At 55.3% G+C, this 103,648-nt stretch carries 96 protein-coding genes; 68 read left to right on the forward strand and 28 right to left on the reverse strand.

What is annotated here, in order from left to right:
- The first annotated feature begins 520 nt into the window (after positions 1–520).
- The 8 genes from EKM86_RS02310 to EKM86_RS02345 all read left to right on the forward strand — a co-directional run bounded on the left by EKM86_RS02310 (position 521) and on the right by EKM86_RS02345 (position 7,587).
- Entirely contained in the window at positions 521–1,171 is a 651-nt protein-coding gene (locus EKM86_RS02310) for a ThuA domain-containing protein (RefSeq protein ID WP_164506134.1), read from the forward strand.
- Positions 1,155–1,940 carry a sugar phosphate isomerase/epimerase family protein gene (locus EKM86_RS02315; protein ID WP_125754908.1) on the forward strand — a complete coding sequence of 262 codons (786 nt, stop codon included), beginning with the start codon at positions 1,155–1,157 and terminating at the stop codon, positions 1,938–1,940. The genes EKM86_RS02310 and EKM86_RS02315 overlap by 17 nt, the downstream gene beginning before the upstream one ends.
- A 2-nt stretch (positions 1,941–1,942) precedes the next feature.
- Entirely contained in the window at positions 1,943–3,214 is a 1,272-nt protein-coding gene (locus tag EKM86_RS02320; protein ID WP_125754909.1) for an ABC transporter substrate-binding protein, read from the forward strand.
- 150 nt (positions 3,215–3,364) lie between these two features.
- Positions 3,365–4,129 carry a carbohydrate ABC transporter permease gene (locus EKM86_RS02325; RefSeq protein ID WP_225419337.1) on the forward strand — a complete coding sequence of 255 codons (765 nt, stop codon included), beginning with the start codon at positions 3,365–3,367 and terminating at the stop codon, positions 4,127–4,129.
- On the forward strand, positions 4,119–4,985 hold the full coding sequence (locus EKM86_RS02330) for a carbohydrate ABC transporter permease (protein WP_225419338.1): 867 nt from the start codon (positions 4,119–4,121) through the stop codon (positions 4,983–4,985). The genes EKM86_RS02325 and EKM86_RS02330 overlap by 11 nt, the downstream gene beginning before the upstream one ends.
- Positions 4,986–5,010: 25 nt before the next feature.
- Positions 5,011–5,412: a VOC family protein gene (locus tag EKM86_RS02335; RefSeq protein ID WP_164506135.1), complete on the forward strand. Its 402-nt coding sequence runs from the start codon at positions 5,011–5,013 to the stop codon at positions 5,410–5,412.
- A 7-nt stretch (positions 5,413–5,419) separates the two neighbouring features.
- Positions 5,420–6,376, forward strand: a complete 957-nt coding sequence (locus tag EKM86_RS02340; protein ID WP_164506136.1) for a zinc-binding dehydrogenase — start codon at positions 5,420–5,422, stop codon at positions 6,374–6,376.
- 77 nt (positions 6,377–6,453) lie between these two features.
- A complete protein-coding gene (locus EKM86_RS02345; RefSeq protein ID WP_125754912.1) occupies positions 6,454–7,587 on the forward strand; it encodes an ABC transporter ATP-binding protein in 1,134 nt (377 codons plus the stop codon).
- 253 nt (positions 7,588–7,840) lie between these two features.
- On the opposite strand, the gene EKM86_RS02350 is transcribed toward EKM86_RS02345, so the two are convergent.
- Entirely contained in the window at positions 7,841–8,590 is a 750-nt protein-coding gene (locus tag EKM86_RS02350; protein ID WP_125754913.1) for a MurR/RpiR family transcriptional regulator, read from the reverse strand.
- A 172-nt stretch (positions 8,591–8,762) separates the two neighbouring features.
- On the opposite strand from EKM86_RS02350, the gene EKM86_RS02355 reads away from it, so the two are divergent.
- Positions 8,763–10,106 carry a 6-phospho-beta-glucosidase gene (locus EKM86_RS02355; RefSeq protein ID WP_125754914.1) on the forward strand — a complete coding sequence of 448 codons (1,344 nt, stop codon included), beginning with the start codon at positions 8,763–8,765 and terminating at the stop codon, positions 10,104–10,106.
- A gap of 174 nt (positions 10,107–10,280) precedes the next feature.
- On the opposite strand, the gene EKM86_RS02360 is transcribed toward EKM86_RS02355, so the two are convergent.
- On the reverse strand, positions 10,281–11,654 hold the full coding sequence (locus EKM86_RS02360; RefSeq protein ID WP_125754915.1) for a glycoside hydrolase family 1 protein: 1,374 nt from the start codon (positions 11,652–11,654) through the stop codon (positions 10,281–10,283).
- 188 nt (positions 11,655–11,842) lie between these two features.
- A complete protein-coding gene (locus EKM86_RS02365) occupies positions 11,843–12,538 on the reverse strand; it encodes a GntR family transcriptional regulator (RefSeq protein ID WP_125754916.1) in 696 nt (231 codons plus the stop codon).
- 192 nt (positions 12,539–12,730) lie between these two features.
- Between EKM86_RS02365 and EKM86_RS02370 the strand changes: the two genes are divergently transcribed.
- The 8 genes from EKM86_RS02370 (at position 12,731) to EKM86_RS02405 (ending at position 22,816) form a co-directional block, all read left to right on the forward strand.
- Positions 12,731–13,627, forward strand: coding sequence for an ROK family protein (locus EKM86_RS02370; RefSeq protein ID WP_125754917.1), 897 nt, complete (start codon positions 12,731–12,733; stop codon positions 13,625–13,627).
- Positions 13,628–13,663: 36 nt separating this feature from the next.
- Complete coding sequence (locus EKM86_RS02375) at positions 13,664–15,073, forward strand: PTS sugar transporter subunit IIC (protein ID WP_125754918.1); 1,410 nt, start codon at positions 13,664–13,666, stop codon at positions 15,071–15,073.
- 23 nt (positions 15,074–15,096) lie between these two features.
- On the forward strand, positions 15,097–17,199 hold the full coding sequence (locus EKM86_RS02380; protein ID WP_125754919.1) for a glycoside hydrolase family 36 protein: 2,103 nt from the start codon (positions 15,097–15,099) through the stop codon (positions 17,197–17,199).
- A gap of 140 nt (positions 17,200–17,339) precedes the next feature.
- The gene (locus tag EKM86_RS02385; RefSeq protein WP_125754920.1) at positions 17,340–17,678 is read left to right on the forward strand and encodes a PTS sugar transporter subunit IIB; all 339 of its coding nucleotides are present in this window, start codon (positions 17,340–17,342) and stop codon (positions 17,676–17,678) included.
- 53 nt (positions 17,679–17,731) lie between these two features.
- The gene (locus tag EKM86_RS02390) at positions 17,732–19,018 is read left to right on the forward strand and encodes a glycoside hydrolase family 28 protein (RefSeq protein ID WP_125754921.1); all 1,287 of its coding nucleotides are present in this window, start codon (positions 17,732–17,734) and stop codon (positions 19,016–19,018) included.
- A gap of 76 nt (positions 19,019–19,094) precedes the next feature.
- The gene (locus EKM86_RS02395; RefSeq protein WP_125754922.1) at positions 19,095–20,660 is read left to right on the forward strand and encodes a glycoside hydrolase family 5 protein; all 1,566 of its coding nucleotides are present in this window, start codon (positions 19,095–19,097) and stop codon (positions 20,658–20,660) included.
- A gap of 74 nt (positions 20,661–20,734) precedes the next feature.
- A complete protein-coding gene (locus EKM86_RS02400; protein WP_164506137.1) occupies positions 20,735–21,307 on the forward strand; it encodes a DUF805 domain-containing protein in 573 nt (190 codons plus the stop codon).
- A gap of 159 nt (positions 21,308–21,466) precedes the next feature.
- A complete protein-coding gene (locus EKM86_RS02405; RefSeq protein ID WP_125754996.1) occupies positions 21,467–22,816 on the forward strand; it encodes an MATE family efflux transporter in 1,350 nt (449 codons plus the stop codon).
- 255 nt (positions 22,817–23,071) lie between these two features.
- Here EKM86_RS02405 and EKM86_RS02410 read toward each other — a convergent pair whose 3' ends face one another.
- A complete protein-coding gene (locus EKM86_RS02410; RefSeq protein WP_125754924.1) occupies positions 23,072–24,193 on the reverse strand; it encodes an NAD(P)-dependent alcohol dehydrogenase in 1,122 nt (373 codons plus the stop codon).
- Positions 24,194–24,394: 201 nt separating this feature from the next.
- Between EKM86_RS02410 and EKM86_RS02415 the strand changes: the two genes are divergently transcribed.
- Complete coding sequence (locus tag EKM86_RS02415) at positions 24,395–24,865, forward strand: DUF1307 domain-containing protein (RefSeq protein WP_125754925.1); 471 nt, start codon at positions 24,395–24,397, stop codon at positions 24,863–24,865.
- A gap of 74 nt (positions 24,866–24,939) precedes the next feature.
- Here the strand turns inward: EKM86_RS02415 and EKM86_RS02420 are convergent, their stop codons facing one another.
- Positions 24,940–25,707 (reverse strand): tyrosine-protein phosphatase, encoded by a 768-nt coding sequence (locus EKM86_RS02420; protein WP_125754926.1) that lies wholly within the window; start codon positions 25,705–25,707, stop codon positions 24,940–24,942.
- A gap of 60 nt (positions 25,708–25,767) precedes the next feature.
- The gene (locus EKM86_RS02425; RefSeq protein ID WP_125754927.1) at positions 25,768–26,118 is read right to left on the reverse strand and encodes a hypothetical protein; all 351 of its coding nucleotides are present in this window, start codon (positions 26,116–26,118) and stop codon (positions 25,768–25,770) included.
- Between the two features lie 134 nt (positions 26,119–26,252).
- Between EKM86_RS02425 and EKM86_RS02430 the strand changes: the two genes are divergently transcribed.
- From EKM86_RS02430 to rplI, 4 genes are all read left to right on the forward strand, one after another.
- A complete protein-coding gene (locus tag EKM86_RS02430; RefSeq protein ID WP_125754928.1) occupies positions 26,253–26,771 on the forward strand; it encodes a transcription repressor NadR in 519 nt (172 codons plus the stop codon).
- The gene (locus tag EKM86_RS02435; RefSeq protein WP_125754929.1) at positions 26,752–27,252 is read left to right on the forward strand and encodes a DUF1307 domain-containing protein; all 501 of its coding nucleotides are present in this window, start codon (positions 26,752–26,754) and stop codon (positions 27,250–27,252) included. The genes EKM86_RS02430 and EKM86_RS02435 overlap by 20 nt, the downstream gene beginning before the upstream one ends.
- 560 nt (positions 27,253–27,812) lie before the next feature.
- The gene (locus tag EKM86_RS02440) at positions 27,813–29,819 is read left to right on the forward strand and encodes a DHH family phosphoesterase (protein ID WP_125754930.1); all 2,007 of its coding nucleotides are present in this window, start codon (positions 27,813–27,815) and stop codon (positions 29,817–29,819) included.
- Positions 29,820–29,831: 12 nt separating this feature from the next.
- A complete protein-coding gene (gene rplI / locus EKM86_RS02445) occupies positions 29,832–30,287 on the forward strand; it encodes a 50S ribosomal protein L9 (RefSeq protein WP_125754931.1) in 456 nt (151 codons plus the stop codon).
- A 384-nt stretch (positions 30,288–30,671) separates the two neighbouring features.
- Here the strand turns inward: rplI and EKM86_RS02450 are convergent, their stop codons facing one another.
- A complete protein-coding gene (locus EKM86_RS02450; RefSeq protein WP_164506138.1) occupies positions 30,672–35,930 on the reverse strand; it encodes an Ig-like domain-containing protein in 5,259 nt (1,752 codons plus the stop codon).
- A gap of 659 nt (positions 35,931–36,589) precedes the next feature.
- On the opposite strand from EKM86_RS02450, the gene dnaB reads away from it, so the two are divergent.
- From dnaB to EKM86_RS02465, 3 genes are all read left to right on the forward strand, one after another.
- Positions 36,590–38,032, forward strand: a complete 1,443-nt coding sequence (dnaB, locus tag EKM86_RS02455) for a replicative DNA helicase (protein ID WP_125754932.1) — start codon at positions 36,590–36,592, stop codon at positions 38,030–38,032.
- Between the two features lie 321 nt (positions 38,033–38,353).
- Complete coding sequence (locus EKM86_RS02460) at positions 38,354–39,508, forward strand: hypothetical protein (protein ID WP_125754933.1); 1,155 nt, start codon at positions 38,354–38,356, stop codon at positions 39,506–39,508.
- A gap of 176 nt (positions 39,509–39,684) precedes the next feature.
- Positions 39,685–40,974 carry an adenylosuccinate synthase gene (locus EKM86_RS02465; protein ID WP_125754934.1) on the forward strand — a complete coding sequence of 430 codons (1,290 nt, stop codon included), beginning with the start codon at positions 39,685–39,687 and terminating at the stop codon, positions 40,972–40,974.
- 484 nt (positions 40,975–41,458) lie between these two features.
- Here EKM86_RS02465 and EKM86_RS02470 read toward each other — a convergent pair whose 3' ends face one another.
- Together EKM86_RS02470 and EKM86_RS02475 are read right to left on the reverse strand one after the other, a co-directional pair.
- Positions 41,459–41,896: a hypothetical protein gene (locus EKM86_RS02470; RefSeq protein WP_125754935.1), complete on the reverse strand. Its 438-nt coding sequence runs from the start codon at positions 41,894–41,896 to the stop codon at positions 41,459–41,461.
- Between the two features lie 717 nt (positions 41,897–42,613).
- Positions 42,614–43,672 (reverse strand): D-alanine--D-alanine ligase family protein, encoded by a 1,059-nt coding sequence (locus EKM86_RS02475; RefSeq protein WP_125754936.1) that lies wholly within the window; start codon positions 43,670–43,672, stop codon positions 42,614–42,616.
- A 174-nt stretch (positions 43,673–43,846) separates the two neighbouring features.
- Here EKM86_RS02475 and EKM86_RS02480 point away from each other — a divergent pair, with 174 nt between their 5' ends.
- From EKM86_RS02480 to EKM86_RS12550, 5 genes are all read left to right on the forward strand, one after another.
- The gene (locus tag EKM86_RS02480) at positions 43,847–44,839 is read left to right on the forward strand and encodes a D-2-hydroxyacid dehydrogenase (protein ID WP_125754937.1); all 993 of its coding nucleotides are present in this window, start codon (positions 43,847–43,849) and stop codon (positions 44,837–44,839) included.
- Between the two features lie 212 nt (positions 44,840–45,051).
- On the forward strand, positions 45,052–46,503 hold the full coding sequence (locus tag EKM86_RS02485) for an NCS2 family permease (protein WP_125754938.1): 1,452 nt from the start codon (positions 45,052–45,054) through the stop codon (positions 46,501–46,503).
- Between the two features lie 169 nt (positions 46,504–46,672).
- Positions 46,673–48,124, forward strand: coding sequence for an NCS2 family permease (locus EKM86_RS02490; protein ID WP_125754939.1), 1,452 nt, complete (start codon positions 46,673–46,675; stop codon positions 48,122–48,124).
- 522 nt (positions 48,125–48,646) lie between these two features.
- Positions 48,647–49,909 (forward strand): methionine gamma-lyase family protein, encoded by a 1,263-nt coding sequence (locus tag EKM86_RS02495; protein ID WP_125754940.1) that lies wholly within the window; start codon positions 48,647–48,649, stop codon positions 49,907–49,909.
- Between the two features lie 253 nt (positions 49,910–50,162).
- The gene (locus EKM86_RS12550) at positions 50,163–50,297 is read left to right on the forward strand and encodes a hypothetical protein (RefSeq protein WP_263853471.1); all 135 of its coding nucleotides are present in this window, start codon (positions 50,163–50,165) and stop codon (positions 50,295–50,297) included.
- A 192-nt stretch (positions 50,298–50,489) separates the two neighbouring features.
- Here the strand turns inward: EKM86_RS12550 and EKM86_RS02500 are convergent, their stop codons facing one another.
- Complete coding sequence (locus EKM86_RS02500; protein ID WP_125754941.1) at positions 50,490–51,059, reverse strand: GNAT family N-acetyltransferase; 570 nt, start codon at positions 51,057–51,059, stop codon at positions 50,490–50,492.
- Positions 51,060–51,068: 9 nt separating this feature from the next.
- Positions 51,069–51,392: a hypothetical protein gene (locus EKM86_RS02505; RefSeq protein ID WP_125754942.1), complete on the reverse strand. Its 324-nt coding sequence runs from the start codon at positions 51,390–51,392 to the stop codon at positions 51,069–51,071.
- Between the two features lie 272 nt (positions 51,393–51,664).
- On the opposite strand from EKM86_RS02505, the gene EKM86_RS02510 reads away from it, so the two are divergent.
- Positions 51,665–53,005: a replication-associated recombination protein A gene (locus tag EKM86_RS02510; protein ID WP_125754943.1), complete on the forward strand. Its 1,341-nt coding sequence runs from the start codon at positions 51,665–51,667 to the stop codon at positions 53,003–53,005.
- 40 nt (positions 53,006–53,045) lie between these two features.
- Positions 53,046–54,245 carry an acetate/propionate family kinase gene (locus EKM86_RS02515; protein ID WP_125754944.1) on the forward strand — a complete coding sequence of 400 codons (1,200 nt, stop codon included), beginning with the start codon at positions 53,046–53,048 and terminating at the stop codon, positions 54,243–54,245.
- A gap of 74 nt (positions 54,246–54,319) precedes the next feature.
- Here the strand turns inward: EKM86_RS02515 and EKM86_RS12315 are convergent, their stop codons facing one another.
- Positions 54,320–54,484 carry a hypothetical protein gene (locus EKM86_RS12315; protein ID WP_164506139.1) on the reverse strand — a complete coding sequence of 55 codons (165 nt, stop codon included), beginning with the start codon at positions 54,482–54,484 and terminating at the stop codon, positions 54,320–54,322.
- Positions 54,485–54,660: 176 nt separating this feature from the next.
- Here EKM86_RS12315 and EKM86_RS02520 point away from each other — a divergent pair, with 176 nt between their 5' ends.
- From EKM86_RS02520 to EKM86_RS02530, 3 genes are all read left to right on the forward strand, one after another.
- Positions 54,661–57,021 carry a phosphoketolase family protein gene (locus EKM86_RS02520; protein ID WP_125754945.1) on the forward strand — a complete coding sequence of 787 codons (2,361 nt, stop codon included), beginning with the start codon at positions 54,661–54,663 and terminating at the stop codon, positions 57,019–57,021.
- Between the two features lie 86 nt (positions 57,022–57,107).
- Positions 57,108–58,244, forward strand: a complete 1,137-nt coding sequence (locus tag EKM86_RS02525) for a baeRF6 domain-containing protein (protein WP_125754946.1) — start codon at positions 57,108–57,110, stop codon at positions 58,242–58,244.
- A gap of 117 nt (positions 58,245–58,361) precedes the next feature.
- Positions 58,362–59,117 (forward strand): flavodoxin family protein, encoded by a 756-nt coding sequence (locus EKM86_RS02530; RefSeq protein WP_125754947.1) that lies wholly within the window; start codon positions 58,362–58,364, stop codon positions 59,115–59,117.
- Between the two features lie 42 nt (positions 59,118–59,159).
- Here EKM86_RS02530 and EKM86_RS02535 read toward each other — a convergent pair whose 3' ends face one another.
- The 9 genes from EKM86_RS02535 to EKM86_RS02575 all read right to left on the reverse strand — a co-directional run bounded on the left by EKM86_RS02535 (position 59,160) and on the right by EKM86_RS02575 (position 68,174).
- Positions 59,160–59,936: a gamma-glutamyl-gamma-aminobutyrate hydrolase family protein gene (locus EKM86_RS02535; RefSeq protein ID WP_125754948.1), complete on the reverse strand. Its 777-nt coding sequence runs from the start codon at positions 59,934–59,936 to the stop codon at positions 59,160–59,162.
- Positions 59,937–59,940: 4 nt separating this feature from the next.
- Positions 59,941–60,702, reverse strand: coding sequence for a gamma-glutamyl-gamma-aminobutyrate hydrolase family protein (locus EKM86_RS02540; RefSeq protein WP_125754949.1), 762 nt, complete (start codon positions 60,700–60,702; stop codon positions 59,941–59,943).
- Positions 60,703–60,962: 260 nt separating this feature from the next.
- A complete protein-coding gene (locus EKM86_RS02545; protein ID WP_125754950.1) occupies positions 60,963–62,033 on the reverse strand; it encodes a DUF4767 domain-containing protein in 1,071 nt (356 codons plus the stop codon).
- A 103-nt stretch (positions 62,034–62,136) separates the two neighbouring features.
- Entirely contained in the window at positions 62,137–63,201 is a 1,065-nt protein-coding gene (locus tag EKM86_RS02550) for a DUF4767 domain-containing protein (protein WP_125754951.1), read from the reverse strand.
- A 105-nt stretch (positions 63,202–63,306) separates the two neighbouring features.
- The gene (locus EKM86_RS02555; protein ID WP_125754952.1) at positions 63,307–63,501 is read right to left on the reverse strand and encodes a hypothetical protein; all 195 of its coding nucleotides are present in this window, start codon (positions 63,499–63,501) and stop codon (positions 63,307–63,309) included.
- A gap of 6 nt (positions 63,502–63,507) precedes the next feature.
- On the reverse strand, positions 63,508–63,729 hold the full coding sequence (locus tag EKM86_RS02560) for a hypothetical protein (RefSeq protein ID WP_125754953.1): 222 nt from the start codon (positions 63,727–63,729) through the stop codon (positions 63,508–63,510).
- 122 nt (positions 63,730–63,851) lie between these two features.
- Positions 63,852–65,228 (reverse strand): PTS sugar transporter subunit IIC, encoded by a 1,377-nt coding sequence (locus EKM86_RS02565; protein ID WP_125754954.1) that lies wholly within the window; start codon positions 65,226–65,228, stop codon positions 63,852–63,854.
- 336 nt (positions 65,229–65,564) lie between these two features.
- Positions 65,565–66,302: a MurR/RpiR family transcriptional regulator gene (locus EKM86_RS02570; protein WP_125754955.1), complete on the reverse strand. Its 738-nt coding sequence runs from the start codon at positions 66,300–66,302 to the stop codon at positions 65,565–65,567.
- A gap of 57 nt (positions 66,303–66,359) precedes the next feature.
- Positions 66,360–68,174, reverse strand: coding sequence for an FAD/NAD(P)-binding protein (locus EKM86_RS02575; RefSeq protein WP_125754956.1), 1,815 nt, complete (start codon positions 68,172–68,174; stop codon positions 66,360–66,362).
- Positions 68,175–68,321: 147 nt separating this feature from the next.
- Between EKM86_RS02575 and EKM86_RS02580 the strand changes: the two genes are divergently transcribed.
- Positions 68,322–69,674 carry an FAD-dependent oxidoreductase gene (locus EKM86_RS02580; protein ID WP_125754957.1) on the forward strand — a complete coding sequence of 451 codons (1,353 nt, stop codon included), beginning with the start codon at positions 68,322–68,324 and terminating at the stop codon, positions 69,672–69,674.
- Between the two features lie 17 nt (positions 69,675–69,691).
- On the forward strand, positions 69,692–70,315 hold the full coding sequence (locus tag EKM86_RS02585) for an LVIS_2131 family protein (RefSeq protein WP_125754958.1): 624 nt from the start codon (positions 69,692–69,694) through the stop codon (positions 70,313–70,315).
- Positions 70,316–70,372: 57 nt separating this feature from the next.
- Here the strand turns inward: EKM86_RS02585 and EKM86_RS02590 are convergent, their stop codons facing one another.
- Positions 70,373–70,579, reverse strand: a complete 207-nt coding sequence (locus tag EKM86_RS02590) for an LBP_cg2779 family protein (RefSeq protein ID WP_054665217.1) — start codon at positions 70,577–70,579, stop codon at positions 70,373–70,375.
- Positions 70,580–70,734: 155 nt separating this feature from the next.
- Here EKM86_RS02590 and EKM86_RS02595 point away from each other — a divergent pair, with 155 nt between their 5' ends.
- From EKM86_RS02595 to EKM86_RS02630, 8 genes are all read left to right on the forward strand, one after another.
- Positions 70,735–71,040 carry a hypothetical protein gene (locus tag EKM86_RS02595; RefSeq protein WP_125754959.1) on the forward strand — a complete coding sequence of 102 codons (306 nt, stop codon included), beginning with the start codon at positions 70,735–70,737 and terminating at the stop codon, positions 71,038–71,040.
- 242 nt (positions 71,041–71,282) lie between these two features.
- Positions 71,283–71,651, forward strand: coding sequence for a type II toxin-antitoxin system RelE/ParE family toxin (locus EKM86_RS02600; RefSeq protein WP_125754960.1), 369 nt, complete (start codon positions 71,283–71,285; stop codon positions 71,649–71,651).
- Positions 71,651–71,914, forward strand: coding sequence for a helix-turn-helix domain-containing protein (locus tag EKM86_RS02605; protein WP_125754961.1), 264 nt, complete (start codon positions 71,651–71,653; stop codon positions 71,912–71,914). The genes EKM86_RS02600 and EKM86_RS02605 overlap by 1 nt, the downstream gene beginning before the upstream one ends.
- 153 nt (positions 71,915–72,067) lie before the next feature.
- On the forward strand, positions 72,068–73,183 hold the full coding sequence (locus EKM86_RS02610; protein WP_125754962.1) for a lactate oxidase: 1,116 nt from the start codon (positions 72,068–72,070) through the stop codon (positions 73,181–73,183).
- 358 nt (positions 73,184–73,541) lie between these two features.
- Positions 73,542–74,012, forward strand: a complete 471-nt coding sequence (locus EKM86_RS02615) for a flavodoxin domain-containing protein (protein WP_125754963.1) — start codon at positions 73,542–73,544, stop codon at positions 74,010–74,012.
- Between the two features lie 5 nt (positions 74,013–74,017).
- Positions 74,018–74,251, forward strand: a complete 234-nt coding sequence (locus tag EKM86_RS02620) for a hypothetical protein (protein WP_125754964.1) — start codon at positions 74,018–74,020, stop codon at positions 74,249–74,251.
- Positions 74,251–74,430 carry a hypothetical protein gene (locus EKM86_RS02625; protein WP_125754965.1) on the forward strand — a complete coding sequence of 60 codons (180 nt, stop codon included), beginning with the start codon at positions 74,251–74,253 and terminating at the stop codon, positions 74,428–74,430. The genes EKM86_RS02620 and EKM86_RS02625 overlap by 1 nt, the downstream gene beginning before the upstream one ends.
- A gap of 57 nt (positions 74,431–74,487) precedes the next feature.
- Positions 74,488–74,892, forward strand: coding sequence for a pyridoxamine 5'-phosphate oxidase family protein (locus EKM86_RS02630; RefSeq protein ID WP_125754966.1), 405 nt, complete (start codon positions 74,488–74,490; stop codon positions 74,890–74,892).
- A 57-nt stretch (positions 74,893–74,949) separates the two neighbouring features.
- Here the strand turns inward: EKM86_RS02630 and EKM86_RS02635 are convergent, their stop codons facing one another.
- Complete coding sequence (locus EKM86_RS02635) at positions 74,950–75,624, reverse strand: type 1 glutamine amidotransferase (protein WP_125754967.1); 675 nt, start codon at positions 75,622–75,624, stop codon at positions 74,950–74,952.
- Positions 75,625–75,856: 232 nt separating this feature from the next.
- Here EKM86_RS02635 and rsmG point away from each other — a divergent pair, with 232 nt between their 5' ends.
- The 13 genes from rsmG (at position 75,857) to EKM86_RS02700 (ending at position 88,519) form a co-directional block, all read left to right on the forward strand.
- Complete coding sequence (gene rsmG, locus EKM86_RS02640) at positions 75,857–76,585, forward strand: 16S rRNA (guanine(527)-N(7))-methyltransferase RsmG (RefSeq protein WP_125754968.1); 729 nt, start codon at positions 75,857–75,859, stop codon at positions 76,583–76,585.
- 3 nt (positions 76,586–76,588) lie between these two features.
- Positions 76,589–77,464: a nucleoid occlusion protein gene (gene noc / locus EKM86_RS02645; RefSeq protein WP_125754969.1), complete on the forward strand. Its 876-nt coding sequence runs from the start codon at positions 76,589–76,591 to the stop codon at positions 77,462–77,464.
- A 9-nt stretch (positions 77,465–77,473) separates the two neighbouring features.
- Positions 77,474–78,244 (forward strand): ParA family protein, encoded by a 771-nt coding sequence (locus EKM86_RS02650; protein WP_125754970.1) that lies wholly within the window; start codon positions 77,474–77,476, stop codon positions 78,242–78,244.
- Positions 78,234–79,100 (forward strand): ParB/RepB/Spo0J family partition protein, encoded by an 867-nt coding sequence (locus EKM86_RS02655; protein ID WP_125754971.1) that lies wholly within the window; start codon positions 78,234–78,236, stop codon positions 79,098–79,100. Before EKM86_RS02650 ends, EKM86_RS02655 begins: the two co-directional genes overlap by 11 nt.
- Before the next feature lie 19 nt (positions 79,101–79,119).
- Entirely contained in the window at positions 79,120–79,320 is a 201-nt protein-coding gene (locus EKM86_RS02660) for a DUF951 domain-containing protein (protein ID WP_125585323.1), read from the forward strand.
- 4 nt (positions 79,321–79,324) lie between these two features.
- Positions 79,325–80,425, forward strand: a complete 1,101-nt coding sequence (gene ychF / locus EKM86_RS02665; protein ID WP_125754972.1) for a redox-regulated ATPase YchF — start codon at positions 79,325–79,327, stop codon at positions 80,423–80,425.
- Between the two features lie 11 nt (positions 80,426–80,436).
- Entirely contained in the window at positions 80,437–81,126 is a 690-nt protein-coding gene (locus EKM86_RS02670; RefSeq protein ID WP_164506140.1) for a DUF1129 domain-containing protein, read from the forward strand.
- Positions 81,127–81,358: 232 nt separating this feature from the next.
- Entirely contained in the window at positions 81,359–82,846 is a 1,488-nt protein-coding gene (gene guaB / locus EKM86_RS02675; RefSeq protein WP_125754974.1) for an IMP dehydrogenase, read from the forward strand.
- Positions 82,847–83,248: 402 nt separating this feature from the next.
- Complete coding sequence (locus tag EKM86_RS02680; protein ID WP_125754975.1) at positions 83,249–83,935, forward strand: response regulator transcription factor; 687 nt, start codon at positions 83,249–83,251, stop codon at positions 83,933–83,935.
- Positions 83,936–83,937: 2 nt separating this feature from the next.
- Positions 83,938–85,110: a sensor histidine kinase gene (locus tag EKM86_RS02685; RefSeq protein WP_125754976.1), complete on the forward strand. Its 1,173-nt coding sequence runs from the start codon at positions 83,938–83,940 to the stop codon at positions 85,108–85,110.
- Positions 85,111–85,124: 14 nt separating this feature from the next.
- The gene (locus EKM86_RS02690; protein ID WP_125754977.1) at positions 85,125–86,420 is read left to right on the forward strand and encodes a D-alanyl-D-alanine carboxypeptidase family protein; all 1,296 of its coding nucleotides are present in this window, start codon (positions 85,125–85,127) and stop codon (positions 86,418–86,420) included.
- A 38-nt stretch (positions 86,421–86,458) separates the two neighbouring features.
- Positions 86,459–86,920: a transcription elongation factor GreA gene (gene greA, locus EKM86_RS02695; RefSeq protein ID WP_125754978.1), complete on the forward strand. Its 462-nt coding sequence runs from the start codon at positions 86,459–86,461 to the stop codon at positions 86,918–86,920.
- A gap of 45 nt (positions 86,921–86,965) precedes the next feature.
- On the forward strand, positions 86,966–88,519 hold the full coding sequence (locus tag EKM86_RS02700; RefSeq protein ID WP_125754979.1) for a UDP-N-acetylmuramoyl-L-alanyl-D-glutamate--2,6-diaminopimelate ligase: 1,554 nt from the start codon (positions 86,966–86,968) through the stop codon (positions 88,517–88,519).
- A gap of 80 nt (positions 88,520–88,599) precedes the next feature.
- On the opposite strand, the gene EKM86_RS02705 is transcribed toward EKM86_RS02700, so the two are convergent.
- Together EKM86_RS02705 and EKM86_RS02710 are read right to left on the reverse strand one after the other, a co-directional pair.
- Entirely contained in the window at positions 88,600–89,742 is a 1,143-nt protein-coding gene (locus tag EKM86_RS02705) for a trans-sulfuration enzyme family protein (protein WP_125754980.1), read from the reverse strand.
- A 1-nt stretch (position 89,743) separates the two neighbouring features.
- Positions 89,744–90,859, reverse strand: coding sequence for a trans-sulfuration enzyme family protein (locus EKM86_RS02710; RefSeq protein ID WP_125754981.1), 1,116 nt, complete (start codon positions 90,857–90,859; stop codon positions 89,744–89,746).
- Between the two features lie 427 nt (positions 90,860–91,286).
- On the opposite strand from EKM86_RS02710, the gene EKM86_RS02715 reads away from it, so the two are divergent.
- From EKM86_RS02715 to EKM86_RS02740, 6 genes are all read left to right on the forward strand, one after another.
- On the forward strand, positions 91,287–92,003 hold the full coding sequence (locus EKM86_RS02715; protein ID WP_125754982.1) for an aldo-keto reductase family protein: 717 nt from the start codon (positions 91,287–91,289) through the stop codon (positions 92,001–92,003).
- A gap of 1 nt (position 92,004) precedes the next feature.
- Positions 92,005–93,507: a gluconokinase gene (locus tag EKM86_RS02720; RefSeq protein WP_164506141.1), complete on the forward strand. Its 1,503-nt coding sequence runs from the start codon at positions 92,005–92,007 to the stop codon at positions 93,505–93,507.
- Positions 93,508–93,531: 24 nt separating this feature from the next.
- Positions 93,532–93,870 (forward strand): hypothetical protein, encoded by a 339-nt coding sequence (locus tag EKM86_RS02725; RefSeq protein WP_125754984.1) that lies wholly within the window; start codon positions 93,532–93,534, stop codon positions 93,868–93,870.
- 127 nt (positions 93,871–93,997) lie between these two features.
- The gene (locus EKM86_RS02730; RefSeq protein ID WP_125754985.1) at positions 93,998–94,699 is read left to right on the forward strand and encodes a metal ABC transporter ATP-binding protein; all 702 of its coding nucleotides are present in this window, start codon (positions 93,998–94,000) and stop codon (positions 94,697–94,699) included.
- On the forward strand, positions 94,699–95,493 hold the full coding sequence (locus tag EKM86_RS02735; protein ID WP_125754986.1) for a metal ABC transporter permease: 795 nt from the start codon (positions 94,699–94,701) through the stop codon (positions 95,491–95,493). Before EKM86_RS02730 ends, EKM86_RS02735 begins: the two co-directional genes overlap by 1 nt.
- A gap of 134 nt (positions 95,494–95,627) precedes the next feature.
- Positions 95,628–96,686 carry an LCP family protein gene (locus EKM86_RS02740; protein WP_125754987.1) on the forward strand — a complete coding sequence of 353 codons (1,059 nt, stop codon included), beginning with the start codon at positions 95,628–95,630 and terminating at the stop codon, positions 96,684–96,686.
- 92 nt (positions 96,687–96,778) lie between these two features.
- Here the strand turns inward: EKM86_RS02740 and EKM86_RS12465 are convergent, their stop codons facing one another.
- Positions 96,779–97,471: a hydrolase gene (locus EKM86_RS12465; RefSeq protein WP_191988011.1), complete on the reverse strand. Its 693-nt coding sequence runs from the start codon at positions 97,469–97,471 to the stop codon at positions 96,779–96,781.
- Between the two features lie 311 nt (positions 97,472–97,782).
- Between EKM86_RS12465 and EKM86_RS02750 the strand changes: the two genes are divergently transcribed.
- The 3 genes from EKM86_RS02750 (at position 97,783) to EKM86_RS02760 (ending at position 100,163) form a co-directional block, all read left to right on the forward strand.
- On the forward strand, positions 97,783–98,544 hold the full coding sequence (locus EKM86_RS02750; protein WP_125754988.1) for a DeoR/GlpR family DNA-binding transcription regulator: 762 nt from the start codon (positions 97,783–97,785) through the stop codon (positions 98,542–98,544).
- Between the two features lie 76 nt (positions 98,545–98,620).
- On the forward strand, positions 98,621–99,403 hold the full coding sequence (locus EKM86_RS02755) for a glycosyltransferase family 2 protein (protein WP_125754989.1): 783 nt from the start codon (positions 98,621–98,623) through the stop codon (positions 99,401–99,403).
- Positions 99,404–99,413: 10 nt separating this feature from the next.
- On the forward strand, positions 99,414–100,163 hold the full coding sequence (locus EKM86_RS02760; RefSeq protein ID WP_125754990.1) for a DUF975 family protein: 750 nt from the start codon (positions 99,414–99,416) through the stop codon (positions 100,161–100,163).
- Between the two features lie 76 nt (positions 100,164–100,239).
- On the opposite strand, the gene lepB is transcribed toward EKM86_RS02760, so the two are convergent.
- Positions 100,240–100,839 carry a signal peptidase I gene (gene lepB / locus EKM86_RS02765; protein WP_225419339.1) on the reverse strand — a complete coding sequence of 200 codons (600 nt, stop codon included), beginning with the start codon at positions 100,837–100,839 and terminating at the stop codon, positions 100,240–100,242.
- A 193-nt stretch (positions 100,840–101,032) separates the two neighbouring features.
- Between lepB and EKM86_RS02770 the strand changes: the two genes are divergently transcribed.
- The gene (locus EKM86_RS02770; RefSeq protein ID WP_125754992.1) at positions 101,033–102,577 is read left to right on the forward strand and encodes an ABC-F family ATP-binding cassette domain-containing protein; all 1,545 of its coding nucleotides are present in this window, start codon (positions 101,033–101,035) and stop codon (positions 102,575–102,577) included.
- Between the two features lie 31 nt (positions 102,578–102,608).
- Here EKM86_RS02770 and EKM86_RS02775 read toward each other — a convergent pair whose 3' ends face one another.
- Positions 102,609–103,352: a class I SAM-dependent methyltransferase gene (locus EKM86_RS02775; protein ID WP_125754993.1), complete on the reverse strand. Its 744-nt coding sequence runs from the start codon at positions 103,350–103,352 to the stop codon at positions 102,609–102,611.
- Positions 103,353–103,648 lie beyond the last annotated feature (296 nt).

Genomic DNA, 103,648 nt, shown 5'->3' on the forward strand with positions numbered 1-103,648 from the left:
TAGTACTAACAAGAATAGGTCTTCATGGCCTTTTTGGTCTAGTCGTCAGGGTGTTGCACTTGAATTGTAAACTGGGGACTTTATTCACGTCTTGCAGGATTCTTATCGCCAGGCTGTAATAAGGCGAATGCGCTTGGCCAACGGGGAGCACGAAGATTGTGGCAGCCTGCGGCGGTCGAAATCCATTTATGACCTCGACGTCAGTGATGACATCAGTGACCGCATCACTGTGCATATTTAAGAATGGAATAATCGCATTTAAAGCACCAGCCTGGCTGGTAGAGGCTAGGATAAGATTTGCTGAGTGCTGAATTATTGGCATAAGTTGTCTGCTCCTTCTTTTAAGTTCTGCTCAGGTTAAGTATAGACGTTTCTGATAACGTTATCAAAAAAATTCATAAAGTGTTGACTTTGAAATTTGTCAGATTTACTATGGGTTTTCGCAGTGGAAGCGCAAACAAATACATTTAGTAACGTTACCATTTTTAACCGCCAAAATTCCTTGAGGGGAGGTAATTTATTGAAGAAAGCCTTGGTTATTCGTGGCGATTTCTATCACCCCAGCGACAAGGTGGATCCGTTGATAGACAAATGTTTTACTTCTTCTGAGTGGAAAGTTGTAAAAACTGACCGAGCGAGAGACTTGTTTGAAGATTCTTATGACTTGGCTATGTTTTTTACAAATGGAAGGCCTGAAGGGGAGACTGATTTAACTAATAGTGAACAATCTGCAATTGTGAAGATGGTTCGTGAGGGAATGGGCATTATGTTCGTACACGCGGGCTTAGTGCTTATTGAAGAAGACAGTCCATTTTATACAGAATTGAATTCAGGCCGTTTTGCGGGTCATTCCAAGAAGCACGTAAGCCTGACGACCGCACCAATTCGAAATGTTTCCCACCCAATTACAGACGGGGTCACTCCTCTGACGGCTGTTGATGAGCATTACTATATTAACGTCAACTTTTCAAAAGTCACCGCATTAATGCTTTCAGCTTCTGAAGAAGGAACAACGCTTGGATCATGGTGCAGCGAGGTTGGGCAAGGCAAAGTGTTTAGTCTAATTCCAGGTCATACTTTTGCTGCACTTGAGACACCACAGATGCAAGAAATAATCGAGAACGCGATTCTCTGGGAAACGGGGCTATCAGCCAATGCAAGTCGCAACTGAAATCTATTCAATATACGATTTATATCAGCACGATCCCGAAAAAGCGATGGCTTGGCTGAACACCATCGGCTGCCACTATGTTGAGCTTTATGGTGATCCTATCCTTGACGTAGATGAGCTGAAGAATCTGCTAAATCGCTATCAGATTCGCTTGGTGAGTTGGCAAGTTGAGTGGAAGTACCTACAGCCGCAAAACATCAATTATACGCTGGCTTATCACAGCGCGCTTGGCACCCCACAAATATTCATCCCGGCGTTAGGTGGGCCCTGGCAAGTTGGGCATACGATTGCAGAAAACACTGCAGACACCTGGAAGGCACATGCCTCACGGATCACGACGTTGATACCGCAGTTTCGGAGGCGAGGCATCAAGTTTGGGTATCACACACATGACTATGATTTCGGGGAGAAGTTGGACAACAATCAGACCTCCTTGGAAATCTTAATCAATCATACCCCACCAGACTTTCAGTTCGAGTTGGATACCGGTAACGCAATCGAGGGAGGAAAGCTTCCTCAAGACCTACTGGTTCAGTTGAAAGGACGGGTGGATATCTGTCATGTTAAGCCGTTTTCGAAGCAGTATCGGTATGATGTCAGAATTGGCGATTCAACAGATGCAAGTGATTGGCCAAGTATTATAGATGCCGCGGAGCTGGCGGGGACTAAGTTTCTGGTTTGTGAGACTGAAGCCCAGAAACTAGGCCCCACAACAGACGTTGCAAAAGCAGATTTTGATACAATGACAACAATAATAGCGAGGGATTAATCATGAAAAAGAAGTTTCTCTTTGGTTTAACGCTCGTCGCGAGCCTTTGTTTGATGATTTTGTCGGGCTGTGGGAGCTCAAGCGCATCGAAACAAACCAGCGCGAAAAGCAAGCAGACGATTACTTTTTGGACTATGGAACTCAAGCCAACTTTCACCAAATACTTTAAGGGCGTAATTGCTCAGTATGAAAAAGAAAATCCTAACATCACCATTAAGTGGCAGGACCTGCCGCAGGCTTCGCTTCAAAACAAATTGCTTGCCACAACGGCTGGTGGCAAGGCACCAGATGTTGTCAATTCCTTCTCGGAGTTGACCATGGCGCTTGCTTCTAAGGGTGCTCTAGCCAATATGGATAAGTTAATGACCAAGAAAGAGCTTGCCGTATACAACAAGAACTTGCTTGATACTGGACGTTATCGTGATAACACGCTTTATGCGTTGCCGTGGTATCACACACCGGAAGTTCAGCTTTACAACAAGGATCTGTTTGCGAAGGCAGGTCTGACACCGCCGCAGACATATGCGGATGTCGTTCGTGACTCCAAGACAATGAAGGACAAGACGGGCGCCTTTCTGTATACGCCAAACTTCTTCCAGCACATTTTAACGTTGAACAATATTCCTGTGATTTCTAAGGATGGCAAGAAAGCGGTCTTCAATAACAAGCAGTCTTTGAAGATTCTGACTCAATTAACAGATTTGGTTAAGAAGGGTGAAATGTCAAAGACCGGCTGGGGATCATGGCAAGCTATGGAAAATCTTTACGCAAAGGAAAAGGTTGCCACAGTTACATCTGGCCCTCAGGTGCTTGCAAACGTCAAGAGCAACTCTGTCAATGAGTGGAACAAGTCTGCTGCAGCTCAGACAGTTGCAGACAAGAAGGGCGGATTGGTCATGAGCCCTGTTCAGGATATTGTTGTTCCGGCAACTAGTGAACATCAAAAGGCGGCTGCCAAGTTTGCACTTTACCTGACCAATACCGCTAATGAGGTTGCATTCTGCAAACAGGCCACAATCTTCCCAACAACCAATAAGGCTTTGAAGGATCCGTACTTCACGTCTGACACCAAGACACTTGAAGGCCAGCTCCGCGCAGAGGGCGTCAAAGCCAGCTTGCACATTAGTGACGCCGTTCTTAAAGTGCCAAATGCGACTGATATTGTGAACACAATCAACTCCATTCCTGATGCAGTTTACACTGATGGGAAGACGCCTAAGCAAGCTCTCAAGGATGCTGAAGTAAAGGTTGATAAGTATTTGAAGAACAACTGATATCAGCGGTAGTTTTTGAAAGTGGGGACCAATTTGAAAACAGTCAAGATCAGACAGAAACTCGTCCCTTGGATGTTCATGCTGCCAGCGTTGATAATTCTGGGTGTCTTTACCTTTTACCCAATTATCTATAGCATCCCACTGGCTTTCATGAAATATTCTGTTATTGGGCAGACATCATGGGTCGGACTTCAAAACTTCACCCGAGCATTTCAAGACTCAGATTTCTGGGTTTCACTGGGACACTCAGCTGAGTTTGTAATTGTGGTGCCAATTCTCCAGTTGATTTCGATTTATTTAGCAACGGTCGTTAATAAGCCTTTGCCCGGTGTGACAATTTTCCGTGTTTTGTTTTACATTCCGGTGGTTACGTCAATGGTTGCCGTTGGGATTATGTGGGGGTTCATTCTTGATCCTACAGGGTTGATCAATACGTTGATGCAAAACGCAGGCTTCTCCCACGTTATCTACTTCATGAACAATTCTCATCTAACGCTTCCAATTTTGATGGGGATAACCATTTGGCAAGGGATCGGCTATTACATGATGATGTACCTTGGCGGATTGCAGGGCATACCCTCAGAACTTTCGGAGGCGGCCGAAATCGATGGTGCATCCCCAGCAACAATCTTCTTCAAGATCACGATTCCCCTGCTAAAGCCTTTCATCTGGGTCTGCTCCCTGATGTCATTGATAGCAGCGCTCGGCGTCTTCGACATTGTCTTTGTCATGACGCAAGGCGGACCAAACAACGCGACGTTGGTTACAAATTACTATTCCTATAACCAGGCCTTTGGGAACTTTAACTTCGGCTATGGTGCTGCTGTAGGCCTTCTGCTATCAATCGTTATTACGCTTTTCTCGGTAATCCTGTTTGTTTACCAACGGAAGGGAGGGCAAACACATGCAAAGTAGTCAGGTTAAACGTATCAGTAGTCGGCACAGCTACCTGGTCAAGGGGAAGCGGATGTCGACGGGTAGCATTGTACTAAATTATGCTGTCATGATCATCGTCGCGTTGATTTCTGTGTTTCCCTTTCTGTGGATTTTAAGTGCCTCGTTTAAAAACAACGAGAATATGTCGAGCATCGCGCTGATCACCAAGCATATGACAATGGTTAACTATTCTGGCTTGCTCAAGTTTATCCACTTTGACAAGTATCTCTTTAATTCTATTGTCATTACACTGGGCGGAATCTTGATCGACATCATCTTCTCTTCGATGGCAGCCTACCCACTCGCTAAGATGAAATTTAAGGGGCGGGGGTTCATATCAGGGTTACTGTTGAGCACGATGATTCTTCCTGCCAGTGCGTCTCTTATCGTCAATTACATTACCATTTCACGTCTGGGACTGTTGAACACATTTGCAGGTATCATTTTGCCGGGTTCTGTATCGGCCTTCTCGATCATCCTGCTGCGGCAAGCCTATCTGGCGGTTCCGGATGCGCTGTATGAGGCGGCACGGATAGACGGTGCTTCCGAGCTTCGTATTTGGTGGAGCGTCATGCTGCCGAGTGTCATGCCGACGATTACAACTGTGGGTATTATGGATTTCATCAACAAGTGGAACGCCTTTCTTTGGCCGACGATTGTTGCGCAGCCCAGCCACTATCCAATTGCGACAGCATTGCAGTCTTTGAACGGCCAGTTCACGTACAAGTTTGGGTATATCGCTTCAAGTACGATTCTATCGATTATCCCAGTTGTGATTGTATTTATGATGTTCCAGAAGAACTATTTGCAATCTATTTCTGGGGCGGTAAAGTAGTAAGAATTTGAGAGGAGTTTTCGACTTGCCGACAGCAGTGTTAAATCATGTTTGTTTACAGACGAAGCATTTTCAAAAGTCCATCGCCTTCTTTACCCAGTTCTTCGATGCTGTTCCCCTTCATGAGTGGGGAACCGTCGGAAAAGGGGACCACGCGATTATTTTAAAAGTGGGTGCGAACGTCACATTTGAAGTCTTTGAGGACCATTCCGACCATGCCGCGCATGGCATTTGGGACCATGTTGCCTTTACGACTGACAACATCAAAGCAGACTTTAAACGAGCTGAAGATCTTGGCGCTCAGGTAGTTGTGAAACCGACCTTTTCTGACATTCCCACTTTTTCGGGTGAGATGGTCAAGATGTGGTTTGGGTATCTTCAGTCCCCCGGTGGCGAAGTTTTTGAGATGATCCAAGAAGGTGCTTAATTTGCAAATGAAGCAGGTAGAATTTACTGATGCTTTAACTGCCAAGTTAGTCAATCATCAAATCTCAGATCAGCTTGAAGACGGAATGGTACGCATCAAGACACTAATTTCTTTAGTCTCGACCGGCAGTGAACTTGGAGCCTTCCAGAATTTGGAAGGGAACTTGAAATTTCCAATTTTCCCAGGTTACACGGTTATTGGGCGTATCGATCTTTCTGACAAGCCTGAGGATATTGGGAAGCTGGTACTGGCTGATTATAATCATGCTGAATATGGCGTTGTGAAACGGAGCAGTTGCATATTCCTGAAGCAGAGCGAACATCTTGAAGAAATAATCTTTGCACGAATGGCTGCTGTCTCTATGTCTTCTATTGTGGATACTACTGTTAAGCCTTTCGAAGAGGTCCTAGTATTGGGACTTGGGATGGTTGGTTCCTTGGCTTGTCAGGTTTTACACCAGTTAGGTTATACCGTCGTCGCTATAGATCGAGACGAAGGACGATGCGAGCACATTCATGATCTCACTGGGATTTCAACATACCCTGACGTGAAGTCACTACAAGAATCGCATGCTGCAAAATTTGGCCTGCTACTTGAATGTACCGGCGTCGATCAAGTACTCTTGGAGGGCTTGTCCCTGATGAAGAAGAGGGCGGAGGTCTATCAGATTGGCGTTCCGTGGAAAGAGTACAGTAGTCACACGATGCATGAGCTTCTGCGTTCGATCTTTTATGGCTTTATCACTTTGAAGTCTGGGTGGGAGTGGTTTCTTCCTTCTCAGGCAGATGAATATCGGTGGTACGGACATGCAGACAATATTCAACGGGCGGCTGATTGGATTGCGAATGGTCGAATTAACGTTAAAGACCAGTTCAAGATCTATCGACCCGAGGATTGCCAGGCGGCTTATGCGGGGCTGGCAAATCGGACCGAGCACCATAGCGTGATTTTTGATTGGCGCTAATGTAGTAGTGCATCGATAATTCAATGTGCTATACATTACGATTAATTATTAAGACTCAGTGGAAGAAGGAACTGTCAATGGTTGAGATTGATCTGAACCACCTCTATAAGAAATATGCTGACGGCGAGGATTATGCGGTCAAGGATTTTGACTTGCACATTAAGGACCGTGAATTTATTGTTTTCGTTGGGCCTTCTGGTTGCGGGAAATCTACTACACTTCGTATGCTTGCCGGGTTGGAAGATATTACTAAGGGTGAACTGAAGATCGGCGACAAGGTGATGAATGATGTTGCACCGAAGGATCGGGACATTGCCATGGTTTTCCAAAACTATGCGCTGTATCCGCATATGACTGTTGCGGATAACATGGCCTTCGGATTGAAACTCAGACATTACAGCAAAACCGATATTAAGAAGCGCGTTGATAACGCTGCGGAGATCCTTGGCCTGGAAGAATTTCTGAAGCGCAAGCCAGCGGATCTTTCCGGTGGTCAGCGGCAACGTGTTGCGCTAGGCCGTGCGATTGTTCGCGATGCCCCAATCTTCTTGATGGATGAACCCCTGTCCAACTTGGATGCAAAGTTGCGTGTATCGATGCGGGCAGAAATCGCAAAACTTCATCGGCGGTTAAATACGACGACGATTTACGTCACACATGACCAGACTGAAGCCATGACCCTAGCTGATCGGGTTGTTGTCATGTCAGTCGGCCAGATTCAACAAATTGGCACCCCGGAGGAGGTTTATCAGAATCCTAGGAACATGTTTGTCGCGGGATTCATGGGCAGTCCTGCGATGAACTTCTTCCATGTTACATATAAAGACGGTGTCATCTCAGATGGCAAGCAGGTTACGCTCAAAGTTCCCGAAGGACGTTCAAAGATTTTGGATGCTCAGGGATATAATGGCAAAGAAGTAGTCTTTGGCATCCGGCCGGAGGATATTCACTCCGAGCAGGCATTCTTGGACACTTGGCCCGATGCAACAGTGGAAGCAGATGTCGTTGTTTCGGAACTACTTGGCGCAACGGAGCAACTTTACCTCAAGACAGACGCCTCAGAATATGTGGCAAATGTGAACTCCCGTGATTTTCACAATCCAGGTGACCACATTAAGATAGGATTTGATATTAATAAAGCTCACTTCTTTGATAAGGACAGTCAGATGGCCATTGTTGCGGAGCCTATTCCACTTGAATCAATGGACTAAGCCTTGATGACTAGGTAATGATTAGACTGCTTGGGGAAGTTAGAGATAGCTTTCAGTATTCATTCCGCCCTCTAGACGGCCGAGACAGTCGGTTCGCTGTTTCGGCTACACAAGCTTTAAAGATACAGAAACTGTTATTAGTTTAGTTGAACATCAAGCGCCCTTCGGTGAAATCTACGAGGTGCGCAGCCCCCGTTTCAGGGCTGTGCACCTCGTTTGTTTGTCTATTCGCGCATGATTTAGCACCTTTGATTTATTGAACCGTCGTCTGCTCATGCAATATCTTTGCCAGATACTCCAAGATAAACAGACACGGCACCTGCGACGTGACGTCCTGCTCGACGTAATGCTCCTTGGCAATGTCGGTGGCGATGTTGACATCGGTCAGGCGGGCGACGGTGGAGTGGGCGGAGTTCGTGATGGACAGGGTGTGGCTGTCGCGAAACGACAGGTTGCTCAGGTAGCTGATCACCTCGGGCGTCTCGCCGGACACCGACAGGGCGATCACGCAGGTCTTATCCAGCAGGGCCTTGGGAAAGTAGCGCTGTGGGTAGGTGACCGGGTCCTCGATGCGCACCGCCATGTGAAACAGCGAGGAGAAGTAAAGCGCGCCGTACTCAGCCATCACGTTGGAGGAGCCGACACCGATGAACAGGACCAGCTCGCACTGCTTGAGCAGCTGCACGGCGGCCTGGATCTTTGCGTCAAAATCCGGTGTCGTCACGCGGTTGAAGAAGTTGATGTACATGCCGGGGTCAACCGGCGTGGGCCGAGTCCGGGCGGCAGTCTGTTCCTGCAGCAGCTTGAGCCGAATTTTGAATTCAGTGAAGCCTTGGCACTCGAACTTGCGACAGAAGCGTTGCACCGACGCCGTGCTCGTGTGGGTGCTGGCGGCGAGCTCGCGAATGCGCATGTAGATCACCTTGTCCAGGTTTTGCAGGACGTACTTATAAATCGCCAAGTCGATGTCGGATAGCTCGACGGCGTGGTCGAGAAACAGCATGTGAATCACCTCGCTTTCAGTTTACACCGCCTGATACGACCTGTATCGAAAAGGTTACAACGATCCAATTGACGATACGGTACCCGCTTGCGGCCTAAGCGTTGAACGCCGTCCCAGACGCGCTATATTGAAGACGGTAGCAAGTTAATCTTTTTGAAAAAGGGTGAGTCAGATGGCAAAACATGCCATAAAGATTGCGACGATTGGTGGCGGCTCGGGCTACACGCCAGAGCTGGTAAAGGGCTTTTTGGACCGGTACGACGAGATGCCGGTGCGCGAGCTGTGGCTGGTTGATGTCCCGGCCGGCGAAGCGAAACTGAATGTGATCGGAGCCATGGCAAAACGTATGGTCAAGGCCGCGGGCAAGCCGATGAAAATCGTCACGACGCTGGACCGTGAAGCGGCGCTGGCGGATGCCGATTTTGTCACGACGCAGTTTCGGGTCGGTCAGCTTCCGGCGCGCGTCAATGACGAGAACATACCGATCAAGTACGGCACGCTCGGGCAGGAAACTAACGGGGCCGGCGAGTTGATGATGGCGATGCGCTCGATCCCCGTGCTAATTGACATTGTGCATGACATGGAGCGGCTTTGCCCTGAGGCGTGGCTGATCAACTTTGCCAATCCGGCGGGGATGATGACCGAGGCCGTGCTGCATTACACCAACTGGACGAAGGTCATTGGGCTGTGCAACGGTCCGGACAACATCCGCCGCGATATTGTGAAGGCGCTGGACGTCGATCCGGCGCGCGTTTATGTCGAGTTCATCGGCCTGAACCACCTGGTGTTTGCCAGGCACATCTACCTCGACGGCCAGGACGTGACGGCACATGTGATCAAGCTGGTCACCAGCCAGAAGCAGCGCGTCGACAACCCCGGAGTCGGCAACTGGGATGCCGACTTTTTGCAGAGCCTCGGCGTGATCCCCATCAGCTACTTGCAGTACTACTGGAAAACCAAGCAGGTGGTCGCCGAAGAACAGCGAGCGGCGGCGCACGAAGGCAGCCGGGCGGTCGTGGCCGAGCGGTTGGAAAAGCAGCTCTTCGATATCTACCGTGACCCGAGCCTGGTGACGCTGCCGAAAGAACTGAAAAAGCGCGGCGGGTCGGGCTACAGCCGGGCCTCCTGCAACCTGATCTATTCCATATACGCCGACAAGCGCGACGTCCAGGTCGTCAACGTGGCCAACAACGGCGGCTGCCTGGACCTGGCGCCGGATTCGGTGATGGAAATGAACTGTGTGATCACCGGCCACGGTCCGGTGCCGCTGACCACTGGCCATCTGCCGCAAGCCTGCGTCGGCATCGTGCACGAGATGAAGGCCTTCGAGCAGGTCGGCTGTAAGGCGGCCGTCAGCGGCGATTACGCCACAGCACTCAAGGCTCTGACCATCAATCCGGTCGTCCACTCCGATGTGGATGCTCGGCCGCTGCTCAACGAGCTGCTGGCGGCCAATGAACAGTATTTGCCGCAGGTCGACTTCACCAAGCTGCGGGCCGCTGACATTTTAAAGTAGACGAAAACCCCGGTACGGCATAGGCTTTTCTATGCGGCATCGGGGCCTTTATATGCGTTTCTATGCTTAGTAAATCTCATTTCCTAGCGTTGCATCAAGGGCTGATCTGAAGCTAGACAGGCAGGTTATACAATCACCTGTACTAGTAAATTTTTAGTGACTAAGATAGTTGACTTAGTCGAGCTCAGCCCCGTTAGTCTCGATCACATGCTTGAACCACGCGTAGGACTTCTTCGGAACCCGCTTAAGGTCCTTCAGATCTGAATTGGTGCGGTTGACATAGACCATGCCGTAACGCTTGTCCATGTTGCCGCTGGAGCTAGGAATATCGATCAGCCCCCAGCCGAGGTAACCGATGACGTCAACGCCATCTTCGAATACCGCATCCTTGAGCGCTTGAATGTGCACACGGTGGTAATCGATCCGGTAGTCATCCTGGATCTCCTGGCCGGTGTAGTGTTCGCGGATGCCAATCCCGTTTTCGATCGGGAACATCGGCACGTGGTACTGATCGTAAACTTTGGTGAGAATGTCGCGGAAGCCGAGCGGATCAACGTTCCAGCCCCACTCGTTGACCTGCAGCCCGGGCACTTGCTCGGAGCCGTAGTCGAGATAGTGGTTGACGATCGTGTTGATTGGCACCTTGTCGGAGTTGATCTGGCCGGACCGGTAGTAGGAAAAGGCGATGAAGTCGCTCTTCAGCTGCTTAAATGCTGTCTTATCGGCATCGGTGAAGTCCATGTCGATACCGTGGTTCTTGACGAAGGTCATGACTTCCGTGGAGTACTGGCCGTTAACGAAGACGTCGAGTAAATTTTTATTTAGGAACTCGTCGATTTGCCGTGCATATAAGATATCCCTTGGTGCAGACGTAGCCGGATACACCTCGCTATAGGCGAGCATCCCGCCAATTTTAGCGGAAGACTGTTTGTGCAGGTAATTGGCGACCTCGGCGTGGGCGACCATTACGTGGTGAGAGATGGTGTACAAAGCGGAGTCGCTCCGTTCGCCATTCAAATCACCCGCGAAGTAATATGCATCAGGAAGAAAGTAGAGGTTTTGCTCGTTGAACGTGATCCAGTACGGAACCCGGTCTGCGAACTCATCGACCATCTTCTTGCCGTAGCGCACGAACGCTTCGACGACGTGGCGGCTGGCAAAGCCGTTGTACTTCTCGGCCAAGGCCAGCGGCATGTCGAAGTGGTACAGGCAAATCATCGGGGTGATTCCGGCTTTAATGAGCTTATCGATCAAGTCGGAATAGAAATTGATTCCTTCCTCGTTGAAGTCGCCATCGCCGGTTGGGCAGACCCGGCTCCAGGAAATCTGGAACCGGTAAGCATTCATGCCCTGATCGGCCATGAGCTGAATGTCCTCGTCGTAGCGGTGGTAATCGTCAATGGCAACGTGCCAGTCCGAAGCGTCCTTCGAAGCTGGGCGGTCGTCGTACACCGACTTGCCCTTGCCGCCTTCGTTCCAGCCACCTTCTGTCTGCATGCTGGAAGTGGAATTGCCCCATAAAAACCCTTCAGGTAATGCTTTACTCATATCTACGTCCTCCAAATATAATTGTAATAGGTTATTCAACAAGAAAGCCCTGTCCCGACTTAGCGGCTAAATATCCGCTGATCGGCCTACAAAGTAATCATATGAAAATCCATTTGCAGCCATCTGAGCAGCTTTGTTTGCATGACTATGAGATTGCAGAACGCGCACCTGGTTGAACTTTCTCAGCATCAGTGACGTCGCGCAACGTGAGTGTGATAGGCGTGATGCTCAATAATTTCAGAATATTCAAAGACGCGGCCGTCTTCAAGGTAGTTGGTCGACCGGGTCAGCATTGCAGCACTTGGCTTGTCTTCAGGTAACCCTAGGTGTGTTTTTTGCTCGTCGGTCAGCAGAATATCCCGGTCCTCTCGCACGACATAGGAGATGCGGTAGCCATGCGTTTCTACATAATTGTAGATAGGACCAGAGGCATCTTTTTTGGTGAAGTCGGGGAACATTTCCTGAGGCATGTACGCATCCTCGTACTGAACTAGTTTTTTGTTCAAGAAGCGTTGGCGGCAAAAGTGAATGATTGGGGAGCCCAAGTCAATCTTGAACAACTGCGAAAGCTCATGTGAGGACTTCTCAATCGCGAACGCAGTCACCTTGTCCTTTTGCGTTTTGGCCCGGGAGAGTTCACTTAAGCCACGCAGCAAGATTGAGTCAAGGACCTTGGCGTCTTGGCTATAGTAACCTGAGCCCTGAATTGAGTAGATGAGCCCTTCAACTTCGAGCTCTTTGAGCACATTTCGAATTGTGTTTCGACTGGCCCCGTAATAGGTTACCAGGGCTTGTTCAGTTGGCAATTTTTTCTGATCTTTATAAACACCATCTAGGATCTGGCCTTTTAGGTCGTCGAATATTTTGCCGGATTTCGTTGCCATACAATCAGCCTCCAAAGCGCTTAGTTTTGCCCAAATAGACTATATCACAAAAATAGGTTTGCACAAATAATTTAGAATTTATTCCAACAAATTATTGACAGCGGTTACAGTACGAACTATCATCGGTTTTGGATGTGAGCCAAAAGCATGCTTGGCTAAGTCCAGCATCCAGAGCTAAAGAGGGGGAGTAGCTTGAGACAATTCTTAGGGGTAGACCTTGGTGGCACAAGCATCAAGACAGGCGTTGTAGACGAGAACGGTCAAGTCACTGACCATTTAAGTTTCAAAACGCCGAACTCGCGCGATGAGATCTTTAGTCTGATCAACCAAAGAGCAGAATCGATCGCGGACGTTCGTGGTGTCGGGATTAGTATTCCTGGCTACGTTAGCCCAAATGGCTTAGTCAGAAAGGCTGGTGCGTTGACTTCGCTGGCAGGACTTAACATCAAGTCAAAGCTCGAGGAGATGTTGGCATTGCCAGTTAGTGTTGAGAATGATGCTAATAGTTTTGCTCGAGCCGAAGCGTGGCAAGGCGTCGGCCGTGATAAGCAGAATTTTATTGTGACAACGGTTGGTACTGGGGTAGGTTCTGGGATTTACATTGGTGGTCGCCTTTTTCGCGGCACACATGACCGGTCAGGAGAAACTGGGTACATGGTAGTGGCCGATGTGGTCGATGATGACACGGATTTGGCTTCAATCAACAAAAAAGCTTCGATACCTGGCCTGTTGCGTTACTACGAAGAGCACGCGAACCATCCCGCCAAGGATGGAGAAGCTGTGTATCAGATGGCTAATGATGGCGATTTTTCCGCGGTTAAGGCAGTTCAACGATTCACTCTTGAGGTCAGCAAAGGATTATATAATCTCACTGTTCTTTTCGATCCGGAGCTGCTTGTAATTGGCGGTGGAATCAGCAGTAATTCACAATTTTTGCACGAGGTTCAACAGCGTTATCAAGTGTTGTGCACACTCAATGGGTCATTATCGACTGATGAACTGCCAGCGATCGTTCCTGCAACGTTTAGGAACGACGGTGGGATGATTGGCGCGGTGTCTATGTTGGTATTAGGCAACGGCGCTCGTTGATATTTTTGCTACTGCATGAAGTAAGGAGGGTTAGAGTTGGACAAGAATTCAAAAGAGCCCAAAAAGAAAAAGGGCAAATTTAAATTTGGCAATTTCACCGATGTGTTACTTCCAATTGCTCAAAAAGCCAGTGAAAACAAAGTCCTAATCTGTATTCGTGATGCTTTCGCCGACACAATGTCCTACATCATTATTGCGTCAATGTTTGGGATCATTAACTGGGTCGTCTTGGATCCGAATGGGATTGTCATGGGTGTCCAAGGCTTGAATCTGGGGAAACTCTTCACAGGTCTGACCGGTGATGCATATGCCGCTTCAAGTTTTGTAAAGACTTTGGGGAATGCACAGTACTTGGGGAACATTATCATCAATGCTTCCCTGAAAATTTACTCACTCTTGCTGGTGATTGCCTTTGGGCGTGAAATTGCCAAGATGTGGGATGTGCGGCCTGTAGATGGCACATTCATTGCGACGATCAGCTTTCTGATCGTCACCCCTCAATTTGTCAATTTTCAAAATGGCAAGGCAATGCTGAAGATCGACAATGCGTTTAGTTTTGATAATTTAGGTACGAATGCAACCATCACCGCTATGCTGATTTCGTTCTTTTCGGTCTGGATGTTTGCCAAGCTAATGAAAGTTAAGCATCTGCGCATTAACATGCCAAAGACAGTGCCACCTGCTGTTTCGGATGCGTTTGCTGCAATGCTGCCTAGCTTTATTACCATCACAGCCATGGGTCTGATTGCGGCAGTTCTACACTGGTTCTCCATTCCCGCAATCAATGATTTGATTTACAAGGTTTTGCAGGTGCCATTAGTCGGAGCTGCCCAAAGCTGGGCATTTAATATTCTCAGTACGGCCTTGCAGCAGTTCTTCTGGTTGTTTGGGATCAACGGGCAGAACGTTCTGGCCCCACTCAGTGTTCTCAGCACGCCACCGACGCTTGCTAACCAGGCCGGAACAGGGCACTTTATCTTTGTTGCTGGATTGTTCTCCGCTTCCCAAGCCATCCACAACCTTGGGATGGTTGGGGCGATATTCCTCTTTTCGAAGCGTCCCGACTGGAAAACCGTCGCAAAGCTGGGTGCGCCAGCCGCTATCTTTAATATTGGTGAACCACTGCTATTCGGTATTCCAGTTATGTTGAATCCAATTATGATGTTTCCGTACGTCTTTGCCCCGGTCATGAACCTGATTGTCTTTGGCCTGGCTGTTCAGTTCCACTTGACGCCAGTGTTTAGATATATGGTTCCGTGGACGACTCCACCGATTCTGAATGCGCTGCTTGGCAACGGTTCGATTAGTGCGGTTGTGATTCAGCTGTTGTGTATTGCAATGGACGTCGCAATTTACACGCCATTCGTTCGTTTAGGCAACAAACAGTACGATATGCAGATCAAAGATGAGGAAAAGAAAGAATTGGAGAAGGCTGCGAATGCCTAAGCAATCGTAATATGGAGGACTAAATGGCTAAGATCATCACGTTAAGCACATTAAAGAAATATCAACTAGGTGATATGGTTGTTCATTACCTTCAGGACACTGAAGGCCATGTCGAATGGACGATCTATCCGGCAGAACTAGCCAGTTCATTTCGTCTTCCAACTGATCAAGTGAGGACTAATTCACTTGTGCAAGCCAAGCTGCGAGAAGACTACTACGACAAGAACTTCACCAATGGGACGACAATGCTGAATTGTCAGACCAGTCAGCTGTTGAAATATCAAGATCAGAGGGTGGAAGTCGAAGGGCCTGTGACTACGATCACGACTACGCTTGCGGACACTCGAGATCACCGTGCAGTGCATTTCGTGCAGTGGGATGAAGGAGAGAATCGGCTTAAAACCTGGGTGAAATTTACAAATCTTAGTGCACAGACAGCGTTACTTGATTGGCTGCCCTCGTTTGTACTTTCTGATCTGACCCCGTTTTATGACCAGCAGCCACAAGGCAAGATCAATCTAGTTCGGTTGCGCTCGAAATGGACTATGGAAGGGCGCATAGAGGAGCAACCTGTTGAGTTGTACAATCTTGAGCCGAGCTGGTCACCCTCTGGGTTAGGTATTGAGCAATTTGGCCAGGCAGGAACCATGCCGGTAAGAAACTTCTTCCCATTTGTCGGAATTCATGACACTCAGACTGCCACCTATTGGCTGGCGGAGTTGGAGGGAAAAGCCTCATGGCAGCCGAATGCTACTAGGTTGACTGATCGGGTAGCACTATATGGTGGATTACCTGACCATGATAGTGGCAATTGGCAAGTTGAGTTGAAGCAGGGCGAAAGCTACACGAGTCCGTATGCTTTATTAACGGTTGGCACTGGCACGCTTGAATATTGCAGTAAACGGCTTCAGAAGGCTGCAAGTTTGCCCAAAGCTGGATTACCTATTACTTATAACGAATTTGCAACCACTTGGGGAAATCCCAACCAAGAATTGATTGAAAGCTCGCTGCCTTTGCTCAAAAAGCATGGCACCGATTATTACGTTATAGATGCAGGCTGGGCAAAAGATGCGACTGAAGAGCTGCCGCAAGACTGGGTCGTCGACGAGAAGAAATTTCCGAATGGTTTGAAGCCAGTGGTGGATGCAATTCATGCGCAAGGGATGAAAGCTGGTATTTGGTATGAAATAGAAACTGCCGCTCCCCCAAGTGCGAAGTATCACGACTTAAGCCACCTGCTAACCCGTGATGGGGTAGTGATCTCCACCATTAAGCGTCGCTTTCTGAATTTGTTTGATCCCAAAGTGCGTGCGTACATTCGGCAAGTCATGATCGACCCAGTTAGGGCTGCAGGCTTTGATTATCTCAAGATCGACTACAACGACACGATAGGCGTGGGGGTTGATGTAGGCAAATTACACGGTCCTGAGTCACTGGAGCAACTAACCGGTAAGACGCTCGAAATGTTTTCTGAGTTACACAAGATTCCAGGCTTGGAAATTGAGAATTGTGCGTCAGGCGGTCACCGTCTGACCCCAGCATACATTGAGGCCACTGAGTATTCCTCGTTCTCTGATGCGCATGACAGCCATGCGATTCCCATTATCGCCGCAAATGAGCTAAACGTTATACCCGCTGCGAAAAATCTCATTTGGTGTGTGCTGCATGCTGATAGTACAGATGATGAGCTAAATTTCCATTTGATTAGCACCTTTCTTGGGCTGGCTTGTCTTTCTGGAGACATACGCGGTTTATCAGATCAGCAGTGGCAAACGGTTGATACGGATTTTAAGTTCTATAAAGAAAACCAGCACTTGATTGCTGAAGGAACCCCAATTCGCGAGGGACAGCCGATTATCAGTTACTTTAACCCGGTTGGGTACCAGGTTTCCGGGTTTGTGAACCATGATACTGTGGCTGATAGCGATGAGATGATACTCATGATTTTCGGTTTTAACCTACCTGAAAAGCAAACAATTTCCATTGCCGCTGCGGATGGGGCATGGCACGTGGAAGATGTCGTTGGGGCGGAGTCAATCGAGTTTGCGGCAACCGAGACTGGTTTAAAGATGACAATGCCAAAAGAAGTGTTTACCGCCAAAGCACTTCGGTTGACGCGACATTAATCAGGCAAGCTGCATCAATTAGGATCTCAAAGGAGCATGCCGTTTTAAGAGTTTCAGCTTCAAAAGTCGCAAGATCTAAAACTAACCCGATTTGACGAAATCTCTAGAAGAATAGGGAAGTTCTCAGTAGGAGGAGAAATATGGCGAAGTATGAAATCTTGGTTTCATGTGGGGCCGGGATGTCAAGCAGTTTACTAGGAGTTCACATGCGTGAGGCCGCAGAGAAAGAAGGTATTGATGCAGACATCGCTGCGGTTGCTGTCGACGTCATTCCTGATCAACTTAAGAAAATGAAGGCCCAGGTGATTATGATTGGCCCTCAGATGCGATTTAGGATTCCGCAGTTGCAGGAAAAGTATTCAATTCCGGTAGCGATGATTGATATTCGCTCCTACGGCACAATGGATGGGCACGCCGTCTTGGCCGACGCAATTAAGCTAATTGAGGATCAGGGCGGTACATCGGATTCTGAAAATTGAGATGAATGATGCCTAACCTGATGGTTAAGTGAATCGGAGCTGAGGCAACGCACTTGTTTGCTTCAGCTCTTTTATTGGTGAAGCAAGGTTTCGGTGGGCTCTCCCAGGAAAATGAATTGAATAAGGAGATTAAAACAATGGATTTTAATGTGACTGATTATGGTGCAGAACCGAACACTGGCAAGATTCAGACAGAAAGTTTTCAGCAAGCATTAAACGAGTGTTCAAGCCAAGGTGGCGGGCGCGTTATTGTACCAAGTGGCCGTTATATTATTGGCAGCATTCGAATTTTCAGTAATACCACCTTTCATCTGGAAGGTGGTGTGGTCTTACAGGGTACAACTGACCTGAATGGTTACCAAACGTTTGGCGAAGAGCCGCACATTAACTTTTTACACGATCCGGAATTTATTAACGCCTGGCACCTACCACCATATTATTTTCACGCGTTAATTGCTGCTTATGATGCTCATGATATCTGTATTGAAGGAGAACCGGGCTCAGTCATCGATGGTCAAGACATTCGCGACCCAGAAGGTGAAGAACACTTTCGCGGACCAATGGGTTTAGTTCTTTCTCAAGTCAAGAATCTGACCTTAAAAGGCTATTCAGTTATTCACAGTGCAAATTGGTCGCATCTCATTGAAGGCTGTACGCCAGTGAATGTGAGCGGCGTAAAGATTTTTGGTGGCCATGATGGTCTCAATCTATATCATTCAACAAACATCAACATCGATAACTGCTATTTGCAAACTGGCGACGATTGTATGGCTGGGTATGATGTTGAGCACCTACAAGTGACTAACTGTTGGCTCAACACCGCCTGCAATGTTAACCGGCTCAGTGGCAAGGACATTAACTTCTCAAACTGTACCGTTATTGGTCCCGGCGTTTACCCTCATCGTGTCATGAATGAATATCACACGCACGCACTGCTGACATATTTTGCTTTTCCGGATGACCCTAATCGATCGGCCACATCTTCATTTAGCTACAGCAACATGCAAGTGCGGAATCTTGATCGGATTCTTGTTTACGATGACAAAGATTTGCCGACTGATGCTGATCCGCATCCAATCGAATCTGTTTCCTTTTCGAATATGCAGTTCAGCAAGGTAAAGCGGACTTCAGCATGCAAGGCTAATCGGTTCCCGGTTACGTTGCGCTTTGAGAATTGTCAAATTGAACCCACAGATGGCGTGCCTTTCCTGGAGATTGGCCAGAAGGTCCACCTTGATTTAAACAACGTCGTATTCACCCAACCAACTACAATTATTGACGGCAACGGCGGTCAGATTGTACTGGATGGGCTTAACACAATTCAACTAGATCGGTTGTAAACCAAGGTTTAGTTAAAACAATCGTAGCTGGTGCGCAAATAGTTCAAACAGATTTGAGGCGCGCGAGGAGGTCAAGATGAAAAAGAACGTAGTCGGTTTTTTGCGGCGCGAAGGGGAACAGGTCGTCAATGACGATGGACCGGTCTTTCTAGAAGGATGGAATATTGGTAATTGGTTGGTGCCAGAGGGCTATATGTGGGAGTCTGGAGGTGCTACTAATTTCGATCGGCCAAGGCGAATTAACGCCCGTTTTGAAGAGCTGCTTGGGCATGACGAAGCTCAGTCCTTTTGGCTGAAATTTCGCGATGCATATATTACCCAGGCTGACATCGATTATATTAAGGCCCAAGGGTACAATTCCATTCGGCTGCCATTTGACTCGGGTTTACTGCTGAAGGATGAGCCTGGGCTGCAGTTAAACGAATCGGGATTTGATTACATACAGCGTGTGATCGATTGGTGTCATCAGGCAGACATGTACGTCATTATTGATATGCATGCGGCACCGGGTGGTCAAACCGGTTCCAATATGGACAACTCTGTAGACAATTTTCCGCGTCTTTATACAGATAAGGTCAGCTATGATAAGGGCATTGGTCTCTGGCGAGAGATTGCCAGACGGTATGCGAATGATCCGTATGTTGGCGGGTATGATTTGCTGAATGAACCGGTCAGGACTCAAAAAGAGTGGGCAAATATTGATTATTTGTTGCCCCGCTTAGCGGCTTTCTACACTGACGCGATTGCCGCCATTCGCGAGGTGGATACTAAGCACATGCTCAGTTTGGAAGGCCATCATTGGGCGAATGATCCCAACGTCTTTACCCACCGGTATGATGAGAATATGGTGGTTCATTTTCATTATTATGGCGGCTTACCAGAAGCCTCGCAATTACAGGACTGGTTCGAGGTGCGGCAGCGCCTTAATGTGCCACTTTGGATGGGAGAAAGCGGCGAGAATGAACCAGAGTGGACTGCGGCGATGGGGCAGATTTGTCGAGCCAATAATATTGGTTACTGCTTTTGGCCATATAAAAAGATGGGTGTCGCAAATGGTTGTGTAACGGTCAAGATTCCTGAGGGCTGGGCTGATGTTATCAATTATGTGAATGGTGCGCCACATCCTGGGTACGAGCAAATGCAGATGACGTTCAATCAGCTAATTGAGAATTGCCGTTTTGAAAACTGCCAGAAAAATGATCGCGTAGACCGTGAGATTCGTGGCATATCACCCTATGACCTACGTGCTACAGATTTTCTTGATGATGGGTGCATCGGTCATAATGCGCCTAAAAATTTAGATCGGTACAGATTCGTCACACCGATGGAGGTTATTCCGCTGAAGCCCAAACAGGCCAATCAGTTTGATTTTGATACTCAATGGAATCGTTTTGTCGTGCGTTTATCTGAGGGGGAGCAAGTTCAATATCTGATTCGCGCTCACCAAGCGGCTTGGACCGTGAAGCTCCAGTGCCGAGGAACTTTTCCCGCGCGGCTAGTCCTCGAAGTCGAAGGTAACAGCCAGACAATCTCTGTTAATGCGGCAATGACGGAAGTAACGATGCCGCCTGTTGAAAAACCAGGACGTCTTACGCTGCGAGTGGCCGAAGGACAGCTAAGTATTGAGACAATCGAACTATAAAAATGTTCTCGAACAGAATTTCAGGCCTCATACTGCAGTGCGAGTGTGTTGGCAGATTAAGAGGGGAAAACGCGATGGCTGTCAAATCAAACAAAGCGGAACAAATCGCTGCAGACAACAGGTATTACCGGGCCACTGGGGTGTCGACATTAAAAGCCTTGTTTAGTAACTATTTAAATTTTAGAGGCCGCTCAAGTCGTGCGGAGTATTGGTGGGTGTATCTTTTTGGCCTCTCGTTTGCGTTGATTGCGGCCATTGGCTTGCCCGTTGCACTAGCCGCACTTCTAGGCCTACAAGGGCTAACCATCAAGCAGTGGCTATTCAGTCTAGGTGGCTGGCTGGTGCTATTGCTTGTTCTATTTGTGATTACTTTTACTTTGATTATGATACCGCTGGTGACATTGGTGCTTCGACGTTATCGTGACGCTGGGCTGCCTTGGTGGATCATCTTAGTACAAGCTGCACTTTATTTGGCCACCTTATTTCTAAAACCAGACTCAACACTTCGTAATCTACTGACCTGGGTGGGTGCCACGTCTATCCCAATTTTAATGCTGTTGCCCTCTAAGGCCTTGCCAGCTACCACTGGTATGGACGACGAAGCGGGTTCAATTGACAGCACCGATTCTAGTAAGTTGGATGGCTAGCAAGAGTGAATCATATCGCTAATAGCTGTGGCATGGTCCATGTCTATCAATAAGCTTGTTGATTTAAAAGCGGATCATTTTTTCGGCTTCCAGGTGAGTCATGAACTGAATCTATCACGGTGGTTTAGAAATATTTTGTAGCGAAACGAAGTGGTTATAATAAGCTCACTTACAAAAGGCAACCCAATTAAGCAGATTTTTTTCTTTACCATCCCACTGTTGATCGGCAATATTTTTCAGCAGTTGTACAACTTTATGGATGCTTTGATTGTCGGCAGAACGATCGGCAAAGATGCATTGGCAGCTGTTGGTGCCACGGGCTCTGTCAGCTTCCTGATTTTGGGCTTTGCTGAAGGATTGACGGCTGGTCTATCAGTCTTAACCGCTCAGGCATATGGTGCACGAGATGATCAAGGCGTTCGTAAAAGTTTTGCCGCCTCAATTTGGGTTTGCGGTCTCATGGCTCTGGTTTTTACGATTGTCACCGTTGTATTGACCCGTCCCATCTTGGTGCTTATGCAGACGCCGCCGGACATTTTAAATGACGCCGTCTCTTTTTTGAGGGTGATTTTCTACGGCATATTGGCTTCCATGGCATTTAATCTACTGAGTAATATGATGAGGGCTCTCGGCGACTCGCGTACACCCCTGATCTTTTTGATCATCGCGACTCTGATTAACATCGTTCTTGAATTTCTGTTTATTCTGCTCTTTCATTGGGGCGTCTCTGGCGCTGCGTGGGCGACGGTCATCGCACAAGCAGTGTCAGCTGTAATGTGTGCTATACATATAAAGTTACGGATGCCCTTACTCAATGTTTCAAAATCTAATTTGAGGTTCGATTGGAGTCAAGTGAAACGCCATTTGATTATTAGCCTTCCTACGGGCTTTTCAATGTCCATCATCGCAATTGGCACCATTATTCTGCAAGTTATGCTCAATACTCTCGGTACTAATGCCGTTGCGGCGTATTCTGCAGCAGGGAGAATTGATCAACTTGCCACAATGCCTGCCTCGTCTTTTGGCGTTACCATGGCAACCTACGCGGCCCAAAATTTGGGCGCAAAGGAGTATGGCCGAATAAGACGTGGTGTGCATCAGACATTGCTGTTGAATGTCGGTATTTCAGCGGTGCTCGGGGCTCTTATCATTATCTTTTCAAAGCCACTGATTAATTTGTTTTTAGGTCCGAATCAACCGGTAGTCACTGCTTTAGCGCAGACTTACTTTCACTACAACGCGAGCATGTACTGGCTGTTGGCGATACTCTATACAATTCGCAATCTTCTTCAGGGGCTGGGGCAAACACTCATTCCAACAATTGCTGGATTTTTTGAGCTGGCAATGCGATCATTTGCCGGTATTGTCTTGGTCGCTCATTTAGGCTTTGCGGGTGCTTCAATGGCAAATCCTTTAGCCTGGATGGGTTCTGTATTTGTTCTGTTGGGGATGTATATTCGGACAATGCGCCGGATCCGGCAGAAGGAGGAGAATCAAATCGAGACTTAAAAAGAAATTGGGTGACGATTAAGAAGGAAAAAATATAAGTTCGTCCTGAATAACCTTTGTCACTGTTCGTCTATTTGGCTGACTCTTCTGTCTTATATTGACAGGATGTATTTCCGGTTCACACGGCCTGATAGAAAGTGGCGTTGTCAGTGTAAAGCCGCTCACGTAAATACGGTCGTAAAGTAAGCAGAGCCCCACCATTGCACAGGCTTCCTTATGCAATGGTGGGGCTCTGCTCGTTCCTAAGTACGTGGGTTATTCGCCGGGCTTGTAGTCTTCGTCAATGACGAGCACAGGCTTGATGGTCTTGCCGGAGCGGGAATCGGCGTTGGCTTCGTTGATCTGGTCGAACTTGTAGAACTTCTCGGTCTTCGGGAAGTCGAACATGCCCATCTTGTAGAAGTCAATCAGGCGCGGAATGTCGATTTGCGGGATCGAGTCGCCCATGTTGACGCCGACGATCTTCTTGTCGTCCACGCACAGGTCGTTCCAGGTGTCGACATCGATGTGGTGCGGGGTCACGGCGATGGTTGCCGTGGTGCCGCCTTGCGCCAGGACTTTGATGGAGCTTTCCATGACGGCGGTGACGCCAGTCGTGTCAACGGCCCAGTCAACGCCGCGGCCGCCGGTCAGGTCCTGCACGGCCTTGACCACGTCAACGTCCTTGGAGTTGATAACGTCGGTGGCACCGAGCTCCTTGGCGAGCGCCAAGCGGGAGTCCACGATGTCGATGCCGATGACCTTGACGCAGCCGGAAATGCGGCCGGCCATCATGGCAGCCAGACCCACGGCGCCGGTGCCGAAGACGGCGATCGTGTCGCCAGGTTTTGGCTTCAGGGTGTTCAGCACGGTGCCAGAGCCGGTTACGTAGCCGCAACCCAGGGGGCCGAGGGTGCGCAGGTCGAGATCTTTGTCGACCTTAACGGCGTTGCGCTCACGCACCACAGTAGTCGTGGTAAACGAGGACTGGTCGAACATGTCAGCGACGTGGTGGCCATTTTCGGTGAAGTGGCTGGAGCCATCCGGCCGAATGCCCGACAGGTTATTGTGCGCGTAGTTCTCGCACTGCGTTGGGATGCCCTTCAGGCAGGACTTGCAGTTCCCGCAGGCGTAAAAACTCAGCACGACATGGTCGCCCGGCTTGAACTGGGTGACTTCCGGGCCGACCTTCTCGACGATGCCGGAACCTTCGTGGCCGAGGACGATCGGGTAGTCGATGACGGCGTCGCCAATGCGCAGGGCTTCGTCCGAGTGACAGATGCCGCTGGCAACCATGTGGACCTGGATGTCGTCCGGACCCATTTCAGCCAGTTCGACGTCATCTTTGATCTCGAAATCCGCGTTTTGCTTCTCTACAACAGCTGCTTTGATCTTCAAATTACACACTCCCTTGAGTTTTCATTTGGCACACTGTTCATTATTTCACAAGTTTTTCGAAAAGTGAAGCGCTTCCATTAAATTTTCATCAGCGTAGATTCCGGCGGGCCGGTTGCACTCACTAGGTTAAACTATTATGATAAAACCTAATTCGCCGGCAGGAATCTGTCGGGCAATCTGGTTCATTAAAGGAGCACATTCATGAAGAAAATCCTTAAGGCACTCGTTGCGGCGGCCGCTGTCCTCAGCATTACCGTGCTGGCCGGCTGCACGCTGTTCATGCACAAGACGACGCTCGTCAACACCCAGGTCGCCGGCGCCAAGACGACGATGGTTTACTACACGAAGCGCAATTCAGATAAGGTCCAGCAGCAAAGCCTGACCAGCGAGAACGATTTGACCAAGCTGATCGACTCCAAAAAGAAGAAGGATCTAGACTCCGCCTACAATTCACTGAAAAAGTCGGTCAACAGTTACAAGGGCCTCAAGGGCGTGACAACCAAGGTGACGCGCAAAGGCAACACAGTCACCCAAAACATCACGATTGACTACACCAAAGTTGACATGCAAAAGCTCAAGGACGCGCAGGGCTTGGGCGAAGGCACCAAGAACACCGTCAGCTTGAAGGATTCGGTCAGCACGCTGAAGGCAGCAGGATTTAAAGAGCAATAGCAACACGAAGTCGGTCAGAGATGGCCGATTTTTTGTCCGCCTGCAACAAAAAACAGCCTAGAATCAGGCTGCCATCACTCCAGATATAACCGCCGCAGATCGGCAATATCGCTCTCGGCCAGCGCCAGATGCCGCTTGGCGTATTCTTCCCAACCGCCGTACTTCTTGACGACGTGCTGCACGGTTTCGAAGTAGCTGTCATCGGCGGGCTGGATGTTCATTCCGGTAACCATCGCGTCGGCCATTGGCAGGTCGGCGGCGGATTGCTCGTCTTTGAAGCGGTCCAGCAGGATATCGTTGGTGACAATGTAATCCTGGTGGGCCACTTTTTCGGGCACGCCGAGCAAGCCCTCGATCAGCATCGCGACGACGCCGGTGCGGTCCTTGCCGGCAAAACAGTGAAACAGCGTCGCGCCGGTTTCATCCGCCACCAGCAACTGGATCACCCGCCGAAGCATTTTCGCCGTGCGCGGGTCGGTCGCCATGTATTGGTAGGACAGGCGCGCCAGCTCAAACTTTTTGGCGGTATCCGCGCCGCGAAATTCCTCTTGAAAGTGGGGATGGTCGGCGAAGGGGTACAGTGACAGGTTGTAATAGGTCACACCAGGCAGCTTGACGTCCGGCGCGTTGTCCGAGTTGTCCGCCTGGCGCAGGTCGAGGTCCTGGTTGAGCCCGACTTCCAGCATGTGCTGCTGCACTTTTTCCGGCATGAAGGTGATTAGGCCGGAGCGGTACAGGCGGTGGCGGCGAATGGTGCGGCCGTCCTTGGTGTGGTAGCCGCCCATGTCGCGCAGGTTGATTGTGCCTTCCAGTTCAATTAAGTGTCCCTTGGTTTCTGCCATTGCTGAATCCTCCCGTTGATGGTCGTCTTCAGTTTAGCATTTACGCGCGAAGCCGATTGCTCAATTTGTGCCATCAGGCTGGAACGTGCTGATCCGCAGGAGCTTTTCCTTGGGGAAAATTTTGCCGCGGCGGCTAAGTTCGACCCAGTAGGACACGCCGTTGATTTGCATGGCGTAGGCGGCGGTACCGGCCCAGCCCTGGTCGTCGGATTGGAGCACGACGCGGTAGTGGTCTGACTGCAGCGCCTGCGCGGTTTCTGGATCCGTGTAGCGATTCAGGTCGCACTGCTTGGCGTTCAGTGTGTTCAAAGTCGTGCTGCGGGCCACGAAATCCGGCCATAAGGCGACGCCAAACCCGATGCCACCCACAACCAGCAGAGCGGACAAGGCCACTAACAGTTTTTTGAACATTTTCCGCTCCCTCCCCAGTTCTTGCTTCACCATTACGATAGCATGGTGCTAGGCGTACGGGTGGTTAAGTGTGTGTTAAGACTGTTGCCTTGTCGCACTTTGCGTTAAAGTTATCACAAGAGGAGTTGACCATTATGAATAGTGCAGAACGGCAAGCTCAGATTCAGATGCAGCTGAGCACGGCAAAAAAGCCGATCACCGCGACCACTTTTGCGGAAAGTTTTGGCGTGTCACGGCAGACCATTGTGGGCGACATCGCCTTGATGCGCGCCCATGGTGAGGAACTGGTCGCCACGCCGCGCGGGTACATGTACGTCGAGGACGCCGCGCATGAGGCCATTATTGTGTGCCGCCACACCCCGGCGCAGGCCGGCGACGAGATGAACCGCATTGTCGATAACGGTGGGGCGATCCTTGACGTCATCGTCGACCATCCGCTCTACGGCCAGCTGCGCGGTGAGCTGCAGATTCGCACGCACGCCGAAATCAACCTGTTTCTCGGCCGCATGCGGAAGAACAAGGGGAAAATGCTCTCGGAGCTGACCGACGGCATTCACTTGCACACGATCGCCTACGAGACGCCCGCCCAGCTGACGGCGATCCAGGCGTCCCTGCGCGAAGCAGGGTACCTTTATGAAGAGACCAGCCGCTAGCCAGCCATTTTTCGCAAAACTGACGCGGTGGTTCGGCGTCTTGGCTTTAGTGTTGCTTTTGGCAGGCTGCAGCCAGGCCTTGAAAAAGACCGTGTTTGAGAAAAGCAGCGGCGGTGAGACCACGACGAAGGTTTTTTACACGCGGGGCCGCTCTGACCGCGTCGACAAGCAAATCACCACGCTGGACCTCGATTTCGTCAAAATTGTGGGCAAAAGCGCGGCTAAAAAAGAGGCTGAGCGCTGGCGGCGAGTAGTGAGGGCCGATGTCAAGGCTCACGACAAGCTGCGCGGCGTGACCGCCAATGCGACGTTTGCCGGTACGACGGCCCGGGAGGTGGTCACGGTCGACCTTTCGCGAGCCAATATGAAGCGGCTGGCGCAGGCGGACGGCCAGCCGAATCCTGGCAAGGTCGATTACATCAGCCTGGATAATGTCTCGCATACGCTGGAACAAGATGGGTACAAGGAAGTTAAGCAGTGAAGGGGGCGGCTGATGGGCCGGCCTTTTTTCGTGGTGGGGCTAAGTGCGCCCTGTCTCGCAGCCGTAGTCGCGCTTGGTGGGGCAACCCCCGAGCGATTAGCAGCTACGCATGTCAGCCTGTAGCTCGCGCTGCGAGACAGGCTGATCAACGCCTGGCGCCTCGCCGCTAAAGTTCGGCGGCAATCCGCCAGGCTAGGCTAATCGTCGGGCTAAGTGCGCCCCACCTCGCAGCCTTAGTCGCGCTCAGGGTTCGCAACGGGGGAGCATCCAGCTACGCTCAGCACCTCGTCGCCAAAGTCCAGCGGCAATGCGCTGAGCTAGGCTGGCTGTCCCCCTAAGTGCGCGAACCCTTCGCAGCCTTAGTCGCGCTCAGCCGAGCAACGTCCGAGTGTCCAGCTACGCTCAAGCCCTCGGCGCCAAAGAACGGCGCCAATGCCTTGAGCTAGGCTAGCCATCGGACTAAGTACGCTCGGCTTCGCAGCCTTTCCTTAATAATATGTTAAACTGTAAGGGCACATTAAAGCGATTAGCAGCACTGCGAAAGCGAGTTAGCGAGGACTATGAAAAAATTACTTGAAAAAATTACGCTGCCGTCTTTTTTAGAAGACGTGCGGCTGCGTTATCTGGCGCTGATCATGACCGGCCTGGCCGTGGTCGACGTGGTGATCGCGGTCTTCATTAAACCCTGGCTGGGTCTGCTTTTGTTCCTGTTCCTGCTCGGCCTGGTCGTGGCCACGTTCTTCACCCTGGAACGCATCACGGTGTCGACCAATAAATACATCTCTGACCTGTCCTACCGCATCAAGCGCGGCGAGCAGGAAGCTTTGATCAAGATGCCAGTCGGGATCCTGATTTTTGACCAGAAGATGAACGTCGAGTGGGCGAACCCGTACCTGCTGCAGTACTTCAAGGATGAGGACATTCTGGGCCGGCCGCTGAAGGACATCGACGGCGAGCTGGCGGATGTCATCACCGCGCACCAAGACGACACAGAGCTGTCCGAGGTCCACTGGGGCGGCCACGACTTCAACCTGACGGTGCAAAAGCCGATCGGCGTCGCGTACCTGATGGACATCACGCATTACGCTCAGATCGAGGAAAAGGCGAAGGGCGAGCGCATCGCCATCGGCCAGGTGTTCCTGGATAACTACGATGAGGTCACCCAAACCATGGACGACCAGGCCACGACGAACCTCAACTCATACGTCACGAACCAGATGAGCGACTGGGCCAACAAGTTCGGCATGTTCGTCAAGCGCGTGGCCAACGACCGCTTCCTGATGATTGCCTACATGCGGTCGCTGGAAGCCGTTGAGGCCGACAAGTTCAAGATTCTCGACACGATCCGCACCGAAACGTCGAAGCAGAACTACCCGCTGACGCTCTCGGTCGGGATCGCGTACGGCGACTCGGACCTGGCGCAGCTGGCCATCACCTCGCAGTCGAACCTGGACCTTGCGCTTGGACGCGGCGGCGATCAGGTCGTGGTCCGCGCGAAAAACGCCCAGGCCCGTTTTTACGGCGGCAAGACGAACCCGATGGAAAAGCGTACTCGGGTGCGGGCACGAATGATCTCGCAGGCGCTGCAGGAGCTGTTCAAGCAGACGGACAAGATTTTTGTCGTCGGGCACGATCGGCCTGACATGGATGCGATCGGCGCCAGCCTTGGCATTCGCCGCATTGCCCAGATGAACGGCAAGGAGTGCTACGTGGTGATCAATCCCGAGCACCTGCACTCTGACGTCGAGCGCCTGATGGGTGCGGTGGGCAAGGACCCGGATATCGGCAACGCCATCGTCACGCCGGAAGCGGCGCTGACTGAGGCCACCGATAAGTCGCTTTTGATTTTGGTCGACCACTCGAAGCGGTCGATCACGGCGGCACCGGCCCTGTTCGATCGCCTGGCGACGCGCACGGTCATCATCGACCATCACCGCCGCGGCGAGGAGTTCCCCGAAGACCCGATGCTGGTTTACATCGAGCCTTACGCCAGCTCAACGTGTGAGCTGATCACCGAAATGTTCGAGTACCAGCCGAAGGGCGTGGCGACCCTGTCCAAGCTCGAGGCGACGGCAATGCTGGCCGGCATCACGGTCGACACCCATAACTTCGCGATGCGCACCGGCACGCGGACGTTCGACGCCGCGTCGTATCTGCGCAGCCTGGGCGCTGATCCGCAGATGACGCAGGCCTTTTTGAAGGAGAACGTCGACTCGTACATTCAAAAGAACCACCTGATCGACACGATTGAAATGATCGCGCCAACTATGGCATTATGTACGGGTGAAGAGACTCAGACGTATGATCCGGTCATCGCGGCCCAGGCGGCGGACACGCTGCTGTCGCTTAACGGCATCGAGGCCAGCTTCGTGATCACGCGGCGGTCTGATTCAACCATCGGCATCTCTGCGCGCAGTCTTGGCAACATCAACGTGCAGCTGATCATGGAAAAACTTGGCGGCGGCGGTCACCTAAACAACGCGGCGACGCAGCTTGAAGGTAAAACCATCGTGCAAGCGACGGCGATGCTCAAGGACGCCATCAAGACGGAAAAGGAAGAAAACTAGGGAGGCCATCTGATGAAAGTGATTTTTACGCAGGACGTACGAGGCAAAGGTAACCGTGGCGAGGTCAAAGAGGTCCCGGATGGTTACGCGCAGAATTTCCTGATCAAAAACGGCAAGGCCAAGCCGGCCACTCCGCAGGCGATGAGTGCCTTGCGCGGTCAGCAGAAGCTTGAAGAGAAAAAGGCCGCCGAGCACCGCGCCGAGGCCGAAGCCGTCAAAACTAAGCTCGAAGACGACAAGACGGTCGTGCAGATTCAAAGCAAGGCCGGCGAGGACTCCCGCCTGTTTGGCTCGATCCCGAGCAAGCAGATCGCGCAGGCCCTGGAAAAGCAGTACCAGATTAAGGTCGACAAGCGCAAGATGGACCTGCCGGAGCCGATTCGCGCCCTTGGTTTCCGCAACGTGACCGTTCACCTGTACCCAGGCGTCGACGCCAGGATCCGTGTCCACATCACCGCGCAGAAGTAGCGGCGGGCAAGTTGTTCACCATGCTATAATGAAGACACAAAAGGCGCCGTGCGCGAACACGACGCCCCTGGGTCACCCGCCGTTGGTACCGGTGGTCACCTTAAGACTTTGTTTTTACGCTCAGTCGTTCGGCTATCGCCGGGCGGCTATTTTTTTACGGTTCTTGTCGGGAACGATGACTGCAAGCCGGATATCGAAATCTATCAGTTGATGGCTCTGGCGACGATTTAATTCAGGTGGCCTGAAACGGTCCTGGAGTATTATGTTGCGGTTTATCCGGCTCTGCGATGGGTAGAATAAAACAGAGTCCACCTTGCGAAGCGATTAGACTTCGCAAGGGGACTCTGAATTAAGAGGGGGTGTTACTTAAATCATTGTTGGAGCTTATTGACGATTAAATTTCTTTCCAATCGCGCCGAGCTCGAGCAGTGCGCCTAACATCAGAAGCCCACTTAGACTAGTCAGTAGTGCTTGGTCTTCACCAGTCTCAGGCAGTTTGTTCTGTGTGCTGCCAGTTTCATGGCCAGATTGATCCTTTGGGGAGGTATTCGAGCCATTTTCTGTTGGCAGTTCAGTCTCGCCCTGTGGTGTTTGAGAGTTTGGCACGAGACTATCAAGCGTTGCCTTTAGGAAATTGGCAACGGTGTCCACAGTCTCTTGAGTCGCCTCAGGATCAGCGGCCACCTTATTAGCGGCGTTCAGCGCGTCAATAAACTTAGCCCATGATTCAGCGGTGTAGTCTTCGGCCTTCAAACCATTGGATTGGGCAATCAGGTTGTTGAGTGCCGTCTTGTCAACGGCTGGCGTTACTGGGGCTTTGACTAAAGCCTTGATTGCATCATCAAGGGTCTTGGCGGCCGCGTCAACGGTGACCTGAGTCGCTTTGGAATCAGCGGCAACTTTGTTAGCGGCAGTGAGCGCGTCAACAAACTTGGCCCAGGACTCAACGGTGTAGTCTTTTGCCTTCAAGCCATTTGCGAGGACAATCAGTTTGTTGAGCTTGGTCTTGTCAACGTTCGGTGTCACTGTGGTTTTAACCAAAGACTCAATTGCATTGCCAAGCGTCTTAGTTGCAGCGTCAACGGTGGTCTGAGTTGCCCCAGAATCAGCAGCAACCTTGTTGGCTGCAATTAAGGCGTCAATAAAGTGAGTCCAGGATTCAACGGTGTAGTCTTTTGCCTCTAAACCGTTCGCGTGGATGATGAGTTTGTTGAGCTTGGTCTTGTCAACATTTGACGTTACTGGAGCTTTGACCAAAGCCTTGATTGCATCATCGAGCGTCTTAGTGGCAGTGTCGACAGAGGTTTGAGTCGCCTCAGGATCGGCCGCCACCTTGTTGGCAGCAGTGAGCGCGTCAACAAACTTGGCCCAGGACTCAACGGTGTAGTCTTTAGCCTTCAAGCCATTTGCCTGGAGAATCAGTTTGTTGAGCTTGGTCTTGTCGACATTTGGCGTTACTGGAGCTTTAACCAAAGCCTTGATTGCGTCATCGAGCGTCTTAGTGGCAGCGTCGACAGAGGTTTGAGTCGCCTCAGGATCGGCCGCGACTTTGTTAGCAGCAGTGAGCGCGTCAACAAACTTGGCCCAGGACTCAACGGTGTAGTCTTTAGCCTTCAAGCCATTTGCCTGAAGAATCAGTTTGTTGAGCTTGGTCTTGTCGACATTTGGCGTTACTGGAGCTTTAACCAAAGCCTTGATTGCATCATCGAGCGTCTTAGTGGCAGCGTCTACAGAGGTTTGAGTCGCCTCGGAATCGGCCGCGACTTTGTTAGCAGCAGTGAGCGCGTCAACAAAGTTGGCCCAAGACTCAACGGTGTAGTCTTTAGCCTTCAAGCCATTTGCCTGGAGAATCAGTTTGTTCAGTGCTGTTTTATCTACAGATGAATCTACCTTCACTGTCAATGTGGCAGTCAGATCCTTAATCTGAGAACTTGTCGCAGTGATCTCATAGGATTGTGACGCCGCAGTGTCGGAGACAGTGACTAAGCCATCTTTGTCGATAGACACTGGTACCTCTGCGGCCGGGTCCTTGGTCGCAGCACTGTATGTGGCAGCTTTACTCCAAGAATCTGTGATTTCGGTTCCATTCTTATCAAAGGCTTGGAGAACAGTCTGGTAGGTCTCGCCAGGCTTGAGAGAAACCACTGACTCGGTAAATTGTAGGGTTTCCGGAACAACGTGAGTATTCACCGTTTGTGAAGGCTTTTGGCCGTCAGGAATGGTGATACCTGGGATGTCGGCGACACTCGCCGGAAAATGATATGTCCCGGCAGGTGAGCTTTCAGTGTAGTTGCTAGGATCATCATCCCAGCTGAGAATCTTGTACTCAACTTGGGTGCCATCACTAATGTTTGCTTTAACGGTGGATGGCAAGTCTAAGTCATTCCGAGATTTACCGACGAAGCGGTCAATTGGTGCGAGTGCCTCGAACGAAACAACCGTCCGCGGGGCTTTTACCGTGATATGAGCCACAATTGGTAAAGCCACCCCATCAGCCTGACCAACCAGGTCGAATGTGCCTGCTTCGGCATATTGGTCTGGGGTGATTTCAGGCCACGATACTGGCACTTCCTTCGTCGTTTTATCGGAATAGTTCACAGTAACCGTTGCTGGTAACTCAGGCGCTTCACCTGCCTGGGTCGAGATGTTAATTGGTGCATACCCTTGCTCATAGACGTTGTTGACGACCAGTTGCGGGGCCAAGGCAGTTTCAGACATCTTAATCCCGTCCGGGACTGTCAGTGTCCCTGCTTGGTAGTCTTTGTAGGCTTGAAGGGCGCCGGTGGTCGTGAATGCGTCGAAGCCAGCATTATCGCGATCATAGTTAGGCAAAGAACTGTCAGTAATGGCAATCATGAAGCTAACCTTGTCAGGTAAAGCGCCTTGTGCCGAAAGCTGACTGAAATAGTTAGAAACGTCAATGTCTAACTGATTGTGATTGGCAATCACTTCTTTATTCGTCACGTCCCGAGTCGCAATTGGCGTCTTATCGGTGTCATTGTCAGGGGCATTGCTCCAGGTGATCTTGGTTGATTCCCAAGTTGGGTCGACTGCATATGCCTGAATGTGATATTGCGTGTTTGCGAGCTTCTCGGCATTGGTCACGCCAGCCGCGCTGACCCATGAGTCATAGCGCATGATGGTCAGGCGCAGTAAGGCTTGCTTAACGCCATCAGTCAGTTTGTCAGCTGGCACGGTGACGTAAATACGCCGATTGTAGCCGTCAGACTTCGCATTTTTCAATTTGACACTTGCATTGCCAGTGTAGTTGACGCCGAAGGGATACTTGTAGGCGTCGTTTTCTGGAATCGTGCTAACCCCTGCCGCGGCGGAGGAGTATGCCTTATCGGCGATGCTCTTCTGAACGTAAGCGACCTCCGATGCAGGGTACTGTGCATTACCGATTCCTGTGCCGAGATCGCCAGTAAAGGTGACTGTTGCGGTAATTGAGAAATCGTTGTTTTCGAGGTTGGTTGCATGGCCCTTGACCGTCACGGTGCCTGGCTTGAGGACATCTTCAGTTGGAATAACGTCCCACTGAACTGGGCTGGTGGCCTGGCCTGAGCTGGTGATTTGATCGTTCACAAGCTCGTCGTAGTCAATCTTAAGCTCTGTTGGTAATTTTGGATAAAAGCCCGTCAAGGAGGTAATCTCAAGCGAGACGTCATGATACTTGGTCGTCTTCGTCACATTTGAGATTTGACTAAAGCCGGCATCGGGCACCTTATTTTTAAGGCTGGTGCCAAAGAAATCTTCGGTTGCAGACTTGGTGAGCCCCAAGCCAACTGCAGGTGAATCATCCGCTGGCTTGAACATTGCGGTCCGCTCGCGCAACTTCGCCGTGTCAGTAAACGCAGCGATATCATCGCTAGCGGGATCGAAGACGGTGTCCGACTGGGCTTTCAGCTCGGCCTGGAGAGCAGGGTCTTTGCTGATGGCCAGGGATGGGTCAGCAAGTACATTGCCGCCCGCTTTTAAGACATCAGGTGTGGCCCCACTGCGTTCAGACGCAACGCTTTCTGGGAAAATCACATTGTGTTTGAAGAACTGGTCAACGTTGGCACCCAGGGTGTTTTCGACTGCAGGGTCGCCATTGTCTGGGAAGTTGGACAGGAACTTCAGGCTCCCTGAGCCCTCCTTGTAGAGAATATTGTTCTCGAAGTGGGAGGTGACACCGGAATTGTTGGAACTGTTCCCCTCACCAAAGAGCGAAGTGGAAATCCCGTCGCCAACGTACAATGTGTTGTTATACACCTGCGGCATTGTGCTGTTGTCGGTTTTCTGCCAGTAATGCATCAGGCTCTGTTCACTATATTCGTACGCAGAGGACTTGCCCGGGTTATCGGCACTCGTCCCGCTGTTACCAAAGCCATCATTGGCGGAGATGTTGTACCGGATGATCGAGTTTTTCTGATCACCCATTGTCAGCATAAAGCCACCGGCGTTGTCGTGAGAGTAGTTGTACTGGTAAATCACACCATCGCAGGCCATGTCGATGTCAAATGCTTCGGCGTCGTTATAGCCATAGCGAATGCCATAGACTTCGTTGTATTGGAATATCGCGTGGTCCGTTGACATTGCCCACAGGCCAGCATAGTTTTGCTTCCCGTAGTCCGCGTTGCAGGGGCGGTTGACGACGTTACCTTCAACGAGTCCGCCGGCTGCGACTTCGGAAAGAACAACGCCATCACCTGCGATATCTTGCAGATAGTTGTTTTTGATCTTGATGTTAGTGAAAGTCTTAAAGAAGTTGTTGCCCCGGGATGTATCAGCATCGGCTTTTGTGCGGATGCCCTCAAGGCCGACTCGGACAACTGCGTTATGTTCAATCAAGACGTTGTTGAACCCAGTTGATGAGCGATGCTCATTTGCTGGGATAACTTCATCCCCGTCCTGATTAAACCAAGCACCATACACAATGATCCCACCTACCGCTTTTGAGCGTTGGGTGGTGCGATCACCGCCATAATTCAGATAGTATTCACTTTGCACATCGTGAACGTAATTATTCCGAATCCGAATATTATTGAACGTGTGGTCTTGGGTATCGCCATAAACTAGGATGCCAGCACGCTGAGCATCGCCTGGCTTTTTATACAGTTCTTTGTCCGAAGTGTCAGGGCTGTTCGTGACTTCGATATTGGAGATATCCCAATTCTCTTGATTACGAAGCTGAATCGTCCCTGAGACGGCGCGTTTCGAAGAGCCCACGCTGTAAGTCCCATTACCATTGATGACTGGTCGCTGGTTGGCTGAATAGACGGCTTTACCATCCGTGCCAACTTGATAAAGATCGATTGCGATTGGTGCCTGCTCGGTACCGTCACCCTTTGGCCATAGATATTCATTATTCCAGGTGCTGTCTGCGTTCAGCAGGATGTGGTCACCAGCCTTAAAAGTTTGCTGGTTGACACGACTTAACGTTTTCCAGGCAGTTTTTGGACTTGTGCCGTCAGCTGTATCATCTCCATTTTTTGAGTCAACGTAGTAAGTTTGGCCATCTTTTGAGACCCCAACTGACACAAACTTATTTGCATCGGCTTGTACAGACTGTGTGGTGTTCGCATACATCGCAAATCCAAGCGCAAGGATTGGCAGACCTATACAAGCGTAGAGCAGGTGCTTAATCCAATGTTGCTTCATGCTCGCTTTCCTCCATATAAAATAGTCAGATGTCTAATCCGACATCGGAACCCCAATGTTATGAGCAGTATACTCAGTCAAAATATTACTAAATTATTATCTCCTTCCTTATAAGAATTTGACGCAAATAAACAAGTCCGAGTCCATGTGAGATTGTAAGCGATTACCGGAAACTAGTCAAATCAAAAAACTCTGAGTATCATATATTTTTAGTAAAAAGTCTTTTTACTAGGCCTCGTAATTTTACTACAATAATGTTTTCTAACAAATAAATCGTTTTCATACACACAACTAGCCAACAATCACGTCGGTCCCATTGAACATCTTGAATGAGTGACTAATTATCCATAGCCTCCTTATCCGGATAACGTCATCGTCCCTGAAAATGTAATTTTGCTGGTTGAGAGATGAACTGAAGGCTGGGTAATTACTAAGGCTTTATTCACTAGCTTTTCCGCACACTTATAATCTATATCTGTTGAACAAAGTACCGCAGGAAGAAGAGATTCAACAAAGAATGGCCAGCAGCCCTCACATGTGACAATTGTCTGGGGGCGAGATGATGGACTTTTTAAGCCCGTGGTGTTGGTTGCCTTTACTCAGGCTGTAAACTAAACTATATAGGATAACTCACGATGTAAGAAAAGGAGCCCTCGAGCATGGATAATCAGATCCGGAACATGCCACCGCAAGATACAGACGCCGAAAAAGCGCTTCTCGGGGGCATTTTTCTGAGCCCAAGTTCGCTTGCGACGGCCGAAGAGTTCCTCGTACCGGAGGCTTTTTATAAGCGCGCAAACCAGCTGGTATTCGCCGCGATGTCCGACCTGTCGTTGAACGAGGAGGGCATCGACGTGGTCACGGTCAAGAATTACCTGGACGACCACAACCAGCTCGATGACGTCGGTGGCGTGCCGTATTTGATGGAGCTGTCCGACGCCGTTCCAACGCCGGATAATGTGGTCTATTACGCCAAAATCATCGCGGACAAGGCGCAGTTGCGCCAGCTGATCGATGCCGCGACGAAAATCATTCAGCAGAGCTACGACGATCCCCATGATGTGCAGGCCCTGATGGAAAACGCCGAATCGGCGATCATGAAGGTCAACGATGGCAACCAGCAAGGCGGATTCCGCCCCATCAAAGACGTGCTGAACCTGACCATGAACGAGATCGACAAGTTGGCGCAGGGTGATCAGACCATTACGGGACTGCCGACTGGCTTCAAGGCCCTCGACGAAATTACGACCGGCCTGCACGACGACGAGCTGATTATTTTGGCCGCCCGCCCGGCCGTCGGGAAAACGGCGTTCGCGCTGAATATTGCGCAAAACGTCGGTACCAAGACGCCGAAGACTGTCGCGATGTTTTCGCTGGAAATGGGGGCGGAGTCCCTGGTCAACCGCATGCTGTGTGCGGAAGGCAACATCAACTCGCAGCACCTGCGCACGGGCCAGCTGACCCCTGACGACTGGAACAGTTTGGTCGTGGCGATGGGCAGCCTGAGCAATGCCTCGATTTTTATCGACGACACCCCGGGCATGCGCGTGGCACAGATTCGCTCCGAGTGCCTCAAGCTCCAAAAGGAAATGAAGGAAAAGAAAACCACAGACAAGAATGGCAATCAGGAAAAGGGTGCTCACCCCTTGGGCCTGGTCGTGATCGATTACCTGCAGCTGATCGAAGGCACCGGCGAAAACCGGCAGCAGGAAGTTTCGGCAATTTCTCGTCAGCTGAAAAAGCTGGCCAAGGAGCTGCACTGCCCGGTCATCGCGCTGTCGCAGCTGTCGCGTGGCGTTGAGCAGCGCCAGGACAAGCGGCCGGTGCTGTCCGATATTCGTGAATCCGGGTCGATTGAGCAGGATGCCGACATTGTCGCGTTCTTGTACCGCGAGGACTACTACCGCGATGGTGAAGGCGGCGACGACGACGATGACGCCGACAACAGCAACAACAATGCCCAGGGCAACGGCGACGAGCCGGATGTTGGCCCAATTGAAGTCATCATCGAAAAGAACCGGTCGGGCGCGCGCGGCACGGTCAAGTTGCTGTTTGTGAAGTCATACAATAAGTTCAGTTCAATTGCGCCAATGTCAGAGTAAAGGCAGGCTGCGTAGCACTGGCGCACTTAGCGGGATGGATAGCCTAGCTCAGCGCATTGAAGCCGCATTTGGCTTCGAGGTGCTGAGCGTAGCTATCCACTTCCGCGTTGCCAGTGCGAAGCGCGACTATGCGTACAACCCCTTGTTTCCTCGCTGAGCGCGACTACGGGTGTGAACTTAGTTGCGCTCAGCCGAGCAACGCCCGAGCATCTAGCTACGCTCAAGGCCTCGCCAGCCAAAAGCGCTGGCAATGCCTTAAGCTAGGCTAGCTGTCGGGCTAAGTGCACTCGGCTTCGCAGCCTTAGAAAGGAGGTCCCCACCATGGATGCAATTTTGATGAGTCTCATGACTGCCCTCAACGAGCAGCTTTTGATCAACGTTTATCAGCGCGACACCGATGATTTTTACACTGGTTACGTGCAATCGCTGGGCAAGCAGCGGGTGCTCCTTTCGACGTACAACGACGCGGGGATCGCCGACGGGGCGGTGCTGATTTCGTTCACCGCGATCGATCAGGTCGAGTTCGCCGGGGATGACCTGGTCGACATGTCGTTTCGCATGCGTGTGGCGGCCGAGAAGCATTTTCTCACCATGGCCGAGCCGAGCCCCGAGCTGCATTTTGACCCGCGCAAAAGCCTGATGCATCAGCTGGCCGCGCAGGCGCAGCGCACCGGCGAAGTGATCCTGGTGATCCTCGCCGATGATGACGCGTACCTGGAAGGCCAGGTCACGGCCGTGGCGGAAGGCCGCATGACGCTGTCCGTGTTCAACAAGTTCAATTACACGGATGTGCGGTACATGCAGGTCGATTTTGCCGACGTGCTGGTGGTCGAGTTCCAGGGCCTTGAGCTGCACCTGGAAAGTCAGCTGGTCCAAAAGCGCAACGAGCTGCACCACGTTGTCACTAAAATTATCCAGAACGACGGGCAGCTCAAGTCCGTGTTCACGGATGCGCAGGCCGCCGGCACGCTGCTGGCGGCAATGCCGAAGGGCGGGGACGACCAGTTTTACGTCGGCACCGTTAAGGCCATCAACGACAGCGTGGTCGTGCTGCGGCTCAAGGACATGGCCGGCCAGTTCGGCGGTTATGTGGCGCTGCGGCTCACCAGTCTGCAAAGCGTGACGCTGGCCTCGGATTACCTGCAAACGGTGCAGGCGTACAGCGACTGGATGATGGCCAATCACCTGGAAAAGCAGCCGGTGCTGAACGCCGACCGCGAGTTCGACAGCTCCTCAGACCTGTTTCAGAGTCTGATCCAGGAGGCGGCGGCCTTCGAGCGGGTCGTGCGCGTGCGCACGAAGGACGATGATGACCACCTGATGGGCGTGCCCGAGGCAGTCGGCCCTGCCAACTTCGAGATGCAACTGCCGAGTGACAGTGAGCCTGCGCTGGTCGCGTTTGATGACGTGCAGGAAATCGCGTTCGGCCACATCTATGCCTACCTGCAGGAGGCGCGGCTGCATCACGAACGGTAATTCGGTTATTTTTGAATATTGAAAAATCCGGACGCAAATTGTTCGGATTTTTTGTATTCTTTTTAAATTTAAAAAATTAACATTCGGGTTTAGGCTTGAAAGCCAGCCGCAATGTTGTTATCATACTGAGTGGCAATGAGTGGCATTTACCAATCGAAACGAAGGAGCGAGCAGTCATGGGAACAGTCGTAGTTGTTGGCACACAGTGGGGCGACGAAGGTAAGGGGAAAATTACTGATTTCCTCAGCCAAGGCGCGAAAATCATCGGCCGCTATCAAGGCGGGGACAACGCCGGGCACACGATTCACCAGGGCGGTCAGGTGTACAAGCTGCGGCTGATCCCCAGCGGCATTTTGCATTCACACCAGCTGTCAGTGATCGGCAACGGCGTGGTCGTCAACCCGAAGAGCCTGGTTGAAGAGCTCGCCCACCTGCGCGAGCAAGGCGTTGCCGGCGATAACCTACGCGTGTCCGACCGCGCGCAGGTCATCCTGCCGTACCATATCGCGCTGGACAAGCTGCAGGAAGCGGCCAAGGGTGCGGACAAGATCGGGACCACCAACCGCGGCATCGGCCCGGCATACATGGACAAGGCCGCCCGCGTCGGCATTCGCATCGCCGACCTGCTCGACCGGGAAACTTTTGAGGAAAAACTGCTCGCCAACCTCAAGGAAAAGAACCTGCTGTTCACCAAGATTTACGACGCTGAACCGATGAATTTTGACGACATTTTCGAGGAATACTACGGCTACGGCCAGCAGATCAAACAATACGTCACCGACACCTCGGTTGTCCTTAACGACGCGATCGACCACGGCGAAAACGTGCTGTTCGAAGGCGCGCAAGGCACCATGCTCGACGTCGACCAGGGTACCTACCCGTTCGTCACTTCATCCAATCCGGCCGGTGGGGTCACCACCGGTTCCGGCGTTGGCGCGTCGAAAATCGATCGCGTGGTCGGCGTGGCCAAAGCCTACACCTCGCGGGTTGGCGACGGCCCGTTCCCGAGTGAGCTGTTCGATGACGACGGCAGCTTCATCCGTGAGGCCGGCCACGAGTACGGCACCGTCACTGGCCGTCCGCGCCGCATTGGCTGGTTCGACGCCGTGGTGGTCAATCACGCCCGCCGCGTCGCTGGGGTCACGGACCTCGCGCTGAACTCGATTGATGTGCTGACCGGACTCAAGACGGTTAAAATATGCACGGCCTACGATCTGAACGGCGAGACCATCACGCGCTACCCCGCCTCGCTCAAGGAGCTGGCGGCCTGCAAGCCGATTTACGAGGAGCTGCCCGGCTGGGACGAGGACATCACCGGCGCCAAGACGCTGGCCGACTTGCCCGAAAACGCCCGCAATTATGTGAAGCGCATCGTTGAACTGACCAACGTCGACCTGTTGACGTTCTCAGTTGGGCCGGACCGTGAGCAGACCAATGTGCTGGCAGATATTTGGCAAAAATTCTAACTTCAGTCTAAAAATGCCCCCGGTTCGCGTCGCTGCGAGCCGGGGGCATTGCTGTATGCGCGTGAGTTAGTGCCTCTGCTGCAACCCCCACAAAACCAAGATCACAGCACTGAGCAGCAGGCGCACGGCCAAATGGGACCAGTGGATGTGGCCGTAGCGCTGATAGCCTTGAGCAATCGCCGCAGCCAGTAGCAGAACGATAGCGACTGGGATCGCCCAATGCCATCGAAGACCAAGTAGCAGACAAATCGCCGCGGCTAAGCTGACCCAGTTTACCAGTACAGTGGGTTACCAGTCAGCGATGACGGCAAAGATGGTGAGTGCTGCATAGACTACGATTAGGATGTTAAGTATCATCCATTTCGCCTCCTTGATTGACTTGATTTTTCTCAGTTTATACCACGCGGGACTGAATCAGCATCAAGGGTGCAAAAATGCCCTCCCAGCGTTAACTGGAAGGACATCAGTCGGTAAAAGGCTGCATTTATTTGGAGGCGGTACTGCTGTCGCTATCTTTCAGCTGGTTCCAGGTATTATTGACCTCGTCGGTGTGCTTTTGCTCCTTGGCGTGGATCTTCTTGGCAGTAGCGTTGGCCTTGACTGTCAGCTTCTTGGAAACCGACTTCTTAGCCTTGCTGTCTTCGTATTTCACGGTGACTTTGTTGTCCTGGTAGGCCTTGTTCACCATAAAATCACTGCTGAACTTACCGTTTTTCGGCTGGCTGGTGGCCTTTTGGCCGTTGACGTACAGGACGCCGTCGCCTTTGACCGTGCCCTTAGCCGTGGCGTTACCGGAATCATCCGAGTTGACGGTGGTCTTGGTCAGGCTGAGGCTCAAATCATTGCTCTTGCAGCCGCTGAGGCCAACAACCAGCAGCACCCCCGTCAACAGTGCCAACAATAAACGCATACTCTTCTTCATTTTCTCTCTCCTTTGTGAAAAAAGTCCGAGGAAAAGTATAGACCACTTCGGCAATGAATATGTTGATAATGAAAGCAAGATAAGAGAGTATGAGAGAAACAGGCCACATTTTAATCGAACGGGGGATTTTTGCGACTTTTTTACCTGATCAAACAAAAAAGGCCACGATTCTCATCGTGGTCTCAGTGATCCGGTGCGTCAGCCTTCTGAACGCTCTCGCGCCGACCGAGTACCCGGATCGTGGTTTGGCACCGAAAGTAGTATCTCAAGTTTTAGCGGGCGTGTCAAATGGTTCTCATTTATAGGGCAATAAGGTCAGAGGACATAATTTCAATGCTAGGCAACTAGCCTACAAATGGGGGTGCCATCTTACCCACGCGCTATGGCCGATAACGCCGTAGTGATAAAAATGCCGCTCCCTTCCACCAAAGGGGGCGGCATTCGTGCTAAAGATGGAAAAAGATCCTCGATAACCATAGTTTATCATGGCTGCTGTTGAGTTCTGACAACAAGGCAGTAGACATGACGCAAGACGGCTTCGCAGCCTTTAGTCGCGCTCCGGGTTCGCAACGCCCGAGCCTTCACAGCCTAGTAGTTGCGCTCAGCGAGGCGACGCCCGAGCGGTTAGCTACGCATAAGGCCTCACCGGCAAACGACGCCGGCAAGGCCTTATGCTAGGCTACCCGTCGGGCTAAGTGCGCCTCGCTTCGCAGTCTGTTAGTTATTCATCCCGTCCTCGTAGATCTTGAGCTTGCCCTTGACGATGCTTTCGACCAGGTCAGGGTAGGCCACGCCTTCCGCCTCTGCTTCTTGCGGCAGGAGGGACAGCGGCGTCATGCCCGGCAGGTTGTTGGCTTCGATGACCCAAACGCCAAAGTCGTTGGCGAAGAAGTCGACGCGGCCGTAGTTTTGCATGCCCAGGACCTTCATGGTTTGAATCGCCACCCGCTTCATTTCATCGTGGACCGCGGGATCGAGGTCGTGCGGCGGGGTGATGAAGTCGGTGTGGCCAGGCTGAAACTTGTGTTCAAAGTCGTACCAGCCGTCGTGGACTTTGATCTCAATGGCCGGAAACGCGTGGCCGTTGACGACGCCCAGCGAGAACTCGCGGCCCTCAATGAAGTCCTCGACGATGGCCGAATTATCGAAGCGGAAAACGTCCACGAGGCCGCTTTCGAGCTCCTCATCGTTGTGCACGATGTGGGTGCCGACAGAGGAACCACCCGAAGTTGGCTTGAGCACGACCGGGTAGGCAAACGGGAGCTTGTGCCCTTTTGGTCCCTGGTCGCGGGTGATCTCGACGAACGCCGCGGTCTTAATACTGTGGTACAGCATGATCTCCTTGGAGTAGACCTTGTTCATGGTGATGCCAGACGCAGTGGAGCCGCTGCCGGTGTACTTGATGTTGTTCAGGTCGAGGACGGCCTGGACCTTGCCGTTTTCGCCGTCGCCGCCGTGAAGGCCGAGGAAGACGATGTCGGCTGCCTTGCAAATGTCGAGCACGTTGGGGCCAAACAGCGTTGTGTCGTCGCCGGGACGCAGCGCATTGATGTCTTCATCGGTCAAGATCGCATCCGAGATGTTCAGGTCCTTGGATGTGTTGGCGTCTTCGAACACGGATGAAGCCGGCTGGCCTTTCAGGTCGTAGCCGAGGAACAGGTCGATGAACGTGGCTTCGTGGCTCTTGTCACGCAGCGCGTTGGTCAGTCGGTAGCCGCTGGAGATCGAGACGTTGCGCTCGGTGCTCCGGCCGCCGGCTAATACGACAATTTTCATAGGTATAAAACCTCCCGATAGTTTTAGAACCTTAAGTGTATCACAGCTAATTTAGAGATTAACAGGGAAGTAACCGCTTTCACTTAATTTTAAGCTTTACACGGCCGGCAACAGTGGCCAAACCCCGGCCGCGCCCTGTATACTGAGGAAAAAGTTAAAAGGAGCGCGCCCTTCGTGAAAATTATCGTGTACGGGGTCAAGCCAGACGAACTTGCCTACTTTGAGGCCTGGCAGAAGACCCATGACCAGCCGCTATCGCTGCACTCAGAACTGCTCGACGAGAAAACCGTGGCTTGGGCCAGGGGTTTTGACGGGGTCAACTGCCTACAGACGACGCCGTATTCCGCGGCGGTGTTCGCCCAGCTGGCGGAGTTTGGGATCCATTTTCTGACCATTCGCAACGTGGGGCTGGATAACCTCGATTTGGCCGCCGCCAAGCAGAATAAAATCCGCATCGCCAACGTGCCGGCGTATTCGCCGAGTGCCATCGCGGAGTTTGCGGTGACCATGACGCTTTACCTGTTGCGTCGCCTCGGCGAAACACGGGCGCCACTTGCAGCCGGTCACTGGAATCAGGCGGCAAGTTTCCTGGGTCGGGAACTTGGTCAAAGCACGGTCGGCGTGGTTGGGGCCGGCCGGATCGGGCAGGCCGCCATTCGCCTGTTCGCCGGTTTTGGCGCAAACGTGCTCGCGTATGACCCGCATCCTGGGCACCCTGAACCCCGCGCGACCTATGTCAGCTTGAAGCAGTTACTCGCTGAATCAGACGTGGTCGACTTGCATGTACCAGGCATTCCGGCGAATGATCACCTGATTGATGACGCCGCGCTGACTCTGATGAAACAAAACGCGGTACTGATCAACACGGCGCGCGGCAACCTGGTTGACACGACCGCGCTGCTGAAGCATCTGCGCGCCGGCCACCTTGGCGGGGCAGGGATCGACACCTATGAGCATGAATCACCGGCGCTGCTGCGCTATGAACAGACGGGCAAGTTCACCGACCCGCAGTGGGAAGAGCTGGCGCAGCTGCCTAACGTTTTGCTCACGCCGCATGTCGCGTATCACACCGAAACAGCAGTCGAGAACATGGTCAACTTCTCGCTGGCGAACCTGGTCAGGTTCTTAACGAAAGGCGAAGCGCCGGACGAGATCATGATTAAATAAACGAATGAAGCCGCGATTGCTCGCGGTTTTTTATTTCCTCAAAATAGATGAAAAAGCCGATTGTCCCAAGGAAAAATCCCCCAATATTTGTTATTAACCGGATAATATATGAACAATGATTTAAAAAACACCTAGTAATGTTTGCCTTTAGACTTGAAATCCAAATTTTCTCGCGGTATGCTTTACCCATAAAAGCGAACGAGGAGAGAAAAATGGAGAACTTCTTTAAGCTAAAGCAGAACAATACACGTGTTTCTACCGAAATCATGGCGGGTTTAACGACATTCTTTGCGATGTCGTACATTCTTTTCGTTAACCCGCAGGTCCTGTCGCAAACCGGGATGCCGTACCAAGCGGTGTTCCTGGCCACCATCATCGCCAGTGCGGTGGGGACACTGTTCATGGGGCTGTTCGCCAATGTGCCTTACGCCTTGGCGCCAGGGATGGGGCTGAACGCCTTCTTCACCTACACCGTCGTCTTCGCCCTGGGCTACACCTGGCAGCAGGCGCTCGCGCTAGTTTTCATCTGCGGCCTGATCAACATCACCATTACCGTGACGAAGGTCCGCAAGATGATCATCATGGCGATCCCAGAAGTCATGCAGCACGCGATCGGCGGGGGAATCGGGGTCTTCATCGCCTACATCGGCCTGAAGAACGCCGGCTTCCTGCAATTCACCTCTGATTCCTCTAACATCCTGTCCATCAACAACGCCGCTTACAGCGCCACCAAGACGATCAAGGGCGTCACCGGCGTGGTTTCAGGCGGCGGCATTGTGCCGGCGCTGGTCAACTTCACCAGCTCAGGTGCCGGCCTGGCCCTCATCGGCCTGGTCCTGATGACTATCCTGGTCGTCAAAAAAGTGCCGGGCGCGGTCCTGATCGGCATCATCGTCACCACCCTGATCGGCATTCCGCTGGGCGTGACTGACCTGTCGTTCTCGTCGGCCAACAGCCTCGGCAGCTCCTTCAGCGCCCTGGGCACCACGTTCGGCGCGGCGTTTTCCAGCAAGGGGATGGGCAGCCTGTTCACCAGCGCCAAGCAGATCCTGCTGACGCTGATGACGATTTTCGCCTTCAGCTTCTCTGATACCTTCGACACGCTGGGAACCTTCATTGGCACCGGCCGCCGCACGGGTATTTTCTCTGACAAAGACATCGATGAAATGGAACACGGCTCGGGCTTCGCGTCCAAAATGGACAAGGCGCTGTTCGCCGATTCCATCGCCACGTCGATCGGCGCCATCTTCGGCACGTCCAACACCACGACCTACGTGGAAAGCGCCGCTGGTATCGGCGCTGGTGGTCGCACCGGTCTGACCTCCGTGGTCACCGCGCTGTGCTTCCTGCTTTCGGCGGTGTTCGCGCCGCTGATCTCGGTCGTGCCGACGCAGGCCGTTGCGCCAGCGCTGATCCTGGTTGGGGTCATGATGGTCTCCAGCTTTAAGGAGATTGACTGGTCCGACCTGGCCGAGGCCGTGCCGGCGTTCATGGCGTCGATCGTCATGGGCCTGATTTACAACATCTCCTACGGCATCGCGGCCGGCTTCATCTTCTACTGCCTGATCAAGCTGATTCAGGGCAAGGCCAAGGAGATCCATCCGATCCTCGGCATTGTCACCATCGGGTTCATCCTGAACTTCGTGGTGCTCGCGGTCCTTTAACTGAATGAACACTCTCAAAGACGGCGGTCGGGCAAAAGCCTGACCGTCGTCTTTTTTGCTAAACCCGAACATTAAATACGTTTTCATGAAAAACAGCCCATTTTCTGGTTGAATTTCATGAAAAAAACGCATATTGTGAAAGACATTAAATCATTCGAGGGAGCGAATCATGGGACACTTTTTTCAGCTGAAGGAAAACGGCACCACTGTCCGTACGGAAATCTTGGCAGGGCTGACAACGTTCTTCGCAATGTCGTACATCCTGTTCGTCGCGCCGGCCACGCTGTCGCTGACGGGGATGCCGAGTCAGGCGGTCTTTCTGGCCACGATCGTCGCCAGCGTTGCCGGAACCCTGGTCATGGGACTCTTCGCCAATGTGCCTTATGCGCTGGCCCCGGGCCTGGGGCTGCAGGCGTTCTTCACCTACACCGTCGTTGCCGGGCTGGGCTTCACCTGGCAAGAGGCGCTTGCGCTGGTGTTCCTGTGTGGGGTGATCAACATTTTGATCACCGTGACCAAGATTCGCAAGCTCATCATCACCGCGATCCCGACGGTGCTGCAGCACGCGATCGGCGGTGGCATCGGCATTTTCGTCGCTTACATCGGGCTGAAAAATGCGGGTTTTCTGCAGTTTACCAGCAGCGCTAGCGGTTTGCTCAGTGTCAACGGTAAGGCCGCAAGCGGCAGCTTTACCCACGGTGTGTCCAGCGTCGTCACCGGCGGCAGCGGCATCACACCGGCGCTCGTCAACTTCACCCAGCCCGGGGCCATCGTTGCGCTGATCGGACTTTTGCTGATGGCGGTGCTCGTCGTGAAAAAGGTGCCAGGCGCGGTGCTGATCGGCATTGTCGCCACTACCTTGATCGGGATTCCATTCGGCGTCACGAACCTGCACCTGGCCGCCGGCAACTCGCTGGGCGAGGCGATCAGCCAGCTGGGGACGACGTTCGGGGCGGCGTTTTCCAGCAAAGGGTTCGGCAGCCTGTTCACGGACACGCACCACATTCTGCTGTCAGTGATGACGATTTTCTCGTTCAGCTTCTCCGATATTTTTGACACGCTGGGCACCTTCATCGGCACCGGCCGCCGCACCGGCATCTTCTCCGATGAGGACATGGCCAACATGAACCGAGGCTCGGGGTTCTCATCCAAAATGGACCGCGCGCTGTTCTCCGACGCGATTGCCACAGGGGTCGGCTCGATTTTCGGCACCTCGAACGTCACCGTGTTTGTTGAAAGTGCCGCTGGCATCGGGGCCGGCGGACGCACAGGGCTGACAGCTGTGGTCGTAGCGGCCTGCTTTGCGCTGAGCTCGCTGCTTTCGCCGATTATCGCGGTTGTGCCGAGTGAAGCCGTGGCGCCGGCCTTGATTCTGGTCGGGGTCATGATGATGTCCAGCTTCAAGGAGATCGACTGGTCCAACCTGGCAGAGGCCGTGCCAGCGTTCATGGCGTCGATCGTGATGGCGCTGGTTTACAACATTTCTTACGGCATCGCGGCCGGGTTCATTTTCTACTGCCTGATCAAGCTGATCACCGGTAAGGCCAAGGATGTGCATCCGGTGCTGTGGGTGGTCACGGCCGGCTTCATCCTCGATTTCGTCTTCATGGCGATTCTTTAAACCGCCAAGAAAAAGGGACGAAAGGGCCACATTGCGGGCACAAAATCTTCACCCGGCCCCGGTAATCTTATAAGCGTAGAAGCAAGTTGCTTCTCACTCCAGACTCTTCTTTCACTCCTCCCAAGTGATGTGCGTGACGCGTCCCCTAGCGTGATCACGTTCCCCAAGTACTGCCGCCGGCCCCCCAACCGGCGGCTTTTTTTAAGGTGCACAGGACTGGCGGTTTTAGCCCGACAGCTAGCCTAGCTGAGGGCATTGGCGCTGAGCTTTGGCGCCGAGGCCCTCAGCGTTGATCAGCCTGTTTCGCGAGCGAGCTACAGGCTGACATGCGTAGCTGCTAGATGCTCGGGCGTTGCCAGTTCGGAGCCCGATTATTGCCCCCACCTTCCAGACTTTCCGTGCACCGCGCCGCTTCCTCTCGTATACTGGAAGAGGTGATCACATGACACAGTTTGAAAATGGCGGCGCCCCGCCAAGTGCAGGGGCTGGCTGGTAATTTTTGCAAGACACAAGGAGAAGCAAATGAGTTGGAAAGATGATTTTGATCCAGAACTGATTCAAAAAGTGGCCGAGGTCGACCAAGAAATTGCGCCGCGGCTTGCGGCAATCGACGACCAGATCTTGGAAAACCAGGCGAAGGTCCTGAAGGCGTTCCGCGACAACCACGTTGCGTCCAGTGACCTGGCGGGCTCGACCGGCTACGGCCAAAATGACGAAGGCCGCGACAAGCTCGAAGCCATTTACGCCCAGGTGCTTGGCGGCGAAGACGCGCTGGTGCGGCCGCAGTTTGTATCCGGCACGCATGCCATTGGCGTCGGCCTGTTGGGCCTGGTGCGCCCTGGTGATGAGATCCTTTACATCACCGGTGAGCCTTACGACACGCTGCAGGAAGTGCTGGGCATGGCCGGCAACGCGATCGGCAGTCCCAAGGAATACGGGATCAAGGCTGATTACGTGCCGCTGCCCGATAGCGGCGACGTGGACCTCGAGGCGGTGAAGGCGCGCCTGAACCAGGACCACCCCAAGGTTGTCGCGATTCAGCGCTCGTGTGGCTATGCGACCCGCGATTCCTTCACGATCGCGAAAATCGCCGAAATGATCAAGGCGGTGCGGAGCGTAATGCCTGACGTCTGGATTTTTGTCGACAACGCGTACGGCGAATTTTCCGAGACGCGGGAGCCACTGGACGTCGGCGCTGACATCATGGCCGGCTCGCTGTTCAAAAATGGTGGCGGCGGCATGCTCAAAACCGGCGGCTACATCGTCGGGCGTAAGGACCTGGTTGAGCGGGTGTCGTACCGCTTCACCGTGCCGGGTCTCGGCGGGGCAGAAGGCGCAACGTTCGGCGTTTTGGACGAAATGCTGCAGGGCTTCTTCCAGGCCCCATCCGTCACCGGCAATGCCATCAAAGGGGCGATTTTTGAAGCCGCGCTGTTGGCCAAAATGGGCCTGACCGTCAACCCGGCCTGGGACGCGCCGCGCACCGATTTGATTCAAACGGTCAACTTCGGCAATCCCGACGACATGATCCGCTTCACGAAGGCGATTCAGCACAATTCGCCGATTGATTCCTTCGTGACCCCAATTCCCGAAGCCACCGCAGGCTACGAAGACAAGGTCATCATGGCCGACGGGTCGTTTGTCGACGGCTCGACCATTGAATTTTCCGCCGATGGCCCGCTGCGCCCGCCATACACCCTGTACATGCAGGGCGGCCTGACTTATGCCCACGCCAAATTGGGCATTATCGGCGCCGTGCAGGACGTATTTTATAACAAAAACTAATAACTAAAAAAGTCACCGGCCTTCAGCTATTTGCCTGAAGACCGGTGACTTTTGCGTTCTGAGTGAGAGCATGGTGATGGGTTTCCATCAATATGATGAGGACGTATACAGACGACTAGGCAGTTAAGCCTTTAACCGATATAATAACAAAAGCAGAAGCGTTTAGAGCGGTGGTATCTCGCATTCGAAAGAAGGTGAGGCTTATGAGCTTAAGGTTCATAACCTTGATTTCTATTAGAGAGGAGGTACGAGTTTGCTTTTGATCGACGTCATGACGTGGATCATTACTTTCATCGGCAAGCTGATATCATTGATCCAAGTGATCACGATGTTAGTTATCGCCTGGCGATTGTTGATGGAAGAATTCGGCCGCGGCCGAAAAAAATAGCAAACTAAAGGCCGCGTGAACTCTGGTTAGGAATCGCGGCCTTCAGTTGCGTTCAGTTACCACCGTTCAACGAACGATTCTGCGGGGGACGTCTTGCAGGGCGTCCCTTTTTGCTGCCTTTATTATATCATGGCTGATTCTAAAGCGGAAGCGGCAACCGACTAAGGGCGTTAACGCAGTCGGGTCCGATATTTAAAAATGAAACGCCGGCTCGTCAGCGACCTGCCCGCGGGTCAGCGTGAGCTTCAGCAGTGGAACCTTTTCGCCGTTCGGCATGGTCCGCGTGTGGTGAGCGGGCGCACTGGCGAACCCGAAGCCGGCCAGCAGGTCGACCGCTGACTCGGCGGTTTCGGGTAACACCGTGTAGAGCTTCTTCAGCCCAAGCTCGAAAAAGGCGAACCCGGCCACGCGGGGAATGATTTCCTGCATGACTTCCGGCGCGGCTTCAGGCAGCTGCTCAAAGCGCATCTGCGCTTCAGTCATGCCTTGGTCAAAACGCCACAGGCAAATGCTGCCGAGGAACTCGTTGGTTTCGCGGTCGCCGATGCCGTAAAGCAGGGCTTGATCGCTCATGACCAAGCGCATCGTGTGATTGACGTAGCGGGCGGTGTCCTCAACGGACTGGTCGCGCTCACGGCCGGACAGCGCCGCCTGGGTCTTATCGGCCCGCAGCCGGGCGACGTCTTTTAACTTAAACAATGTCAGCCAGTCCAGCTGGTAGTGGACTGACAGCAGTGGGTGATACTTTTCAAACTTGGCCATGCCGTCTCCTTAATGAATACCTTGACCGTTCGCGTCTGCGATCGGTTCGTTGAAATTCTGCTCATAGTACTCCTTTGTGATCACCTTATACTTGCCGTTGGCGAAGCGGGCGATCAGGTTGCCGGGCACCGCGATCTGGGCCTCGGTTTGCGGCAGGTGCAACTCGACGCTGGGCACCTTGGTCAGCGCGACATAACGGGCGTCATCACCGAAAAAGGCCTCAATGTCGGCGCGCGTTAGATCCGGCCGCACCAGCATGAAGTAGGTCATCTTGGCCGTTGAAAAAGCGGTGAACTCACCGCTAGGAAAAGTTTGGTCATTGGCATCGGCCATTTTGGTCACTCCTTTGTAAAGGCTGCGAAGGGCTCGCCGTATTAGCCTGATGACAAGCCTAGCTCTGTGCGGTGCTCGCTGGCGAGCGCCGTGCAGGGCGTTGATCAGCCTGTTAGAGCATCGCGAGGTACAGGGTGACATGCGAAGCAGCTAGGCATTCAGGCGTTGCGAGCCCGAAGCGCGACTAGGCAGACATTCACCTTTCGCATCTTGCTTTCAAGTGTAGCATACCAGATTGCAATGGTATGATGAAGCTGAAAGAAGGTGGCACGATGCCGTCTCTATTTGATCAAAATCCGGCGCAGACGCAGCCGCTGGCCAGCCGCATGCGGCCGACGACCCTTGCTGAGTTCGCCGGCCAAAAGCATCTCATCGGCAAAGATAAGGTGCTCGCCAAGCTGATCGAAAATGACGAAATTCCCTCGATGATTTTCTGGGGTCCGCCCGGTGTCGGCAAAACGACCCTGGCGCAGATCATTGCCCGCCAAACCAAGGCCCAGTTCGTGACATTTTCCGCGGTTACGGCCGGCATTAAGGAAATCAAGCAGGTGATGGAAGAGGCCGAGCAGAACCGCTCGCTCGGCCAGAAGACCATCGTGTTTGTCGATGAAATTCACCGTTTCAACAAGGCGCAGCAGGACGCCTTTTTGCCGTACGTTGAGCGCGGGTCGATCACGCTGATCGGCGCAACCACCGAGAACCCGTCGTTTGAGGTCAACGCCGCGCTGCTGTCGCGCACCCGGGTGTTCGTGCTCAAGCAGCTGACCCAAGATGACATCATCGAGCTGCTGAACCGGGCGTTGAAGGATCCGCGCGGCTATGGCCTGGAGCAGGTGAAAATTGCGCCGGAGCTGCTGGGGATGATCGCCGATTTTGCTAACGGAGATGCGCGCATCGCGCTCAATACTCTGGAAATGGCCGTCACCAACGCCGAAACCGACTCGGGCAAGGGCATCACAGTGACCAAGGCCGCCGTGTCACAGTTGCTGACGAAAAAAGCTCTGCTTTACGACAAAAATGGCGAGGAACACTACAATCTGATTTCGGCGCTGCACAAGTCGATGCGCAACTCCGATGTCGACGCGGCCGTTTACTGGCTGGCACGCATGCTGGAAGCCGGCGAGGATCCGCTGTACATTGCGCGGCGCCTGGTGCGGTTTGCCTCTGAGGACATCGGCATGGCGGACTCGCGGGCGCTGGAGATCTGCACCAGCGTCTTTCAGGCGTGCCAGTTCATCGGGATGCCGGAGTGCTCTGTCCACCTGACCCACGCCGTCGTTTACCTGAGCCTGGCGCCGAAGAGCAACGCCTTGTACACCGCATACGAAGCGGCGAAAAAGGACGCGACGGAAACGCTGGCGGAGCCGGTGCCGCTGCAAATCAGAAACGGCGTCACCGACCTGATGCAGGACCTCGGCTACGGCAAGAACTACCAGTACGCGCACGACAACCCGGATAAGTTGACCACGATGCAGACAATGCCGGATAATTTAAAGGGTAAACAGTATTACCACCCGACTGAGCAAGGCAGCGAGGCCAGGGTGAAGGCGCGCCTGGCCCAGATCAAGGAATGGCACCGCCAGCACGACCCCGAGCAGAAACCGGAGAAATAGGCTACAATGTAAACGCACACAATAGATAGGAGCTGAGAACATGGTCAAAATACTCGCAGTCAACGCAGGCAGTTCAACGTTGAAGTGGAAATTGTTTGAGATGCCGACAGAGCAAATGCTGGCCGATGGGTTGATCGATCGCCTTGGCCAGGCGGAGTCCAGCGTCAAAATCAAGTATGGCGACCAGGTTTACCGCTCCGGGCACGCGATTCGCAACTACCACGAGGCCGTGGCCGACGTCATGACCGAGCTCAAGGACCTCGGCCTGGTCGAACACCTGCACGAAATCGTCGGCGTCGGGCACCGCGTCGTTGCCGGCGGTGAGGAGTTCAGCGAATCTGTCGTGATCGACCCGCAGGTGCTGCAGGACATTCGCGACCTGAAGGACTACGCACCGCTGCACAACCCGGTCGAGGCCGAATACATCGACGTTTTTTGCAAAATGATGCCATGGGCGACGCAGGTGGCGGTGTTTGACACCGCGTTTCACCAGACGATGCCGGCGGAAAATTTTCTCTACAGCATTCCGCACCAGTATTACGAAAAGTACGGCGCCCGCAAGTACGGGGCCCACGGCACCAGCGTGCGCTACGTCTCGCAGCGCGCCGCCGAGTTCCTGGGCCGGCCGCTGGATCAGTTGAAAATGGTGGTGATGCACCTGGGTTCAGGCTCCAGCGTCACCGCCGTGCAAAATGGTCAGTCCGTCGACACCTCGATGGGCTTCACCCCGGTGGCCGGCGTCACCATGGGCACACGCAGCGGCGACATCGATCCGTCGCTGCTGCAGTACCTGATGCGCAAGCTGAAGATCACCAATTTTGACGACATCATCACGATGCTGAATCAGCGCTCCGGCCTGCTTGGTATTTCCGAGCTGTCCGCGGACCAGCGCGACCTCGAGGCCATCGAGGATGAGGATCCCTTGGCGAAGCTCGCGCTGGACATCTACGCCAACCGCGTCGCCAAGTACGTTGGCAGTTACGCGGCACTGATGAACGGCGTCGACGTGCTGGTCTTCACCGCCGGCGTCGGCGAAAATGCCGGCGACATGCGCGCGCGCATCATGGCGCACCTGCAGTTTCTTGGCGCAACCATTGACGCCGAGAAAAATCAGGTGCGGGGCAAGGAAGCCAATGTCTCCGCAGCGGACGCCACCGTGCAGACGCTGGTCATCCCAACCAATGAAGAGCTGATGATCGTGCGCGACGTGCAGGACCGGCTGCCCCAAGGCCAAGCATAAAAAAACAGATCAGGCGTCGTTCGACACGTTTGTTGACGAACGATGGCTGATCTGTTTTTATTTTGCAGTTAAGCTTAAAACCTTAACCGGCCGTGCGGCTGCTGGCGGTCGACGGCCACAGCGACGCCCATCAAGACCAAGACGGCGATGGCCGGCAGAATTTCCCCAATCGTGATCAGCGCAATCAGCGCCAGGACTGCAATCGCAATGATGACCCCATCAAACCATGGTGTTTTCATTTTTAAGCCCCCTAATGAAAAGCCTCTTCCTATGCTCAGTTTATCACCTTTTTCTGGGGCGGGAACGGGTTTTTAAGCGCGGCAAGCAGGTGAGTCAAATCATTCGGCGCAACCTGCAATCAGGCGTACAATCTGGTTGATTGATCACGACCACATTAAGAAAGCAGGGGAGTTTGATGACCACGACTTACGATTCACCAGCTTATTTTGACCTCATGACCCGCTACTGGCAGGCGGCTAACTACTTGTCAGTCGGGCAGCTGTACCTGCGCGCTAACCCGCTGCTCAAGCGCCCACTGCAAGCCAGCGACGTGAAGTTCAACCCGCTCGGCCACTGGGGTACGATTGCCGGGCAGAATTTTATCTACACGCACCTCAACCGCCTGATTCAAAAATACGACCTCAACATGTTTTACATTGAAGGACCAGGGCACGGGGGGCAGGTGATGCTGTCGAACGCCTACCTGGACGGTACGTACACTGAAACGTACCCCAACATCACCCAGGACGAGGCGGGGATGCAGGTGCTGTTCAAACAGTTTTCCTTCCCGGGCGGTGCGGCGAGTCACGCCAACGCGCAGATTCCTGGCTCCATTCACGAAGGCGGCGAGCTCGGTTATTCGCTGAGCCACGCGACCGGGGCGATTCTCGACAATCCCGACGTGATCGCAGCCACGGTGATCGGCGACGGCGAAAGCGAGACAGGGCCGCTGGCGGCGTCCTGGTTTTCCAACACGTTCATCAACCCGATCACGGACGGTGCGGTGCTGCCCATCGTCGACATGAACGGCTACAAGATCTCCAACCCGACGATCCTGGCGCGCAAGTCCGATGACGACCTGCGCCAGTACTACGCGGGGATGGGCTGGGAGCCATACTTTGTCGAAGGTGACGACGCCAAAACACTCAATCCGCTCATGGCAAAGACCCTGGACACGATGATCGAAAAAATCCGAAAGATTCAGCGCCAGGCTCGCGCCACTGGCGATGCCGGCATGCCGCACTGGCCGGTGTTGATCCTGCGCACGCCAAAAGGCTGGACCGGCCCGAAAGAATGGGACGGCAACAAGATCGAAGGGTCGTTCCGCGCCCACCAGATCCCGCTTCCCGTGTCCCGCGACCACATGGCGCATGCCGATGCCTTGGTCAAGTGGCTCAAATCGTACCACCCCGAGGACCTGTTCGATGAACATGGCACGCTGAAGCCCGAGCTGCAGGCGCTGACGCCAAAGGGCAACAAGCGCATGGCGGCCAACCCAATCACCAATGTTGGCGGCAAGGTGCCGCTGGTGCTGCCGGATTATCGCCAGTACGCGCTGCCGATTGGCAAGCGCGGCCAAGACGTGCGCCAGGACATGGTGATTTGGTCCGATTACCTGCGCGATTTGATCAAACTGAACCCGCACAACTTCCGGGTGTTTGGGCCGGACGAGACAATGTCCAACCGGCTGTTTGGCATTTTTGACGCGAGCGGCCGCCAGTGGGAGGAGCAGATCACCCACAGCGGCTACGACGAGGATATGGCGACTGCCGGGCGGATCATTGACTCGCAGCTGTCCGAGCACCAGGCGGAAGGTTTTCTGGAAGGCTACACGCTGACCGGGCGTCACGGCATTTTTACGTCTTACGAGGCGTTCTTGCGGGTGGTGGACTCGATGCTGACGCAGTACTTCAAGTGGCTGCGCGAGGCCGCCGAGCAGCCGTGGCACCGGCCGTACCCGTCCCTGAACGTCGTGTCGACGTCGACCTCGTTCCAGCAGGACCATAACGGCTACACGCACATGGATCCCGGCGTCTTGACCCACTTGGCTGAGAAAAAGGGCCAGTACATTCGCGAGTACCTGCCGGCGGACGCCAACTCGCTCCTGGCGATTTCGCCGGCGGTTTTCAGCAGCGAAAACACGGTCAACCTGCTGATCACCTCCAAGCAGCCGCGGCCGCAATTTTACTCGATCGAAGAGGCGACGGTGCTGGCGCGCGAGGGCCTGAAGCGCATCGACTGGGCGTCCAACGACGATGGCGTCGCGCCGGCCATCGTGATCGCGGCTGCCGGCACCGAGCCGAACCTGGAGAGCCTGGCCGCCATCGAACTGCTGCATCAGCATTTTCCTAGCCTCAAGATGCGTTTCATCAACGTGGTCGACCTGTTGAAACTGAAGAAAGACGATCCGCGGGCGCTGGATGATGAGACATTTGACGCTTACTTCACGCCAGACAAGCCGGTGCTGTTTGCCTTCCACGGCTATGAGGACCTGATCCGCGCGATTTTCTTTGATCGCCACAATCACCACCTGATCGCGCACGGTTTTCGCGAGGAAGGCGCGATCACGACGCCGTTTGACATGCGAGTGATCAACCAGCTCGACCGGTTCCACCTGGCCAAGGACGTGGTCTTACACCTGCCGCAGCGGCTTGAAGCCAGCGACGACTTTATCCAGCTGATGGATGACACGCTGCAGCACCATTACGATTACATTCGCGAAACCGGCGAGGACCTGCCTGAAGTCCGCGATTGGGTCTGGCAGCCGATCAAATAAGGTAAGTGGTGCTGATTGAAAAACCGGCGCGCACCTTGGTAAGGTTAAACTGAAGCCCAAACAGGGCCACGAAAAGGAGGACTAATATGGCAACAGACACGCAACTCTCCTTGCAAGACTTTTTAAGCAGCAGCACTAAGGGCCCGTTCGTTTCCTTGTACCTGCCGCTTGAGGCGGACCGCACGGTGGAGGCGACTCGCCTGACGCTGCGGCACCTGGCCGCGCACGCCAAGGACGTGATGGCGCAGACGCACCCCGGGACCGATTTTGCCCCGTATGAGGCGACGCTCAAGGCGGCCGCCGGCGACCAGCCGCTGATTTCAATTGTCGGCCAAGGCGCGGCGCTGCTCAGCAACGGCCAGCAGGCCATCGCGGTTGGCCTTGAGTACGCGGTGAGCCCCACGGCGATGACCACGGACCGGCCGCAGCTTTTGCCGCTGGTGCTGGATGCGCAGCGGCAGTTCGACTTTGATCTGCTGCTCTTGCAGCGCGATAAAGTCGCGTTGGCCCTGAACCGCGGTGATGTGCTGACCATGGTCGACCTGCCTGACGATGCGCCGGTCACGCTTCTTGGCACGCTGGGCACGGAAAAGCGCGGCGGGTCGGTGAACACGGTTGCGCAGGGCCCGGGGCAGGCGAGCTACCACGGCCACGCCGACCGCGCCAGCGAAGAGGAAATCGACCGCCGCCGTTACTACCAGGCAGTGGATACCTACCTCCTCGACCATTACTCCAACCCTAACCAGCGCCGCCTGATCCTGTTCGGTCTGCCGGAAAACATTGCCGCCTTCCGCGAGATCAGCCGCAATCCGCACCTCAGCGGGTCGATGCAAGTCGAGCTGAATCCCGGCAACATGAGCCTGGGCGACATCGACTTGGCGCTGGACGACCTGCGCCAGGACTACGCTGACCGCCACGCAGACGAGACGCTGGCGCTGCTGGAAACGGCTCGCGGCAGCGGCAAGTACGTCGAGGACCTCGGCGGCATCATCGAAGCACTGCAGCAGCGCTCGGTCGACACCCTGGTACTGCGGCAAGGCGCGCGGATTCGCGGCGTGCTGGAAGATGGCCGTCTGGAAACAGATGGCCCCGCGGCCGAGCACAACAACCTGCTGAACGATTTGGCGGCGATGACCCTGGCGCAAGGCGGCAAGGTGCAAGTCGTGCCGGACAACTTGCTGCGCCTGCGCGTGGCGGCGGTGCGCCGCTACCGCGAAGCCTAAATCATAACGACGCCCAGGACCCACGGCTTGCCGCGAGCGTTGGGCGTTTTTGCTTGCCCCAAAATTTAATTGCAAGATTGGAATCATTCTCGTACAGTGGAACTGAGGTGAAATGAAATGAAAATCGTGGGGTTATACGGCGGGCAGGATCCTGATGGGCTGACCGCCCAGTACCTGAAGGCGGTGCTGGCTGGGGCCAGCGGGGCGCAAACCGAGTTCGTGGACCTGAATCAGTACGTCATCCGGCCAGATTTGCCGGGCCAAGAAAATCCCGTCTTGGATGAGCTGGAAAGCAAACTTGCCGCCGCCGATGTCTGGGTGCTGGGCAGCCCGACGTACTTTGGCACCGTGGCGGGTCAGTTCAAGCAATTTTTTGACTGCTTCCGTCACCGGATGGTGCGCATGACGCATGACGCCGACACGCTGCCAGGCAAGTACAAGGACAAGCACTACGTCAGCGTCTCGAGCTGTTTTGCCAGCGGTTTGGACAACACCTTCACGCATCAAACCGACGCGACGTTCACGATGATCGATAAGGCGATGAGTGCGGCCGGCATTCACAAGGTTGCGGAGCTGGTCCTGCCCGGGACGTGGGGGATGACCGCTGTGCCGGCCAAGAAGGTGGCGCAGGCCAAGGCTGTTGGGGCCAAGCTGACCGCCAAGAAGCGAAAGGATGATGAAACCTTGAAACGCTACATTTTGCTTTTCGGCATGATTGCTGTGATGGCGCTGGCCACCATGGGCATTCAGCAGCTGCTGCCCTGGACCACCAGCGGCTTTTGGCTGCGGTACGCCAGCTTCGTGATCATTTTCTTCGTGCTGCTTGCCTGCATCCTGCATTACATGACCTTCGTGCGGCACCACCGCCGATAATCTGAAGCACGCAAAAACGCCGCGATTGCGGCGTTTTTCAGTTTAGCGGGCGGTTCCCGCCGCTAAGGTCATTGCGCTCTGGCGGTGGGCCTTGGCGCGGGCGATGAAGTCTGAGTAAATGGCGAGCTGCGCCGGCGCGTCCTGCCACAGGTTTTCCGGGTGCCACTGAATGCCGAGAATCAGGTCGTTCTCTTCGCTTTCAAATGCCTCGATGGTGCCGTCGTAGGCCTTGGCGGCGAGGCGCAGGCCCGCGCCCAGCGTGCGGCTGGCCTGATGGTGACGCGAGTTGACATAGGCGGTATCGCCGAGCAGCTTGGCCAGGCGGGTCTGGGGCACGATCGCCACGTGGTGGGTCGGATACTCGCCGGAGGTCGCCTGCAGGTGGCGCAGGGCGTCGGTTTTCTCCGTTTCCAGGTCCTGATACAGGGTGCCGCCGAACGCGACATTTAAAATGTGGCTGCCGCGGCACAGGCCAAACATCGGCTTGCCGGCCGCGTATGTCGCCTTGATCAGCGCAAGTTCAAACGCATCCAGCAGGGGATTGGCTGCCTGCAGCTGGGGCCGCGGCTGCTCGCCGTAGCGGGTCGGATCAACGTCGGGGCCACCGGGTAGGATCAGGCCGTCGAACAGCGGCAGGTAGGCCTGGATCACCTCGGGAATCAGGCGCGCATTGGTCGGGTACGGGATGGTGATCGGCAGCCCGCCGGCTTCCAAGATTGTGTCCTTGAACATGGTGGGCGAAATATCAACGGTGTTCGGGCTGGTGTGGACGCTGTCATCGGCGATCACATCGGCCACTAAAGCAATCACTGGGCGCATGAGGTCACTTCCTTTGATGAGTTTTTGAAAAGGCGCCGGCGCGGGCCACCAGGTCGGTGAATAAGCGGCCCTGAGCCGGCTGACTGGCGGACAGGTTTTCCGGGTGCCACTGGACGCCGAGCAGCTGGTCGCCGGTTTGCGACTCGATGCCTTCGATCACGCCGTCCGGGGCCTGGGCGGATACTTTCAGGCTCGCGCCGACGTGGTGGACGGCCTGGTGGTGCCGCGAGTTAACATACCCAGTCGGACCGAGCAGGTCTGCCAGCCGGGACCCTTCCGCCATCCGCACGTGGTGGGTCGGATATTGACCCGGTGCGGCTTGGGCGTGCCTGAGGTGGGCCTGCGGGTCGTCGGTGCCGAGGTCCTGGTACAAGTCGCCGCCGCAAGCCACGTTCAGCAGCTGCATGCCGCGGCAAATCGCAAACACCGGGAGACCCTTCTGAATCGCCGCCTGGGTCAGCGCCAGCTCGAAGCGGTCCTCAGGTAAGATCACGCTGCCGAGTTTCAGCTCCGGCTCCTGCCCGTACAGCGTGGGATCAAGGTCGGGCCCACCGGGTAAAAAGAGCCCACTAATTGCCGCCACATCGGCTTTAACCAGCGCGTCGATCTGGTCCGCTTTGGCGGGAAACGGCAAGATCAACGGCACTCCGCCAGCATCGATGACGGCCTCTTTGATGGCCTGCGGCACGATGCTGGCGCTTTGGGTGTTGATGTAGGGACTGACACCGGCCAGCTGGTCAGTGGGAATGCCAATATACGGTTGCATGCGCTCGCCTCCTGATTTAAGCGTAGCGAATTGCAGCGGGGTTTTGCCAGCGGGAACACTTTTCGGAATCGTGTCAGGATGCCTGGTTGCTTTGTATTTACGGAGAGGCAGAAAGAACTACTGGACATTTTGTACCGGGTGGGACATTTTGCGGTTTATGGACAGATAAAAAGATTTCTACATGACAAAAACCGAGCCTAGGCAGAAGTTGGCTTAGTCTCGGTTCGCTTTGGGCTGATAATGAACGATTTGGCGAGTAGTCACTGAACATGCTGGTCGGGAAAGACTTTGTCCTGGTACTTTGCAGCAAGTGCTGGCGTGAGATAGTAATTGGCATAGTGGGTGTACGAATCAGCTTCTTCTAGCACCGGGATAGTCTGCCCATCAAGTACTCGCGGCGTAATCTTGTAGAGCGTAGAGACTTTTTGATACCAATTCCGGATACCGAGGGTCTTATCTGACGCCGAATAGTTTCCAACATCCCAGTTTTCTTTTTTGGGATCGATGGTGACTGGTGCCGAGTTTGACTTCTCGATATCTGCCTCGTTTTCCGCATTGTATGGGAAAATCTGGAACTCGATTCCTGCCTCGGTCGTGGTGTTGGCCGTAAAAGCAACGGTTGAAAGCTTATGACTGCCGTCCTGCGTGTACCAAGTGTGCTGAAACTCTGCAGGAACGATGGCTTGTTGCTTTGGTGTTGCCGCCTGCGAGCCTTTGTTCTGATCAGTGGTCGCGGTCTTGGAGGAAGAGGTCGCGGTGGTCTGGCTCGCAAGCATCGCTTTCTTGCCTGCGACAATATTCTGGAAGCCCTGGGTGACTGCTTGGTTAGTCGTGTCCGTTGTCTTGATGATCTGACCATCCGGGGCATACTGGCTGATCAGCACGCGCGTTTTGCGTTGGGCCGTCAGCGTGAACAAAAACAGGACGGTGTCTTGGTCATCCACGTAAACGGCGACGACGTTTTCCTGCGTCTTGCTGGCGTGACCTTTCTTCGGCAGCCACGTGACCGGAGTCTTCTTACCATCGATCGTGATTGGCTGCTTAGTCTTGTAGACCTTAGTCAAATCGAGTCCTTGCCACTTCACGTGATCATTGAGGTCAGCCTGGGTAAACTGCTGACTCTTGGTGGGACCGAAGTCCTTCATGAACGCCGCCAGCTTGTCGGCTTTGGTTTGGTTCCAAGAAAGTGTCGCGCCCGTGTTCCGCTTGCTGCTGGATGCGGCCACTTTAACATGCGAACTGTTACTGTTCGCCTTTTTAGGCTGCTGATTGCCGCATGCAGCAAGTGCAAGCCCCAAGCTGAGCAAAATTGTTGTCCGCCAAAATTTCATTTATCTTACCTCCAAAAAAATCCCCAATAAGGCGCGCGGTAATAATCTGAAAACTGAATTTCTTCACCAGAGAGTACGCTGGCAATCCGACTCTTGATTAATGTTAGTTGGCCGTATGCTCATCTGGGTAAATGGTGGCCCCATACTGATTTGCGAGCGCCTGTGTCGGATAGTAATTACGATCCACCCACATGCCGCCACCAGAAGCGGTTTCGAGTACAGGCACGGTCTTGCCACCTAGATTGCGGTTGGTGACCGCGTAGAAGCCCCCGGCGCCGGCACTTTGGTACCAACCTCTGACGTTGACCCATGACTTACCGTCTTGGCTAAACCGATACGCTGCACCCCATTCTTCTTTGGCCGGATCCATCTTTGTCGAATCGCCGTTTAAGGCCGCCGTGTCATTCGCAGTGCGCTCCTGAATATCATAAACAGGTTGATTACCGTATTCTGGGTCCTGAATTGAGTTGCCTGTAATTGTCATCTGCCCGTTCTGGCTGTACCAAGTGCCCTGAAAGGACTGGTCAAAGACCACGGCATGAGCGGGCTGACTGGCAGCATTGCTGCTTGACGCTGCAATCTGAGAACTGCTGGTGTCGTTTGCTTTGGCTGGCAGGGTTGCAGGCTTGCCGGCAACGATTGCGGCGAAGGCCTTTTTCAACTCGCCGTTAGCCGTCTCGGTAGTGCTTAGAACCTGTTTCTTGGGCGCGGCCTGACTGACCAGCACCCGCGGCACGCGATTTTCCGTCAGCGTGAAGAGATACAAGATCCCCGCATGATCATCTGCGTAAATCGCGACCACGTTGAGTTTGGTCCGGCTCCCGCGAGACGCTTTAGGCAGCCAGTTAACCGTGGTTTGGTGGCCGTCAATTGTGATGGGCGTCTTTTTTTGCATCACCTTGCTGAGATCCAGGCCCCGCCATTTCGTGGCGGTCTTCGCGCCGACCTTAGAATAATTCTGCTGCATCAGTGGGCCAAAACCCTTCATATACGTCTCTAGCGACTTCGCCTTATCCGCATTCCAGTCCAGCTTGCTAACCGCGCTAGGCTTATGCGCCACCGCACTACTGCTCGCGGTGTTATTTTTCGTTGGCTTGGGCTGCTGACTGCGACAACCGGCCAGAGTGAGCCCCACGCTCACAGCGACCACGATTCCCCATGATTTCATTTTCTCTTCGCCTCCTAGATCAAGCTTCCCACGGGAAAATAAATAAATCAATCAAAAAAGCGGCCCCGCACATATCATGTGCGAGGCCGCAATTGGCACAACAAGTTACTTACTATCGCTGGATGACTTGGTGCGCCGGCGACGGTGTGTTATCAGCACGAACCCAAGCACCACCAAAGCGATACCGAGCGTCAGGAGCCCGGGGTCCAGGTTCTGGGTCCCGGGGCCTTGCGGGCTGATCATGATGACGTAAAACCCGATGGCCAGTGATAACATACCGGAACTGTAATGTCCCTTCATCGCTAGTTAGGCGACGCCGACGGTGAACAGGATCGCGGAAGCCCAGCTTTGCTTCTTGATCTCTGCTTTGGCGGTTTTGGCCGCCGCATCCAAGTCGGTGGCAGTGGTGCTGAATGTGGCACGCATGCCTTGCTTGCTATTCAGCTTGAAGGTGACGCCATCTTCATTGTAAGCTTCCAAAACGGCGATCATCTTATCCAGATACAGTGCAGAACTAACAACAACCATGTTATCTGACTCCTTTATGTTCGATTTAATAGGGAAACTGCCGCAGAAGAAACCGGTTGCGGCAGTCACTAGTGTTAATAATAAGCCACTGGTTGGGTAAAGACAACCAGTGGCTCATACGGTTAAGCGGCTGTGCCGTCGTCAGGCGCGTCCGTTTGAACACGGCTGGATGCCATAACAAATGGTACCCAGATGAAGAACGCAATGACCATGTTGACGAGGGCCAGAACCGCGGCTCGCCAGTCGAACCCGGTTGCCATCAAGGCGTTCAGGATCGGTGGGGTAATCCAAGGAACCGCGATCTTGACTGGGCCAACCCAGCCAGCAGCAGTGACGAAGTAAGCAATGGCTGTGTTCAGAACTGGTGCCACGATGAACGGGATGAAGTAGATCGCGTTCAAAACGATTGGCAGCCCGAACATGACTGGTTCGTTAATGTTGAAGAGGCCAGGGGCAAAAGCAAGTTTTGCGACGGCTTTTTCATCAGCACGCTTCGAGAACAGCAGGATGGCGAGCAGCAGGACGATGGTACCACCTGAACCGCCGAACCAAACGTAGGCATCGAAGGAACCACGAACCCACTTGTAAGGAAGCGGATCATGGTTGGCGAAGGCCTGGATGTTCGCGATCTGGGAAGTGCCCCAGATGGATTCCAGAATTGGTGCCATGACGTTCGGGCCATGAATCCCGAAGAACCAGAAGACCTGAACCAGCAGGGCAACCAGGATAACCATGCCAGCACCTTGGCCGGCGTGAAGCAGTGGCGCCTGGATGGTGGCAGACAGCCAGTCACCGAAGGCCTGGCCAGTCAAAGTCTGGAACAGGTAAGTGATGATGGCGATGACATACAGTGCCGCGATCCCTGGAATCAGGGTCGTGAAGGCTTTGGAAACAGCCGGCGGCACGGTGTCAGGCATTTTGATGGAGATGTCTTTCTTCATCAACCAGATGTAAACGACGGTGGCAATCGCGCCGAAGATCATGGCCGTGAACAGGCTTGAAGAGCCCAGGTTCGCGGTGCCAAAGGCGTTCGGTACGGACAGGCTGCCATTGGCGTAAGAGCCGCCGGCAGTGGTGATGACTTTAACTGCAGACTTGCTCAGCTTGCCGGTGAGGGCCAGGCTGGCGCTGCTGTTGATGCCCATGAAGAAGGCGGAAAGTGAAATCAAGGTTCCGGCGACCCCGTCGACCTGGTACGCTTCAGCGAGGTGATAGCCCCACATGGCGGAGAAGAAGACGGCGAAGATGGTCAAAGAACCAACGGACACGGTGTTGTCGATCATGATGATCGGCTGCACGGCATTGACGAAACTTGTCCAACCCCACTGTGCAGGGTAGGTGGAAAGCAGCGCGTTCAGCAGGGTTGCAAGAGAGCCGGCCATGGTGATCGGCAGCGTGGCGATAAATGAATCACGCAGCGCGACCAGCCAAGGAATCGACCCGATCTTAGCAGCCACTGGGACGACGTACTTTTCCAGCAGGTTCATAATGGCTTGCATAGAAAATTCCTCCCAAAAAATGTTTACCCCCGTGCAGGGGCTTGGCACTGGCATACGGAATGTGAACAATTGATGCTGACTTGGCCAGCGCCGGTAGTGCCCTTGCGCGAAAACGGTTCCGGATAGCGTTCTCATTTTATTTGGTCTGACACGTCTGCCAGACTGATGAGCCCGCAATGCGGAAAGCAGCGACGGAAAAAATCCGCCGAGTGGTTAACCACATTTTTAGTGTAACCGTTTGCACCACAGAAAGAAAGAATTTGACCCCACTAAAAAACAAATAACCAAAATAAAACAAGCTGAGGGTTTCAGCTTGCTTTTTGGTGGGTCAATTTGTTAGCGGGGCTGCTCCAGCCGGTGGGCGATGAGCTCCAGCAGGTAGATGATCGGCACCTGCGTGGTCAGGTTCAAGGCGCCGCGCGTCAGTTCCGGCAGGTAATACGTGATGACCAGGTCGGCGAGGTGGGCCAGCGTGGAGTCGGCGTGATCGGTCATCGCGATCACGTAAACGCCGGTTTGTTGGGCGCGGGTGGCCATGTCGATCACTGGTTGCGATTCGCCGGAAACCGACAGCGCGACCATCACGGTGTTTTGCAGCACCGCGGTTTGCGCCGGGAAGGGGTAGTCAGGATCGGTCAGGGCCAGCGAAAAGGTCCCGCTGTTTGACCAAAAGCGCGCGCCGTACTCGGCCAAGGCTGCGCCGGTGCCGATGCCGCAAAGCAGGACCAGCGGCGCTTCTTCAAGGTGGGCGACGGCCTGGTCGACCAGCTTGCTGAATTCCGGCGTCGTCACGGTCTCAAAGAACTCGGCCAAGGGTGCGGACATGTCTTGGTCCGATAAGGGGGCAGACTCGGCCACCGCCGCGCGGCTGCGCTTTAAGGCGTAACGCAGCTCGGAGTAGCCTTCGTAGCCCATTTTGTTGGCAAAGCGCAGGACCGTGGTGGTGCTGACATGCGCGTTTTCCGCCAGCTCGCGGATCGTCATGTGCTCCACTTCGGCCTGGTGCTGGTTAATATAAGTGTAAACCGACGACTCCAATCCGTTCAACGTGCGCAACTTGGCATACGGAAACAAGGCTGACCCTCCTTTGATGATGGCTCAATTCTACCATATCAAAACGGGCCCCGCGGCTTACTTCAGCAGCTGGCGTGCGATCCGGTTGGCCAGGCGCAAGTTGACGTCATTTACGTAAGGGCGCGGGCTGGCAGTGGTCAGCCAGTTGACGCCTTCCGTCGGCACGCCCCAGAAAAACAGCTTGCCTTGAGGCCGGTGGCGGCTGTCCAGCAGCTGCGCGGTGTCGCGGTCGACCAAGACGGCCCCAGACTGAAAGCGGCGGTCGCCGGCCAGCTGGAGTTCGCGCAGCGTCGCCATGTCATCGTGGCGCAACTGGGTGAGCAGGGGGTCTTTGGCAGTCGGCGCGTTGGCGGCGGGGACGCGCGCCTCGATCAGTGCCGTACCTGGGGCCTTGAAAGTAGGGTCGGTTTTCGTCCCGGCGATGAAGTAGCACCCCTGGGTGGTGATGGTCATCTGACGCGGCAAAAAAGTGATGACCCCGGCGCGGCTGAGCGCCAGCAGCTGCTTGATCCGCAGCGCCGGCGGGCCGATCGACAGGAAGTCGTTGGTCCCATTGAACCACCGCAGGAAAAAGTCCAGGTACTCGTCGTCGCTGAACAGACCGCGCGCGACCACCTGGCGCACAGCGTCGCGCAGGTCGCGGAGCACCTCCAGCCCGGCGGCAGTGGGATCGGTTTTGCTGCCGCGCTCGGCGCCCTTGGCATCTGCCGCGAGGTAATTTTGAATGGCAGATTGCAGCTCGCCCGCGGGGACGGTGGTCAATTTGTCCCAGTCGAGCCGCTCGGCGGCTGGCAGGTGCAGCGCGCGCACGGCGGCTTCGGGCTGCTGCAGGTAGGCGGATTGAAACGCGGCCAGGTCGAGATGAGGGTGGCGCTGGGCCAGCAGCAGCGAGTAGTACACGAAGCCGACCTCGCGCTGCAGACCCTGCCAGAAGGTGTCGCCGGCCAGCGGGCCTGCCTTTTCCCATGCCGCTAGCTGCGGCCCTGTCAAGAAGCGCGCGGGCCACAGTTCACCCGGGGCCTTTTCGTTGGCCGCTTTGGCGTGATAGGGCAGGCCGCGGCGCGAACCGGCCAAAAGGTGGGGCTCTTTGCCGCTGGCATGGTAGGTCAAGCCGCCTGAGGCCTCCGCCGTGAAGGTGCCGCCGCGGCCCTCGGTGAGCCGACTGACAAAGTCGAAGAAGCTCAGCCCCAGGCCGCGCAGGATCACGACGTCTTGGTGGGTCACGGTGCTCAGGTCCCCCTCGGCCGGAAAGCCCGGCGGCAGGTAGAAGCGATTTTGCGCCTGGGCGAAACACTGCAAGGCGGCCTGCTCGCGAGTCAGCGTGTTTTCGATGGTGCCAAGCGCCATGACGACGCCGTCAAAATTTTCGCTGGCCGCCTCGGTCATCACGGCGTACGGCGGCCCAGGTTTAACGGCCATCACGGTGGCCTGACGAAACGCGATGGTCATATTCTGAGGCTTGCGCTTTTGCATCTGCCTGTAGAACCAGCTCTGGTAATAGCCGTACAGCGCGCGCGGCGGGTAGTCGTTGGGCCCCAGTGTCGCCGCGGCTTGCTGCATGGCTGAAGCGTTCGGCCCGCCGGCTTGACCAATGTACGCCGCGGCGTCCTGTTTGGCCCACTGGGCCAGGTCGGGGCCGGGCATGACGGGCCCCGGGTCTTCAACGGTGCGATCGTAAAACAGCGTGATGTGCTGGGCGGCGGTGTTCATGATCAGATGCGGGTCTTGGTCCCGCCGCCAGACGCGGCCACCGATGGGGAACGGGTCGTACAAGGTGACGGTCAAGGGCGTTTCGGCAGCTTGCTGCCAGGCCCTCAGGCGCTCAAGGACCAGCAGGCCGCGCGGGCCGGCGCCAATCAGTGCGATTTCCATACGTTTCACCTCCGATTGTGGCGTAACAGGTGGTTTGGTTTAATTGTAGCGTGAATCTTACAAAAACTGATAGTGTGCCGCCTTTTGCTTTCCATACAATCGTGTAATAATGGTAGTAATGAATTTGAGCGAGGAGGAAAGTCCGCCATGAAGATTGCCATTGTCGGTTGCACGCATGCCGGGACGGCCGCGGTCACGCAGATTGCGGCGGCCCACCCGGAGGCTACGGTCGATGTTTATGAACGCCGCGACGACATTTCATTTCTTTCCTGCGGGATCGCGCTGTACCTGGAAGGCACTGTGACGGACCCGAAGACCTTGTTTTACGCCAGCAAGGAGAGTCTGGAAGCGTTAGGCCCGAACATTCATGTTCACTTGCGGCACGATGTCCTGCGTGTCGACAGCAAGCACCACAGCCTCGCGATTCAAAACATGGCCACGCGCGAAAAGTTCTCCGCGACCTATGATAAGCTGATCGTGTCCACCGGCAGTTACCCGGTGATTCCGCCGATTCAAGGCGTCAGTGTGCCGCGGGTCTTGATGTGCAAGAACTACGATGACGCGCTGGCCATTAAGCAAACCGCTGAAGGAGCCGACAAAATTGCCATCATCGGCGGCGGTTACATCGGCGTTGAACTGGCCGAAGCGTACAGCCGCACGGGCCACGACATTTTGTTCATCAATGGGGTGCACCATCTGCTGAGTCATTATGTCGACACGCCGCTGGCTGAAGAGGTTGAAGCCGAGCTTTTGGCGCACGGCGTCGATTCTCACCTGCAAGAGATTGCCTTGAAGTTTGACAGCGATGACCAGCACGTCTTTATTACCACCGACAAGGGTGAATGGCAGGCGGACTTAGCGGTTGTCTGCGTCGGGTTTCAGCCGATGACGGAGCTGGTGGATGGGCAGGTCAATCTGAACGCCGACGGGTCGATCCACGTCAACGACTATATGCAGACCTCATCGCCTGACATTTACGCGGCGGGGGACACCGTGGCGGTTCATTTTAATCCGACTCATAAGGACGCCTATGCGCCGCTGGCCACCAACGCGGTGCGCCAGGGCAAACTCGCTGGCATCAATGTGTTCGGCAACCACACGCGCTACATGGGCACGCAGGCGACCTCGGCGCTGCGGCTTTACGACAAAACGCTGGCCTGCACCGGGATGACCCTGAGCCGCGCAAAAAAGGCCGGCTTTGACGCGGCGGCCGCGGACCTAGTGGATAATTATCGGCCTGAGTTCATGCCGACGACCGCGCGCGTGTCTCTGCGCCTGGTGTACGACCGCAGTAATCGCCGCATCCTGGGCGGCCAGCTGTTTTCACAGTACGACGTTGCGCAGTCGGCTAACCTGCTGTCAGTGATGATTCAAAACCGCAACACGATCGATGACTTGGCCTACGTGGATATGCTGTTCAATCCTTGGTATGACCGGCCGTGGAACTACCTGAACCTGCTCGGCCAACAGGCGGTCGCACAGGCAGACGCGCAGCACTAACGCTTGGAGGAAAGACTATGTGGAATTGGCTTGGTGTCATCGCCTGGGTGCTGCTGGCAGCGTACCTTGGCTTCATCATCTGGAACATCCGCTCCCGCCACCTGAAGATGGTGGTGACCGGTAAAAAGCCGGGTCCGACCTGGCTGGTCGACCTCGTTGAAGTGGTCATCCTAGTAGCGGCCGCCTACTTCATGGTGTGGGTCTCTTGGCTGCGGCCGATCGATTACGCCGACAGCCGTGTCGTCAGCGTGCGCTACGCCTACCACCCGCTGATTTTGCAAACCGGCGCCACGCGGTCTTACTACGTGACGGTGGCGTCCGGCAACGGCAAGCAGCCGGTGCGTTACTACACCTACTGGACGGCCGGCGCTAAGAACCAGACCAACAGCCGTGACGCCGATATTTCACTGGGCAGCGACCCGTTGACCATGAAGGCCAGCATGTACCCGTGGGACCACAAGAAGCTGATCGCGCTGGATGGCACCACGGAAAAAGCCTATGTGGCGACCATGACCGCGCATTTCAAGCCGACAGTCCTCAACGGCTTGGGCATGCACGTTGGCCACGTCGCCGAGCGCTTTGACCTGATCCGCATTCCTAACGACACGCTGATGAAGATTGTGCCGAAACAAACTGATTAAAGACAAACGAGCCGCTCATCCGATAGGGGATGGGCGGCTCGTTTTGGGTTAAGCGATTTACTTGCCGGTTGGCTTGTGTTCCATGTAGTCGCGGAGGCTGGCCACAACGCTTGCTTCCGGCTGCTCACGCATCGCCTTGATGTTGTGGATGTGCTCCACTGACACGTGGCTGTTTAGTGCCATTTCCGTATCCGTGAGGTCATTCTTGCGCTGGAACTCAATGATCTCGCGTGCAAAAGCGCTCAGTTGGTCTTTTTCATTCACTAGTGTGAACCTCCTTGATTCATGTTCTACGTCTAGTATACCGAATTTCAGGCCAAATGCGCAGCGAAGTTGTTTTGGTTGCAAAAACGAACAGATGTTTGTACAATATAAGTAAGGAGAATTGTTGAAGGGGCTAGTGGAAGGAGCTGGTATTCATGGATCGCTTCGCCTATCTGAATACGCTGGCAAACGCCCAGGACACGCCGATGCGCGTGCGGCGCTTCGAGAACAAGAACGTGATCATTCGCCGCAACTTGGCCAATCACCAAGGCCTGACCACTGAGGTCTGGAACGCCTGGTTGCAAAAAATGCTGCTGCGCTTTTCCGGCTTTGAACCGGTAATCGAAGTGGACCGGTTCGGCAAAGAGCCCGACATCCGCTTCTTCCGCGAAAGCGAGCTGCAGGATGCGATTCACTTCATCCTGACCGGCAGCAAGGCACCGGAAGCTGCGGTGGACTAATTAATCTATAAGATGAGTTTGAAGCCAGCCGTTGACTGGCTTTTTTTTAGCTTCAGATGTTCTAGGCAAAAGTGTATTAACCGCTGAAACGCAGAACGGGCATTGAGGATATTCAGCGCCCTCTGCGTAATATTTGTGTGGATCAACTGTTGACCGGAAAAGTTAACACGTTTGCTATTTTCAGACAATAGCAAACGTGTTAACATTATTGGCGAAGGCGCCTTAAGAAAGTGAGTGCCTCCATGTATATCATCGATTTCTATGAAGACAAGGACGGATATAGCGACTTCCAAACATATCTGGAGAAATTGCTGATCAGCCATGATCAGACGGATAGAATGGTCCTCAAGAAGATGAGATACCAGATGAAACTGCTGGAAAATTTAGGCCCTGCATTAAGGATGCCTCAGGTAAAAGAGTTGAAGGGCTATGCTTCGAGGCTGTTTGAACTGCGTCCACTCCCTGAGCGGGTGTTCTTCTCCTTTTCGGGTAAGGACCGGTACGTCATCCTGTCCCACTATACAAAACGTCAAAACCGCACAGATCCGCGGGAAATCCTCCGCGCACTCTCGCGGCTTGAGGATTGGTTAAAGCGAAAGGGGAAACGCTAATGGCAACTTGGAAAAGCTTTGAAAGTAAGATGGACGAGGCGTTTTCTTCAGAGGAGCTTGAGGTGATCGATACCCTTGCCGCACTTCACAGTGAACGCATCCGGCAGGGACTGTCGCAGCACGACCTCGCGCAAAAAATCGGGATGAAGCAACCGCAGCTGGCAAAAATCGAGCGCATGGACTCCTTGCCATCACTCAGGACGCTGGATCGCTATGCGACAGGACTGGGGTTAAAGTTGAAATTATTGGTGACGCACGAATGACGCAACTGAAGATTCGTCAATCAAGTCAATTAAACCGGGCGCTGAGCCTGGTTTTTAGTTTACTTGCAAAAAGTTAGCCATTTTCTGTTTACTTATAAAATGTAAGTGATATGATTGTACTCGTAATCAATTAACCCATTGGAGGCAATCAATATGACTTTAACAAATGGCTACGAACAAAGTGATCGCGAACAGAAGTTGGACATCGTCAACCTGCCAAGTCTTGAGGCAGAGGCCAAGAAGATCATCCCAACTGGCGGCTTTGGCTACATCGCCGGCGGCTCCGAGGATGACTGGACCTTGCGCCAGAACACGGCCGCGTTTGGTCATCTGCAGATCGTTCCTAAGGCCTTGTCGAACATCGAGCAGCCAAGCACGGCGACTCACGTCTTCGGCCTTGACCTGAAGACCCCGATCATGATGGCACCCACTGCGGCTCAGGGCCTAGCCCACAGTCAAGGCGAAAAGGACACCGCGCGCGGCGTTGCGGCCGTTGGCGGTCTGATGGCGCAGAGTACTTACTCTTCCACCTCGATTGCTGACACTGCGGCAGCCGGCAACGGTGCGCCTCAGTTCTTCCAGCTGTACATGAGCAAGGACTGGACCTTTAACGAAAGCCTCCTGGACGAAGCCGTTAAGGCCGGCGTTAAGGCGATTCTATTGACCGTCGACGCCACAGTTGATGGCTATCGTGAAGCCGATATCGTCAATAACTTCCAGTTCCCGATCCCGATGGCGAACTTGACCAAGTTCTCCGAAGGCGACGGTAAGGGCAAGGGCATCGGCGAGATTTACGCCAGTGCCGCCCAGAAGATTTCTGAAGACGACGTGCGCCGCATCGCGGACTACACGCACCTGCCGGTCATCGTCAAGGGCATTCAGTCTCCAGAAGACGCGCTGCGCGCAATTGGCGCTGGCGCCGCCGGCATCTATGTCTCCAACCACGGCGGCCGTCAGCTGAACGGTGGCCCGGCATCGATCGATGTCCTGCCGGCCATTGCCAAGGCCGTTAACCACCAAGTTCCGATCATCTTTGACTCCGGCGTTCGTCGCGGCAGCCACGTCTTCAAGGCGCTGGCTGCAGGCGCTGACCTGGTTGCCATGGGCCGGCCGGTCATTTACGGTCTGGCTTTGGGCGGTGCGCAAGGTGTGCAGTCCGTCTTCGAAGAGCTCAACCACGAGCTTGAGATCACCATGCAGCTTGCTGGCACCAAGACAATCGAGGACGTGAAGCACGCGCCTTTGACTCACTTTAACTACGCGGAATAAGTTTAGTGGAAAAGCCGCTGAGGAGACTCGGCGGCTTTTTGCGTAGGTGCGCTCAGGCGAGCAACGCCCGAGCAGGTAGCTACGCTCAAGCCCTCACCGCCAAAAAGCGGCGGTAATGACTTGGGCTGGGCTACCCGTCGGGCTAAGAGCGCTCAGCTTCGCAGCCTGCAGCCTAGTTGCGCTCAGCCGAACAATGCCCGAGTGGCTAGCTACGCTCAAGCGCAGGCACCGCTGCGCGGCACCAGCACTTGAGCTAGGCTAGCCATCGGGCTAAGTGCGTTCGGCTTCGCAGCCTGCAGCCTGAAACCCTTTTCCCTCTTCCATCTGACAGGGTATACTAGAGGCAGAGGTGAGCGCGATGACGATTTTGATCTTGTACGAATCCGTGACGGGTAACGCCAAAGGGATGGCTCGGATCTTGCAGCTGTTCTTTGAACGCGAAGGGGCAACGGTCACGGTGGGTCAGATGCAGCAAACCGACGCCGCGGTGATGGCCAATTACGACGCCGTGATCATTTCCACCTACACCTGGCTGGGCGGCATTGTGCCGCCGCCAGTTAATGACTTCTATGAAGATATTCCGCAGGTGGATCTCAGCAAGCCGGTTGTCGTCGGGGTGGCCGGCACCGGCGACCCGTGGTACGGCAAGGATTACAACACCGCACCTGACTTGTTCGACGCGGCGTTTGAGCAGGCCGGCGCAGTGGTCGGGGCCGCCCCGGTCAAGATCGAGCAAGGCGCCGAAAAGTCTGACATGCCGGCGTTCGCGGCGTTCGTGAAGGCCATTATCGCGAAGGTCAAAGACGTCCAGGCACACGCAAAGGAGTGAGCAATATGGCAGAAGAAACCATTTTCTTCAATCCCGGCGACGCGATCGCCAGCGACTACGATTTCCAGGCCGCGCGGCGGTCGGCGGAGATTTTTAAGGTGGACCACGCCTCGACTAAGGGGCTGATCGTGGCCAAGGACGGTCAGGGCCGCTTTGACGTGTTTTACGAAGGCGCTGACACAGATCCGAATGCCGGCAAGGAGAAGCCGACCCGCTATACAATCTTGGCGCGGCTGTGATGCGGCGCAGACTATGGGCCTCACTTGGGTTGGTCGCCGGCTTGGCGATCGGGGCGGTTGGCGAATGGTGGCTGCTGCGGCCGCTGGCGCCCAACCCGTTTCTGGTTGGCCTGGTGGGTCTGGTGATGGGTGGCCTATTGGCGCTGCTGATTAGTTTTTGGTGGCCGAAGCGCCGTTAGACCGCTGGTGTGGTATACTATTCTGGTAACAAAAAGTAAGCGAAAGGATCTGATCTCATGGCAACATTGACACAAGAAATGAAAGACATGATCGGCTCACAACTCAACTTTTTAGCCACGGCGGATGAAAATGGGAATCCGCAAGTCGGCCCGAAAGGCACCATGCGGGTCTTTGACGACCATCACCTGATCTACAACGAGGAAACCGGGCGTCACGCTTGGCACAACCTGCAAAACAACGGCAAGGCCGCGGTGGCTTCAGTCGACCGCAGCAAGCTCAAGGGCTTCCGCTTTGAGGGCACCGTTGAAATTCACAAGGATGGCAAGATTTTTGACGACGCGCAGGCCTTTGCGCAAAGCAAGCATCTGCCAGCCGCAATTGCCGCAGTGGTGATTTCCGTTGACCGCATTATCAAGCTCGACGCTGGCCCTAATGCTGGCACCGTGATCGAAGAAGACTAGGGTTAACTGAAAAGCACCCCACCAAGCCTGATGACTTGGTGGGGTGCTTTTGCGCAGCTAGGCGGTGGGCTGACCCACGCGGTCTAGGTGGCTTTTGACGATAAGCTTGGCGATGGCCTTGGCGATGTTTGCGTTGCGCAGGATCGGGCCGTGAGCGTAGCTGCCAAACGTGTTTTTGTAGCGCATGCCTTCCACGCCGTCATCTGGGTTGTTGCCGTAGCCCTGAATCATTTTGCCCAGCGGGTGCAGCTTGTTTTTGTCGTCGAAGTACGTGCGGCCGCTGTGATTCTCGAACGCCTTGACTGTGCCGTATTCGGTTTCAAACTCGGTGTCGCCGATCATGCGCGCGTCCGCCTTGAACACGGTGTGCAGCGGCAGGATGCCGAGGCCCTTGATGGTGGTGCCGTCTGAGGTCTTGTAGTAGGCGCCGAGCAGCTGGTAGCCGCCGCAGATCGCCAGCATGGGCTTGCCGGCTTCGATATAGTCCGCTAGCGTATCCTTGAAGCGGGGCAGGTCCTTGGCCACGACGGTTTGCTCGTAGTCCTGGCCGCCGCCGAAGAAGACAAAATCATAGTCCGCCGCGTTAAACGGGGTGCCCAAGCTGACGTTGTCCACAACGACCGCATACCCTTCCTGGCCCAGCCAGTAGCGCAGGATCTTGACGTCGCCGCTGTCCCCGTACGTGTTCATCAGGTCTTCATATAAGTACGCGATGCGAATTGGCTCTGCCATAGCGCGCTTCCTTTCTCGTTCTACTTGCGCACAATTTTAGCACACGAAGCGGTAAAGCAAAAGCACCAAGGCGGCGGCGAAAACGCGGCCAATCGCGGTGGGCAGTGTTTTTCGCCCCGGATGTCAGGTTGTGACTGGCGGCCGATTAAGTTAAACTAGAGGGTGTCGTGAAACCAGTAAAAAGTTTCACACTGCGCGGGGCTAACCCCGGGCAGAGAAGGGAGGCAGACTGATGGATGAAGCCGAGTTCAAAGCCGCGGTGGCGGCACTGGGGACTGCGCCTAGCGCCGCACAGCTGGCCCAATTCGCGCGCTACTACCAGGAGTTGGTGGCAGCCAACGAACACGTGAACCTGACGGCAATCACCGAGCAGCCGGCAGTCTACCTCAAGCACTTTTATGATTCCCTGACGCTGCTGACCGCTGCGCCGCAGTTGTTGAGCGACCCCTTGACGGTGTGTGACGTCGGTGCCGGGGCAGGCTTTCCGTCCCTGCCGGTCAAGATCATGGCGCCGCAGCTGGACGTGACGATCGTTGATTCGCTCAACAAGCGGATCGCATTTCTCGAAGCGCTGGTTCAGACGCTGGGCCTCAGCAGCGTCCACCTTTACCACGACCGGGCCGAGACGTTCGGCGGCAAGCGCAGTGCGCACCGTGAGGCCTATGATGTGGTGGTTGCCCGCGCCGTGGCGCCGCTGAACGTGCTAGCTGAGCTGTGCCTGCCGCTGGTGCGGCCGGGCGGCCAGTTCGTCGCGCTGAAGGGCAGCAAGGGTGAGGAAGAAATCGCCCATGCCAAAACCGCGTTTGGGGAGCTGGGCGGCAAACTGAAGCAAGTGAAAACCCTCAACCTGCCGGAAACCGGCGATCCGCGCACCCTGATCGTTGTCGATAAAGTCAGCACCACACCGGGCCGGTTTCCGCGCAAACCGGGAACCCCCAGCAAGCAACCGTTAGGAGGTTAGCCATTGGCACTCTTTTTTGGAAAGAAAAAACCGCAAAGCAACCAAACGGTAGTCCAGGAGCTGCCGCTGTCTGCCATCGTGCCCAACCGTTTCCAGCCGCGTAAAGTGTTCAGTCCCGAGGCCATCAAAGAACTGGCCGACACAATTTCCGAGCACGGGCTGCTTCAGCCGATTGTGGTGCGCGAGTACGAGTCTGACCACTACGAGATCATCGCCGGCGAGCGCCGTTTTCGCGCGATGCAGTCGTTGCATTTTGAGAAGGCACCGGCCATTGTTCAGAAAATGAGCGATGAGGAATCGGCAGCGATGGCGCTGATTGAAAATCTGCAGCGCGAGGGCCTGTCCCCAATCGAAGAGGCCGAGGCGTACACTGACCTCATGAAGCTGAATGCGATGACGCAGCAGGACCTGGCCAAGCAGCTGGGCAAGAGCCAGTCGTTTGTCGCCAATAAGCTGCGCCTGCTAAAGCTCTCTGATTCGGTTCAAGATGCGATCATGAACGGCCAGTTGTCCGAGCGCCACGGCCGCGAGCTGCTGAAAGTGGATGATTACCACCAGCAGCTGCTGCTGCACGAGATTTTGGCCAATCACCTGACCGTGAAGGAAACCGCCCAGCTGGTCGATGAAACGCTGGGCGTGAAACCCGCCGATGCCGCCGCCGAGCAGGCCAAGTCGACGACCGCGGCGAAGGACCAAGGCAAGGCCAAGAAGCCGCGCCGGCGCCGCAAGCCGATCACCAAGGACGCGCGCATGGCGGTCAACACCTTGAAGCAGTCGGTCAAGCTGATCGAAGACGCCGGGCTGACCCCGCAGGTGAAGGAAGAGGAGACCGCTGCGGCCTACCGCTTCATCATTGAAATCCCAAAGGGAAAGAAGTAGGAGGGCAAGATGGCAGCACATGTGATTGCAATCGCAAACCAAAAAGGCGGCGTCGGGAAAACCACGACGACCATCAATTTGGGGGCCTGTCTGGCCAGTGCCGGTAAACGCGTCCTCATTGTTGACGCCGACGCCCAGGGCAATGCCACGTCCGGCGTTGGCGTGCCAAAGGCCGAAGTTGAAAGGGATATCTACGATGTGCTGGTTTCGGAAGAGCCGATTCAGTCGGCCATCATGAAAACCAAACACCAGAACCTCTCAATCGTGCCCGCCACCATTCAACTGGCCGGCGCGGAAATCGAGCTGACCAACCAGATGGCGCGCGAGATGCGGCTCAAGTTGGGTCTGCAGCCGGTGCTTGACCAGTACGACTACGTGCTGATCGATTGTCCGCCGTCTTTGGGCCAGCTGTCGATCAACGCGTTCACCGCGGCCAATTCGATTCTGATTCCGGTCCAAAGTGAGTACTACGCGCTGGAGGGGTTGAGCCAGCTGCTCAACACGGTGCGTTTGGTGCAAAAGCACTTTAACCCGACGCTGAGCATCGAAGGGGTTTTGCTCACGATGTACGACGCTCGCACCAACTTAGGCGCGCAGGTCATCGAAGAGGTGCGCAAGTACTTCGGCGATAAGGTGTACGACGTGGTCATTCCGCGCATCACCCGCCTGGCAGAGGCGCCCAGCTACGGCCTGCCGATCATCGATTATGATCCGAAGAGCAAAGGCGCAGAAGTATACGAAGCGTTGACTAAGGAGGTGCTAGCGGCCCATGGTGAATAAAAACAACAAAGGCTTAGGGCGAGGCATCGATGCCATTTTCAAGGACTTCGAAAGCCCAGACCTGACGGTGAACAATGTGGACGAACTGCCCCTTAAGGACATTCGCCCGAACCCGTACCAGCCGCGCAAGTCGTTCGACCAGGCGGCCTTAAGCGAGCTGGCCGCGTCGATCAAGCAAACCGGGGTGTTTCAGCCCATTATCGTGCGCAAAAGCGTCTCCGGTTACGAGATCATCACTGGCGAGCGGCGGTTCCGCGCGTCCAAGCTGGCCGGCAAGAAAACCATTCCGGCGATCATCCGGACCTTTGATGATCCGGAAATGATGGAAATCGCGGTGCTGGAAAACTTGCAGCGCGAGGACCTCACCCCGCTCGATGAGGCGCAGGCGTATGATACACTGATCAAGAAGCTCAGCCTGACCCAGGCGGAAGTCTCCAAGCGCCTCGGTAAGAGTCGGCCATACATCGCCAACTACCTGCGCCTGTTGACCCTGCCAGATGCGGTGAAGAAGCTGCTGAACGAGAAAAAGCTGTCGATGGGCCAGGCCCGCACGCTTCTGTCGCTCAAGGACAAGAAGCGCCTGGTGCCGCTGGCTAAAAAGACGGTGCAGGACAACCTGACCGTCCGCCAGCTGGAGCGCCTGATCAACCAGATGAACGAAGGCGCAAAGCCCGCCAAGAAGCCCGCGCCCAAGTCGCCATTTTTACGCGAAAGCGAGCACCAGCTCCAGGATCGCTTCGGCACCAAGGTCAACATCGCCCAAAGCAAGCAGGGCAAGGGTAAAATTGAGATCGACTTTGAAACCCAAGACGACCTCACCCGCCTGCTGGACCTGTTCAACGTTGACCTGAATTAATCAACAAGGGGGAATCCGGATGTATGAACTGCACGATCGCGTCCTGATGAAAAAGCCGCACGCCTGCGGCACCAACGACTGGGAGATCATTCGCGTCGGCATGGACATCAAGATCAAATGCACCGGGTGCGGGCACATCGTGATGATGAGCCGCCATGATTTCGATCATAAAATGAAGAAGATCCTGGTAAAAGCAAACAGCGAAAAGGAAAGTGAGTAACGCAATGGCATTAACAGCAGGTATCGTCGGCTTGCCCAACGTCGGTAAGTCCACATTGTTCAACGCGATCACAAAGGCGGGCGCCGAAATGGCGAACTACCCCTTTGCGACCATCGACCCCAACGTCGGCATGGTCGAGGTGCCGGACAGCCGCCTGGCCCGCATCGACGAGCTGATCCCGGCCAAGAAGATCATCCACACTACCTTTGAGTTCACGGACATCGCCGGCATCGTTAAGGGCGCGTCCAAGGGTGAAGGCCTGGGCAACAAGTTCCTGGAGAACATTCGCCAGGTCGACGCCATCGTGCACGTGGTCCGCGCGTTCGACGACGACGAAATCACCAGCGTCACCGGTAAGGTCGACCCGCTGGACGACATGGAGACAATCAACTTAGAGCTGGCCATCGCCGATCTCGATTCCGTTGACAAGCGCTACACCAAGGTCCAGAAAGTCGCCAAAAGCGGCGACAAGGAAGGCAAGGCGGAGTTCGCCGTGCTGGAAAAGATCAAGCCGGTGCTGGAAGCCGGCAAGCCGGTCCGTTCTTTGACGTTCACCGAGGACGAGCAAAAAATCGTCCACGGGTTGTTCCTGCTGACCGACAAGCCGGTCCTGTATGTTGCGAACATCGCGGAGGCCGACATGGCCGATCCCGATGCGTCGCCGTACGTTCAGCAGATCAAGGCTGAGGCCGCCAAGGAGAACGCGGAAGTGATCGCGGTCTCTGCCCGCACCGAAGAGGAAATCGCTGAGCTGGACGACGCCGACAAGGCCGATTTTTTGGAGGCCGAAGGGGTGTCAGAATCCGGGCTGGACAAGCTGATCAAGGCCAGTTACCACTTGCTGGGGCTGGCGACCTTCTTCACCGCCGGTGGGCCGGAAACGCGCGCTTGGACCTTCAAAAAGGGCATGAAGGCGCCGCAAGTGGCCGGGATCATTCACTCCGACTTCGAGCGTGGCTTCATTCGCGCCGAAACGATGAGCTTTGCCGACCTCGATAAGTACGGCTCGGTGCAGGCGGTCAAGGAAGCCGGCCGTTACCGCTCTGAAGGCAAGGAATACGAAGTGCAGGACGGGGACATCATCGAGTTCCGGTTCAACGTTTAGGGGGAACAATTGTGACGGAAAAACCAGTCAAAGAAGCCGAAGCAGTCGAGGAAGTCGTTGACGTCGACGCCTTGCTGGGCAAGCTCTCGAAGAAAAATGACGAGTACGTGTTCAAGCTGCGCCGGATCCTGACCGATCACCAGTGGTCGGAAGAACGCCAAAAAACCGTGCTGCAGGAAATGCTGCCGGAAATTATCACGGCCCAGCACCAGGGTAAGCCGGCCACCCAGCTTTACGGCCCGGTCACGGAAAAGGCGAACAGCCTGATCCACCGACCGAAGAAACGCAAGAAGGTGCCATTTTGGCTGAACGGGCTGGACTTGATGTTTCTTTTTTCCAGCATGTTCGGTTTAGTGTACGGGGTCATGGGGTACTTCAATCGCAACAAGCCGCAGGTCGCCAGCGGTAACGGGCTGCTGTCGCTGCTGCTGATGGCCGCCGTCGCCGGCTTTGCCTTTGCCTACTACAATGAGTGGAGCACCAAGAAAAAGGCGGACCGGCGCAAGACTTGGCAGGTCATGGTGATGATGGTCATGGTCATCCTGGTGGGCTCTTGGGCTGCCGGGGCGGTCGGCATGATCAAGTCGCCCATCACGTCCCCGATGCAGTGGCCGGTTTACCTGGTCGTGGCCGTGGTCACGTACGGTATTCACTACCTGCTCAAGCGGCGCTACCACCTGCGTGGGTTGATGGCCCAATAAGCCGAACTTTTGGCCACCTTGGGTCACATAAGTCTTGAATATAACGAACGATTTATTTTAACTTGGGGTAATTGAACCGAATCATTCGGAGCTAGCTCTTGAAAAATGAGATATTTTTCATTTACAAACCGCGCTGGGTCAAGGCTCAGCGCGGTTTTTTGCGTCTCCATTGACGCTGTACGGTTGCCAGTGCTATGCTGGTCAACAACAAAAAACGAAAGAGGGCTCTCACTTGAGTAATTGGGACACGAAGTTCGCGCGTAAAGGATTTACGTTTGACGATGTGCTGTTGATCCCTGCAGAAAGTCACGTTTTGCCGCAAGATGTTGATTTGAAAGTGCAGCTCGCACCGAACCTGAAGTTAAACATTCCGATCCTGTCCGCCGGCATGGATACGGTCACCACTTCCGCGATGGCCATCGCCATGGCGCGCCAGGGTGGCCTCGGGGTCATTCACAAGAACATGAGCATCGCCCAGCAGGCCGACGAGGTCCTGACGGTGAAGCGCTCCGAAAACGGCGTCATCATCAACCCGTTTTTCCTGACGGCCAATGACCCGGTTTCAGCGGCTAATGCACTGATGAAAAAGTACCGTATCTCTGGCGTGCCGATCGTCGATTCCAAGGATTCCCGCAAGCTGACCGGCATCATCACCAACCGCGACCTGCGCTATGTCACCAATCACAGCGTCGCGATCGGTTCCGTGATGACCAAGGAAGGCCTGATCACGGCCCCAACCGGCACCTCGCTGCAAGAGGCCGAACAGATTCTCCAGGCCCACAAGATTGAAAAGCTGCCGTTGGTTGACGAAGACGGCCGCCTGTCCGGTTTGATCACCATCAAGGACATCGAAAAAGTCGTCGAGTTCCCGGCTGCCGCCAAGGATGATCATGGCCGCCTGCTCGTGGCCGCCGCGGTCGGCGTCACCTCTGATACCTTCGAGCGCGCCCAGGCGCTGCTGGATGCTGGCGCCGATGCCATCGTCATCGACACGGCCCACGGTCATTCCGCCGGCGTACTGCGCAAGGTCAAGGAGATCCGCGCCCACTTCCCGAACGCGACGCTGATTGCCGGCAACGTGGCCACCGCTGAAGGCACCGCCGCCCTTTACGACGCTGGTGTTGATGTGGTCAAGGTCGGCATCGGCCCAGGCTCCATTTGCACCACTCGCATCGTCGCCGGTGTCGGGGTGCCCCAGCTGACCGCGGTTTATGACTCGGCTACCGAGGCGCGCAAGCGCGGCAAGGCCATCATCGCCGATGGCGGGATTAAGTACTCCGGTGACATCGTCAAGGCCCTGGCCGCTGGCGGTACCGCCGTCATGCTGGGGTCCATGCTGGCCGGGACCGACGAGGCACCTGGCGACATGGAAATTTATCAGGGTCGCCGGTTCAAGACCTACCGCGGCATGGGCTCGCTCGGGGCAATGGAGCAGGCGCACGGCAGCAAGGACCGCTACTTCCAAAGCGGTGTCAACGAAGCCAAGAAGCTGGTTCCGGAAGGCATCGAAGGCCGCGTTGCCTATAAGGGCAGTCTAGCCGATGTGATTTACCAGATGGACGGCGGTCTGCGCTCAGGCATGGGCTACGTCGGCGCCAAGACAGTGACCGACCTGCAGGATAACGCCCAGTTCATCCAGATCTCCGGCGCGGGTCTGCGCGAAAGTCACCCGCATGATGTTCAGATCACCAAGGAAGCGCCTAATTACTCGGTTGAATAAACTGATTCGACCGCTTTTCGGCCCCGATGCAAGCAGCCCGCTTGCACCGGGGCTTTTTGCGGCCACTTCCTTAAGAATTTCCAGCTCCTGGCCAAAGGCGTAAGCAGGCTTGCAGTCCTTTTGGTACAATGAAGGCGGACTGAAGACTTTTCTGCAAATGGTAGTCGGTCAATCGTGTCCATTTAGCGGCGGTGAAGGGGCGCCTTTGCAGCCTTAGTCGCGCTCGGACTAAAACCGCCCCGCTTCACAAGCTTATCCTAGTCGCGCTCCGGCGGGCAACGCCCGAGCATCTAGCTACGCCACAGGCCTCGCCGCCAAAAGCCGCGGCAATGCCTGTGTCTAGGCTAGCTGTCGGGCTAAAACCGCCCGCCTTCGCAGCCTTATTTAAAAGGAGCCCTAAAAATGAAAATTCTCATTGTGGATGACGACAAGGAAATTGTTGAACTCCTCAGCATTTACGTCAAAAATGAACATTACGAACCAATTGAAGCATACAGCGGCAAAGAGGCCATCACGAAGCTGGCCACGAATCCCGACATTGCGCTGATGATCCTCGACATCATGATGCCGAACATGTCCGGCATCGATGTGGTCAAGCAGGTGCGCAAGGACTCGCAGATTCCCATCATTATCGTGTCAGCCAAAACTGGCGACATGGATAAGATCCAGGGCCTGATCACCGGCGCAGACGATTACGTCACCAAGCCGTTCAACCCGCTGGAAGTCATGGCGCGGGTCAAGAGCCTGCTGCGCCGCTCCACCAACAACGTTACCAACACCGAGCCGGACAAGCTCGAGGTCGGGCCGCTCACCATCATGAAGGACAGCCACGAAGTCACCACGCTGACCGGCAAGCAGATCCAGTTGACGGCGCTTGAGTTCGGCATTTTGTACTTGCTGGCCAGTCACCCCAACCGGGTCTTTTCTGCCGATGAGATTTTCGAGCGGGTCTGGCAGCAGGAGTCGATCGTGTCGGCCAAAACCGTCATGGTCCATGTGTCGCACCTGCGTGACAAGATCGAAGAGGCCACCGGCGGCGAAAAGGTGATCGAAACCGTCTGGGGTGTCGGCTACAAAGTCGAGGCCTAAGCATGGGAGAAAAAGTCCGCCTGACCGGCAAGGAGAAATCCGAGCTCTGGTTTGAAGGGGTCGTCACTGTCGTGCTGCTTTTGATGCTCAACTTTGCCCTATTCGTCCTGCTCAAGGAGCTGGTGGATCTCAGCCAGCAGCTGCAGGATTCGATTTGGAGCGTCAAAAACGTGCTGACGTTCGGCCAGGACAAGCAGCACCTGTGGTCCTGGCGCAGCGTCTTCATGGTTGCCATGGCGGTGCTCGATGTGATTGTCGTGTACTGGCGCCTGATTCACCGTTACCGCCAGATCCAGATGCGCCACGTCATTCGCGAACTGCATTACATCGCCGATGGTCACCTGGATCACCGCATTCAGTTCAGTGTCAACACCGACCTGCAAAAGGTGATCAACTCGATCAACGCGCTGGTCGACTCTACCGTTAACTCGATGGAAGAAGAACGGCGGATCGAAAGCAGCAAGGACGAGCTGATCACCAACGTGTCCCACGACATTCGCACGCCGCTGACCTCGATCATCGGCTACCTTGGGCTGATCGAGGACAAGCAGTACAAGAGCGATGAGGAGCTGGTCAAGTACACGCACACCGCGTACCTAAAGGCCAAGCAGATGAAGGTGCTGGTCGAGGACCTGTTTGAGTACACGAAGGTTCGCCAGACCACCACGCCCCTGAACCCGGTGAAGTTCGATATGCTGGCGATGCTGGAACAGCTGGCCGCCAGTTTTGAGCTGGAAGGGCAAAAGCACCACCTGCGCTTTGTGGTGTCCGGCCGTCCGAATCCGCTGATGATGGAAGCCGACACCGAAAAGCTCGGCCGGGTCTTCAACAACCTGATCGCCAACGCCTTGAAGTACGGCAAAGGTGCTCACCACATTTTCCTGACGGCCGAGGCCGTGGGCTCTGAAGTGGTAATCAAGGTGCAAAACGACGGGGAGCAGATCCCTAACGATTCACTCAGCAAGCTGTTCGACCGCTTTTATCGGGTCGAGGGCTCGCGCAACCAGGAAACTGGCGGCACCGGGCTGGGCCTGGCGATCGCGCAAAGCATCGTCACTCTGCACGGCGGCTACATCTACGCCGACTCGACGCCTGAGCTGACCAGTTTTGTGATTCACCTGCCGCGCACCTTGGGGCAGACGCTCAAGCCTGACCAGAAAATCAAAAACGAATAATGAGGAGTTTAACAATGAAAAAACTTTGGCGCGGCCTAGTCGTTTTGGTCGCAAGTCTTTCTGTGTGGGCCGCGGCGGCCCCAACCAGTGTGGCGGCAGCGACTAACGTTGACGTTGACGCAAAAGCGGCCCTCGCCGTGGACGCCGAATCCGGGCAGATCCTGTACCAGAAAAACGCCGACCAGGTGCTGCCGATCGCGTCGATGACCAAGATGATCTCGCTGTACCTGGTGCTGCAGGCGATCCATGACGGCAAGCTGAAGTGGACGGACACGATTTCCCCGGACAACGCGATTTACACGCTGGCCAAGGACACGAGCCTGTCCGGGGTGCCGCTGGAGCCTGAAAACAAGTACAGCGTTAAGGAGCTTTACCAGGCCAGCGTGATCTACTCGGCCAACGACGCGATGATGCTGTTGGCCAACGCGGTGGCGGGCTCGCAGGAAGCGTTTGTGACGAAGATGACCAGCCTGCTCAACGGCTGGGGCATTAACGACGCCAAGATCGTCAACGTGACCGGGCTGAACAATTCGGAGCTGAAAACGGACCGCGTCCCAGGCACGCCCGCGAATGCGGAAAACGAAATGTCAGCCAAAGATATGGCCATTGTCGCCAAGCACTTGCTGAACGACTACCCGGAGATCCTGGACACGACGAAAATTACGAGCATGACCTTCCGGCCGGGCACCAGCGACGCCACCAAGATGGATAACTACGACTGGATGCTGAAGGGCTTGGTTTCCGCGCAAAAGGACCTGCCGGTTGACGGGCTGAAAACTGGGACCACTGACCTGGCGGGGAACTGCTTCACCGGCACGGCCAAAAAGAACGGGTTTCGGGTCATCACCGTGGTTCTGAACGCCGGCGGCACAGCCCAGACGCGGCGCTTTGACCAAACGGCCAAGCTGATGCGCGCCGTGTTTGCCGATTGGCAGCCGCTGACTGCGACGGTCAAGGGCCAGACCGTCACCGGCCACAAGCGTCTGGCGGTCGACAAGGGGAAGCAGACCAAGGTGGCGCTTGAAGCCGCCGAAAACGTCTCGGTGCTGGTGCCGACCAGCGCCTCTGCCAAGGACCTGACTTACCACTACACACCGGCCAAGGGCTTTGCCAAGCAGGCGGAAGCCCCGGTCAAAAAAGGCACCACGGTCGGGCAGCTGACTGTTGACGCCAAAGACGAGAAGCTGAGTTACCTAGGAAACGCAGCCGGCAATCAAACCAAGCTGGTCACGGCCACTAATGTCGAAAAGGCCAACTTCTTCACGCTGCTGTTTCGGGGCATCGGGGAATTTTTCAGTCATTTGTTTTAACGACGACGCCAATCAACGCCTAGTTGGGAGGCATATTCATGGTTCAGTATCACAAAATCACAGAAGACGGAATGAAGACGCTCAAGGCGGAAAAGGTGTTGCTTCAGGCAGAGCGGCCGCACAAGATCAAGGCGTTGGCCGAGGCCCGCGCTTTGGGCGACCTGTCGGAGAACGCCGAGTACAGTGCGGCAAAGTATGAGCTGCACCACCTGGAAGGGCGGCTGCGGTACCTGGACAAAGTCATCCGCTACGGCCAGGTCGTGTCCGCGGATCCCAAGCCGATCGCCGATTTGGGGAAAAGCGTGACGCTGCGCTTTGACGATGACGAAGACGTGACCACGTTCCACTTGGTCGGGCCGCATGAGGCGGCGATGAAGCCGGGCAATCTGGCCATCAACTCGCCGCTGGGCCGCGCGTTAAACGGCCGCAAGGTGGGCGACACCGTGACCGTGAACGCCCCGAGCGGCGCCTACCAGGTCACCGTCGTCAAGCTGGCCTGAGCCTATGCTATAATTGCTCGTGAACAAACACAGAGGAGTCTAAACATGGCACTTTCATTGCACGCATGCATCTTGCTCTTAAAGGAGCACCACCTGCTGAAAAGCAGCGCGGTTCAAAGCGACCTGGACACGGACATGTCCGGCATCGCGTACGATTCCCGCAAGGTTTCCGGCCCGACGCTGTTCTTTTGCAAGGGCACGCACTTCCGGCCGGTTTACCTGTCGATGGCCAAGGACAACGGCGCGACGACCTATGTCGCGGAAAAGCCGTACGTTGAAGGCAACGGCATGAACGCTTTGATTGTGGTCAACATCACCAAGGCGATGGCGATCCTGGCCGCGGCGTTTTACGATTTTCCGCAGGACGACCTATTTGTGGTCGCCTTCACCGGCACCAAGGGCAAAACCACCTCGGCGTACTTTGCCCGCGGCATTTTGGAGCAGGCCCACCCCAAGCACGTGGCCCTGTTTTCGACTATTGACACCATCGTGGGGCCCAATCCGGATCAGCGCTTCAAGTCCGATCTGACCACCCCGGAATCCGTCGACCTGTTCCGCAACATGCGCGCGGCCGTCGACAACGGCATGACCCACCTGGTGATGGAAGTGTCCAGCCAGGCCTACCTGCGCAACCGCGTGTTTGGGCTGAGCTACGACGTGGGCTTTTTCCTCAACATCACGCCGGATCACATCGGCCCCAACGAACACCCGAACTTTGCCAACTACCTGCACAACAAGCTGCAGCTGCTGGTGAACTCGCGCCAGGTCGTGATCAATGCCGAAACCGAGCATTTTGATGAGGTATACGCGGCGGCTACCACCACCACGTACCCCGATTCGATTTACCTGTTTGCCAGTGCCGACTTCAAGCCCAAGCGTGATGACATTCGCATCGATTTTCGCTTCGACAGCAAGGCGCTGAGCACGACGCGCAGCCAGTTTCAGCTGGTGCCAGTGACCGACAAGGCCGCGGCGCTCAATGTGTCAGGTAAGTACACGCTGAAGCTGATCGGCGACTTCAATGAAAGCAACGCCACGGCCGCCATCATCGGCGCCGGCCTGGCCGGTGTTGACGGCGCCAAGGCGATCCCTGGCATCGAAAATGTCACGATCCCCGGCCGCATGGAGCACATCGAAGTGCCCGGGCACGGCGTGGTGTACGTGGATTACGCGCACAACTACGGCGGCATGAAGGCGCTGCTGCACTTTCTGAAGGTCGAGTACCACGATCCGCGCATGCACGTGGTTCTCGGCGCCCCCGGCGACAAGGGCGTTTCGCGCCGGCCGGGGTTTGCCAAGGTGCTCAGCGAGTACGCGACGACGGCATACCTGACCACCGACGATCCGGGCTTTGAAGATCCGGCCAAGATTTGTGCCGAAATCGATTCCGGCATCGACCACGATAAGGTCACCGTGCACACCGTGCTGGATCGCCACGAAGCGATCGAGTCGGCCATCAAAGAAAGCGGCCCAGACGATGTCGTGATCGTTGCGGCCAAGGGCGCGGACCCCTACCAGAAGGTCCGAGGCGTCAACACCCCGTGGCCAACCGACATGGTCGTGGTCAAGGACGTGGCCGCAAAGCTCGCGGCCAAGTGACGCAGGCTTGTGGCAAAATCAAAACGCGACCCTTTTCGCACTGAGGCGAAAGGGTCGCGTTTTTGCGTGGCTGAACAATCCTACTGGCACTTGGCGAGGGCCTGCGCCAAGTCGGTGATCAGGTCGCTTGGGTCTTCCAGCCCCACCGAGTAACGCAACAGGCCCGGCGTGATACCGGTTTTGGCGCGCTCTTCGGGACTCATTTCGGCGTGGCTCATCTTCGGCGGGTAAGACAAAATACTTTCCGCGCCGCCGAGTGACACGGAGAACTCAGGCAGCTGGCAGGTTTCCGCGACGATGCGGGCGTTGGCCTCGCTGCCGACGTCAAAGCTTAGCACCGCGCCGCCGCTAAGGGCCTGCTTTTGCTGGATGGCGTACCCCGGGTCTTCAGGCAGGCCCGGGTAGCACACCCGCGTCACTGCCGGCTGCTTGGCCAGCCAGGCCGCGATGGATAAGGCACTGGCACTTGAGCGCTGCATGCGCACGTCCAAGGTCTTGATCCCGCGCAGCAAAAGCCAGGTATCGGTGACGCCCAGCGTAGCGCCAAACGCGTTTTGCATGAAGTAAATGCGGTCGGCCAGGGCCTGGTCGTTGGTCACTGCGGCGCCGGCGATGATGTCGGAGTGGCCGGCCAAGAATTTGGTCGCCGAGTGGACCACAATGTCGGCGCCCAAGGCCAGCGGCTTTTGCAGCAAAGGGGACATGAAGGTGTTGTCGGCGATAGTGAGCAGGCCATGCGCCTTGGCCAGTTGAGCGACGGCCGCGATGTCGGTGACCTTCAACACCGGGTTGGACGGCGTCTCGATGTAAATGGCCTTGGTGTTCGGCTGAATCGCGGCTTCAATGGCGGAAAGGTCGGTGGGATCGACGAACGTGTGGGTGATGCCGAAGCGGCTCAGCACGTCTTCGAGAAGCCGAAACGTCCCGCCATACACGAACTTGGAGACCAGCAGGTGATCGCCTTGAGAAAAAATCTGCAGCACACTGCCAATCGCGGCCATGCCGGAGGCGAACAGGAAGCCGTGCGCACCGCCTTCCAGGGCGGCGACGGCGGCCTCGCCGGCCTTGCGGGTCGGGTTGCCAGAGCGCGAGTAATCGAACTCGCCAAACTGGTCAAAATCCGGCTGATTGAAGGTTGAGCTGAGCTGGATCGGGACGTTAACGGCGCCGCTGACCGGATCAGCGACGGTGGTGACTTTAATGATCTTAGTGGCGTCTTTCATGCTAAGCCTCCTTGGCGCTGGCCAGCGCCTGGCGCAGGTCCGCGCTTAAATCAGCGACGTCTTCCAGCCCCACGGACACGCGGATCAGGTTCGGCGTGATGCCCAGGGCGCGGCGCTGGGCCACCGGCATGTCGTGATGGGTCTGCACATCGGGGATGGTGACCAGCGTCTCCACGGCGCCAAGGCTTTCGGCAAACGAACAGACCTTCAGGTGCTGCAAAAACGCGTTGACGTCATAGCCTTTTGCCAGGTAAAAGCTGATCATGCCCCCGACCCCGGCGTACAGCACGCGCGAAACAGCGGCGTCATTTTTCAGCACCTTCGCCAGTGCCTGAGCATTGGCGGTGTGGGCCTTCATCCGCACGTTCAGGGTTTTCAGCGAGCGGATGAGCAGCCACGCGTCGAATGGGTCAAGGGTCTGGCCGGTGGTGGTGAGCTGGTCGCGCAAGGCGGTTTCCTGTGCGGCCGTCGAAGTGATCACGGCGCCGGCCAGCAAATCGTTGTGCCCGGAGAGATACTTGGTGGCGGAGTGCACCACCAGATCCGCGCCTTCAGTCAGCGGCTGCTGGTAAACGGGGGTGAGGAAAGTGTTGTCCACGACGACGAGGATGTCGGGGCGCTTCTCGTGCACGGCGGAGGTGACGGCCTTGATGTCGATAATTTTCATGGTGGGGTTCGACGGCGTTTCAAGCCAGATCAGGCGGGTGTTCGGCTTGATTTTGGCAAGCAGGTCGGCCACGGTCTGGCCGTTCCAGGTGTCGTAGTCGATTTGGTACTTGGCCTTGCGCACGTCAAAATAGCGAAACGAGCCGCCGTACAGATCGTCGGAGGCCAGAAAGTGGTCACCGGTTTGCGTGAACGTGGAAAAGACCAGGTCGATGGCGGCCATGCCGGACGAGACGGCCAGCGCCGAATGGCCGTGCTCAATGGCGGCCAGCTGCTGCTCGAGCAGGGTTCGCGTCGGGGTGGCCAAGCGCGCGTAGTCATAGCCGGTCGACTGGCCGAGGCCAGGGTGCCGGTACGCGGTGGAGAAGTAAAGCGGCGGGACGATCGCACCGGTGTGCTGGTCGTCAGTGCCGTTGGTGCCTTGAATTAATTGTGTCGCTAATTTTGTCATAGAATGCCTCCAAAGTGTGGGCAGTCCACGCAAAAAGGCGCCTCGCAGAAAGTTCTGCGGGACGCCTTGGCGTGGTACCACCCGAATTTCGCCTTTTGTCACCAAAAGACGCTTACGCCGTACCGCAAAGCGAGACGGCTGCGCGCTAACGGGCGGACCCGGCCGCAGCTTGCGTAAGCTCACCGCGGCAACGTGTTCGAGACCATACTTCACTTGCCCTGCGCGACCGGCTTCCACCAGCGCCGGCTCTCTGAACGCGCGCATCAAGTTACTCATCTCGACTGATTGACCAAAGATTACCCCGATAATGAGAAAAGGTCAATGGTTTTCTCATCATTGCGCCATGTTTATTAGCTGCCGTTTTTTGCCTGAAAAACGTGCGGCGTGTGGTACGCTGAAAGCAGACGAGAATAAGGAGAGACGAACCGTGAGTCATTTGACAAAATTAAGCGATACGGTGGCGCTGACTGACGCCGTCGCCATGCCCGAGGTGGGGGTGGTGGTCGACAAAGCGCCTGAGAATCTGGCCGAAGCGGCCCTGAAAGCCGGTTTTCGGCACCTGATCTGCAACCAGGCGAACTTGCCGGTGGTTCAGGCTGCAATCGCACAATCCGGCTTGCCGGCTGACGCGAGTTTTGTGACCGTGCGCCTGGCAGCGGGTGAGCAGCTGGCCCTGGCGGCACCGGTTGCCCTGATCGTGGCCGGCAGCGATGACGCGAGCCGGCAGGCGGCGACACAGGCAGTCGCGACGGGCCAAGCTCAAGCAAAGGCGGTCAGCGGCGAGATGGCCCCGGATGCCATGCTGGTAGTCCTGCCGGTGGGCGTGACCCAGCAGCGCGAAGCAGTTAAAGCGGCCAAGGCGGCGGGACTAAAGGTGGCCAGTGACTTGCCATTTGGCGAAGGCGACCTGGCACTGCTGCGGCCGCTGCGCCGCATGGCCGAGCGGTACGGTAAAACGCCGCAGCAGGTTGTGATTCGCTGGCTGCTGCAGTCAGGCGTTTGGCCGTGGCTGCCCGCCACCACTGCTGAAGAGGTTACCGAGTGGGGCGCTGTGTTTGACTTTGAGCTCAGTTTTCACGACACGCAGGTGCTCGCCGCCCTTGATGGCCGGCCGATGGCGCCGCGCAAGCACAGGAGGCACTGATATGGAAGTGGTCATCGGCGTTGATATCGGCACCACCGCCACCAAGGTGGTTGCCTTTGATGCGGCCGGCCGCAGCGTGGCGCAGGCGAGCCGGACGTATCCGCTGCTGCAACCGGAACCAGGCGCGGCGGAGCTGAAGCCACAGGCCATTTTGGCGGCGGTGCAAGGCGGCCTCAAGGAAGTGGCCGCGGCTCTGCCGGCCGGCAGTGTGGCCGGGATCAGTTTTTCCGCGGCGATGCACAGCCTGCTGGTGCTCGACGCCCAGTTTCAGCCGCTGAGTCAGGCGATCACCTGGGCGGATATCCGCGCGGCGCAGGCGTCCGCACAGCTCAAGGCGCGGCCAGACGCGGATGCCTTAGTTTCCCGCACCGGGGTCCCGCTGCACCCGATGACGCCGCTGGCCAAGCTAATGCAACTGCGCCAAGACGACCCAGCTTTGATGGCGCAGGCGCGGTATTTTGGCGGCATCAAGAGCTGGGTGCTGCACCAGCTGTACGGGCAGTGGGTGGCGGATTACTCGCTAGCCAACGCCACCGGCCTGTTCAACATCAAAAAGCTGACCTGGGACGAGCAAGCCCTGAGCTTGGCCGGCATCACGGCTGCTCAGCTGCCAAGGCTGTGCGACACGGATACGCTGCTACCTGAATTGACCGCAGCCAGTGCCCAGGCGCTTGGGCTGCCGCAGGCGACGCCGGGCATCATCGGCGCTTCGGATGGCACCCTGGCCAACATCGGGGTGAACGCACTGGCCCCAGGCGCCACGGCGGTGACCATCGGGACCTCCGGGGCGGTGCGCACGGTGATTGATTCACCGACCGTCGCGCCTTCCGGCAAACTGTTCACCTATTACCTGGCGCCTGGCCGCTGGGTCGTGGGCGGCCCGGTCAACAACGGCGGCATTGTGCTGCAATGGGCGGCGCACACGCTGCTGGGGCCAGACGCCACGGTTGACGCGGCCATCACCTTGGCCCTCACGGCGCCGGCCGGGGCCGATGGCCTGATCTTCCTGCCGTACTTGGGCGGCGAGCGCGCGCCGCTTTGGGACGCCAACGCCCGCGGCAGTTTTGTCGGACTGACGCGTCAGCATACCAAGGCCGACATGCTGCGGGCGGTGATGGAAGGGATCTTGTTCAACCTCAAGGCGGCCTTTGCACTGATGGCACCGCTGGTCGGGACCGCACCAGTGCTGCATGCCGCCGGCGGCTTTGCTAAAAGCCTGGCCTGGCGGCAGATGCTGGCCGATGTCTTCGACTGCCCGGTCGTCGTGCCCCAAAGCGTGCAAAGCTCGGCGCTGGGCGCGGCGGTGCTCGGCATGACCAGGCTGGGCTGGCTGAGCGGCCTCGATGACGTTGCCGACATGGTGCAGGCGGCGGGCCGCTATCAGCCCGGCGCCGCGGCGGCGACGTATCGCCGGCTCTGGCCGGTGTGGCAGGCGGTCGCAGCGGCGCTTGCGGGGACTTACAGCGACCTGGCCGGTTTTGCTGCCGGCGCCGATATGGTATGATACCCGAAGTATTGGAGGTGCAACATGTACGAATCAAACAAACGCCGGCATGTCAGCCCGGCTGTTGCCGAGGTGTTCCCGCAGGCAGTCACCGATCAGCTCTTTGATGTGATCGCGCTGATGCACAAGGCCGACCAGCTGGTGACCGCGCCGGTCGCGTTCGCGTTTTCCGATGACGCAACCGACTCGGAGATCTACGCGATGCTGATCCAGGGCAACCTGGCGCCGGCCCAAGAGTTCCCGCTGGATTACAGCGGCAAGAAGGATTTTCTGGGTCACGGCTACATCCTGATCGCCAAGGACAATCCCAAGGCCATCTACATTGACTTCAGCAAGGCCAACAACTTAGATGAGGTCCAGTAAGCGGGGCGACCCGCTTTTTTTGTCGACTTTTCTGAAAATGGTCCCTTTTTCTGGCCAGCGGCGCCGCATTGGGGTAAAATAGAACCCGTTAATCGTAATCATTACTGTTACTCACCGGAGGAATTCCATGCCTGAACCCATTTTGACCGTCGAGCACCTCACGTTCGGCTTTCGCGGCCGCCAGCTTTATCATGATCTCAGCTTCTCCCTTGCCGCCGGGTCGGTGACCAGCCTGATCGGCGCCAACGGGGTGGGCAAAACGACGTTGACCAAGCTGATCATGGGTCAGCTGACGCCCACCGCCGGGCGGATCATCAAGGCGCCGCAGCTGCGGCTGGGCTACGTGCCGCAGTTTCGCAACATCGACCCCGAGTACCCGCTGTCCCTGCGCAGCTTTGTCGCGCTGAATCAGATGGGCCGCCGGCTGCCGTGGCACAGTAAGCAGGAAAAAGCGGCGGTGACCGCAGTGCTGAAGGAAACCGGACTGCTTGAGCGCCAGCACCAGTCGCTGGGGATGGCCTCTGGCGGCGAAAAGCAGAAGGCCTACCTGGCACAGGCGCTGCTCACACGGCCGAATTTTCTGATCCTGGATGAGGCGACCGCCAGCCTGGACGTCAACACTAAAACCGAGCTGATGACGTTGGTCAATCAGCTGAATCAAAAGCACGGCCTGACAGTGCTGTTTGTCACGCACGACCTGGACCTGGCCAAAAGTTTCACCCAGCAGTACCTACTGCTGACCCAGACGGGCTACGAACTGCGGTCGACTGATGAAATGAATGAGGCCGCAATGCCCAAGGAACTGCGACCGACCCAGGAGGTGCGCTGATGTTCGAATACGAATTTATGCAAAACGCCTTTCTGGCCAGCACCTTTATCGCTTTGACGACCGGCATTGTTGGCGTGTTCGTCACGGCGCGCGGCATGTCGTTTCTGGCGCACACGCTGTCTGAGATCGGCTTTGCCGGCGCAGCGTTTGCGGTTTTGGTCGGGATCCCGCCGCTGGACGGGATGCTGTTGACCACGATCCTGTCGTCACTGTCAGTTGGCCGTTTAGCGGTGCGGCCCGGCCGGCGCGAGGCGTCGATCAGCGCGATTTCCAGCCTGTTCATCGGCCTGGGCATCCTGTTTTTGGCCCTATCGAGCAAAAGCTCCAGCTACGCAACCACCATCTTGTTCGGCTCGATCATCGGTATTTCCCGCGCCGACGTTTGGCAGCTCGTGGCGCTCGCGGTGGGGGTGCTGCTGACGATGACCATTGGCTACCGCGGGCTGGCTTTTGACTCGTTTGATCCGGTCGGCGCGCAGGCTCAGGGGCTGCGGCGCAACCTGCTGAGCATCTATTTTCTTTTGATCCTGGCAATTTCGGTGTCGATCGGCGCGCAAATTGTCGGCTCCATGCTGGTGTTCATTCTGCTGACACTGCCGTCTGCGGTGGCGCAGTACCTCGGCAAAACACTGCCGCAAATGATTGCCATTTCGGTGGGCACGGCGCTGGTCGGGGTGTGGCTCGGGCTGTTTCTCGGCTATGTCACCAACTGGCCGGTCACCTTCTTTATCGCGGTCATTGAGTGCGCCTTTTACCTGGTGGCCCTGACGATTCGCAACCGCCGCGAGCGGTGAGAATGGAAACGGTTTGCTCAGTTGCTTAATTTTTTGTTTAATCACGCCTGCGAGGGCGTTTTTTTAACCGGATTTTTCCTTTTCTGCCAAAAATCGAGTAAACTGATAGCAAGTATTGCTAATTGGAGGCAGCCATGGACAGACGAGATGCTCGCAGCCATCCGCGCCGTCACCCGTTCGGCAAGATCGTCGTCTTGCTGATCCTGACGGTCGCGTTTCTGGCTGGCGGTTACGCCTTGCGCCTGTATGCGCAAACGAAGACCGCGCTGGATACCACGTACGATAACCAAACCGTCAAAAAGGCGCAGGTCGATCTCAGCAAGCAAAAGCCGTTTTCCGTGCTGCTGCTCGGCACCGACACCGGCGGCCTTGGGCGCTCTGACAAGGGCCGCACCGACACCATGATCTTGGTCACTGTGAATCCGCAGCAGAAGCGCACGACGATGATCTCGGTGCCGCGCGACACGATGACCCACGTGGCGTCCAGCGATTACACCGGCGTCACCAAAATCAACTCCGCCTATACGTACGGCGGGACGGCGATGGCCGTGTCAGCGGTCAAGGATCTGATCAACGTGCCGATCAACTACTACGCGCTGGTCAACCTTGACGGGCTGGAGAAGATCGTCGATGCGGTTGGCGGGGTCGACGTGAACGTCGCGTTTTCCTGGACCGATCCGCATGTGGGCAGCTATCAGTTTACCAAGGGCCCGATGCACCTGGACGGCAAAGAGGCGCTGGCCTACGCGCGGATGCGCCACGAGGATCCGGAAGGCGACTACGGCCGTCAAAAGCGCCAGCAGGAAGTGATCGTGCAGGTAGTCAAAAAGGTCCTGTCGACCAAGACACTGTCCAGTTACTCGAGTCTGATGAAGACCCTGTCGTCTGATCTGCGGACCAACCTGAGCTTTGACGAGCTGGTCACCCTGGCGACCAATTACCGCGGCGCGTTCACCAACGTGAAAAAGGAGTCGTTGCAAGGCGATGGCGTCTACATTGGCGATGCGGCGTACCAGGTGCCAAGCACCAAGGAGCTGCAGCGGGTGTCTGACCTGGGCCGCGCGGAGCTGGGCTTGGCCAAGACGACGCTCGACAACTACAACACCAAGCAAAACGAGGCAAACACCAACGCCGGCTTTGACTGGAACAATGGCAACAACCCGTACTACCACGTTTATCAATACATTAAGTAACCTTGTTTGGGCGCCGGGCAATCGGCGCCTTTTTTGGCGGCCAGTGTGCATGCAAAAAGCCCACCGCGGCAAGCGGTGGGCTTAGGTGTGACTTAGATGATAGTAACGATGGCGGACAGGACCCCAGCTGAAGGAATCTGGCTGTTTGGCATCGCGACATCGATTTGGTGAGGGTTGCCAGCGGCAAAACCACCGGTATCGTTAACGACGCGGATCAGGGTCTGGCCGTTTGACAGCTGGATCTTGACGCGTGAGCCGCGCGGCAGCACGGACAGGTTTGCGGCAATGCCGCCGTAGCCCATGCTTGAGCCCAAGACGGCCGGATCGTAGAAGGTCACTTTGAACGTGCCCTTGCTGGCGCCGGTCGCGGTACTAGCGGCGCTGGTGGTGGTAGTGCGCGTTGCGGCCTGAGCAGCTTTGGCAGCCGCATCGGCTTTTGCCTTAGCGGCAGCGTCGGCCTTTGCTTTGGCGTCCGCTGCGGCCTTAGCCTTGGCGGCGTCTTCCGCGCGTTGTTTCATCATGGCGTCAAACTCGGCGTTGTCGCCTGGTTTGATCGGGCTGATCGCGCTCGGTGCGGCAATCAGCTTGTTAATATTCACGACTTTAGCGGCAGTTTGAGTGGCCGCTGGGGTGACCCCGGACGCTTGCGCCTGGCGACTTGCGGCATCGTCAGTCGAAATCGCTTCGACCGGCTGCGTGCTGGTGTAAATCGCGAAGACGGCGGCAAGTGCGGTTAAGGCGCCAATCCCGAAAACTGATGAATGTTTGATTTTGATAAAACTCACTCCTATTTGATTGAAAATTGACGATTCCCCCGAATACACTGAGCAGTATATCGAGCACGCGTGTCAGTCAAGTGCCAGTCAGTTTACAAAAGTAACTGTTTCTGTCACACTGTCATGTGCCCGTAATAAACTAGCCATGAAATTTTGGTGTAACCGCATTCTTGACGAATAATGGGCAGTCAATGAGAAAAATTCCCTGTTTTTGGCGGTTGCTCACCACCTTGGCGAATATAGATTGCCAAATATGGGTAGCGGCCATACCGCCGGACTGTAGCGTATAATGGAAATAATCATGGAAAGGGGGCGGTCTTGTGACGATGTACCGCGAGAAACGCTTTGAAGAGATCAAGCGGCTGCTGACGGAACGCAAGGAACTCAGCATTGAAGACATCATGCAGGCCGTCGGAGTCTCGCGCGATACGGCGCGGCGGGACGTGGTCGCGCTCGCGGCCAGTGGCGCAGGCCGCCGCACCCGAGGCGGGATCGTGTCTTTGACATTCGGCCACACGGTGCCCAGCTACTCGGAGCGCCTCAAGCTCTTTTCAAAGGAAAAAACCGCAATGGCCAGGCAGGCGCTGAGCCTGATCAAGCCCGGCGGCGTGTACTTCATCGATGATTCAACGACGCTGCTCAAGCTGTCGCAAAGCATTGATGTGCCGGTCACCATTTACACGCACTCGCTCGACAACGCGATCGCGCTGGCCGTCAAAAGCGACGTGACGCTGCGGGTGCTCGGCGGCAAGCTGAATCATCACGGCCGCTTCTTCTTCCAGCCAGAAAACCTGACGACCCTTCGCCGCATCGCCTTTGATGCCGCTTTTATCGGCGCGACCGCGATGAGTGCGGCCGGGGTGTACTTCCCTTACGCGGACGACGCGGACGTCAAGGCGACGCTGGCCCAGGCCGCCCGGCAGGTGATTGTGGTGTCGGAGACGCAAAAGTTTCAGATTCAGGCGCCGTACCGCGGCTTCCCACTTGCCGCCGTCGATGTGCTGATCACCGAGCGGGCCTTGACCAAACAGGAGCGCGGCTGGTTCGCCGGCCAGACCCAGTTCATGGTGGCCGGCCAGTGAGCAGCCAGGCTGGCATTTGGCCGGTTGTTTGTGCGATACTGCATGCAGCTTTTAGAAAAGAAATGGTGGTGGCGTTTTGCCCAGTCCGTTAGTGTCGGTGGTCGTGCCGATCTACAATCTCGCCCCGTACTTGATGCGCGGTGTGAACAGCTTAATCAACCAGACCTACCGCAATCTGCAGGTGCTCTTGGTTGACGATCATTCCACAGATGACTCGGCGGCGCTGATCGCGCAGGCGGCCCAGACGGATTCGCGGATCGAACCGATTTATCTGCCTGAAAACCGTGGTGTGTCCGCCGCCCGCAACGCGGGGCTGGCGCAGGCCCGCGGCCTATACGTGGCCTTTATGGATGGCGATGACTGGCTGGCACCGGGGCTGATTGACCGGTTTGCGGCGGCGCTTGAGGAAGGCCCGTACGACATTTTGGTCAGTCCCTTTTACGTGGATGACCCGGCGCCCAAGCCGGTGCCAAAGCGCCTGTTGCGCTCGAAAGTGCTGTCGCGCCGCCAGTTTCTCAGCGGCATGCTGGCCCCGGTCGGCTATTTGCGGGGCTATTTATGGAATAAGTTTTACCGGCGCAGCGTGATCGAGTCAGCACACCTGCAGTTTGACGAGCAGGTGGCGCTGATGGAAGACGAGCTGTTCAACGCGCAGTATGCGCTTGCTGCCAGCCGGTTTTACTACCTTGGCGAGCCCGGCTATCACCACGTGGTGCGGGCCGATTCGACCACGCAGTCGCTGAGTGTGCTGGCGGCTTTGCCCAAGCAGCTGACCGCGTTGTGGCAGATTGGCGCGCTGATTCGAACCAGTTATCAAACCGGGGCCGTGCCGGAAGAGCCGGTGCGCTCGGAGCGTTAGGAGGAACACTATGCAGTCAATGACTCATCGCGAAATCAAACATCAGGCCAAGGCGCGGCTCAAGCAGCCGGGGATGTACCGGTCGCTGATGCTCGCCAACCTGCTGCCATGGCTGATCGTGCTAGCGTTCACCGCCTGGGCGTTTTTGACGGTGTGGCAGATCATGCAAAACTACGGCCTGGCCAACATTGCGGCCAATCCCGCTAACTTCAGCGATTACTTATCCGGCACCAATACCTTGTCGGATCAGACGCTGCTCCAGTCGGTGGTGATGCTGTGGTTCACCCAGGGCATTGCCTTTACCGCGCTGGACGTGATGCGCGGCAAGGTCTCACACGTGTCGCCTCTGGGAGCGCTGCTTAAGACGTTCAACAGCCGGTATTTCTTCGGGCTTCTGTCGGTCATGGCGCTGACCTGGGTTGCCAAGAGCCTGGGCTTTTTCCTGCTGGTGATTCCCGGCATCCTCGCCATGTACGGCCTGTCGATGAGCTACTACCGTTACTACGACGGCCGGCAGGAGGAACAAGATGGCCATCCGTACAGCAGCACGACTGCGGTGCTGGATTCCTGGCGCCTGATGCGCGGGCGCAAGCTCAACTACTTTGGCCTGCAGCTCAGTTTGCTGGGCTGGCAAGTACTCAAACTGGTGACGCTGCACGTGTTTGATTTTCTGATCAATCCGTACCTGCAGCTGGTCGACGCGGGCTTTTACGCCAACGCCCGGCTGGAATACGAAGTGCAGCGGCAGATGATGCCGTAACGCAAAGCGCCGGGGGCCTCAGCTCCCGGCGCTTTTGCGTAAAAAAAACCGGCCCCCCTGCAGGGACCGGTCTGACTTAAAAGATTTTCATTTGGTTGAGCGGCCAATAACGCCAGACCACCACGGATTGCACCTTATTCTTCTTGACGAAGCCGAACGAGCGGCTGTCTTTCGAGATCAGGCGGTTGTCACCCATGACGAAGTAGGAATCCTTGGGCACCGTCTCGCTTTTGGTGGAAGGCCAAGTGGCAATGTTGAAATTAATGGTGAAGTTGATGCTGTTTGGATCCAGACCCTGCTTGCTGGCGTAAGCCGCGATTTCTTTTTTGGCAAAGGCGCGGTCCAGGTAGGGTTCGTTGGTCTTCTTCCCATTAAGATACAAGACGTCATTTTTGAAGCTGATGGTGTCGCCAGGCATGCCGATGACGCGCTTGATGTACAAGGCGCCAGGGTCGTCAGGCGCATCGATCACGACGATGTCGTCGCGCTTGACCTGCTTGTGGCGCAGGGAGTACAGCCGGTCGCCGTTTTCCAGCGTGGTCTGCATCGAAGGGCCGGAGACGATATCTTTGCTGACCACAAATTTGACCAGCAGCTGCACCGCCACGACCACAACGACGAGCATGACCACAAACTCGATGAGGGTTCGACCCCACCCGCTATTTTTTTCTTTCAAAATGACACCTTCCCGCAGCAATTTCATCTAGCATACCACACGAGAAAAACAAAATGAAAGGCTGAGGGCAGGTGAACCAGCTATCAATAGTAGAAAGTTTCGCGACCGCGAGTGCACTTGTTTTGAAAAGGGCCCCTGATTGTGCTAGCATTAATCGAGTCGTTTTCAGAAAAAATTAAAAGGAGGGCTCACGGTGAGCGTCTTAACAGTAACAGGCTTAAGCCAGCGGTTCTTAGACAAACAGTTATATCAAGATGCCAGTTTTCAGGTGAACGAAGCAGATCACCTGGGGGTCGTTGGCCAAAACGGGGTTGGCAAAAGTACGCTGATCAAGATCCTCACCGGCAGCTTTGAGCCCGATGCAGGCACCATTGTGTGGAAAAAGCACCTCAACGTCGGCTACCTCGATCAGTACGTCAACTTGAAGCCAGGCCAGACCATCATGGAATTTCTGCGCACGGCGTTTGCGGCGCTTTACGCCAAGGAAGCTAAGATGAACGAGATCTACGCCGATTACGCGGCGGCCCCTGACGATGAGCTGCTGGAAAAAGCCGGCACGCTTCAGCAGGAGCTGGAGGCCAACGAGTTTTACGACCTCGACACGAAGATCGAAACGGTCGCGACCGGGCTGGGTCTGGATGCCATCGGGCTTGATCACCCGGTCGACGCACTGTCCGGTGGCCAGCGGTCCAAGATCATTTTGGCCAAGCTGCTGCTGGAAAAGCCCGACATGCTGCTGCTCGATGAACCGACGAACTACCTGGACGTCAGCCACGTCGAATGGCTGACCGGCTGGCTGCAGGAGTTCGAAGGGGCCTTCATTGTGATCTCGCATGACTTTGACTTCTTGGAACAGGTGACGAACGCCATTCTCGACATTGAATTTGGCACGATCACCAAGTACACGGGGTCACTGCACCAGGCCATGCGCCAAAAAGAGGCCGATCACGAGACTTACATGAAGGCTTACGAAAAACAGCAGGCGGAAATCAAGAAGCAGGAAGCCTTCATTCGTAAGTTCAAGGCTGGCACGCGGTCGACCATGGCCAAAAGTCGCGAGAAGCAGCTGGCCCGCATGACCAAGCTGACCCCGCCGGGCAACCGCGCGCAGGCGCACCTAGTCTTTCCTTATCAGGACGTACAAAGCCAGATCCTGGTCGATGTCAACGACCTGGTTGTCGGTTACGACCAGCCGTTGTTGGCCCCGATTAACTTCACGGTGGCCAAAGACGAGGTCATCGCGCTGGAAGGCTTTAACGGGATCGGCAAAACGACTTTGCTGCGGACAATTTTGGGTGAGCTGAAGGCCATCAGCGGCAACGTTGAATACGCCGACAATGTGAAGTTTGCCTACTTTGAGCAGGAGCTGAACTGGGCGATTCCCAAGCAGACCCCGCTGCAGTTTTTGCTGAACAAGTACCCGGCTTTGAGCCAGCGGCCGCTTCGTCAGGTGATGGCGCGCACGGCGCTGACCCGCGAAGAAATGGATAAGCCGCTGCAGATGCTTTCCGGGGGCGAGCAAAGCAAGGTCAAGCTTGCCGACCTGATGCTGCAGCCCAGCAATGTCTTAGTGATGGACGAACCGACCAATCACTTGGATGAGGATACGAAAAACGCGCTGGCGGCAGCCTTGCAGGCATACCCCGGCGCGATCCTGATGGTTTCGCATGAAACTGGCTTTTACGATGACAGCTGGGTCGACACGACCATCAACATTGAGAACTTACGGGCAAAGTAATTTGCTAGGCCGCCGTTGTGCGGCCTTTTTTTTAGTGGCCAGCGGGGATGAGCATGACCTGGTACGTGTAGTCCCGGGTGACCGTCTGCATTTGGTTGGCGTTTGCAGTGCCGGTGACTTTTTCGGCGAGCTGGTTGGCATCGCGCACGGAAAAGGGCTGATCGAAGTTGGTTAAAAGATCGCTGACGCTGGCCTGGTCGGGTAGCGTGTAGTGAAAGTCGTGAGTGTGATAAGAAATGTGGTGGGTCGTCAGGTAATCGCTGACGTTCATCGCGCGGGCCGGATCGGCCTGAGGCGACGTGGGCGTCGGCGTGTTCAGTGCGTCAGCCATTTTAGTCAGGAGGGAGCTTGCCGCCTGGGTTTGCAGGTTCAACACCAAGGCGCGGCGCCCGAACGCCCTCAGTTTGGGCAAGTCGGCAGGGGTCAAAGTCGGCAGCTGGCTGACAAAGGCCAGATCTGCCCGGGGCTTTGTGGGCAGTGTGTGCCAGTCTGCTGAGGTGAGGCGATAGTTGGTCTGGTCATGGGCGGTGAGCCACTGGTCCGCCAGCTTGAGCATGTTCTCTGCCCAGTCAATCAGCTCCACTGACTGCGCGGCCTGGGTCAGCGGCAGGGCGTAACGGCCGGTCCCCGCAGCAACGTCGACGACAGTCAGGGTTTTAAGCGGCAAGCGTTGGGCGAGGTACTGCACCACGTCGGTTTCGATGGGCAGGCGCGACTCTTGCTGCACAGTCGCGTAGGTTTGGGCGAAGTCATTCCATTCTTCCTGATTGGTCATCAGACTGCCTTCCTTCGGATATAAGTTGCCTCTATCTTATCAAATTTTCATACTTAGCCGGTTATTTCGAGAAATTTTCAATTCTCGTTGACACGGGTTGACCTGGTTGGTATGATACTAAAGTTGTCGCAAGGCAGTCATGCGTTGCGACAAGCCACTTAAAACTTTTTGTTGACAGTGGCTGCCCAAGTAGGTATACTGAATTAGTTGCCTCAAGGGCAAGGTAGTCCTTTGAAAACTGAACAAAGTTTCGTAAATGTGATAGGGCTTTTCAATGAAAGTTGAAAAGAATTAAT

Source organism: Lacticaseibacillus hegangensis, assembly GCF_003946465.1.
GTDB lineage: Bacteria > Bacillota > Bacilli > Lactobacillales > Lactobacillaceae > Lacticaseibacillus > Lacticaseibacillus hegangensis.

Bases quoted from the DNA above. Each gene is read 5' to 3' on its own strand.
- EKM86_RS02315 (WP_125754908.1), top strand. From the start codon at position 1,155: ATGCAAGTCGCAACTGAAATCTATTCAATATACGATTTATATCAGCAC.
- EKM86_RS02320 (WP_125754909.1), top strand. From the start codon at position 1,943: ATGAAAAAGAAGTTTCTCTTTGGTTTAACGCTCGTCGCGAGCCTTTGT.
- EKM86_RS02325 (WP_225419337.1), top strand. From the start codon at position 3,365: ATGAAATATTCTGTTATTGGGCAGACATCATGGGTCGGACTTCAAAAC.
- EKM86_RS02330 (WP_225419338.1), top strand. From the start codon at position 4,119: ATGCAAAGTAGTCAGGTTAAACGTATCAGTAGTCGGCACAGCTACCTG.
- EKM86_RS02340 (WP_164506136.1), top strand. From the start codon at position 5,420: ATGAAGCAGGTAGAATTTACTGATGCTTTAACTGCCAAGTTAGTCAAT.
- EKM86_RS02345 (WP_125754912.1), top strand. From the start codon at position 6,454: ATGGTTGAGATTGATCTGAACCACCTCTATAAGAAATATGCTGACGGC.
- EKM86_RS02350 (WP_125754913.1), bottom strand. From the start codon at position 8,590: ATGCTGTTTCTCGACCACGCCGTCGAGCTATCCGACATCGACTTGGCG.
- EKM86_RS02355 (WP_125754914.1), top strand. From the start codon at position 8,763: ATGGCAAAACATGCCATAAAGATTGCGACGATTGGTGGCGGCTCGGGC.
- EKM86_RS02360 (WP_125754915.1), bottom strand. From the start codon at position 11,654: ATGAGTAAAGCATTACCTGAAGGGTTTTTATGGGGCAATTCCACTTCC.
- EKM86_RS02365 (WP_125754916.1), bottom strand. From the start codon at position 12,538: ATGGCAACGAAATCCGGCAAAATATTCGACGACCTAAAAGGCCAGATC.
- EKM86_RS02380 (WP_125754919.1), top strand. From the start codon at position 15,097: ATGGCTAAGATCATCACGTTAAGCACATTAAAGAAATATCAACTAGGT.
- EKM86_RS02385 (WP_125754920.1), top strand. From the start codon at position 17,340: ATGGCGAAGTATGAAATCTTGGTTTCATGTGGGGCCGGGATGTCAAGC.
- EKM86_RS02395 (WP_125754922.1), top strand. From the start codon at position 19,095: ATGAAAAAGAACGTAGTCGGTTTTTTGCGGCGCGAAGGGGAACAGGTC.
- EKM86_RS02400 (WP_164506137.1), top strand. From the start codon at position 20,735: ATGGCTGTCAAATCAAACAAAGCGGAACAAATCGCTGCAGACAACAGG.
- EKM86_RS02415 (WP_125754925.1), top strand. From the start codon at position 24,395: ATGAAGAAAATCCTTAAGGCACTCGTTGCGGCGGCCGCTGTCCTCAGC.
- EKM86_RS02420 (WP_125754926.1), bottom strand. From the start codon at position 25,707: ATGGCAGAAACCAAGGGACACTTAATTGAACTGGAAGGCACAATCAAC.
- EKM86_RS02425 (WP_125754927.1), bottom strand. From the start codon at position 26,118: ATGTTCAAAAAACTGTTAGTGGCCTTGTCCGCTCTGCTGGTTGTGGGT.
- EKM86_RS02430 (WP_125754928.1), top strand. From the start codon at position 26,253: ATGAATAGTGCAGAACGGCAAGCTCAGATTCAGATGCAGCTGAGCACG.
- EKM86_RS02435 (WP_125754929.1), top strand. From the start codon at position 26,752: ATGAAGAGACCAGCCGCTAGCCAGCCATTTTTCGCAAAACTGACGCGG.
- EKM86_RS02440 (WP_125754930.1), top strand. From the start codon at position 27,813: ATGAAAAAATTACTTGAAAAAATTACGCTGCCGTCTTTTTTAGAAGAC.
- rplI (WP_125754931.1), top strand. From the start codon at position 29,832: ATGAAAGTGATTTTTACGCAGGACGTACGAGGCAAAGGTAACCGTGGC.
- EKM86_RS02450 (WP_164506138.1), bottom strand. From the start codon at position 35,930: ATGAAGCAACATTGGATTAAGCACCTGCTCTACGCTTGTATAGGTCTG.
- dnaB (WP_125754932.1), top strand. From the start codon at position 36,590: ATGGATAATCAGATCCGGAACATGCCACCGCAAGATACAGACGCCGAA.
- EKM86_RS02460 (WP_125754933.1), top strand. From the start codon at position 38,354: ATGGATGCAATTTTGATGAGTCTCATGACTGCCCTCAACGAGCAGCTT.
- EKM86_RS02465 (WP_125754934.1), top strand. From the start codon at position 39,685: ATGGGAACAGTCGTAGTTGTTGGCACACAGTGGGGCGACGAAGGTAAG.
- EKM86_RS02470 (WP_125754935.1), bottom strand. From the start codon at position 41,896: ATGAAGAAGAGTATGCGTTTATTGTTGGCACTGTTGACGGGGGTGCTG.
- EKM86_RS02475 (WP_125754936.1), bottom strand. From the start codon at position 43,672: ATGAAAATTGTCGTATTAGCCGGCGGCCGGAGCACCGAGCGCAACGTC.
- EKM86_RS02485 (WP_125754938.1), top strand. From the start codon at position 45,052: ATGGAGAACTTCTTTAAGCTAAAGCAGAACAATACACGTGTTTCTACC.
- EKM86_RS02490 (WP_125754939.1), top strand. From the start codon at position 46,673: ATGGGACACTTTTTTCAGCTGAAGGAAAACGGCACCACTGTCCGTACG.
- EKM86_RS02495 (WP_125754940.1), top strand. From the start codon at position 48,647: ATGAGTTGGAAAGATGATTTTGATCCAGAACTGATTCAAAAAGTGGCC.
- EKM86_RS02500 (WP_125754941.1), bottom strand. From the start codon at position 51,059: ATGGCCAAGTTTGAAAAGTATCACCCACTGCTGTCAGTCCACTACCAG.
- EKM86_RS02505 (WP_125754942.1), bottom strand. From the start codon at position 51,392: ATGGCCGATGCCAATGACCAAACTTTTCCTAGCGGTGAGTTCACCGCT.
- EKM86_RS02510 (WP_125754943.1), top strand. From the start codon at position 51,665: ATGCCGTCTCTATTTGATCAAAATCCGGCGCAGACGCAGCCGCTGGCC.
- EKM86_RS02515 (WP_125754944.1), top strand. From the start codon at position 53,046: ATGGTCAAAATACTCGCAGTCAACGCAGGCAGTTCAACGTTGAAGTGG.
- EKM86_RS12315 (WP_164506139.1), bottom strand. From the start codon at position 54,484: ATGAAAACACCATGGTTTGATGGGGTCATCATTGCGATTGCAGTCCTG.
- EKM86_RS02520 (WP_125754945.1), top strand. From the start codon at position 54,661: ATGACCACGACTTACGATTCACCAGCTTATTTTGACCTCATGACCCGC.
- EKM86_RS02525 (WP_125754946.1), top strand. From the start codon at position 57,108: ATGGCAACAGACACGCAACTCTCCTTGCAAGACTTTTTAAGCAGCAGC.
- EKM86_RS02530 (WP_125754947.1), top strand. From the start codon at position 58,362: ATGAAAATCGTGGGGTTATACGGCGGGCAGGATCCTGATGGGCTGACC.
- EKM86_RS02535 (WP_125754948.1), bottom strand. From the start codon at position 59,936: ATGCGCCCAGTGATTGCTTTAGTGGCCGATGTGATCGCCGATGACAGC.
- EKM86_RS02540 (WP_125754949.1), bottom strand. From the start codon at position 60,702: ATGCAACCGTATATTGGCATTCCCACTGACCAGCTGGCCGGTGTCAGT.
- EKM86_RS02545 (WP_125754950.1), bottom strand. From the start codon at position 62,033: ATGAAATTTTGGCGGACAACAATTTTGCTCAGCTTGGGGCTTGCACTT.
- EKM86_RS02550 (WP_125754951.1), bottom strand. From the start codon at position 63,201: ATGAAATCATGGGGAATCGTGGTCGCTGTGAGCGTGGGGCTCACTCTG.
- EKM86_RS02555 (WP_125754952.1), bottom strand. From the start codon at position 63,501: ATGAAGGGACATTACAGTTCCGGTATGTTATCACTGGCCATCGGGTTT.
- EKM86_RS02560 (WP_125754953.1), bottom strand. From the start codon at position 63,729: ATGGTTGTTGTTAGTTCTGCACTGTATCTGGATAAGATGATCGCCGTT.
- EKM86_RS02565 (WP_125754954.1), bottom strand. From the start codon at position 65,228: ATGCAAGCCATTATGAACCTGCTGGAAAAGTACGTCGTCCCAGTGGCT.
- EKM86_RS02575 (WP_125754956.1), bottom strand. From the start codon at position 68,174: ATGGAAATCGCACTGATTGGCGCCGGCCCGCGCGGCCTGCTGGTCCTT.
- EKM86_RS02580 (WP_125754957.1), top strand. From the start codon at position 68,322: ATGAAGATTGCCATTGTCGGTTGCACGCATGCCGGGACGGCCGCGGTC.
- EKM86_RS02585 (WP_125754958.1), top strand. From the start codon at position 69,692: ATGTGGAATTGGCTTGGTGTCATCGCCTGGGTGCTGCTGGCAGCGTAC.
- EKM86_RS02595 (WP_125754959.1), top strand. From the start codon at position 70,735: ATGGATCGCTTCGCCTATCTGAATACGCTGGCAAACGCCCAGGACACG.
- EKM86_RS02600 (WP_125754960.1), top strand. From the start codon at position 71,283: ATGTATATCATCGATTTCTATGAAGACAAGGACGGATATAGCGACTTC.
- EKM86_RS02605 (WP_125754961.1), top strand. From the start codon at position 71,651: ATGGCAACTTGGAAAAGCTTTGAAAGTAAGATGGACGAGGCGTTTTCT.
- EKM86_RS02610 (WP_125754962.1), top strand. From the start codon at position 72,068: ATGACTTTAACAAATGGCTACGAACAAAGTGATCGCGAACAGAAGTTG.
- EKM86_RS02615 (WP_125754963.1), top strand. From the start codon at position 73,542: ATGACGATTTTGATCTTGTACGAATCCGTGACGGGTAACGCCAAAGGG.
- EKM86_RS02620 (WP_125754964.1), top strand. From the start codon at position 74,018: ATGGCAGAAGAAACCATTTTCTTCAATCCCGGCGACGCGATCGCCAGC.
- EKM86_RS02625 (WP_125754965.1), top strand. From the start codon at position 74,251: ATGCGGCGCAGACTATGGGCCTCACTTGGGTTGGTCGCCGGCTTGGCG.
- EKM86_RS02630 (WP_125754966.1), top strand. From the start codon at position 74,488: ATGGCAACATTGACACAAGAAATGAAAGACATGATCGGCTCACAACTC.
- EKM86_RS02635 (WP_125754967.1), bottom strand. From the start codon at position 75,624: ATGGCAGAGCCAATTCGCATCGCGTACTTATATGAAGACCTGATGAAC.
- rsmG (WP_125754968.1), top strand. From the start codon at position 75,857: ATGGATGAAGCCGAGTTCAAAGCCGCGGTGGCGGCACTGGGGACTGCG.
- EKM86_RS02650 (WP_125754970.1), top strand. From the start codon at position 77,474: ATGGCAGCACATGTGATTGCAATCGCAAACCAAAAAGGCGGCGTCGGG.
- EKM86_RS02655 (WP_125754971.1), top strand. From the start codon at position 78,234: ATGGTGAATAAAAACAACAAAGGCTTAGGGCGAGGCATCGATGCCATT.
- EKM86_RS02660 (WP_125585323.1), top strand. From the start codon at position 79,120: ATGTATGAACTGCACGATCGCGTCCTGATGAAAAAGCCGCACGCCTGC.
- ychF (WP_125754972.1), top strand. From the start codon at position 79,325: ATGGCATTAACAGCAGGTATCGTCGGCTTGCCCAACGTCGGTAAGTCC.
- EKM86_RS02680 (WP_125754975.1), top strand. From the start codon at position 83,249: ATGAAAATTCTCATTGTGGATGACGACAAGGAAATTGTTGAACTCCTC.
- EKM86_RS02685 (WP_125754976.1), top strand. From the start codon at position 83,938: ATGGGAGAAAAAGTCCGCCTGACCGGCAAGGAGAAATCCGAGCTCTGG.
- EKM86_RS02690 (WP_125754977.1), top strand. From the start codon at position 85,125: ATGAAAAAACTTTGGCGCGGCCTAGTCGTTTTGGTCGCAAGTCTTTCT.
- greA (WP_125754978.1), top strand. From the start codon at position 86,459: ATGGTTCAGTATCACAAAATCACAGAAGACGGAATGAAGACGCTCAAG.
- EKM86_RS02700 (WP_125754979.1), top strand. From the start codon at position 86,966: ATGGCACTTTCATTGCACGCATGCATCTTGCTCTTAAAGGAGCACCAC.
- EKM86_RS02705 (WP_125754980.1), bottom strand. From the start codon at position 89,742: ATGAAAGACGCCACTAAGATCATTAAAGTCACCACCGTCGCTGATCCG.
- EKM86_RS02710 (WP_125754981.1), bottom strand. From the start codon at position 90,859: ATGACAAAATTAGCGACACAATTAATTCAAGGCACCAACGGCACTGAC.
- EKM86_RS02720 (WP_164506141.1), top strand. From the start codon at position 92,005: ATGGAAGTGGTCATCGGCGTTGATATCGGCACCACCGCCACCAAGGTG.
- EKM86_RS02725 (WP_125754984.1), top strand. From the start codon at position 93,532: ATGTACGAATCAAACAAACGCCGGCATGTCAGCCCGGCTGTTGCCGAG.
- EKM86_RS02730 (WP_125754985.1), top strand. From the start codon at position 93,998: ATGCCTGAACCCATTTTGACCGTCGAGCACCTCACGTTCGGCTTTCGC.
- EKM86_RS02735 (WP_125754986.1), top strand. From the start codon at position 94,699: ATGTTCGAATACGAATTTATGCAAAACGCCTTTCTGGCCAGCACCTTT.
- EKM86_RS02740 (WP_125754987.1), top strand. From the start codon at position 95,628: ATGGACAGACGAGATGCTCGCAGCCATCCGCGCCGTCACCCGTTCGGC.
- EKM86_RS02760 (WP_125754990.1), top strand. From the start codon at position 99,414: ATGCAGTCAATGACTCATCGCGAAATCAAACATCAGGCCAAGGCGCGG.
- EKM86_RS02775 (WP_125754993.1), bottom strand. From the start codon at position 103,352: ATGACCAATCAGGAAGAATGGAATGACTTCGCCCAAACCTACGCGACT.